The sequence below is a fragment of the Brachybacterium hainanense genome (assembly GCF_042434575.1).
GTDB lineage: Bacteria > Actinomycetota > Actinomycetes > Actinomycetales > Dermabacteraceae > Brachybacterium > Brachybacterium hainanense.
This window is the reverse complement of the sequence record NZ_JBHLSV010000001.1, coordinates 220,585-334,999: the sequence shown is the minus strand read 5'-3', so window position 1 is coordinate 334,999 and position 114,415 is coordinate 220,585. Positions and strand designations below refer to the sequence as shown.

The 114,415-nt window shown below is 71.6% G+C and carries 87 protein-coding genes and 1 pseudogene (1 of these 88 cut by a window edge); 35 read left to right on the top strand and 53 right to left on the bottom strand.

The window, feature by feature from the left end:
- The coding region (locus ACFFF6_RS01500) for a carbohydrate-binding protein (RefSeq protein WP_376977548.1) at positions 1-1,610 on the top strand (1,610 nt) is incomplete at its 5' end.
- A 144-nt stretch (positions 1,611-1,754) separates the two neighbouring features.
- Here the strand turns inward: ACFFF6_RS01500 and ACFFF6_RS01495 are convergent.
- The 6 genes from ACFFF6_RS01495 to ACFFF6_RS01470 form a co-directional block, all read right to left on the bottom strand.
- Positions 1,755-2,678 carry a serine hydrolase domain-containing protein gene (locus ACFFF6_RS01495; RefSeq protein WP_376977547.1) on the bottom strand — a complete coding sequence of 308 codons (924 nt, stop codon included), beginning with the start codon at positions 2,676-2,678 and terminating at the stop codon, positions 1,755-1,757.
- Positions 2,675-4,714, bottom strand: a complete 2,040-nt coding sequence (locus ACFFF6_RS01490; RefSeq protein ID WP_376977545.1) for a beta-galactosidase — start codon at positions 4,712-4,714, stop codon at positions 2,675-2,677. Before ACFFF6_RS01490 ends, ACFFF6_RS01495 begins: the two co-directional genes overlap by 4 nt.
- Positions 4,704-5,426: a hypothetical protein gene (locus ACFFF6_RS01485; RefSeq protein ID WP_376977543.1), complete on the bottom strand. Its 723-nt coding sequence runs from the start codon at positions 5,424-5,426 to the stop codon at positions 4,704-4,706. Before ACFFF6_RS01485 ends, ACFFF6_RS01490 begins: the two co-directional genes overlap by 11 nt.
- 70 nt (positions 5,427-5,496) lie before the next feature.
- The gene (locus tag ACFFF6_RS01480; protein WP_376977541.1) at positions 5,497-7,122 is read right to left on the bottom strand and encodes an extracellular solute-binding protein; all 1,626 of its coding nucleotides are present in this window, start codon (positions 7,120-7,122) and stop codon (positions 5,497-5,499) included.
- Positions 7,123-7,153: 31 nt separating this feature from the next.
- Entirely contained in the window at positions 7,154-8,026 is an 873-nt protein-coding gene (locus ACFFF6_RS01475) for a carbohydrate ABC transporter permease (protein ID WP_376977539.1), read from the bottom strand.
- 10 nt (positions 8,027-8,036) lie between these two features.
- Positions 8,037-9,026 carry an ABC transporter permease gene (locus tag ACFFF6_RS01470; RefSeq protein ID WP_376977538.1) on the bottom strand — a complete coding sequence of 330 codons (990 nt, stop codon included), beginning with the start codon at positions 9,024-9,026 and terminating at the stop codon, positions 8,037-8,039.
- A gap of 614 nt (positions 9,027-9,640) precedes the next feature.
- Between ACFFF6_RS01470 and ACFFF6_RS01465 the strand changes: the two genes are divergently transcribed.
- Entirely contained in the window at positions 9,641-10,687 is a 1,047-nt protein-coding gene (locus ACFFF6_RS01465; RefSeq protein WP_376977536.1) for a LacI family DNA-binding transcriptional regulator, read from the top strand.
- Positions 10,688-10,721: 34 nt separating this feature from the next.
- Here ACFFF6_RS01465 and ACFFF6_RS01460 read toward each other — a convergent pair whose 3' ends face one another.
- From ACFFF6_RS01460 to ACFFF6_RS01430, 7 genes are all read right to left on the bottom strand, one after another.
- Positions 10,722-11,567 carry a LacI family DNA-binding transcriptional regulator gene (locus ACFFF6_RS01460; RefSeq protein WP_376977534.1) on the bottom strand — a complete coding sequence of 282 codons (846 nt, stop codon included), beginning with the start codon at positions 11,565-11,567 and terminating at the stop codon, positions 10,722-10,724.
- A complete protein-coding gene (locus ACFFF6_RS01455; RefSeq protein ID WP_376977532.1) occupies positions 11,564-14,317 on the bottom strand; it encodes a glycoside hydrolase family 2 protein in 2,754 nt (917 codons plus the stop codon). Before ACFFF6_RS01455 ends, ACFFF6_RS01460 begins: the two co-directional genes overlap by 4 nt.
- Positions 14,314-15,174: an ABC transporter ATP-binding protein gene (locus ACFFF6_RS01450; protein ID WP_376977531.1), complete on the bottom strand. Its 861-nt coding sequence runs from the start codon at positions 15,172-15,174 to the stop codon at positions 14,314-14,316. Before ACFFF6_RS01450 ends, ACFFF6_RS01455 begins: the two co-directional genes overlap by 4 nt.
- Positions 15,171-16,166 (bottom strand): ABC transporter ATP-binding protein, encoded by a 996-nt coding sequence (locus ACFFF6_RS01445; RefSeq protein ID WP_376977529.1) that lies wholly within the window; start codon positions 16,164-16,166, stop codon positions 15,171-15,173. Before ACFFF6_RS01445 ends, ACFFF6_RS01450 begins: the two co-directional genes overlap by 4 nt.
- Positions 16,163-17,089 (bottom strand): ABC transporter permease, encoded by a 927-nt coding sequence (locus tag ACFFF6_RS01440; RefSeq protein WP_376977527.1) that lies wholly within the window; start codon positions 17,087-17,089, stop codon positions 16,163-16,165. The genes ACFFF6_RS01445 and ACFFF6_RS01440 overlap by 4 nt, the downstream gene beginning before the upstream one ends.
- 15 nt (positions 17,090-17,104) lie before the next feature.
- On the bottom strand, positions 17,105-18,091 hold the full coding sequence (locus ACFFF6_RS01435; protein WP_376977525.1) for an ABC transporter permease: 987 nt from the start codon (positions 18,089-18,091) through the stop codon (positions 17,105-17,107).
- A gap of 82 nt (positions 18,092-18,173) precedes the next feature.
- Entirely contained in the window at positions 18,174-19,862 is a 1,689-nt protein-coding gene (locus tag ACFFF6_RS01430) for an ABC transporter substrate-binding protein (RefSeq protein ID WP_376977523.1), read from the bottom strand.
- A gap of 263 nt (positions 19,863-20,125) precedes the next feature.
- Here ACFFF6_RS01430 and ACFFF6_RS01425 point away from each other — a divergent pair, with 263 nt between their 5' ends.
- The gene (locus ACFFF6_RS01425) at positions 20,126-21,331 is read left to right on the top strand and encodes an ROK family transcriptional regulator (protein ID WP_376977522.1); all 1,206 of its coding nucleotides are present in this window, start codon (positions 20,126-20,128) and stop codon (positions 21,329-21,331) included.
- A gap of 133 nt (positions 21,332-21,464) precedes the next feature.
- Here ACFFF6_RS01425 and ACFFF6_RS01420 read toward each other — a convergent pair whose 3' ends face one another.
- The 5 genes from ACFFF6_RS01420 to ACFFF6_RS01400 form a co-directional block, all read right to left on the bottom strand.
- The gene (locus ACFFF6_RS01420) at positions 21,465-22,556 is read right to left on the bottom strand and encodes a Gfo/Idh/MocA family protein (RefSeq protein WP_376977520.1); all 1,092 of its coding nucleotides are present in this window, start codon (positions 22,554-22,556) and stop codon (positions 21,465-21,467) included.
- Between the two features lie 118 nt (positions 22,557-22,674).
- A complete protein-coding gene (locus tag ACFFF6_RS01415) occupies positions 22,675-23,667 on the bottom strand; it encodes an acetylxylan esterase (protein ID WP_376977518.1) in 993 nt (330 codons plus the stop codon).
- A gap of 65 nt (positions 23,668-23,732) precedes the next feature.
- Entirely contained in the window at positions 23,733-25,838 is a 2,106-nt protein-coding gene (locus ACFFF6_RS01410; protein WP_376977516.1) for a beta-galactosidase, read from the bottom strand.
- Entirely contained in the window at positions 25,835-27,898 is a 2,064-nt protein-coding gene (gene yicI / locus ACFFF6_RS01405; RefSeq protein WP_376977514.1) for an alpha-xylosidase, read from the bottom strand. The genes ACFFF6_RS01410 and yicI overlap by 4 nt, the downstream gene beginning before the upstream one ends.
- A 65-nt stretch (positions 27,899-27,963) precedes the next feature.
- Positions 27,964-30,984, bottom strand: coding sequence for a glycoside hydrolase family 3 C-terminal domain-containing protein (locus tag ACFFF6_RS01400; protein ID WP_376977512.1), 3,021 nt, complete (start codon positions 30,982-30,984; stop codon positions 27,964-27,966).
- A gap of 169 nt (positions 30,985-31,153) precedes the next feature.
- Between ACFFF6_RS01400 and ACFFF6_RS01395 the strand changes: the two genes are divergently transcribed.
- From ACFFF6_RS01395 to ACFFF6_RS01370, 6 genes are all read left to right on the top strand, one after another.
- Complete coding sequence (locus tag ACFFF6_RS01395; protein ID WP_376977510.1) at positions 31,154-31,783, top strand: YesL family protein; 630 nt, start codon at positions 31,154-31,156, stop codon at positions 31,781-31,783.
- A 290-nt stretch (positions 31,784-32,073) separates the two neighbouring features.
- Positions 32,074-33,090 (top strand): ABC transporter permease, encoded by a 1,017-nt coding sequence (locus ACFFF6_RS01390; protein WP_376977508.1) that lies wholly within the window; start codon positions 32,074-32,076, stop codon positions 33,088-33,090.
- 9 nt (positions 33,091-33,099) lie between these two features.
- Positions 33,100-34,038 carry a carbohydrate ABC transporter permease gene (locus ACFFF6_RS01385; protein ID WP_376977506.1) on the top strand — a complete coding sequence of 313 codons (939 nt, stop codon included), beginning with the start codon at positions 33,100-33,102 and terminating at the stop codon, positions 34,036-34,038.
- A gap of 61 nt (positions 34,039-34,099) precedes the next feature.
- Positions 34,100-35,863: a type 2 periplasmic-binding domain-containing protein gene (locus ACFFF6_RS01380; RefSeq protein ID WP_376977504.1), complete on the top strand. Its 1,764-nt coding sequence runs from the start codon at positions 34,100-34,102 to the stop codon at positions 35,861-35,863.
- A 49-nt stretch (positions 35,864-35,912) separates the two neighbouring features.
- Positions 35,913-36,206, top strand: coding sequence for an ArsR/SmtB family transcription factor (locus tag ACFFF6_RS01375; RefSeq protein ID WP_376977502.1), 294 nt, complete (start codon positions 35,913-35,915; stop codon positions 36,204-36,206).
- Positions 36,203-36,613, top strand: a complete 411-nt coding sequence (locus ACFFF6_RS01370) for a VOC family protein (protein WP_376977501.1) — start codon at positions 36,203-36,205, stop codon at positions 36,611-36,613. The genes ACFFF6_RS01375 and ACFFF6_RS01370 overlap by 4 nt, the downstream gene beginning before the upstream one ends.
- A 100-nt stretch (positions 36,614-36,713) precedes the next feature.
- Here ACFFF6_RS01370 and ACFFF6_RS01365 read toward each other — a convergent pair whose 3' ends face one another.
- The 7 genes from ACFFF6_RS01365 to ACFFF6_RS01335 all read right to left on the bottom strand — a co-directional run bounded on the left by ACFFF6_RS01365 (position 36,714) and on the right by ACFFF6_RS01335 (position 44,333).
- A complete protein-coding gene (locus ACFFF6_RS01365; RefSeq protein WP_376977500.1) occupies positions 36,714-37,703 on the bottom strand; it encodes a LacI family DNA-binding transcriptional regulator in 990 nt (329 codons plus the stop codon).
- 306 nt (positions 37,704-38,009) lie between these two features.
- A complete protein-coding gene (locus ACFFF6_RS01360; protein WP_376977498.1) occupies positions 38,010-39,104 on the bottom strand; it encodes a Gfo/Idh/MocA family protein in 1,095 nt (364 codons plus the stop codon).
- A 52-nt stretch (positions 39,105-39,156) separates the two neighbouring features.
- Positions 39,157-39,876, bottom strand: coding sequence for a ThuA domain-containing protein (locus ACFFF6_RS01355; RefSeq protein WP_376977496.1), 720 nt, complete (start codon positions 39,874-39,876; stop codon positions 39,157-39,159).
- A gap of 85 nt (positions 39,877-39,961) precedes the next feature.
- Positions 39,962-41,122, bottom strand: a complete 1,161-nt coding sequence (locus tag ACFFF6_RS01350) for a Gfo/Idh/MocA family protein (RefSeq protein WP_376977562.1) — start codon at positions 41,120-41,122, stop codon at positions 39,962-39,964.
- Between the two features lie 116 nt (positions 41,123-41,238).
- On the bottom strand, positions 41,239-42,057 hold the full coding sequence (locus ACFFF6_RS01345) for a carbohydrate ABC transporter permease (protein ID WP_376977494.1): 819 nt from the start codon (positions 42,055-42,057) through the stop codon (positions 41,239-41,241).
- 1 nt (position 42,058) lies between these two features.
- Positions 42,059-43,009, bottom strand: a complete 951-nt coding sequence (locus ACFFF6_RS01340; RefSeq protein WP_376977492.1) for a carbohydrate ABC transporter permease — start codon at positions 43,007-43,009, stop codon at positions 42,059-42,061.
- 1 nt (position 43,010) lies between these two features.
- Complete coding sequence (locus ACFFF6_RS01335) at positions 43,011-44,333, bottom strand: extracellular solute-binding protein (protein ID WP_376977490.1); 1,323 nt, start codon at positions 44,331-44,333, stop codon at positions 43,011-43,013.
- 607 nt (positions 44,334-44,940) lie between these two features.
- Between ACFFF6_RS01335 and ACFFF6_RS01330 the strand changes: the two genes are divergently transcribed.
- Positions 44,941-45,951: a LacI family DNA-binding transcriptional regulator gene (locus tag ACFFF6_RS01330; RefSeq protein WP_376977488.1), complete on the top strand. Its 1,011-nt coding sequence runs from the start codon at positions 44,941-44,943 to the stop codon at positions 45,949-45,951.
- Between the two features lie 1,271 nt (positions 45,952-47,222).
- On the top strand, positions 47,223-48,311 hold the full coding sequence (locus tag ACFFF6_RS01325; protein ID WP_376977487.1) for an HNH endonuclease signature motif containing protein: 1,089 nt from the start codon (positions 47,223-47,225) through the stop codon (positions 48,309-48,311).
- A gap of 134 nt (positions 48,312-48,445) precedes the next feature.
- Here the strand turns inward: ACFFF6_RS01325 and ACFFF6_RS01320 are convergent, their stop codons facing one another.
- The gene (locus tag ACFFF6_RS01320; RefSeq protein ID WP_376977486.1) at positions 48,446-49,609 is read right to left on the bottom strand and encodes an ROK family protein; all 1,164 of its coding nucleotides are present in this window, start codon (positions 49,607-49,609) and stop codon (positions 48,446-48,448) included.
- 230 nt (positions 49,610-49,839) lie between these two features.
- Between ACFFF6_RS01320 and xylB the strand changes: the two genes are divergently transcribed.
- Entirely contained in the window at positions 49,840-51,243 is a 1,404-nt protein-coding gene (xylB, locus tag ACFFF6_RS01315) for a xylulokinase (RefSeq protein ID WP_376977485.1), read from the top strand.
- Between the two features lie 33 nt (positions 51,244-51,276).
- Here xylB and ACFFF6_RS01310 read toward each other — a convergent pair whose 3' ends face one another.
- A complete protein-coding gene (locus ACFFF6_RS01310; protein ID WP_376977484.1) occupies positions 51,277-52,032 on the bottom strand; it encodes a helix-turn-helix domain-containing protein in 756 nt (251 codons plus the stop codon).
- A gap of 183 nt (positions 52,033-52,215) precedes the next feature.
- Here ACFFF6_RS01310 and ACFFF6_RS01305 point away from each other — a divergent pair, with 183 nt between their 5' ends.
- The 5 genes from ACFFF6_RS01305 to ACFFF6_RS01285 are packed head-to-tail and all read left to right on the top strand — an operon-like array spanning position 52,216 to position 57,956.
- Entirely contained in the window at positions 52,216-53,226 is a 1,011-nt protein-coding gene (locus tag ACFFF6_RS01305) for an ABC transporter substrate-binding protein (protein ID WP_376977482.1), read from the top strand.
- Positions 53,223-55,043, top strand: a complete 1,821-nt coding sequence (locus tag ACFFF6_RS01300) for a siderophore-interacting protein (protein ID WP_376977480.1) — start codon at positions 53,223-53,225, stop codon at positions 55,041-55,043. The genes ACFFF6_RS01305 and ACFFF6_RS01300 overlap by 4 nt, the downstream gene beginning before the upstream one ends.
- Complete coding sequence (locus ACFFF6_RS01295; protein WP_376977478.1) at positions 55,040-56,086, top strand: iron chelate uptake ABC transporter family permease subunit; 1,047 nt, start codon at positions 55,040-55,042, stop codon at positions 56,084-56,086. Before ACFFF6_RS01300 ends, ACFFF6_RS01295 begins: the two co-directional genes overlap by 4 nt.
- Complete coding sequence (locus tag ACFFF6_RS01290; protein ID WP_376977477.1) at positions 56,083-57,159, top strand: FecCD family ABC transporter permease; 1,077 nt, start codon at positions 56,083-56,085, stop codon at positions 57,157-57,159. The genes ACFFF6_RS01295 and ACFFF6_RS01290 overlap by 4 nt, the downstream gene beginning before the upstream one ends.
- A complete protein-coding gene (locus ACFFF6_RS01285) occupies positions 57,156-57,956 on the top strand; it encodes an ABC transporter ATP-binding protein (RefSeq protein WP_376977475.1) in 801 nt (266 codons plus the stop codon). Before ACFFF6_RS01290 ends, ACFFF6_RS01285 begins: the two co-directional genes overlap by 4 nt.
- A 14-nt stretch (positions 57,957-57,970) precedes the next feature.
- Here the strand turns inward: ACFFF6_RS01285 and ACFFF6_RS01280 are convergent, their stop codons facing one another.
- On the bottom strand, positions 57,971-61,438 hold the full coding sequence (locus ACFFF6_RS01280) for a DEAD/DEAH box helicase family protein (protein ID WP_376977473.1): 3,468 nt from the start codon (positions 61,436-61,438) through the stop codon (positions 57,971-57,973).
- A gap of 107 nt (positions 61,439-61,545) precedes the next feature.
- Between ACFFF6_RS01280 and ACFFF6_RS01275 the strand changes: the two genes are divergently transcribed.
- The gene (locus tag ACFFF6_RS01275) at positions 61,546-62,148 is read left to right on the top strand and encodes a hypothetical protein (protein ID WP_376977471.1); all 603 of its coding nucleotides are present in this window, start codon (positions 61,546-61,548) and stop codon (positions 62,146-62,148) included.
- 271 nt (positions 62,149-62,419) lie between these two features.
- Here ACFFF6_RS01275 and ACFFF6_RS01270 read toward each other — a convergent pair whose 3' ends face one another.
- The 6 genes from ACFFF6_RS01270 to ACFFF6_RS01245 all read right to left on the bottom strand — a co-directional run bounded on the left by ACFFF6_RS01270 (position 62,420) and on the right by ACFFF6_RS01245 (position 70,808).
- Positions 62,420-63,277 (bottom strand): DUF3037 domain-containing protein, encoded by an 858-nt coding sequence (locus ACFFF6_RS01270; RefSeq protein WP_376977469.1) that lies wholly within the window; start codon positions 63,275-63,277, stop codon positions 62,420-62,422.
- Between the two features lie 3 nt (positions 63,278-63,280).
- The gene (locus ACFFF6_RS01265; protein WP_376977468.1) at positions 63,281-64,033 is read right to left on the bottom strand and encodes a restriction endonuclease subunit S; all 753 of its coding nucleotides are present in this window, start codon (positions 64,031-64,033) and stop codon (positions 63,281-63,283) included.
- A 386-nt stretch (positions 64,034-64,419) separates the two neighbouring features.
- Positions 64,420-65,892 carry a type I restriction-modification system subunit M gene (locus tag ACFFF6_RS01260; protein ID WP_376977466.1) on the bottom strand — a complete coding sequence of 491 codons (1,473 nt, stop codon included), beginning with the start codon at positions 65,890-65,892 and terminating at the stop codon, positions 64,420-64,422.
- Between the two features lie 81 nt (positions 65,893-65,973).
- Complete coding sequence (locus tag ACFFF6_RS01255) at positions 65,974-67,668, bottom strand: ATP-binding protein (protein WP_376977464.1); 1,695 nt, start codon at positions 67,666-67,668, stop codon at positions 65,974-65,976.
- Between the two features lie 243 nt (positions 67,669-67,911).
- The gene (locus tag ACFFF6_RS01250) at positions 67,912-69,558 is read right to left on the bottom strand and encodes an alpha-N-arabinofuranosidase (RefSeq protein ID WP_376977462.1); all 1,647 of its coding nucleotides are present in this window, start codon (positions 69,556-69,558) and stop codon (positions 67,912-67,914) included.
- A 224-nt stretch (positions 69,559-69,782) separates the two neighbouring features.
- Positions 69,783-70,808: a LacI family DNA-binding transcriptional regulator gene (locus ACFFF6_RS01245; protein ID WP_376977460.1), complete on the bottom strand. Its 1,026-nt coding sequence runs from the start codon at positions 70,806-70,808 to the stop codon at positions 69,783-69,785.
- Between the two features lie 135 nt (positions 70,809-70,943).
- Between ACFFF6_RS01245 and ACFFF6_RS01240 the strand changes: the two genes are divergently transcribed.
- On the top strand, positions 70,944-72,371 hold the full coding sequence (locus tag ACFFF6_RS01240; protein ID WP_376977458.1) for a hypothetical protein: 1,428 nt from the start codon (positions 70,944-70,946) through the stop codon (positions 72,369-72,371).
- 103 nt (positions 72,372-72,474) lie between these two features.
- Here the strand turns inward: ACFFF6_RS01240 and ACFFF6_RS01235 are convergent, their stop codons facing one another.
- On the bottom strand, positions 72,475-73,431 hold the full coding sequence (locus ACFFF6_RS01235) for an acetylxylan esterase (RefSeq protein WP_376977457.1): 957 nt from the start codon (positions 73,429-73,431) through the stop codon (positions 72,475-72,477).
- Between the two features lie 190 nt (positions 73,432-73,621).
- On the opposite strand from ACFFF6_RS01235, the gene ACFFF6_RS01230 reads away from it, so the two are divergent.
- The gene (locus tag ACFFF6_RS01230; protein ID WP_376977455.1) at positions 73,622-74,551 is read left to right on the top strand and encodes a VOC family protein; all 930 of its coding nucleotides are present in this window, start codon (positions 73,622-73,624) and stop codon (positions 74,549-74,551) included.
- A 312-nt stretch (positions 74,552-74,863) separates the two neighbouring features.
- The gene (locus ACFFF6_RS01225; RefSeq protein WP_376977453.1) at positions 74,864-76,813 is read left to right on the top strand and encodes a hypothetical protein; all 1,950 of its coding nucleotides are present in this window, start codon (positions 74,864-74,866) and stop codon (positions 76,811-76,813) included.
- 49 nt (positions 76,814-76,862) lie between these two features.
- Here the strand turns inward: ACFFF6_RS01225 and ACFFF6_RS01220 are convergent, their stop codons facing one another.
- The 5 genes from ACFFF6_RS01220 to ACFFF6_RS01200 form a co-directional block, all read right to left on the bottom strand.
- Positions 76,863-77,405, bottom strand: a complete 543-nt coding sequence (locus ACFFF6_RS01220; RefSeq protein WP_376977451.1) for an NUDIX hydrolase — start codon at positions 77,403-77,405, stop codon at positions 76,863-76,865.
- 183 nt (positions 77,406-77,588) lie between these two features.
- On the bottom strand, positions 77,589-78,986 hold the full coding sequence (locus tag ACFFF6_RS01215) for a D-arabinono-1,4-lactone oxidase (protein ID WP_376977449.1): 1,398 nt from the start codon (positions 78,984-78,986) through the stop codon (positions 77,589-77,591).
- Position 78,987: 1 nt separating this feature from the next.
- Positions 78,988-80,496: an L-arabinose isomerase gene (araA, locus tag ACFFF6_RS01210; protein ID WP_376977447.1), complete on the bottom strand. Its 1,509-nt coding sequence runs from the start codon at positions 80,494-80,496 to the stop codon at positions 78,988-78,990.
- Between the two features lie 4 nt (positions 80,497-80,500).
- On the bottom strand, positions 80,501-81,262 hold the full coding sequence (locus ACFFF6_RS01205) for an L-ribulose-5-phosphate 4-epimerase (RefSeq protein WP_376977445.1): 762 nt from the start codon (positions 81,260-81,262) through the stop codon (positions 80,501-80,503).
- Between the two features lie 35 nt (positions 81,263-81,297).
- Positions 81,298-82,953: a xylulokinase gene (locus ACFFF6_RS01200; protein WP_376977443.1), complete on the bottom strand. Its 1,656-nt coding sequence runs from the start codon at positions 82,951-82,953 to the stop codon at positions 81,298-81,300.
- Positions 82,954-83,211: 258 nt separating this feature from the next.
- On the opposite strand from ACFFF6_RS01200, the gene ACFFF6_RS01195 reads away from it, so the two are divergent.
- Genes ACFFF6_RS01195 through ACFFF6_RS01185 form a run of 3 tightly spaced genes read left to right on the top strand, consistent with a single transcriptional unit; the run spans position 83,212 to position 86,444 of the window.
- A complete protein-coding gene (locus ACFFF6_RS01195; protein ID WP_376977441.1) occupies positions 83,212-84,567 on the top strand; it encodes an extracellular solute-binding protein in 1,356 nt (451 codons plus the stop codon).
- A 21-nt stretch (positions 84,568-84,588) separates the two neighbouring features.
- A complete protein-coding gene (locus ACFFF6_RS01190; protein WP_376977439.1) occupies positions 84,589-85,551 on the top strand; it encodes a carbohydrate ABC transporter permease in 963 nt (320 codons plus the stop codon).
- Entirely contained in the window at positions 85,548-86,444 is an 897-nt protein-coding gene (locus ACFFF6_RS01185) for a carbohydrate ABC transporter permease (RefSeq protein WP_376977437.1), read from the top strand. The genes ACFFF6_RS01190 and ACFFF6_RS01185 overlap by 4 nt, the downstream gene beginning before the upstream one ends.
- 328 nt (positions 86,445-86,772) lie before the next feature.
- Here ACFFF6_RS01185 and ACFFF6_RS01180 read toward each other — a convergent pair whose 3' ends face one another.
- The 5 genes from ACFFF6_RS01180 to ACFFF6_RS01160 all read right to left on the bottom strand — a co-directional run bounded on the left by ACFFF6_RS01180 (position 86,773) and on the right by ACFFF6_RS01160 (position 92,085).
- Positions 86,773-88,290: a glycoside hydrolase family 43 protein gene (locus tag ACFFF6_RS01180; protein WP_376977435.1), complete on the bottom strand. Its 1,518-nt coding sequence runs from the start codon at positions 88,288-88,290 to the stop codon at positions 86,773-86,775.
- A gap of 214 nt (positions 88,291-88,504) precedes the next feature.
- A complete protein-coding gene (locus ACFFF6_RS01175) occupies positions 88,505-89,566 on the bottom strand; it encodes a LacI family DNA-binding transcriptional regulator (RefSeq protein WP_376977433.1) in 1,062 nt (353 codons plus the stop codon).
- 55 nt (positions 89,567-89,621) lie between these two features.
- Positions 89,622-90,173, bottom strand: a complete 552-nt coding sequence (locus ACFFF6_RS01170) for a dihydrofolate reductase (protein ID WP_376977431.1) — start codon at positions 90,171-90,173, stop codon at positions 89,622-89,624.
- A 17-nt stretch (positions 90,174-90,190) separates the two neighbouring features.
- Complete coding sequence (locus tag ACFFF6_RS01165) at positions 90,191-91,000, bottom strand: thymidylate synthase (protein ID WP_376977429.1); 810 nt, start codon at positions 90,998-91,000, stop codon at positions 90,191-90,193.
- The gene (locus ACFFF6_RS01160) at positions 91,000-92,085 is read right to left on the bottom strand and encodes a LacI family DNA-binding transcriptional regulator (protein ID WP_376977427.1); all 1,086 of its coding nucleotides are present in this window, start codon (positions 92,083-92,085) and stop codon (positions 91,000-91,002) included. The genes ACFFF6_RS01165 and ACFFF6_RS01160 overlap by 1 nt, the downstream gene beginning before the upstream one ends.
- Before the next feature lie 221 nt (positions 92,086-92,306).
- Here ACFFF6_RS01160 and arfA point away from each other — a divergent pair, with 221 nt between their 5' ends.
- The 3 genes from arfA (at position 92,307) to ACFFF6_RS01145 (ending at position 95,036) form a co-directional block, all read left to right on the top strand.
- Positions 92,307-93,821 (top strand): arabinosylfuranosidase ArfA, encoded by a 1,515-nt coding sequence (gene arfA, locus ACFFF6_RS01155; protein ID WP_376977425.1) that lies wholly within the window; start codon positions 92,307-92,309, stop codon positions 93,819-93,821.
- 292 nt (positions 93,822-94,113) lie between these two features.
- Positions 94,114-94,542 carry an ArsR/SmtB family transcription factor gene (locus ACFFF6_RS01150; RefSeq protein WP_446680625.1) on the top strand — a complete coding sequence of 143 codons (429 nt, stop codon included), beginning with the start codon at positions 94,114-94,116 and terminating at the stop codon, positions 94,540-94,542.
- The gene (locus ACFFF6_RS01145; RefSeq protein WP_376977423.1) at positions 94,539-95,036 is read left to right on the top strand and encodes an SRPBCC family protein; all 498 of its coding nucleotides are present in this window, start codon (positions 94,539-94,541) and stop codon (positions 95,034-95,036) included. Before ACFFF6_RS01150 ends, ACFFF6_RS01145 begins: the two co-directional genes overlap by 4 nt.
- Positions 95,037-95,178: 142 nt before the next feature.
- Here ACFFF6_RS01145 and ACFFF6_RS01140 read toward each other — a convergent pair whose 3' ends face one another.
- Positions 95,179-95,574 (bottom strand): RidA family protein, encoded by a 396-nt coding sequence (locus tag ACFFF6_RS01140; protein WP_376977421.1) that lies wholly within the window; start codon positions 95,572-95,574, stop codon positions 95,179-95,181.
- 244 nt (positions 95,575-95,818) lie between these two features.
- On the opposite strand from ACFFF6_RS01140, the pseudogene ACFFF6_RS19990 reads away from it, so the two are divergent.
- A pseudogene (locus ACFFF6_RS19990) lies at positions 95,819-96,082 on the top strand (WYL domain-containing protein); the annotation flags it as partial.
- 445 nt (positions 96,083-96,527) lie between these two features.
- Here ACFFF6_RS19990 and ACFFF6_RS01130 read toward each other — a convergent pair.
- On the bottom strand, positions 96,528-99,647 hold the full coding sequence (locus tag ACFFF6_RS01130) for a YhgE/Pip family protein (protein ID WP_376977419.1): 3,120 nt from the start codon (positions 99,645-99,647) through the stop codon (positions 96,528-96,530).
- A 208-nt stretch (positions 99,648-99,855) separates the two neighbouring features.
- On the opposite strand from ACFFF6_RS01130, the gene ACFFF6_RS01125 reads away from it, so the two are divergent.
- Complete coding sequence (locus tag ACFFF6_RS01125) at positions 99,856-100,851, top strand: TerC/Alx family metal homeostasis membrane protein (protein ID WP_376977417.1); 996 nt, start codon at positions 99,856-99,858, stop codon at positions 100,849-100,851.
- A gap of 143 nt (positions 100,852-100,994) precedes the next feature.
- Here the strand turns inward: ACFFF6_RS01125 and gluQRS are convergent, their stop codons facing one another.
- Complete coding sequence (gene gluQRS / locus ACFFF6_RS01120) at positions 100,995-101,897, bottom strand: tRNA glutamyl-Q(34) synthetase GluQRS (RefSeq protein WP_376977415.1); 903 nt, start codon at positions 101,895-101,897, stop codon at positions 100,995-100,997.
- A 170-nt stretch (positions 101,898-102,067) separates the two neighbouring features.
- Here gluQRS and ACFFF6_RS01115 point away from each other — a divergent pair, with 170 nt between their 5' ends.
- Positions 102,068-102,841 carry a class I SAM-dependent methyltransferase gene (locus ACFFF6_RS01115; RefSeq protein WP_376977413.1) on the top strand — a complete coding sequence of 258 codons (774 nt, stop codon included), beginning with the start codon at positions 102,068-102,070 and terminating at the stop codon, positions 102,839-102,841.
- A gap of 119 nt (positions 102,842-102,960) precedes the next feature.
- On the opposite strand, the gene ACFFF6_RS01110 is transcribed toward ACFFF6_RS01115, so the two are convergent.
- The gene (locus ACFFF6_RS01110; RefSeq protein WP_376977411.1) at positions 102,961-103,683 is read right to left on the bottom strand and encodes a hypothetical protein; all 723 of its coding nucleotides are present in this window, start codon (positions 103,681-103,683) and stop codon (positions 102,961-102,963) included.
- 225 nt (positions 103,684-103,908) lie between these two features.
- Here ACFFF6_RS01110 and ACFFF6_RS01105 point away from each other — a divergent pair, with 225 nt between their 5' ends.
- From ACFFF6_RS01105 to ACFFF6_RS01095, 3 genes are all read left to right on the top strand, one after another.
- A complete protein-coding gene (locus ACFFF6_RS01105) occupies positions 103,909-104,445 on the top strand; it encodes a peptidylprolyl isomerase (protein ID WP_376977409.1) in 537 nt (178 codons plus the stop codon).
- Positions 104,446-105,071: 626 nt separating this feature from the next.
- Positions 105,072-106,010, top strand: coding sequence for a rhomboid family intramembrane serine protease (locus ACFFF6_RS01100; protein ID WP_376977407.1), 939 nt, complete (start codon positions 105,072-105,074; stop codon positions 106,008-106,010).
- A 151-nt stretch (positions 106,011-106,161) separates the two neighbouring features.
- On the top strand, positions 106,162-107,424 hold the full coding sequence (locus tag ACFFF6_RS01095; protein ID WP_376977405.1) for a glucose-6-phosphate dehydrogenase: 1,263 nt from the start codon (positions 106,162-106,164) through the stop codon (positions 107,422-107,424).
- A gap of 447 nt (positions 107,425-107,871) precedes the next feature.
- On the opposite strand, the gene ACFFF6_RS01090 is transcribed toward ACFFF6_RS01095, so the two are convergent.
- Complete coding sequence (locus tag ACFFF6_RS01090) at positions 107,872-108,492, bottom strand: pyroglutamyl-peptidase I family protein (protein WP_376977404.1); 621 nt, start codon at positions 108,490-108,492, stop codon at positions 107,872-107,874.
- Between the two features lie 133 nt (positions 108,493-108,625).
- On the opposite strand from ACFFF6_RS01090, the gene ACFFF6_RS01085 reads away from it, so the two are divergent.
- A complete protein-coding gene (locus tag ACFFF6_RS01085; protein ID WP_376977402.1) occupies positions 108,626-109,291 on the top strand; it encodes a GNAT family N-acetyltransferase in 666 nt (221 codons plus the stop codon).
- Positions 109,292-109,378: 87 nt separating this feature from the next.
- Here the strand turns inward: ACFFF6_RS01085 and ACFFF6_RS01080 are convergent, their stop codons facing one another.
- Positions 109,379-110,356: an aminoglycoside phosphotransferase family protein gene (locus ACFFF6_RS01080; protein WP_376977400.1), complete on the bottom strand. Its 978-nt coding sequence runs from the start codon at positions 110,354-110,356 to the stop codon at positions 109,379-109,381.
- A 35-nt stretch (positions 110,357-110,391) separates the two neighbouring features.
- Here ACFFF6_RS01080 and ACFFF6_RS01075 point away from each other — a divergent pair, with 35 nt between their 5' ends.
- On the top strand, positions 110,392-111,417 hold the full coding sequence (locus ACFFF6_RS01075) for a LacI family DNA-binding transcriptional regulator (RefSeq protein WP_376977398.1): 1,026 nt from the start codon (positions 110,392-110,394) through the stop codon (positions 111,415-111,417).
- A 2-nt stretch (positions 111,418-111,419) separates the two neighbouring features.
- Here the strand turns inward: ACFFF6_RS01075 and ACFFF6_RS01070 are convergent, their stop codons facing one another.
- Together ACFFF6_RS01070 and ACFFF6_RS01065 are read right to left on the bottom strand one after the other, a co-directional pair.
- The gene (locus ACFFF6_RS01070; RefSeq protein ID WP_376977396.1) at positions 111,420-112,976 is read right to left on the bottom strand and encodes a serine hydrolase domain-containing protein; all 1,557 of its coding nucleotides are present in this window, start codon (positions 112,974-112,976) and stop codon (positions 111,420-111,422) included.
- Positions 112,977-113,354: 378 nt separating this feature from the next.
- Positions 113,355-114,415, bottom strand: the 3' portion of a protein-coding gene (locus ACFFF6_RS01065; RefSeq protein WP_376977394.1) for a Gfo/Idh/MocA family protein. The gene runs 124 nt beyond the window's last position; the window shows 1,061 of its 1,185 coding nt (coding positions 125-1,185); the start codon falls outside the window, past its right edge; the stop codon is at positions 113,355-113,357.

Genomic DNA, 114,415 nt, shown 5'->3' with positions numbered 1-114,415 from the left:
CGGTCACGGCGGCCGGCGGGGCGGCCCGGGCCGCCCCGCCGGCCGCCGTGACCGTGCAGGCGGCCCATGAGCATCAGCGGATCCGCGGCATCGGCGGGATCAGCTTCCCCGAGTGGATCGGCGATCTCACCCCGCAGCAGCGGGAGACCGCCTTCGGCACGGGCGAGGGCCAGCTCGGCTTCTCGGTGCTGCGGATCCCCGTGTCCCCGAACCGCGAGGACTGGCCGCTCAGCGTGGAGACGGCGCGGCGCGCCCGCGAGCTCGGGGCGATCGTCTTCGCCTCGCCGTGGCACCCGCCCGCGGACATGTGCGAGACGTTCCGGCACGAGGCGCCGAACGGCGCGGGCACCCCGCATGCGGCGGAGACGGGCACGGCGCTCGCGGCCGCGCATGTCGAGACCGGCCGCGAGGCCGCCGAGGGCGGCGCGAGCGTGCTGCTCGAGGGCGCCGGATCCTCGATCAGCTGGGACGACCTGGTCATGGGCACCACCGGCCCCAAGCGGGTGACGATCCGCTGCGCCGCCGACCAGCCGGGGGCGGGCCTGCGCATCCTCGCCGACGGCGCCGTGGTCCTCGAGGACCTCGCGCTGCCGGCGCCGGAGGCGGGCGTCCCCTGGCATGACGTCCCCGTGGACGTCCCCCTCGAGGCGGGGTCGAACACCCTCGAGCTCATCGCGACCGGGGAGGGCGCCGTCGCCGTCGACGGGATCCGCATCGCCGGGATCCAGGTGCAGGACGGTGCGCAGCGCCTGGCCCATGACCGCTACCCCGACTACGCCCGCCACCTCGACGACTTCGTGATGTTCATGGCGGAGCAGGGCGCCCCCCTCGAGGCGATCTCCATCCAGAACGAGCCGGACTACGGCGCGGACTGGACCTGGTGGACGCCGCAGGAGCTCACGACGTTCCTGCGGGAGAACGCCTCCGCGATCCGCTGCCGGATCATCGCCCCGGAGTCGTTCCAGTACGTCAAGGAGACATCGGACCCGATCATCCGCGACGCGGGCGCCTGGGCCGAGGTCGACATCCTCGGCAGCCACCTGTACGGCACGCCGACCGATCAGCTCCCCTATCCGCTGTTCGAGCAGAACCGCGGCGACCGGGAGCTGTGGATGACCGAGGTGTATGTGCCGAACAGCGAGCCCGGCTCGAACGAGCGCTGGCCGGAGTCGCTGGTCGTCGGCGAGAGCATCCATGACGCCTTCGTGATCGGCGGCTTCCAGGCGTACGTGTGGTGGTACATCCGGCGCAGCTACGGCCCCATCGCCGAGGACGGCTCGATCAGCCGGCGCGGCCACGTCATGTCCCACTTCTCCCGCTTCCTGCGCGCCGGCTCCCGGCGGGTCGAGCTGGAGGCCACCGTGCTCGAGGGGATCCGCGAATCCGCGTACCGCACCGCCGAAGGGGCCCTGGTCATCGTCGCCATCAACGGGACCGACGCCCCGGTGACGCGGACCTACCGGATCCAGGGGACGAGCAAGCAGGAGGTCGCATCGTGGAGGACCTCCGCGAGCGAGCGCTTCGCCGCCCTCGCCCCCGAGCGGCCCCGTGGGGGCCGGTTCACCCGGGAGCTGCCGGCCCGGAGCATCACGACCTTCGAGGTGCGCTGAGCCGCGCGGAGGCGATCGGCCGAGGGGCTGGTCCCGGCGGGTCCGAGGAGGACCGCCCGGGGCCGGCCCCTCGGGCCCGTCCAGGACGGGACGACGGCGTGCTCCCGGGTCTGCCGCCCGCGCTCGGGCGGCAGGGCTCGGCGCTCAGGCCGCGCGCAGCGCGGGCAGCAGCTCCCGCCAGATCGCCCCGAGGATCTCATGCATCCGACCGCCCTCCAGATGGGCGGTCACGGTGATCACGGCCCGCTCCCGCGGGAGCACGATCGAGTACTGGCCGTAGTTGCCATCGGCCCGCCAGGCCCCCTCGGGCTCGCAGTCCCACACCTGGTAGCCGTAGCGGAGCACGTCGGGGCCGTCCGTGCGGCCGGTCGGGATCCAGTCCGCGTGCATCGCCGCGACCCAGTCGGCGGGGACGAGCTGCCGACCCTCCCAGCATCCCTCCTGCAGCAGCAGGCGGCCGAGCTTCGCGAGCTCCGACGTGCGCAGGTGCAGGCCGTACGCACCCCAGGACCTTCCGCCCCGGCAGCGGAACCATTGCGGATTCCCGATCCCGAGCGGCGCGAACAGCCGCGGCATGAGGAAGTCGCGCAGATCCTGACCGGCCACGGCATCCACCGCGCGCGCGAGCATGTAGGTCGAGCCGTTGGAGTAGGAGAACCGCTCCCCGGGCGGGGACTCGAGGGGGGAGCGGAAGAAGGCGGCGGCGACATCGGCCTCCAGCTTCTCCTGCTCGGTGAAGCAGGTGAAGGTGCTGCCGGAGGTCATGGTCAGCAGGTGCTCGAGGCGCACGTCCTCGATCCCCGGGGCGACCTGCCCTCGCGGGGGAACCACGTCCACGAGCCGGTCGCCGACGCTCAGCGCCCCGGCCCCCACGAGCATCCCGACGGCGAGAGCGGTGAAGGTCTTCGAGCAGGAGAAGACGTGGAGAGGGTCGTCGGAGCGGAAGCGGTGCTCCGCCTCGCCCGCACCCTCTCGATGGACGTGGACCCCATACATCCCCAGCTGATCGCGAGCGTTCGCCGCCGCGATGCCGTCGAAGAGCGTCGAGGAGAGGGCGCGGTCGCTCATGTCCGATCCCCGGCGGTGCGCAGGACGCGGACCTCGGGAGCGGCCAGGCGCATCCGCATCCCGGCAGGAAGCGCCTGCCCGCTCAGCAGATCTGTCGCCGGCTCCTCGAGCACGACCTCGTGCTCGCCGTCATGGGCCAGGAGGAAGCGGTAGGAGGGTGCGGAGGCATCTGCTCGGCACCGCTCGACCTGCTCGAGACCCGGGCGCCGCGGCGCGGCGATCCCTGCGAGCGCGGGAGCGCCGAGGACCTCGTCCCACAGCTGCCGCAGACCCGCCGCATCCAACCGGGCTCCCACGTACCAGACGCGGCCCGGACCGGCCTCCCGCACCGTGACGGCGGCGCTCCCCGCGTAGAAGCCGTCGGCGTAGGCGGCGCGGACCTCCGCATCCACGGGCGTGACCAGGTCGAACACCGTATCTGCGCTCGTGATCGTCCCGTCCGCCCAGCGGATCTCCCGCGTGACGCCCTCCACCTGGGAGTCCGTCTCGTCCACTCGCACCCCGCACAGGGCGGCGAGGTGACCCGGCACATCGAGGATCGGCGCCTGGTCGTCCTCGTCCACGCGGCCGCTCAGGAAGCCGGTGACCAGATGTGCTCCGGCGGCGACGGCGCGGGCGAGGTTCGCGGCCCGCTCCGGTCCGGCGACGAACAGGACGGGGGCGAGGATCAGCGCGTACCCGGCGAGATCCGCGTCGGGGGAGACCACGTCCACGCCGATCCCGCGGTCGAAGAGGTCCTCGTGGAAGCGGGCGATCTCGTCGACGTAGACGACGCGCCGGGTGGGGCCGTCGCTCATCTCGAGCGACCACCAGGCGTCCCAGTCCACGCAGACCGCGACCCGGTTCCTCGGCCGGGTCCCCGCCAGCTCGCGGGCGGCGGCGACCTCCGCGCCGATCTGCGCGACCTCGCGGACCACGCGCGTGTCCGTGCGCGCGGCATGGTTCAGGATCGCGCCGTGGAACTTCTCGCTCGCCCCGCGCGAGGCGCGCATCTGGAAGAACAGCGTGGCATCGGCCCCGTGGGCGATCGCCTGCCAGGTGCGCAGGCGCAGCAGGCCCGGCTCCTGCAGGGGGTTGTCGGGGCGCCAGGCCGTCTGGGACGGCGTCTGCTCCATGAGCCACAGGGGCTTCCCGGGAGCAAGGCCGCGCATGAGGTCGTGGGCGAGGGCCACCCGGGCAGGGCCGTGACCGATCCGGGGGTAGTTGTCCCAGGAGATGATGTCCAGGTCCTCGGCCCAGCGGCGGTAGTCGATGTCCTTGTAGAAGCCCATGAAGTTCGCGGTGACCGGAACATCGGGGCTGTGCCGGCGGATCGCCTCCTTCTCGAGGCGGAAGCACTCCAGCAGGGCCTCGGACTGGAAGCGCCGGTAGTCCAGCGTGATGATCTGGAACGCCGTGTACGCCGGGCCGTTCCAGTGCTCGCTGAGCGCGCTGGGCGGGACGATGTCCTCGAAGGACGTCATCGTGTGATTCCAGAAGAGGGTGTACCAGCGGCGGTTGAGCTCCTCGATCGTGCCGTACTTCCGCTGCAGCCACACCCGGAAGGCGGCCGCGCAGCTGCCGCAGTAGCACAGGCCGGAGTACTCGTTGCCGATGTGCCAGGCCACCAGGCCCTCGAGATCGCCGAAGCGCTCGGCGATGCGTCCCGCGATCTCCGCGGCGGCCGCGCGGAAGGCCGGGGAGGTGGGGCAGCTGTTGTGGCGCACCCCGAAGAGGCGGCGCCGGCCCTGGTCGTCGACCCGGGTGACCTCCTGCGTGCGTGCCATCCAGGCGGGATGCGCCCCCGTGGGGGTCGCGAGCACGATCTGCATGCCCCGCCGCCGCACCGGTTCGATGATCTCCTCGAGCAGCGAGAGGTCATAGACGCCCGGGGCAGGGTGCAGCTGCGTCCAGACGAACACGCCGAGCGTCACGGTGTTCACGCCGATCGCCTGGAGCGCGTCGAGATCGGCCTCGCGGACCTCGGCGGGCCACTGCTCGGGGCACCAGTCCCCGCCGTAGGGGAAGCGCGCGGGGAGACGGGGATCAGCGGTCATCGAGAGAGGCCTCCAGAGCCAGGACGAGAGGGCGCGCGGACCGATCCAGGAGGAGGACCAGCGGTGCCGCGGCCAGCAGGAGCACCCATTCGCCGGAGACGAGGGTCAGGCACAGCCCTGCCGCGAGCACGAGGACGATCCCGACGGTGCCCCGCATGGACACGGCGGCCGCGCCGAGCGCCGCGCGCCAGAGAGGGACGCCTGTGACGGTGAAACGGCTCGCGATCACGGAGCCGATGAGCGCCAGGAGCACGAGCGCCAGCAGCAGGACCAGGCCCGGCAGGACCGGGCCGGGTCCGGTCCCGCGCAGCATCTGCGCCCCCAGCAGCATCGCGGCGACGACGCCCACGGGCAGCCAGAGCACGGCGGCCTGACCGGCGCCCTGCCGCAGCCCGCCTCCCAGCCGCCGCAGCGGCCGGATGTCCGTGGTGAGATCCTGGCCGTGGAGGGCGTGCAGGGCGCCGATGAGCAGCAGCCCCGACCACCATGCGGCGGCCGGTAGCGCGAGCAGCCCCAGCAGCGTGCCCTGGAGCAGGATCGCGGGGACGAGCACCAGCAGCCCGCCCGCGGTGAGGGCGAGCCCGATCACCCCCAGGCCGTGCACCACGAAGGCAGCCCGCCAGATCCCGCGTTCGTGCACGTCCCGCGCCGTCGGGGCCGATGGGGCGGGCGCGGCGGGTGACGCCGTCGCTGGGGCCGGTCTGCTCTGCATCGCCGTTCTCCTCGATCCGTTCCTGGTCCTGCGGGGGCGGGGCGTTCCCGCGGGAACGCCCCGCCGTCGATCAGCCCGCGAAGGCGTCCTGCGCCTCATGGACGATGTCCATGTACGTGCTCGCCCCGTTGTCGTCGCACTCCGTGACGAACGCATCCCACTCGGCAAGGTCCCGCTGTCCGGTGGTGAACTTGAGGGTGCTCTGGCTGACGAAGTCCGTCAGCGGCGTGACCACCAGGGTCGCGTCCTCCTGCTGGATCTCGTCGAAGGGGTACGGAGGCAGCGGCTCGGCGGGCTCGTGGCCGGCGGCCATCTCCTCCTGCCAGGCGACCTCCTCGTCGTTCATGGTCGAGCGGAGCAGCTCCGTGGTGCCGCCGTAGGCGTAGTTGCCGCCGGAGAAGCCGAAGTCCTTGCGCAGGTCCTTGGTGCCCTCGGGATTGATGCCGAGGAAGGTGACGTCCGCGGCAGGGACGCGCTTGTCGCCTTCGCGCTCGAAGGTCACGCCCTCGACGCCCCACTTGGCGAACTCCTGACCGGCATCGGAGTACCACAGCCAGTCGAAGAACTGCAGGATCGCCAGGAAGTGCTCGTCCTCGGCCATCTCCGCCGTGAACATGACGCCGTTCTCGAGGCGGGAGCCGGCCATGACCTGGCCGCGCGGTCCGCCCGGCAGCAGCATCTTCTTCACGACGGCCTTCTCGCCGACGTTCTCGATCAGCCCGGTGCGGTAGTCGATGAGGTTCTGCGAGTTGGTGGCGATGGAGAAGGATTTCCCGGTGACGAACTTCTGGACGGCCGGGTCGTCCTCCTGGGTGAAGCTCTCGGGGTCGATGAGCTTCTCGGCGACGCCGGTGGCGAACCACTCCGTCATGGCCCGGTACTCGTCCTGCTGCGGGCCGAAGACGAGGGTGTCGCTGCCGGGCTCGTCCCGGACGACCCCGTCGCCCAGTCCCCAGCCGGAGCCCACGCCGTGGCTGGCGGCGACCAGGCCCAGCAGGCAGTCGCCCTTGAAGCGGTCCGAGAGCGGCCACATCTCGGGCTTGGCCTCGCGCACCCTGCGGTACACCTCCGTCAGCTCATCCCACGTCGTCGGCTCGGGCAGCCCCAGCTCCTCCAGCACGTCGACCCGGTAGGCCAGGGTGTAGTCGGGCCAGACCTCCTCGTGCAGGCCCGGCATCACGTAGTACTTGCCGTCCTGCTGCTTGAGGCGCTCGATCTCCTCCTCGAGGCCCCAGGTGGAGACCTTGTCCTGGTAGTTCGGCATGTGCTCGACGTAGTCGCTGATGGCGAGGATCGCCCCGGAGGTCACGAAGGCGGACTCCTGGCCCGGGTAGGTCTTGGGGATGACGTAGGGGGCGTCGCCCGCGCTCACCAGCAGGGAGCGCTTCTGCTCGTAGTCGGACATCGGCACGATGGTCGGCTTCAGGGTGACGTTCGTGAGCTTGGTCAGCTCCGACCAGAACAGCCAGTCCTCGCGATAGGGGTAGGCCGCGTTGTCGTTGAAGAGGATCGGCAGGTCGAAGGGCTCGGTGGCGGTGAACTGGGTGCCGACGGCGTAGTCGTCCATCGCGCCGGTGCTGAGATCGGCGACGTCGACCGGATCGTCGCCGCCGCCGTCCGAGCTGCAGGCTGCGAGGGAGAGGGCGAGCCCCGTCGCGGCGGACGAGGTGGCGAGGAAGGAGCGCCTGGAGAACATGAGGGTGCCTTTCATCGGTGAATCGGCGTGGTCACTGCTTGACGGAGCCGAGCATGACTCCGGAGACGAAGTACTTCTGGATGAAGGGATAGACGCACAGGATCGGCAGCACCGTGAGCACCATCGTCACCGCCTTGATGTTCGCGGAGACGTTGTTCTGGGCGTCGGCGGAGGCCGCGGCGACGTCCGAGGTCTGGCTGGTCCCGGCGATCATGTTCCGCAGATACATCGTGACCGGGAACAGCTCCTTGTCGGAGAGGTAGATGAACGCCTGGAACCAGGAGTTCCAGTGGCTGACGGCGTAGAAGAGGAGCATCGTCGCGAGGATCGCCTTCGACAGCGGGATGACGATCCGCAGGAGGATGCCGTACGTGGTGAGGCCGTCGATCGCCGCGGCCTCCTCCAGCTCGATCGGCAGGTTCTCGAAGAAGGACTTCATCACCAGCAGGTTGAAGATGCTCACCGCATTCGGGATCACGATCGCCCAGATGCTGTTGTCCATGTTGAGCGTGTTGATGAGGATGTAGTTCGGGATCAGCCCGCCGTTGAAGAACATCGTGAACACGGCGATGCCGATGAACAGACCACGGCCGCGCAGCCGCATCCGGGAGATCGCGTAGGCGTACATCGTCGTGAGCACGAGGGAGATCGCCGTCGCGACGACGGTGTAGACGACCGTGTTCTTGTAGTTGATCCAGAACAGCCGGTCCGACATGACGACTTTGTACGTCTCGATGTTGAACCCGATCGGGATCAGGGTGACGCGGCCCGCCATGATCGCCGCCTCGCTCGAGAGCGATTGGGCGATGATGTTCAGAAAGGGGTAGAGCGTCAGGAAGACGACGCCGAGCAGGAAGATCGTGTTGGCGACCGTGAAGATGCGGTAGCTGCGGGACTCTCTCATGATCCTCTCCTCACCACAGGCTCGAGCCGACGAGGCGGCGGGACAGGGCGTTCGCGGACAGGACCAGCGTGAGGCCGATGATCGCCTCGAACAGGCCGATGGCGGTCGCGTAGCTGAAGTTGTTGGACACCAGGCCGACGCGGAACAGGTATGTCGCGATGACATCGGCCGTGTCGTAGGTCAGAGGGTTGTACAGCAGGAGGATCTTCTCGAAGCCGACGGCCATGAACGTGCCGATGTTGAGGATGAGGAGGGTGATCATCGTCGGGGTGATGCCGGGGATGGTCACGTGGAAGGTCTGCTGGAGGCGGTTCGCGCCGTCGATGCGCGCCGCCTCGTACAGCTGGGTGTCGACCTGGGTGAGCGCGGCGAGGTAGAGGATGGTGCCCCAGCCGACGGTCTGCCACACCTCCGAGCCGATGTAGAGGGTGCGGAACCAGCCGGCCTGCGCGATGAAGTTGACCGGGTCCCCGCCGAGGGCGCTGATGATCGAGTTGACCGTGCCGTTCAGGGAGACCAGCTGCATCACCATGCCCACGACGATGACGATCGACATGAAGTGCGGCAGGTACGAGACGGTCTGCACGAAGCGCTTGAACCACGTCTTCCGGATCTCGTTGAGCAGCAGCGCGAGGATGATCGGCATCGGGAAGACGATGATCAGGCTCAGCACGCCGAGGATCGCGGTGTTCGAGAAGACCTTCCAGAACGCCGGGTCCTCGAGGAACTTCTGGACGTAGCGCAGGCCCACCCATTCGTCGCCGAACATCGAGCCGCCGGCGCGGAAGCGGCGGAAGGCGATGATGTTCCCGGCCATGGGGAGGTACTTGAAGATGACCAGGTAGACCACCGGGATGAGCAGCAGGGAGTACAGCCGCCAGTCCCTGCGGACGTCGCGCCACAGAGGGCGGCGCCGCCGCGTGGCGGAGCGGCGCGCGGGCAGCGGCGGCAGGGTCGCGGCGGCGGGGTCCTGCGGGCGGGTGGAGCTGGGCACGGACACGGCGGGCACCTCCTCGTGCGGGTCCGGTGTGGATCGGTTCGATCGACCATGACGCGAAACTTTCAGAAAAATTAGTTCGCGAGGACAACTTAGCGACGGGTGCGACGAACGTCAAGGAGAGCGGCCGTCCACGGACGCCGGGGCGATGCGCGGTCCGCCTCGGTCGGGGTCGGGTCACGCCACGGCCGGGTGCCGGCGACGTGTCCCTGGAGGCTTCCATCCGCGCAGGTCGCGAGTCGAATCCACGGCGGGGGCCGGTCCGGCTCGCTGTCGGCGCGATGCGGGGGCATCGTCCTGTGATCAGCGAGGTGTCGAGACGATTCCGAATCCGACCCGAGAATTTCGCCGCCCCTCCGCTTGCGGCGGGGGGTTCCTGGGAGGCGGCACGGGGGCAGCCGTGCGCGCGCCCTGCTGACCGTGCCGGGGGCGGGCATACTGTCTCGATGCGGTGCCTCACGCCGACGGAGGGTCCGAAAATCGGGCCGTCGCTTTCGCATGGTGTTTCCGGGCAGGCCTAGACTGAGCCGCTGACAGGCCGCCGCTCCACGGGCGGCGCAGCACGAACGAGACGATGCCGAGGCGGCCGAGGGGATGCGCCGAGGAGGAGGTCCCCTATGCCGGACACGGAGCGTGAGAGCACGCTGGAGCGGGTGACGCTCCGCGACGTCGCCACGCGCGCGGGGGTCTCCCTCGCGACGGCCTCGAAGGTGATGAACGGCCGGGCCGACGTCCGCGCCTCGACCCGGGAGCGTGTCGCCGAGGTCGCGGCATCCCTCGGCTACACGGGGCGGCGCCGCGAGGACCCCGCACCGCGCCGGGCCCTGCTCATCGTCTTCGACGACCTCTCCAGCCCGTACTCCCTCCACGTCCTCGACGGCGCGGTCCGCGCCGCGGCTCGCGCGAAGGTCGAGCTGCAGGTCGCGATCGGCGCCGATGAGGCGGAGGGCGGGCCCGAGGTGCTCAGCCGGGCCTGGCTGGAGGACGTCGCCCGACGCGGCATCGGTGCGGTCATCGCCGTGACACGTCCGGTCGACGCCCGCCATGCGGCCTGGAGCCGGCAGACGGGGGTGCCCGTCATCGTCGTGGACCCCGAGTCCACCTCCGACACCACTCTGGTGACGATCTCGGCCACCAACTGGGAGGGCGGGGAGACCGCGACCGCGCATCTCGTGGGCCTCGGGCACCGGCGGATCGGCGTCGTCGCCGGGCCCGAGCATTCGGTGCCCGCACGCCAGCGCCTCCAGGGCTACCGCTCCGCCCTCGAGGACGCCGGCATCGACCTCGACCCCGCCCTCGTGCGCCGCGGCTCCTTCTCCTACGAGGACGGGCAGTCCGCCGCCGAGGAGCTGCTCGCGCTCCCGGACCCGCCGACGGCGATCTTCGCCGTCGCCGATTCCCTCGCGATCGGCGTGCTGCGCACCGCCCGCAGCCGGGACGTGCGCGTCCCCGAGCAGCTGAGCGTGGTCAGCTTCGACGACACGCTGATCGCGACCTGGTCGAACCCCCAGCTGACCACGGTCCGGCAGCCGCTGGCCTCCATGGGGCAGGTCGCCGTCGAACGGGCCATGGCGCTGGCCGCGGATCCGGGCCTGTTCGCCATGCCCTTCAAGCTCGAGACCCAGCTGATCGTCCGGGAGTCCACCGCCCCGCCGCGGGCCTGACCCGTCCCGTCCTCCCCGGAACGCGACCGCGGTGTCATCCGGGCATGCCCAGGGAGGCCCGGGGGAGGAGGACCGGGGTGCTCTGGCGGTGCCGGGTCACGTGCGGCCGCTCCTGGACCAGCCCGATCAGGCTCGCCCCCACGAGCGCGCCCGTGGATCGCAGCGCGTGCCCGAGCGCGGTGAGCGGCGGATCGGACAGCTGACAGCCCATCGAGTCCTCCCAGGACACGAGCGAGACCCGGTCCGGGACGGGGAGCTGCAGCTCGCGTGCCCGATCGAGGGCGCCGAGAGCCATCGCGTCGTTGTCCAGCACCAGCACCCCGCCGGGATCCAGCCGCGGGAGGAGCTCCTCCAGGGCCCTGGCCCCGCCGGCGGCCGTGTAGTCGCCGTCCGCGGTGAGCACCGGCAGCCCGCGACCCGCCATGACCTCCCGGTAGGCAGAGCGGCGGAGCCCCGAGTGCAGCAGCTCCTGCGGCCCGCCCACGTGGCCGATGCTGCGGTGCCCCCGCGCGAGGAGCTCGCCCAGCAGGTCCCGCATCATCCCTGCGTTGTCGACCGTCACCGTCGAGACGGGGTGCTCCTGCTCGTGCTCCTGGACGACGTCGCCGATGAGCACGTACGGCATGCCCAGCTCGGCGAGCACGGCGGGGCGCGGATCGTCCTCGCGCAGGTCCCGCAGGACCACGGCGCCGACCGCGCCGTCCGCCGCCCAGCGCCGGTGCACCGCGATCTCCTGCTCGGGCGAGGAGGTCGCCTGGGTGAGGACCGCGTGGCCCGCGGCGACGACGACGTCCTCGATCCCGGCGAGCACCAGGTTCAGGAAGTGCTCGCTGCGCGCGGACCAGATGTCCTCGGGGACGACCAGGCCGACGGTGCTCACGGCGCGGCGACCTCCGCGACGGCCTCCGGTGCCTCCACGTGCCGACGCTCATCGCCCGCGCTCCGCCGGTCCCGGGTCCGGGCGCGCTCGGCGGCGTCGCGGCCGCGGGCCACGAGCTCCCCGGCGTGGCGCAGCACGCCGGGCGCCAGCAGGGCCGCGGGATTGACGCCGCCTCCCGGCACGGACACGCGGATGCTCGCGCGCTCGCCGGGAAGGAGGGTGAGCAGCGCCCGATCGGCGACGGCGTCCGGATGGACCCGGTCCGCGATCACGCACACATCGCGGACGGTGCCGTGCGCCTCGAGGTCGATCACGATCTCCTCGCCCTCGGCGCGGGCGCTCGCCCGCAGCGCCTCGGGATCCAGCTCCAGGTCTCGGTCCGCGGCGAAGAAGTGCACCGTCCGGGAGCGGGCAGCGCCCGCGGCGTCCCGCAGCGTCACCACGAGCATCTCGGCGGACGCATCGGCCGGGACGGCGAGCTCCTCCGGGATCGGGACGTGCACGGCCGAACGCGCCGGGACCCGGACGTCCTCCTGCGCGCTCGCGAGCACCTCCCCGGCGAGGCTGCGGCGGTGCAGCTGCAAGGTGCCGCTCAGCTCCGTCGCCTGATCGTTGCCGAGGCTCGCGCGCAGCCCGTCCCCGGGCAGGCCGTCCCGGCCCGGCTGCACGGTCAGCAGCACGGGGGCGTACAGCTCCCGCATCGCGTACCAGAGCAGCTTGCGGCGGTCCTCGCCGTCCACGGCGGCCCAGGAGGTGACGGGCCAGCAGTCGTTGAGCTGCCAGATGATCGTGCCGCCGCAGCGCGGCCACAGCGAGCGGTAGTGGCCGATCCCGACCTGGAGCGCGCGGGCCTGGTTGAGCGAGGTCGTGAAGTGGAAGTCGGCGAAGGACTCGGGGTCCGGGTCGGGGAAGTGGGGCCGGTAGCCGGCCACGAGCTTCTCCTGTCCGCGGATCGCCTTCTGGTGACTGAGCATCGCCGGGGAGTCGGCCCGCAGGGGCCGCTCGGTCACGGCGCGGGCGACGGTCGCCCAGGAGGCGGGGCCCTGCCAGCCGAACTCCGCGGCGAAGCGCGGGGAGGTGTCGCGATAGTGGATGTAGCTGTTGTCGTCCTCGGAGGCCCACACCACCCAGTTGTGCACGGTCCCGAAGTCGGGGTTGCGGGGGTCCTCGGGCCGCGGCCGGGAGTAGGGGCTCGAGGGCGTGTAGCTGCGGGAGGGGTCGAGCTCCGCGAGCAGGGAGGGCAGCAGCTGCGTGTAATAGCCGTTCCCCCAGGCCGTGCCCTCGGGCAGGGTCTCCTTCCAGCCCCAGTGATGGTAGCCCTCGACGTTCTCGTTGCTGCCGTTCCAGTGCACGAGCGAGGCATGCCAGGCCAGGCGGACGATGTTCTCGCGCGCCTCCGCCTCGATCTCCGAGCGCAGCGGCTCGAGCTCGGAGTAGGCGGCGCAGGCCATGGCGAAGTCCTGCCACACCAGCAGGCCCTCCTCGTCGGCGATGTCGTAGAGGAGCTCGGACTCGTACAGGCCGCCGCCCCAGATCCGCAGCGTGTTCATCCCCGCCTCGAGCGCATGGCCGATGCTGCGCCGGTAGCTCTGCGGCGTCAGCCGGGTCGGGAAGCAGTCGTCGGGGATCCAGTTCGCCCCCTTGACGAGGATCGGCTGGTCGTTGACGAGCATGGTGAAGGACATGCCGATCTCATCGGCCGTCTCCGCGAAGCCGGCGGTGCGGAAGCCGACCCGATGGTGCTCGCGGCCGAGCACCGTCCCCTCGGCACCGGCGAGGGTGACCTCGACCGTGTAGAGGGGCTGCTCGCCGTAGCCGCGCGGCCACCAGCGCCGCACCGCGGGCAGCTCGGCGCGCAGCTCCACGGCCTCCTGCCCGGCGGTCCCGCCGTGCCCCGCCGGCGGGGTTCCGGGCGCCCCGAGGAGATGCTCGACCTCGGCGACGACCGTGCCATCCGGGTCGCTGACCAGAAGGTTCAGGGTGAGCGGCCGGCCGGTCGCCTCCTGTCCCGGATCGCTGTCCGCCTCGGCGACGGACAGCGCGGGGCCGCGCTCGACCTGCGCCTCGACCCGCACGGTGCCGGTGTCGTCGGGCGTGACCTCGACGAGGGGCCGCAGGGTCCCCAGCCGTGCCTCCTGCCAGGTCTCCAGCCCGATGGGTCCAGCGATCCCGCTGGTCACCAGCACCGGGCCCCAGTCCCAGCCGAGGTTGCACGCCATCTTCCGGATCGCGTTGTAGGGGAGCTCGTTGCCGATCTTCGGCATCTCGCCGAGGACCTGCTGGTTCTCGCGGGCGGTGCGCAGGGGCGAGGCGAAGCGGATCTCGAGGATGTTCTCGCCCCGGCGCAGCAGCTGCTCCACCGGCCAGCGCCAGGAGCGATGCTGGTTCTGGACGACGGCGACCGTCTCCCCGTTCAGCACGACGGTCGCGGCCGTGTCCAGGGAGCGGGCGACGAGGTCCACGCGCTCGTGCGGCGCGGGTGCCTCGGCGAGCGGGAAGGCGGTGCGGTAGAGCAGGTCGCACTCCCCGGACCAGGCGAGGTCGTGCTCGTTCCGGTCCCGGTACGGCTCCTCGATCAGCCCGGCGTCGTGCAGGTCCGTGAGGAAGGTGCCGGGCACCGTCGCCGGGAGGTCGCGCACGGGGAAGGGGATCGGCCCGTCCTCGACCGTGAGCGTCCAGCCGCTGTGGAGGTCGCGGCGGCGCACCGCCGCCGCGGGCGCCGGGCGGGGGTGGCGCGGCTGATCGGTCATGAGAGGTCCTCCCGGTGGGCGAGATGGTCGGGCATGGGGACGCCGCGGCGACGGGCCTCGGCGAGGAAGCGCGGGTTGGTGCCCGGCTCGGGGGCGGCCTTCAGCAGCGTGCGGGTGAACTCGGCCTGCGGGTTCAGGATGACATCATCGGCCGCCCCGCGCTCGACGACCTCGCCCTTGTACATCACGAGGATCTCGTCGGAGAAGTGCCGGGCGGTGGCGAGGTCGTGGGTGATGTACAGCATCGCCAGCTGCTCCTCCCGCTGCAGGCGGGCCAGGAGGTTCAGCACGCCCAGGCGCACGGACACGTCGAGCATGGACACGGGCTCGTCGGCGACCAGCACCTTCGGCCCCGGGGCGAGGGCCCGGGCGATGGCCACGCGCTGGCGCTGCCCGCCGGAGAGCTCGTGGGGGCGGCGCTCCAGGAAGCTCGCGGCGGGGGAGAGGTTCACCCGCTCCAGCAGCTCGGCGGCCTTGGCGTCGACGTCCTTCGCGGTGGCCCTCCCGTGCAGCAGCAGCGGCCGACGCAGGTGATGGCCGATCGAATGGAAGGGGTTGAGGGAGGCGAAGGGGTCCTGGAAGACCATCTGCACGTCGTCGCGGTAGGCCGCCAGGGCCGCGCCGCGGCGGCCGATGGGCTTCCCGTCCAGCAGCAGCCGCCCGGAGGTCGGGTGCTCGAGCTGCATGAGCAGCTTGGCGATGGTCGACTTCCCGGAGCCGGACTGGCCCACCAGAGCGACCGTCCGGCCGGCGGTCAGCTCGAAGGAGACGTCCCTGACGGCCTGGAGCTTGGAGAAGCGCAGGCCGCTGCGCAGGGTGTACGTCTTGTGGATGTTCTGGGCGGTGAGGGTGGTCATCGGGTCTCCTCGTCGGAGTAGCCGGCCCGGATGAAGTCGCCCGCGTCGCCGGTGAGCGAGGGGAACGAGCCCAGCAGCGTGCGGGTATAGGGATGCTTCGGCGCGAAGTAGAGCTCCTCGGCCGTCTCCAGCTCGACGATCTGCCCGGCGCGCATCACGGCGATCCGGTCGGAGATCTCCAGCAGCATCGGCAGGTCATGGGTGATGAAGATGACCGCGAAGCCCAGCTCGTGGCGCAGCCGCAGGATCTCCTGGAGGATCTCCCGCTGCACCACGACGTCCAGCGCCGTGGTCGGCTCGTCCATGATCATCAGCTCGGGGTCCAGCGCCAGCGCCATCGCGATCATCACGCGCTGGCGCATGCCGCCGGAGAGCTCATGGGCGAAGGCGCCGATCCGGTCCGGATCCACGCCCACCAGGTCCAGCAGCTCGCGGCTGCGGGAGAGGCGCTCGGCCTTGGACATGTCCGGCCGATGGGTCGTGAACACGTCGTCGAGCTGGGCGCGCACGCTGATCACGGGGTTCAGGGAGTTCATGGCCCCCTGGAACACCATGGCGATGCGGGACCAGTGGAAGGCGCGCAGGTCCGCGCCGTGGAGCCCCAGCACGTCCACGTCGTGGCCGTCCTGGCCGTGGAAGGTCACCGAGCCCTCGACGATCCGCGCCGGCGGCCGATGCAGCTGGTTGAGCCCGTAGGCGAGGGTCGTCTTGCCGCAGCCGGACTCCCCGGCCAGGCCCAGCACCTCGCCGCGCCGCAGCTGGAAGCTCGCGCTCCGGACGGCCCGCACCGGCGGGTCGACCTCGTATTCGATGCTGAGGTCGCGGACGCTCAGCACCGGCTCCTGCGAGAGCGGGGAGTCGTCCCCGCGAAGGTGCTCGATGTCCACCAGCCCGCCCTTCGCGGCGGAGGCGGCGAGGCCCGCCGCGCTCGGGTGGTGGTCGGCGGCATCGGCCGCGGGGGCCGATGCGGGATCGGGGATGGACGTGCTCATGCCGCTGCCGCCTCCTTCTGGGCGTGGCGCACCGTCCGCACGGCGGCGGGGGCGGTGCGCAGACGGGGGTTGATGATCCCGTCGATGGAGAAGTTGATGAGGGACAGGCCGGCGCCCAGCGCCGCGATCATCGCGCCCGGCGGGACGAACCACCACCAGCCTCCCAGGGTGAGGGCCTGGCCGTTCTGGGCGTAGAAGAGCATCGAGCCCCAGGTGTGGGTGCCCACCACGCCGAGGCCGATGAAGCTCAGGCCGGCCTCGCCGAGGATCGCGGTGACCAGGGCGAACACGAAGCTGCTGGACATGACCGGCAGCAGGTTCGGGAGGATCTCCACGGCGATGATGCGCCAGGCGCGCTCGCCGGCGATCTTCGAGGCCTGCACGTAGTCGCGGCCGCGGATCGACAGGGTCTGGGAGCGCAGCACGCGGGCCGAGGCCGCCCACGAGGTGATCGCGAGGACCACGGCGATGAGGATCAGCCCTCGCTGCTCCACGTAGGAGCCGATGACGATCATCAGCGGCAGGCCCGGGAGGATGAGGACGACGTTGGTGAACAGGGAGAACGCCTCGTCCAGCCAGCCGCCCAGATAGCCGCCGAGGATCCCGAAGAAGGCCGAGAGGAACAGCGCCATGACGGCCACGATCACGCCGACGGTGAGCGAGCCGCGGGTGGCCCAGGCGAGCTGGGCCAGGACGTCCTGGCCGGTCTGGGTGGTGCCCAGCCAGTGCTGGGCCGAGGGCGGCTGCATGCCCATGTTGTCAACGGCATTGGGATCGGCGACGAAGAACGGGGCGACGAGGCCGAACAGGGTGATCAGCACGACGATGCCGCCCCCGACCATCAGCGTGGGGGTGAGGACGCGGGGCAGGCGCCGGCGCCGGCCGGACACGGCCATCGCGGCGGTGGTGGGCTTCTGGGTCATGGTCTCTCCTCCGTCTCAGCCGCGGGCCCGCGTGCGGGGGTCGATGACGCCGTACAGCAGGTCGACGACGAGGTTGGCCCCCAGCACGGCCACGGTGATGATCAGGAACAGCCCCTGCATCAGGGCGTAGTCGTTGTTGTTGACCGCCTGCAGCATCGTGTAGCCGATCCCGGGGTAGGAGAACACGGACTCCACCACGATCGATCCGGAGACCACGAAGCCGAGGGAGATGGCGAAGCCGGAGATGCTGGGCAGCACGGCGTTGCGCGCGGCATAGGTGAGCATGATGCGGCGCGGGCTGAGGCCCTTGGCCTCGGCGGTGAGGATGTAGTCCTCGCTGAGGGTGGAGACCATCATGTTGCGCATGCCCAGCAGCCAGCCGCCCAGCGAGCTGAGCACGATGGTCAGCGCGGGCAGGAACGCGTAGTAGACCGCGTTGGAGAGGAAGGGGTAGTCCAGGGCCGGCCGCACCAGGGTGACGTCGTACCCGCCGGAGATCGGGAACAGGCGGATGTTCACCGCGAAGGCGTACACGAACAGCAGCGCGAGCCAGAAGTAGGGCACCGACTGCAGGATCGTGGTGGCGGGGATCAGCGAGTCCAGCCAGGTGCCGCGCCGCCATCCGGCCACGGTGCCCAGGCCCACCCCGATGAGGAAGGTGATGCAGGTGGACAGGCCCACCAGCACGAGGGTCCAGGGCAGGGCCTGGCCGATCACCTCGCTCACAGGAGCCGGGAAGTAGGTCACCGTGGTGCCCAGGTTCCCGCGCAGCAGGTTGCCGAGGTACTGGACGTACTGCTCGAGAAGGGAGCCCTGGTCGTCCGCGCCGAGCATGACCTCGATCGCGTGACGGGTGCCCTCGTCGACCGGCCCGCGCAGGGCGAGCTTGGACAGCACGGCGTCCACGGGGCTGCCGGGCAGGGCCCGGGGGATGAAGAAGTTGAGGGTGACGGCGGCCCAGAGGGCCACGAGATAGAAGCCGAGCTTCCGCGCGATGTGCACCGCAGGTCCTTTCTGCACGAGCGCCGGGCGGGGCCGGGCGCCCCGACGTGCGGGGCGCCCGGCGACCGGGGGAGCGCTGTTCTCAGGCGGGGGTGACGGTCTTGAGGACCTGGGCGTTGTCCGGGGCGGACCACGACATGGGGTAGGCGTACAGGTCCTCCGCGGTCGGCCAGCCGGTGACCTTCGAGGAGTTGTACTCGGTCAGGCTCGAGCCGATCAGCAGCGGGATGTACGGCATCGCCGCGACGATCTTCTTCTGGATGATGAAGTACTGCTGCTTCTTCACCTCCGGGTCGTCGGTCCCGGCCGCGACCTCGAGCGCCGCGTCGACCTCGGGGTCGGAGAAGCGGGCGCTGTTCTGGTACGGGTTGCCGTTCTCGCCGACGGGCACGGTCGAGTCCGTGCCGAAGAAGGTGTGGTACGGGTAGAACGGATCCGGTGCCGGACCCTGCCCGACGGAGTCGATGACCAGCTGGAACGTGCCCTTGGACTTCGCGTCGTTCCATTCGTTGACGGAGACCTGCTGGGGGATCAGCTCGATGCCGATCTGCGAGTACTGCTGCGTGAGGGTGTCCAGGGCGGTGACGAAGTCCGTCCAGCCCGTCGGGCAGCTGACGGTCATCGACACGCGCACGCCGTCCTTGGCGTAGATGCCGTCGCCGCCCTTGGCGTAGCCGGCGTCCTGCAGGATCTGCTCGGCCCTGGCCGCATCGGCGTTCCAGGGGGCCAGCTCGATCGACGGGTCGATGAACTCCTTGTCCCGCTCGGGCAGCGCGAAGGCGGGGGAGATGTCGGTGCCCAGGTCGAAGAAGGCGAGCTTGGAGAGCTGCTCGCGGTCCATGCCGTAGTAGAGCGCCTGGCGCACGGCGACGTCCGTCTGCGGGCCCTCGCAGCCCAGCTCCGGGTTCGAGGCCGCGAACAGGGCCGCCTGCGAGGTGCCCGTGTTGGTGTAGCTGAGGTCGGGGTTGCTCGCGACGTGGGTGTCCAGGTCCGGGATGGCGGTGGACATGTAGTCGATCTCGCCGGCGAGCCATTTGTCCGTGGCGGACTGGTTGCCGGACAGGGAGATCACGCGCACGCCGCCGATGGCGGGCTTGCCCTCCTCCCAGTACGACTCGTTGGCGCCGAGCAGGTAGGACTCGGCGGTGAAGTCCGAGAGCACGAACGGGCCGGTGCCCACGGGCTCCTCGTTGGCGTCGGTCGCGAGGTCCGCGACGTCGGCGAAGAGGTGCTCGGGGATGATCCAGGTGCGGCCCAGGGCGTTGGGGCCCTCCACGAAGGACGGCGCCGGGTAGGTGATCACGACGGTGGTCTCGTCGGTGGCCTCCGCGGAGGGCGCCTTGCCGGAGCCGTTCAGGGCCGGGGTGTCCTTGACGCGGTTGAAGGTGAAGGCGACGTCGTTCGCCGTGAAGGCGGTGCCGTCGGACCAGGTCACGCCGCTGCGGACGGTGACGGTCAGGGCGGTGCCGTCCTCGTTCCACGCGAAGGTCTCGCCCAGCTGGGGCACGGGCTCCGCGTCGATCGCGGTGAGCGGGTTGTAGTAGAACAGCGGCTCGTAGATGAGCCCCTGCACCATGCTCAGCACCGAGGCCGAGTGCGGGTTGAAGTTCGCGGTGAAGCCAGCGCCGGAGCCGTTGTAGCAGCTCACGATCGGCTTGTCGTCGCCGTCGCCTCCGCCGGTGCCGAGGTTGGACTGACCGGTGCAGGCGGCCATGGCGGGCGCGAGGGCGGCAAGGGACAGGGCGCCGAAGGTTCTGCGGCTGAGATGCATCGTTGCTCTCCTGGTTTCTCATGCGGCTGCGCGTGAGCGTGCGCGTGGAGCGGTGGGCGTCGACGCCGGGGCGACCGACTTACTTAAACAAGTTACTGAAGTATGTGACAGTATGGGGGGATGCCCGCGAGAGCGTCAATGTGGCGTGTCCGCCTCCGCCGTCACGAAGAGATAACGATCGGGCCACGGCGGCCCCTGCTGCGAGACCATCGGGCCTGCACCCGCGCCCGCCGCGCCACCGACGACCCCGGAGGAGGAACGCCATGGCAGCTCTGAGACCGCGCAGCGGCGCCGCCACGGACGCCGCGGTCCTCGATGCCATCCGCCGCGTCCCCGACACCACGCGCACCGCGCTCGCCGCCGAGCTGGGGGTCACGGCCGTCACCATCACGACCTCCGTGAAGCGGCTGCTCGCCGACGGCCTCGTCGTCGAGACCGGCCGCGCCCGCTCGACGGGCGGCAAGCCCGCGAGCCTGCTGCGCGTGAACACCGCCTCGCGCTGGGCGCTCGGCTGCACGATCGAGGACGACCGCGTGGCGCTGGTCGCGATGAGCATGGACGGCGTGCTCCGCTTCCGGGCCGTGGTCCCGCTCGCCGCGCTCCTCGCCCCCGCCCTGTCGGGGGAGGAGCCCGCCTCGCCGACGCCCCCCGCATCGGGCGCCCCCGGAGCCTCGGACGTGCCCTCCCTCGCGGCCGGGACCCTGCACGAGCTGCGCGCCCAGGTCGAGGACGGCCGGGCGACCTGCGCGGGCATCGGCCTCACGGACCTCCGCGAGGACCCGGCGACCGCGGACGCGGTGCGCTCCCGCCTCGAGGACCTGCTGCGCCTGTCCACCGTCGCGGGCGGCGCAGGCCTGTGCGCGGGGCTCGGCAGCTACTGGATGGGGGAGCAGGAGGAGCAGGCGTGCCTGACGATCCACCTGGGTCCCAGCATCGATGCGGTCGTCCTCGCGGGCGGCGGGCCCGTCCTCCCGGAGCGGCCCGGAGCCGGCACGCTCGACCACGTGATCGTCGATCCGCAGGGCCCGCCGTGCACCTGCGGAGGTCGCGGCTGCCTCCACCAGACCGCCTCGCTCGCGGCCGACGTCCGACGTGCCGTCGCCCAGGGCCTCGGCGCCGAGCTCGGGCTGGATCCCGCCGGCACCCGGACCATCACGGACCACGCCCGTCTCACCGAGGCGGCGGCGCACGGCCACGCGAGGGCCGGGCGGATCGTGCTGGACTCCGCGCGCGCCATCGCGATCGCGATCGGGAACCTCATCGGTCCCCTCGGAGTGCAGCGGGTCGTGCTCATCGGCACGAGCGTCTCGATGGCGCCGCAGCTCTACCGCGACGCGGTCGATGCCGCGCTGCGGGAGCGACCGGGCGCTGTCGGCGAGCACGTCGTCGTGACGGTCTCGAGCGTCCAGCCCCACCCCTGCTCCGTCGGCGCCGCCGCCCTCGCCCTCACCGCGGTCTCCCGAGCCTGATCCACCCCGGCCGCCCGGGCGCGTGTCCGCCCCCGCTCGCGGACGGCAGCCGCCGAGTGCCGGTTCCCGAGCCGTTCGCGGGGGCGGGCTCGGGAACCGGCACTCGGCGGCCGGATGCGCACGCAGGTGCGGGTCAGGCCTCCGGGGCGGAGGCGAGGACGCGGGCCTGGGCCTGCGCGCGGACGGCGAGCTCGACGGCCTTGAAGGCGTGCGCCTGCGTCATCGCGTTCTCGGTGCGGTGCAGCACGTCGAGGATGAGCTCGCCGAAGAACGGGTAGCCCACCTTGCCGGTCGCGTCGATGCGGTGCTCGCCCTCGGAGTCGACGAGGATCACCTGGCCGCCGCCGTTGTCGGTGGTCACGTCGATGTACTTGCGCAGCTCGATGTAGCCCTCGGTGCCGAGGATGAAGGTGCGCCCGTCGCCCCAGGTCCGAAGGCCCTCCGGGGTGAACCAGTCGACGCGGACGTAGCCGGAGGCTCCGCTGGACAGGGCGATGTTCGCCTCGCCGAAGTCGTCGAGCTCCGGGAACTCCGGGTGGCCGAAGTTGCCGATCGCGCTGGAGGTGATCTCCGCATCGTCGGAGCCCGTGAAGGTGAGCATCTGCTCGAAGTTGTGGGAGCCGATGTCGGTGAGGATGCCGCCGTAGCCGGCGCGCTCGAAGAACCAGTCGGGGCGGGTCTCGGGGGAGCCCATGCGATGCGGGCCCATGCCCATCACCTGGATGACACGGCCGATCGCGCCGCGCTCGATCAGCTGCCCGGCGAGGACGGCGGCCTCGACGTGGATCCGCTCCGAGTAGTAGACGGCGTACTTCTTCCCCGTCCGCTCGACGGCCTCCTTCGCGGCCTCCAGCTGCTCGAGGGAGACGAGCGGGGACTTGTCGGTGAAGTAGTCCTTGCCGGCCTCCATCACGCGGATGCCCAGGGGGGCGCGGTCCGCAGGCACGGCGGCCGCGGCGACCAGATGCACGGCGGGATCGGCGAGGACCTCCTCCTCGGAGCTCGCGACCGTGACCTGCGGGTACTTCTCCGCGAAGGCCGCGGCCCGTTCGGGCTGCGGGTCATAGACCCACTTCAGGGTGCCGCCGGCGCCCAGCAGGCCCTCGGTCATGCCGAAGATGTGCCCGTGGTCCAGGTGCATCGCGGCGAACACGAACTCTCCCGGCTCGACGACGGGGCGGGGCATCGGGGCAGGGGCGTAGGAGGCGCCTTCGGAGACGGTCATGGGAGTCCTTTCGACAGGCCGGGGTCCACGGGAAGTCTCGTGCGCGCTGGGTCACGTCCGGGGCTTTTGCCGCGTGTTGCCAGAGTCGGCGCGGGACATGGCTCGGACCCGGGCGGGATCAGCGCCGCTCGCGCAGCCAGCGGATCTGGAGCTCGTGCTGCAGCGCCGCCCCGCCCTCGTGATTGTTGAACGGGTACACCTCGATGCGCCGGTCCGGCGCCTGCGCGGAGCCCTCCGGGAGCGTCCCTCCATAGTGGTTGAAGGCGGCGAAGATCGTCGAGGGCGGGCAGGTCATGTCCCTCAGGGCCACGGAGAACAGGGCGTCCGCGCGGGCACGGCGCACCAGGTGCACGACATCCAGGTAGCCCAGGGTGCGCTCGACGGCGGCCTCGCGGTCGCGGTTCACGGCGAGATAGCGGACGATCTCCTGGTACGGGTCGCAGTCGGTGATGTCGATCGCCCGGCGGATCTGGCACAGGAACGGCACGTTCGCCATCACGGCGTGGACATCGGGCACGAGCGATCCGGCCGCGAGGGCGAGACCGCCGCCCTGGCTGTTCCCGGTCACGGCGACCCGTCCGTCCGCACCGGGCAGGACCCGGGCGGCGTCGACGGCCCGCGCCGCATCCGTCATGAGCCGGCCGAGGTACGCCGTCTCCGGATCATCGATGCCACGGGTCATCGAGCCGGGGGCGGCCGGACCGGAACCCACCGGGTCCGGGGTGACGCCGCCGGAGCCCCAGGCGGATCCCTGCCCGCGCGTGTCCATCACGAGATGCCCGTACCCCGCCGCCGGCCAGGCCAGATGCTCGACCGGCAGGCTGCGCCCGCCGCCGTAGCCGACCATCTCGACGACGACCGGCAAGTCGCCCTCGGCGCCCGCGGGCCGCAGGTACCAGGCGCGGATCGGGTCGCCGTCGTGGCCCGCGAAGGTCACGTCCCAGGTCTCGACGAGGGTGAGCCCCGTCTCGATCGGGCGCAGGTCGATGATCGGGGCGTGCGCGCGGGCGCGGGCGAGCTTGCCCGCCCAGAAGTCGTCGAGGTCGGCGGGCTCGGCGAGCTCGGGACGATACGCGCGCAGCTGCGGCAGAGGGAGGTCGAACAGCGGCATCGGCGGCCTTTCCGGGTGGTGGTGAGGACGGGAGGCGGGGACGGGAACGCGGGGCGCGGGATCGGTCAGCCGGCCTGCGAGGGGATCAGACGGGCATCGGCACCGGAGGCGAGGGCCAGCACGGCCACGCCCCCCGCGGCGATCTCGAGGCCCGACGCGGCGCTCGCGCCGGTGATCAGGTCGGTGCCCTCGGCGGCCACGCGCACGGGCGCGTCCCCATGATGCAGGAGGAACAGATGGTCGGCCCCGGCGCTGCGGCGGCGCACCGCCTCGAGCCCCGCCTCCGCGGCGCCGGGCAGCGTCGGCGCGATCCCGAGCTGAGCCGCCAGACCCTGCAGCAGCGCGTCCCGCGACTCCTGCGCGAGGCGGGCGGAGACGTACAGGGCGCGGCCCGCGCCGCGTGCGACGGAGGTGATGGCGGGCAGCGAGGCGAGCTCGCCGTGCGTGTACGTGGCGAGCGCCCGGGCGTCCACCGTCCGCAGCAGCTCCGTCCACTCCTCGACGACGGATCCGTCGGACAGCTCCTGCGGCTCGCCCGGGGCGAGCGGATGGATCTCCTCGACGCGCACGCCCAGCAGGTCCCGCAGCATCCCCGGGTACCCGCCGGTGATCACCCGCAGATGCGCGTCGGACATGCCCGTCAGCGGTCCGACCACGAGGGTCCCGCCCGCGCGGACGTACTCGTCGAGCCATGCGGCCTGCGCCGGGGCGAGCGGGTACAGCGTCGGGATGATCAGCAGACGGTACGCGCGCGCGTCCGCCCCGGGCTCGACCATGTCGACGGGGATGCCTCCGCGCCAGAGCGCGCGGTGCGTCGCCCGCAGCTCCTCCGGGTACGACAGCGCGTCGCTGGGCAGGTGCGGGGTCTCCAGCGCCCACCAGCCGTCGGCGTGCCATACGATCCCGACCTCCGCCTCGACCAGACGACCCTGCGCCGGAAGCGCCGCGACCGGGGAGATCGCCGCGAGGATCTCGCCCAGGCGGACTGTCGTCGCGAAGGCGCGCGAGTCGGCGCCCGCATGCGGGACGAGGGCGCCGTGCCATTGCTCGGAGCCGCCCGCGGAGGCCCGCCACTGGAAGAACAGCGAGGACTGCGCGCCCCGGGCGACGTACCCCAGCGAGTGGCGGATCATCTGCGCGGGCGTCTTCGCATAGGTGCGGTCGCCGATCCTCGCGCCGCGCCCGTTCTGCTCCATGAGCATCCACGGGCCGCCCGACCAGGAGCGGGAGAGGTCTGCGCCGTAGGCGATGTGGATCGCCGCCTCGTCCCCGATCGCATCGGGGTAGTGGTCCAGGGAGACGACGTCCTGCTCCCGCGCCCACGACCACTGCTCGAGATGGTTCCAGGTGGGGAGCATGAAGTTCGTCGTCACCGGGGCCGGGGAGCCGGCCTCGCGGATCTCCTCGCGCTGCTCGACCATCGCCGCGAGCATCTCGTCGGAGCTGAAGCGGCGGAAGTCGATCTGCTGGGCCGGATTGGGCAGGTACTGGGTCGCGCGCGGCGGCTCGATCTGCTCGAAGGAGCTGTAGCCCTGGGACCAGAACCGCGTCCACCAGGCCTCGTTCAGCGCCGTGAGGGTCCCGTAGCGCTCGCGGAGCCAGCGCCGGAAGGCGGCCGCGGCGTGCGGGCCGTGGTCGAGCGTGCCGTACTCGTTGTGCAGGTGCCAGCCGCGCAGGCCGGGATGCGCCCCGTAGCGCTCGGCGAGCATCCGCGCGATCGCCCGGCTCGCCGCCCGGTAGGCCGGGGAGCTGATCGCGTAGGTGTCGCGGGAGCCGTGGGTGAGCCGCACGCCGTCCGGCCGCACGGGCAGCGCGTCGGGATGCGCGAGGGAGAACCACGGCGGCGGAGAGGCCGTGGGCGTGGCGAGGAGGAAGCCGATGCCCGCGTCAGTGAGCAGGCCGATCACCTCGTCCAGCCAGCCCGTCTCGTACACGCCCTCGGCGGGCTCGAGGCTCGCCCAGGAGAACACGCCCAGGGTGACCGTGTTCACGTGGGCGCGGCGCATGAGCTCGATGTCCTCGCGCCACGTCTCCCGCGGCCACTGCTCCGGGGACCAGTCCCCGCCGTACAGGAGGGCCTGCGGCTCGAAGCGCGATCCGCCGTCGCGGCCGATGCCGCCGCCGCGCTGCTCCTCGGGCGCGCCGCGGCGGGCGAGGGGCGCCCCGCTCATGCTCCGGCCTCCGCTCGCGCGGCGCGCACCTGCGCGAGGACCTCGGAGCCGGCACGGGCGAACAGGCCCAGGGAGTGCACGTCATAGCGGCGGCGCAGGTACGCGCCGTGCTCGAGGTCGAGCTCCTCGCCGTCCAGCAGGTGCACCCAGGAACCGGCCGGCAGGTACACGTCGACCTCGCCGGAGGCCTGGAGCACAGGGGCGACCAGGATGTCCGGGCCCAGCATGTACTGGGTGTCCAGAGCCCGGGCCGCCGGGTCGTCCGGGAACTGCATGTACATCGGCCGCATCGACGGCGCACCGGTCCTCGCGGTGGCGCGCGCCGTCCTCAGCAGGTACGGCGTCAGCTGCACCTTGAGCTGCGCGAACTCCCGCATCACGTCGACGGACTCCTCGTCGAACAGCCACGGCACCCGATAGGAGCTCGAGCCGTGCAGGCGCGAATGCGTCGAGAGCAGGCCGAAGGCGACCCAGCGCTGGAACAGCGTCGCATCCGGCGTCCCCTCGAAGCCGCCGATGTCGTGGCTCCAGAAGCCGAAGCCGGAGCTGGTCAGCGACAGGCCGCCGCGCAGGGACTGCGCCATGGCGACGTAGGTCGACTCGCAGTCCCCGCCCCAGTGGATCGGGAACCTCTGCCCGCCCGCGGTCGCCGAGCGGGCGAAGAGCACCGCCTCGCCCGTGCCGCGGTGCCGCTCGAGCAGCTCGAACACGGCCTGGTTGTACTGCTGGGCGTAGAAGTTGTGCTCGCGCAGCGGATCGGAGCCATCGGCCCAGACGATCCCCTCGGTGGGGATCCGTTCCCCGAAGTCGGTCTTGAAGCAGTCCACCCCGTCCTCGAGCAGCGCCTCGAGCTTGCCGGTGAACCAGGCGGCGGCCTCCGCGCTGGTGAAGTCGACCAGGCCCATGCCGGCCTGCCACAGGTCCGTCTGCCATACGTCGCCCTCGACCGTGCGCAGCAGATGCCCGGCCTCCGCGCCCTCGGCGAACAGGTGCGAGCGCTGGGCGATGTACGGGTTGATCCACACGCACACCTTGAGGCCGCGGTCGTGGAGCTTGGCGATCAGCCCTCGGGGGTCCGGGAACGTCGCCGGGTCCCAGACGAAGTCGGACCAGTGGAAGCCGCGCATCCAGAAGCAGTCGAAGTGGAAGACCGACAGCGGGATGCCGCGCTCGGCCATGCCGTCGACGAAGGACAGCACGGTCTCCTCGTCGTACTGCGTGGTGAACGAGGTCGACAGCCACAGGCCGAAGGACCATTCCGGCAGCTGCGGGGGCCGGCCCGAGCGGGCCGTGTAGCGGTCCAGGACCTCGAGCGGGGTGCCGCCGCCGTAGACCTCGTAGCGGAGGCGCTCGCCCGGGACGGAGAACTGCGTCGCCGCGACGTTCTCGGAGCCCACCTCGAAGGAGACGGGGCCCGCATCGTCCACGAGCACGCCGTAGCCGCGCGAGGACAGGAAGAAGGGGACGTTCTTGTAGGCCTGCTCGGAGCTGGTGCCGCCGTCGGCGTTCCAGATGTCCACGCTCTGGCCGTTCTTCACGAAGGTGCCGAAGCGCTCGCCCAGGCCGTAGATGTGCTCGCCCACGTCCAGGGAGAGCTGCTCGTGGATGTACGGGCCCTCCCCCTCGACCTGGGCGTAGCCGATCGAGCGGGCGCCCGAGCCGGTGAGCACCTCCCCGTCCCACAGGTAGTCCACGTGCCAGGGGCCGTGCAGGGCCACGCGCGCGGTGAGGCGTCCGGAGGTGAAGGAGATCGTCTCCGCCTCGCCCGCGCCCTCGCGGGTGATGCCGGGGGAGGCGGGCGCGGTCTCCAGGTCGAAGCGGGGACGGGACTGCCGTGCGCCGGCGAAGTGCTCGATCTCGACGGCGATCACGTCCTCGCGCGGAGCGGTGAACGACACCGTGATGACAGGCTTGTTGAGCGTGTCGCCGCGCGTCTCGATGCGGGTGACCGGCGCGAACACGCGCAGGCGATCCTCGTGCACCTCGACGTCGTGGACCTCCGCGGGACGCTGGAGCGTGACGCCGTCGCGGACCAGCCAGTAGCCGTCGGTGAATTTCATGGGTGACCTCCTGGGGCCGGGAGCAGAGCGGGTGCGGATCGTCGGGGCGGGGGCGGGCGGCTGTCTCAGGGGCGGGCGCAGCGCAGGCCCAGCAGCGCGATGCCGGGTCCGATGCGCACGAGCACCTGCCCGGTGGGCCGTCCGTCGTCCGCGGGGACTCGGTGGGGGAGCGGGAGCATGGTCCCGTCCTCGGCGACGAGGACGGCGGGTTCCGTCGATGCCGATGCCGGCATCCGGTCCGTCGCGCCGCCCTCGAGAGCGCGGGTCATGAGCTCGAGCACCTCGGTGCCGGCCTCGAGGGTGAACAGGGCCGTGCCGCTCGCGGAGCCGAGGGCCCGGAGCTCCGTGCCCTCGAGCGGCGTCGTCGCGCAGCGTGCGGCGCCCCAGGTCCTCTCCGCGCGATCCGCGGGGACGACCAGGGGCGATGCCGGGTCCGTCCCGGCGGGTCCGACCGTGCCCGCGGCGGGGATCGTCACGCGGACGCGGGCGACGGTGTCCTCCGCGGCGCTGGACCGGGACAGGCGCACGGTCACGGGCCCCTCCGGCAGCTCCCAGCTCCCGCGGTCGGTGCTCCACAGGGCGAGGCGCGAGTACGGGACGGCGATATGCGCCTCGACGCCGTCCCCGGCGGGGACCTCGACGACGTCGAAGCCGACCAGCCGGGTCGCCGGCACGTCGTAGCGGCGCCGCGGGAACGACGAGGCGGGGACGTCGGCGTAGACCTGGACGACCTCGCGCAGCGCTCCCGCGGTGGTGCGGGCCAGCGGCCCGCGCACCCGCACGCAGACCTCGAGACCGTCCTCGCCGGTCGTGACGGAGGCATCGGACCAGTCCGCGCGGTCCACGGACAGCCCGTGCCCGAAGGGGAATCGGGCGCTCTGGCCGTACAGATATGTCGCCCCGGCCCCGATCACGTCGTAGTCCAGCAGATCCGGCAGCGGCGAGGAGTCGGGCCAGGTCTGGGCCAGACGTCCGGAGAAGTCGCGCTCGCCCTGCAGCAGGTCCGCGATCGCCTCGCCCTCCGCCTCCCCGGCATGGGAGGACCACACGACCGCATCGACACGCTCCTCGAGGCCCTCGAGGTCGTACGGGTAGGACGAGGTGATCACGAGGATCCGGGCGATCCGGTCCGGGAGGGCGGCGAGCTGCTCGACGGCTGCGCGGGCCGGGCCCGGGAGGCGCGCGTGGGGGCGGTCCTCCGTCTCGCGGCCATGGACGTGCGGGTCGTTGCCGATCACCAGCACGACCGTGCGCGCCTCCTGCGCGGTGCCCGCGGCGACCGCCTCCGCGGCCTCCTCGGCGCCGGAGACCAGAACCTCCGCGGAGAACCGAGCGCCGGAGGCGGGATCGGCGCTCCGCAGCACGAGAGCGCCCGTGTGCCGCTCGAGGCCCAGGTAGCGACCCGATCCGGTGTGCTGCAGCAGCCAGCTGCCGTCCTCGCATCGGCGGCGGCGCAGCGTCTCCTGCACGATCCAGCCGCCGATCCGGTCGGCGGCGGCCATGATCTGACCGCGGTCGTCGGGAGCCAGCAGGAGGGAGGTGCTCCTCTCGCGCAGGGCGAGGACGTCCTCGCCGAGGTCGAGCACCTCGAGCTGCGCGGCCGTCGCCGCGAGGGCGGGACCGTCCGCGGCGGGGCGCGGGGCGCGCAGGGACCCGTCGGTGGCGAGGCGGATCTCTCCGTCCTCGGGCGCGAGCGCGGCATCTCCCGCGCCGGCGCAGAGACCGGTCGTGAGGGCTCGCAGGCGGATGCGATCGATGCCGCGGCGCACGCGGACCTCGTCCGTGCGGCGCCGCGCGAGGGCTTCGGCGATCGAGGTCGTCTCGGGGAACTCGCCGCTGTACCAGTCGCGCAGCACCGATGAGGACTGCTCCCCGAGGACGGCGAGCGGCCCCGGGGGCAGCGGCAGGGCGGCGGACCCTTCGCGCCGGGCGAGGAGCACGGCCGATCGCACGGCGACCTCGCGGGAGAGGGCGCGACGCTCGGCCCGGGTGGGGCAGGGACCGTCGTCGTGCCCCCGCTCGTCCGCGCGCTCATCCGGCAGGATGCCCTCCTGCTCGTCGGCTGGCGCGTCCTCGCACCGTGCCTGCCGGTCCTCTGCCCGCAGGAGCGCGTCGAACTCGCCCGTGCGGGCGCGGGCGACCAGCTGGCGCACGAGCGCACGGTCCACGTGCCCGATGTCCACGAGCCCGGCCTCGAGGGCGTCGCCGAGGGCGGCGATCGTCTCGCGGGGGTCCGTGTCATGGTCGGTGAAGGAGTCCACGCCCGCGCGCAGCATCGCCGCGTAGGCGGATGCCGGGGTGCCCACCGTCTTCTGCGAGCGGAACAGGTTCGACGGGGCGCCGGCGTCGGAGACCACGAACAGCAGGTCGGGGTCCGGAAGCTGCGCGCGCAGCTGGGTCTCGAGCAGGTCGGTCAGATGCGCGGGACGGCCGTCGACGAGGTTGTAGGAGAGCATGACCGAGGCGGCGAGCCCTCGGGCGACCGGCTCGACGAACCCCGGCAGCTCGTACTCGTGCAGCACCCGGTGCGGCATCTGCGAGCTGGTCGCCGCCCTGTCGGTCTCGTGCGAGTACGCCAGGAAGTGCTTGAGGGTGGGCAGGGTCCGCCAGGTCTCGCCGCCGCCGCGGAGGCCCGCGCTGAAGCCGCAGGCCAGGGCGGAGTTCAGGAGCGGGTCCTCGGTGTACGCCTCCTCGGTGCGGCCCCACAGCGGATGGCGCAGCGGGTTGACGACCGGCGCCCACACCGAGAGGCTGACCCGCGGATCGGCCGCATGCATCTCGCGTACCTCGAGGGCGACGAGGGCCGCCGCACGGCGGAGCAGCGCGGGATCCCAGCTCGCGGCCATGCCGACGGGCTGCGGGAGCTGGGTGGCCTCGCCCTTCCAGGCCACGCCGTGCACGCCCTCGGTCCCGGTGACGAAGGGACCGATGCCCAGGCGCTCGACGCCGGGGGAATGCTGATGCAGCTGGGCGATCCGCTCGGCCGGGGTCATCGCGGCGACGATGCGACGCGCCCAGCGCAGACGGCGGGCGTCGGCCGCGGAGATCCGCGCCGTACGGGCGCTGTGCAGGTCGGAGGAGGCCATGGATCCTTCTTCGGGTCGGTGGGGCGGCGCGCGGGGCACCGCGGGCGCCGCCGGTCTGGCGCGAGGAGCGCGGCGGCGCATGGCTCGGGCCAGCGTATCGAATCGCTTCGACAAGCGCTAGGGGTGATGAGGTGCCGCGGTCGGGCCTCCGTCGTGCCACACTTCCCGGATGGACAGCTTCCGCGGCTTCGACCCCGACAGCACCGTGATGCACGGCCTGCGCACCTTCCTCGCCCTCGTCGCGCTGAACGTGCTCTTCGTGCTCAGCTGCCTTCCGGTGATCACCCTCGGTGCGGCGGGGAGCGCCCTGCTCGAGGTGATGCTGCGCTTCGCGGACCAGGAGCGCGGCTATCCGGCGACCGACTACCTGCGCGCCCTCGGCCGCAACCTCGTGCGCGGGACGGGGGTGCTGCTCGTGCTCGGGCTGCCGCTGCTCGCCCTGCTCCTGGCGGCGCGCTTCTGGATCGCCCTGGACTCGCTGATCTCGCTGCTCGCGAGCATCCTCGCGATGCTCGGCGCGGTCGTGGTGCTGGCTGCGCTCATCCATGCGCTCGCCCTGGTCGCGGCGTTCCGTGCCGGGGTCGGGCGCACTGTCCGCAATGCGGTGCTGCTGGTGGGCGCGGAGCCGCTGCGCTCCGCGGGGCTCGTGCTCATCCCTGTGACCGGAGTCAGCCTGGTCCTCGCGATGCCGGTGCTCGGGTGGCTCGCCGTGACGATCGGCTGTGCCGTCGGCGCCTATCTCATGGCGCTCCTGCTGCGCCCGGTCCACGCCCGATATCGCAGCGACGCCGACTCCTGAGCGGCGCGCTCGGGCCGTGCCCTTGCAGGATCGGCCCTCGTCCCGCATGGTCGATCCGCACCCGCGCATGGTCCGCTCGGGCCGGGTCACGGCTTCGCAACGGTATCGAAGCGCTTCGGAGAAATACTTGACCGACCGTCCTCCCCGGCTTAGTGTCGGGCCCTAACAAACTGGCATGCCGGTGCCCCTGCGGCGCCGGGTTCGACCCGACGAGGGGCACGCATGGCAGGACCAGGATCGAGGGCCCGGGAGGGCGCTCCCGAGAGAGGGCGGGCGACGTGGCGGCTCCGGTGAACATCGACACGAGCGGGACCGGCGGCCCCGCCGATCCGGGCGGAACCCCGACGAGGCGCCGCCGTGCGGGCCGGGAGGCGGAGGGCGGACGCGGCCCGGCGCGCAGCGCTGCGGCGCGCCGGCAGTCCGTCGGCCTGTTCCTGAGCATCGTGCCCTTCCTCGTGCTCGTGTTCCTCTTCAGCTATCTGCCGCTGTACGGCTGGATCTACTCGCTGTGGGACTACCGCCCTGCCCGGGGGCTCTCCGGCTCGGAGTTCGTGGGCCTGCAGTGGTTCCGCATGCTCGTCGGCTCGCCCACCCAGGTCCAGCAGATCGTCCAGGTCATGCTGAACACGCTCGCCATGAGCTTCCTGGGCATCGCGGCCTCCGTGCTGCCGCTCGGATTCGCGCTGTTCCTCAACGAGATCCGGGCGACGTGGTTCAAGAACATCGTCCAGACCCTCACGACGCTTCCCAACTTCATCTCGTGGGTGCTCGTGTACATGATCGCCTTCTCGATGTTCTCGAGCACCGGCATGGTCAACAGCCTCCTGCAGAACATCGGCCTGATCTCCGAGCCGATCTCCTTCCTCGACAGCTCCGACCACGTCTGGCTGAAGATGACGATCTGGGGCATCTGGAAGACCGTCGGCTGGGGCGCGATCCTCTACCTCGCCGCGATCGCGAGCGTCGACCAGTCGCTGTACGAGTCGGCCCGCATGGACGGCGCCGGGCGCTTCACGATCATGCGCCACATCACCCTTCCGCAGCTCATGCCCACCTTCTTCGTCCTGCTCATGCTGTCGATCGCGAACATCCTCAACAACGGGATGGAGCAGTACTACGTCTTCCAGAACGCCTTCAACAAGGAGACGATCCAGGTCCTGGACCTGTATGTCTACAACGTCGGCATGACCGGGAACAACCTGTCCCTCGCGACCGCGATCTCGATGCTGAAGAGCCTCATCTCCGTGATCCTGCTGCTGAGCGTCAACACCCTGTCCAAGCGCGTCCGCGGCACGTCGCTCATCTGAGGAGCCCCGATGACCACCACCCTCGCCAGCTCCCCCGCCGCCCGGCGCCGCATGCGCCGCGAGAAGGGCGACATCTCCTTCTCGATCCTCAACTGCCTGGTGTTCGCGGCCCTCGCCTTCGTGTGCGGGTATCCGTTCTATTACCTGATCATCAACTCGATCAGCGCGAACGACCTCTCCGCCCTCGGCGATATCCGGTGGCTGCCCTCGGGGATCCACCTCGGCAACTACGGGCAGGTCCTTCACCTGCAGGGCCTCACCACCGCTGCCGCGGTGTCGATCGCCCGCACCGTCATCGGCACGGCCGCGACAGTCCTCGCCTCCGCGTACCTGGGCTTCATGTTCACCCAGCAGCGCCTGTGGAAGCGTCAGCTGTGGTACCGCCTGGTCGTCATCACGATGTACTTCAACGCCGGCATCATCCCGGTCTTCATCATCATGAAGAACCTGGGCCTGACGAACAACTTCCTCGTCTACATCCTCCCGCTCGTGGTGCAGCCCTTCAACATCATCCTCGTGAAGACCTTCGTCGAAGGGATGCCCTCGGAGCTGCAGGAGGCCGCGGAGATGGACGGCGCGAACCTGATCCAGGTGTTCTTCCGGATCTACCTGCCCAACATGACGCCGATCCTCGCCACGATCGCGATCTTCTCCGCGGTCACGCAGTGGAACAGCTTCCAGGACACGCTCATGTACATCACCGATCAGAGCCTCTACACGCTCCAGTTCCTGCTCTACATGTACATCAACCAGGCGGACTCCCTCGCCCAGGCCGCCCAGCAGTCCGGCGGCAACCTGGGGGCCATCGCGGGCGCCGCCACCCAGCAGACGGCCACGTCGATCCGCACCACCGTCGCGGTCGTCGTCGTGCTCCCGATCCTGTTCATCTATCCGCTGTTCCAGCGCTACTTCGTCAAGGGCATCATGCTCGGCGCCGTGAAGGGCTGAGCGCCGCCCCGTCCGCATCACCACCCGTCCCGCAGTGCACCATCGTTCTCGAGGAGGAGACATGCTCTCTGACGTCCGCCGCCGCTCCGTGCTCACGGGCGGCCTCACCCTGACCCTGTCGGGCCTGGGCCTGACCGCCTGCTCCGGCGGTGACACGGGCGCAGGCTCCGGCCCCGCCGAGCCGTTCCCGACCTCCTGGGACGATGCGCTCACCGTCGACGTCTTCGACGGCCTCGCCAACCAGATGGGCGAGCAGCCCGGCTGGTTCGGGCATCTGGTCTCGACGGAGTTCAACCTGACGCTGAACGTCATCGCCCCCAACGTCGCCGGCGGCGGCGACACCCTCTACAACACGCGCGTCTCCGCCGGGGACCTGGGCGACCTCGTGCTCACCGACCAGGGGCAGAAGCTCACCGACCTCGTCGAGGGCGGCCTGCTGCAGGACATCTCCGGCTGGTACGCGAACATGACGAGCTCCGCTCGCTTCGACGAGGCCGTGCAGAAGGTCAACGAGGACTTCGACGGCATCTACGCGATCCCCACCCAGGTCTCGACGATCAAGCCGTCCGAGCCCAGCGAGGGCATCGACCCCACCTTCGGGCCCTTCGTCCGCTGGGATCTGTACGCCAAGGCGGGCTATCCCGAGATCCCCACGCTGGAGGACCTCCTGCCCGTGCTCAAGGCGATGCAGGACGCCCAGCCGACCGCTGAGAACGGCAAGAAGACCTATGGCCTGTCCCTCTTCAAGGACTGGGACGGCAACTTCATGAACAACGCGAAGCAGCCATGCTGCTACTACGGCTACGACGAGCTCGGATTCGTCCTCGCGAAGGCCGACGGCTCCGACTTCCAGTCGATCCTCGATCCCGACGGCCTGTACGTGCGGGTCCTCAAGCTGTTCTTCGGCGCGAACCAGATGGGAATCGTCGACCCGGATTCGACGACCCAGAACTATGACACGCTCTTCTCGAAGATGCAGGCGGGACAGGTGCTGTTCTCGTTCTGGCCGTGGCAGGGCCAGGCGGCCTACAACACCGAGAAGAACATGGCCGAGGGCAAGGGCTTCATGATCGCGCCGCTGGCGGACCAGAAGATCTTCTCCTACGGCGCGTCGGTCTACGGCGGCCAGCAGGTCTTCGGCGTCGGTGCGAACGCGGAGGACCCCGCGCGCACCGCGGCCTTCATCGACTGGCTCTACTCCTCCCCGGGCGTGTACGCGAACTCGAGCCAGACGATGGGCGCAGCGGGTCCCAAGGGGCTGACCTGGGATCTCGACGCCGATGGCAAGCCTGCGCTGAACGACTTCGGCCGCCAGGTGCTGCTGGGCGACGGCGGCACCGTACCCGAGGACTGGGGCGGCGGCACCTACGCGGATGGCGTCTCCTGGCTGAACGTCACCACGGTCCTGGGCAACGACGTGGACCCGGACACCGGTGCGCCCTACAACTACAAGATGTGGGAGACCTACCAGGCCACCGCCGCGAATCCGCTCACGGAGGACTGGGCCGGGAGGATGGGCGGCGCGGCGACGACGATGGACTACCTGCGCAGCAGCGACATGCTCGCCGTCGCTCCCGGCGCCAGCTATGTCGCCCCCGAGGACTCCTCGGAGATCTCCACGATCCGCAACCAGGTCAAGGCCGTGATCGTCGAGGCTTCGTGGAAGATGTCCTTCGCCAAGGACCAGGCCGAGTTCGACGCCCTGCTCGAGGATCTGCGCACCACGGCGGACGGCCTGGGCTACCAGAAGGTGCTCGAGGTCGACATGGCCAATGCGAAGGAGCAGGATGCGCTGCGCCAGGAGGTGCTGGCCCAGTTCGGGTGATCCCTCACCCTCTTGACATGCAAGTGATCGCTTGCCTATCGTTCCCGCTGTGGCGGACGTGTTCAAGGCCCTGGCGGATCCCACCCGGCGCATCATCCTCGACGAGCTCACGCTGCGCAGCGAGCAGACCCTGTTCGAGCTGTGCGGACGGCTGGCGATGACGCACGGGCTCAGCTCCTCGCGGCAGGCGATCTCGCAGCACCTCGAGGTGCTCGAGTCGGCCGGCCTGGTGCATGCCCGGCGGGAGGGCCGCACGAAGGTGCACTCCCTGGACACGACGCCGCTCGCGCAGATCATCGACCGATGGCTGCGCCCGGAGCGGGAGCAGGAGGAGACATCATGAGGATCGGCATCACGAGCGTGTTCGTGGACGACCAGGAGCAGGCCCTGAGGTTCTACACCGAGAAGCTCGGCTTCGTGGTCAAGCACGACCTGCCCGCAGGGGAGGCGCGCTGGCTCACGGTCGTGTCCCCGGAGGACCCGGAGGGCACGGAGCTGCTGCTCGAGCCCAGCGGACATCCCGCGGTGGGGCCGTACAAGCAGGCCCTCGTCGCGGACGGCATCCCCGCGACCCAGTTCGAGGTCGAGGACGTCGTCGCGGAGCATGCCCGCCTGCGCGACCTGGGCGTGCGCTTCACCCAGGAACCGGTGGACTACGGCACGGTGAGCGTCGCCGTCCTCGACGACACCTGCGGCAACCTCATCCAGATCGCCCAGATGCACGAGGCCGCGATCGCCGAGGCGTCCTGACAGCCGCCGTGCCCCGCCGCCGAGGGGCGGCTCCGCGGGCCTCGCGAACCAGGAGATGTCCTGTTTCGCGAGGCCCGCGGCGTCGGCGGAGCGGGGCGCCTCAGGCCCGGGTCGTGGCGCGGGGGATGAGCACGGGGCTCAGCAGGCGCGAGTGCGGCGGGATCGCCGGGTCGCCCAGCAGCTCGAGCAGCATCGAGACCGCGGTGCGGCCGATGCTCGAGATGGGCAGCTGCACCGAGGACACGTCCCAGGGTCCGCTCACGGCGACATCATCCGGAGCGATCGCGATGACCTGCACGTCCTGAGGGCAGGAGATGCCCAGGGCGGCGAAAGCGCGACCCAGGTGGGCGAGCGCCGGCTCGTGGTGGACGTAGAGGCCGTCGATGTCCTGCGACTCCACCAGATGCTCGCGCACGAAGGCGCCGATCGACTCCGGGTCGCGGGGGACCTCGATGATCCTCGGGGCGAGGCCGAGCTCGGTGCACGCCATCGTGTACCCCAGACGGGATCGACGCGCATACGTGGGGGCGGGCCGCGCGGTCGAGGCGGGAGAGGTCAGCATGGCGATGCGCCTCGAGCCACGGGCGTGCAGCTCGCGCACCGCCGCCATCGCCCCGGAGAGGAAGTCGAAGTCCACGCAGGCCAGCCCCCCGGAATCCTGCGGATACCCGATGAGGACGACCGGTCGCGGCAGCCGCGCGAGGGAGGGGATGCGGGGGTCGCCCTCGATCAGATCCATGACGATCAGCGCATCGACCTTGCCCTCGTCGACCACGCGCTGGGTGCGGGCATGGTCCTCCGCCGCGACGAGGAGGAGGTCGTAGTCCTGCTCGTGCGAAGCGGTGAGGATCGAGCTCACGAACTCCATGATGACGTGTGCGTCCACGTCCTCGCGCTGAGGGACGGCCAGGCCGAGCAGGGAGGTGCGCTGGGTCGCGAGAGCCCGTGCGCTCGCGGTGGGGTGGTACTGCAGGCGGTCGATGGCGCTCTGGATGCGCTCGCGGGTCGCCTCGGAGATGGGGCGCTTCCCGCTCAGGGCATAGCTGACCGTGCTCAGGGAGACGCCGGCCTCCCGGGCGATATCGGTCATCGTGGCCATGCTGCGATTCCTGTCTGGCGGGCCGGTCCGGAGGAAAGGCGTCGCCGTGGCGCGGGCGCGATCGCCGGATCGGCCCGATCCCCGTCATTGTGTCGCATGCGCAGCTCCGGCGAGAAATTCCGGACGGATGGCCGGGAGCATACGAGAAAGGGCGCCGAGGACGGTGGATCCGCGCAGCCGGCCGCGGTGCTCGGGCGACCCTCGGGACCCTCGCCGCGACGTGCGCGCCGGTATCCGAAATGGGAACCGGCACGCACGTCGCAGAGCCCGATGCGTCCGCGCATCGGCCGCGGGTGCTCAGCCTCCGACGCTCGCCTCGCCCACGCGCACATCCGCATGTGCGACCGCCTCGGGCCGCGCCACGGTGCTCGCGATCTCGACGCGGGCCCCCGTCCGCGAGGCCTCGAGCACCGCGTTCATCACCTCGAGGGCGTGCTGGCCCAGCGCCCCGCTCGCGCGCAGCTCCTCGCCGCGGGTCGCCATGTCCTGCAGACCGATCCCGCGCCCGGCGCCGACGTACCCGGCCTGCTCCGGGACGGCCTCCCAGCCCTCCCCGCCCAGGCGGTGCACGGACACCTCGCCGTCGAAGCGGTTGGGATCGGGGACCGCGAGAGAGCCCTCGGTGCCGTGCACCTCGATGGGATGCGCGGCGGTCGCGACCGCGTCGAAGCTCATGACGAGCGTCGAGAGGACCCCGGACTCATGCACGAGCACGCCCGTGATGTGCGTGTCGATCGTGACCGGGATGCTCTCGCCCTCGCGAGGGCCCGAGCCGATGGTGCGCTCCTCCCGCGAGCGGCTCGCGGCGCCGATCACGGCGGAGACCGGGCCCAGCAGCGTCACCAGGGAGTGGATGTAGTACGGGCCCATGTCCAGCAGCGGCCCGCCGCCCGGGGCGTAGTAGAAGTCCGGGTTCGGGTGCCAGCGCTCGTGCCCGGGAGTGAGCATGGTGGCGGTCGCCGCGACGGGCGCACCGATCAGCCCCTGGTCGATCGCGGCACGCGCCGTCTGCGTGCCCACGCCGAGCACCGTGTCCGGGGCGCTGCCGACGAGCACCCCCGCCGCGGCCGCGGCCTCGAGGACCGCGGCCCCGTCGGCCGTCTCCACCGCGAAGGGCTTCTCCGCATAGACGTTCTTCCCCGCGGCGATCGCCCGGCGGTCGACCTCCGCGTGGGCGGCCGGGATGGTGAGGTTCAGGACGGTGTCCACCGCCGGATCGGCGAGCAGCTCGTCCACCGTCAGGGCGCGCACGCCCTCATGCTCCCCGGCGACCGCCCGGGCCCGTTCGAGGTCGATGTCCGCGACGGCGACGAGCTCCACGTCCGGGAGGACGGGGAAGGTCGCCAGGTACTGCGCGCTGATGTTTCCGCAGCCGATCATGCCGATGCGCATGGGTGCGTTCTCCTTCGAGGGGTAGATGATCAGAAGATGGGGGATGACCCGATCAGGCGGCGTCGCGGGCGGCCCAGAGCATCCCGCGCTCGATGATGGTGCGGACATTGGGGTCCTCGAGGACCTCGACGCGGTGACCGGGCGTGGACACGAAGATGCGGCCCTTCCCCCACTGGCGCGTCCAGATCGCCGGGGAGGTCACGGGCCGGTGCCACGGATCCCACTCCCGCACCTTTTGGGTGGTGGTGGCCAGGACGTCGATGTAGTCGTCGGAGAGCACCCAGTACTGCTCGGTGACCAGGTCGAAGTCGTCGATGCCCCGGGTGATCGGGTGATCGGCGGCCTCGGGCAGCATGGTCACGGTGTAGGGGACGTAGTTGTCGGACTGCTCGCCGGTGCGCTCATCGGGGTGCTTGCCGGGGTGGCAGCCGAACTGCCCGCCGATCAGGGTCAGGTAGTCCGACTCGTTGCGGTAGCTGTCGGCGATGCCGCCGTGCCATCCGGCCATGCCCGTGCCCGCCTCGATCGCCGCCCGCAGCCCCTCGAACTGGGGGCGCTCGATGGTGTTCATCGTGTTGCACTGGACGATCAGGTCCACCGTCGCCATGTAGTCCGCATCGGCGTAGACCGCCGGGGACTCCTCGATGCGGACGGTGAAGCCGTTCTCCTCCAGGAAGGGGATGAACAGGTTCGTCGCCTCGACGGGCTGGTGCCCGTCCCAGCCTCCGCGGACGACGAGGGCGGTGCGGGTGGGGGGCGTGGCTTCGGTCATCGGGTGCCTCCTGCGGCGTGGACGGTGTGCGGGGTGGATGCGGTCAGGGCCGCGCGGACGGGCGGGCCCTCGCGGTGCGCGGCGCTCATGCGCTGCGGCCGGGCAGCCCGACCCAGCGGCTCGCATCGGCCGCGCTCGCCTCGACGGCGGCGAGGACGCGCTGGACCTGCAGCGCCTCCTCGAAGGACGGCGAGGGATCCGACTCCTCGCCGATCGCGCGGACCAGATCGGCGACCTCGTGCGTGAAGGTGTGCTCGTAGCCGAGGCCGTGGCCGGTGGGCCACCAGGCCGCGGCGTAGGGATGCTCCGGCTCGGTGGTGAGCACGCGGGTGAACCCCTGCCGCCCGGCGGGCGCCTTCGCGTCGTAGACCTCGAGCTCGTTCATCCGCTCGAAGTCGAAGGCGACCGCGCCCTGGGAGCCGCTGACCTCGATGCGCATCGCGTTCTTGCGTCCCTGCGCCATGCGGCTCGCTTCGAAGGAGCCGAGGACGCCCCCGGCGAAGCGGACCGAGAACAGGGCGACGTCGTCGACGGTGACCTCCTGGCGCTCGCCGCTGGTGTCCCCCTTGCCACCCAGTCCCTGCATGGCGCCCGCGGCCGGCCGGGTCGGCACGACCGTCTGCAGGGTCCCGGAGACGCCCTCGATGTCGGTCCCGGTGATCCACTGGGCCAGATCGATGATGTGCGCGCCGATGTCGCCGAGCGCCCCGGAGCCGGCCTTGTCCTTCTGCAGCCGCCAGGTCATCGGCGCATCGGCGTCGGACAGCCAGTCCTGCAGGTACTGGGCGCGGACCTGGCGGATCTCGCCGATCGCGCCGTCCGCCACGAGCTGCCGGGCGTAGGCGAGCGCCGGAGTGCGGCGGTAGGAGAAGCCGCAGATCGAGCGGACGCCGCGCGAGCGGGCCTCCTCCGCGGCGGCTGCGAGCTCCTCGCATTCCTCGACGGAGTTCGCCAGCGGCTTCTCGCACAGCACGTGCTTGCCCGCGCGCAGCGCCGCGAGCGCGATCTCGTGATGGGTGTCGCCGGGGGTGCAGATGTCGACGACGTCGATCTCCGGATCCTCGATCACGTCCTGCCAGCGGGTCGTGGTCTGCGCGAAGCCGTAGCGGGCGGCCGCCTCCGCGAGGGCCTCCGGGCTGCGACCGGCGAGGGTGCGCAGCTCGGGGTGCAGCGGCAGGTCGAAGAAGCGGTGGGCGGAACGCCACGCATGCGAGTGCGCGGCGCCCATGAAGCCGTAGCCGATCATGCCCACGCGCAGGGCGGGCTTCCGGTCGGCCGGGGTGGGAGAGGTGCTGGGGACGGGGCTCGGGGAGCTCACGGGGTCTCGCTTCCTCCTCCGCGCCGGAGCGGAGGATCGGGGACTTATTTGCCGGCGCCGGCGGTCATGCCGCTGACCAGGTACCGGCGGCCGAAGGCGTACAGGACGACGATCGGGATCGACGAGAGGACGACGGCGGCCATGACGACGGGCACGTTGGTGGCGTACTCGCCCTGGAACGACCACAGTGCCAGCGGCAGCGTCCTCCTGTCAGGACTCTGCGTCAGAATCAGCGGGAACAGGAATCCGTTCCACGACATGAGAGCCTGGTACACCGCGACGGTGACCATCGCGGGCTGGGTCATCGGCATCGCGAGGCGCCACATCTTCTGCCACTCGGTGCAGCCGTCGATGTCCATCGCCTCGAACAGCTCCTTGGGCACGTCCCGCAGCGAGTTGGCGATGATGAGGATCGACAGCGGCAGGCCGAAGGCGATGCCCGGCAGCATGAGGGCCACGAGCGAGTCGTACATGTGCATGCGGATGATCAGCAGGTACACGGGGACGATGGTCGCCTGCACCGGGATCGCGAGGCCCAGCAGGAAGAGGCTGCGCACAGGACCGAACAGGCGCGGTGCCCCGCGGACGATCGCGTACGAGGCCATGAACGCCATGAGCACGAGCGGCACGACGGTGCCCAGGGACACCAGCACGCTGTTGACCAGGTACATCCCGAAGTCGGCCTCGAGCACCGCCGTGAAGTTCTCGATCGCCAGCGGCAGCGAGGGCAGGACCGGGTTGGAGCCGAAATAGGTGCTGATCGACTTGAGGCTCGTGATGGCGACGAAGTAGATCGGCAGCAGCACGATGAGCAGCCATATCCAGCCGAAGGCTCCTCCGAGCCAGTTCTTGCTCGCCTTCATCTCAGGCTCCTTCCATCTGGCTCGAGGTCGTGTCCTTGCCGCCCAGGCGCTGCACGCCCAGGGCGAGCCCCAGCCCGATCACCACGAGCATGACCGCGAGGCAGCTGGCCACGCCCATCTCGTTGCCGCGGAAGCCGGTGAGGTACATGTCCAGCGGCAGGATCCGGGTGGAGACGCCGGGCCCGCCCTGGGTGAGGACGAAGATGATGTCGAAGTAGGTCAGGGCGCCCACGACCATGAGCGTCGAGCTCGTGACGATCGTGAACTTCAGCTGCGGCAGGGTGATGGAGAAGAACTGCCGCACCCGGCCGGCGCCGTCGATCTGCGCGGCCTCGAACATGGAGGCGGGCAGCTGGCGGACCGCACCCTGGTAGATGAGCGTGTGGAAGGGGATGAACTGCCAGGCGATGATGAACAGCAGCACGCCCCACACGAGCGTCGAGTCGCCCAGCCAGTTCTGCTTGAGGAAGGGAAGATTCAGCCCGGCTGCGAGGCCGAAGTTCGGGTCCAGCAGCGACTTGAAGGTGATCGCGATGGCCGCGGAGGACAGCAGGAGCGGCAGGAAGTACAGGATCGCGAGCACGTTGCGGTAGCGCTGCTGGCCGGCCAGGAAGGTACCCAGCAGGATGCTCAGCGGTGTCTGCAGCAACCAGGTCGCGACGATCATCAGCAGCACGAGCCACAGGCCGTGCCAGGTCGAGGAGCGGGTCAGCGCGTCCTTCCAGCTGGTGAGGCCGGTGAACTCGATCGCGCCGATCCCGTTCCACGAGGTGAAGGACAGGACGACGACGCCGACGAGCGGGAGCAGTGCGAACACGCCGAAGAACAGCAGGGCCGGGGCGGCGAACAGCACGTGGGAGAGCTGCACGGGCTCGGCATGGGACTGCACGCGGCGGCCGGGGCGCGGGGACCCGGCCGTCCCGGGCGCAGCGATCGGGGGAGCGGAGGTCATCTCAGGCAGCCGTCCCGCTGTTCATGTTCTCGGCGAACTGCTCCGGGGTGAGCTTGCCGAGGAACAGCTGCTCGATGTTGACCAGGAGCGTCTCCGCCTCGGTGGGCTGGAGCGCCTGGTCCCAGGACTGGGTGAAGGCCGGGGCGTCCTGCAGGGACTGGTACACCCACTGCAGGTACTCGGCGTCCTCGCTTCCCGCGAGCGCCTCGTCCTGGCCGGTGATGACGGGGACGGATCCGGAGGCGACGAGGTCGGAGGCGACCTGGTCGGTCATGTAGCCCTCGAGGAAGAAGGTCTTGGCGATCTCCTTCTGCTCGTCGGAGGCGACCGCGGACAGGGAGAGGTAGTTGCAGGGGTTGCCGACCAGGTTGGTGAGCTCGCCCTTGCCGCCGTCGATGGTCGGGAAGGGGCCGAAGCCCAGCCGCCCGGACTGGACGAAGTCGCCGCCGCTGGCCTTCATCGAGCCGAAGGTCCATCCGCCGTGCAGCATGAGGGCGGCCTTGTCCGACCAGAGCAGGGCCTGGTCGGTGTTGGAGTCCGCGGCCATCGATTCGAAGCCGTCGGCGAAGGCCTTGGCCTCGATCAGATCGCCGACCTTCTCGCCCATGGAGATGACCGACGGGTCGAGCCAGGCGTCCTTCTCGCCGGCGGCGATGCGCGCGAAGACCTCGGGGCCGCCGATGCGGTCCAGCAGGTACTCGAGCCACATCATCGAGGTCCAGCGGGACTGGCCGGCCAGGGAGATCGGGGCGACGCCCTGGGACTTCGCCTTCTCGATGACGTCCATGAGCTGGTCCCAGGTGGTGGGGGCGCTCGCGCCGATGTCCTCCAGGACCTTCGTGTTCTGGAACAGGATGATCGGCTGGGTCGCGCCGAGCGGGACCGCGTAGATCTTCTCGTCCACGGTCGCGGCGCCCCACACGGACTCGATGAAGCGGTTCTTGAAGTCGGCGTTCTCCCCGATCCAGGAGGTCAGGTCCTCGACCTGGCTGTCCTGCGCGTAGGTGCGCAGACCGCCGCCGCCCCACCCGTAGATGATCGTGGGCGCTTCTCCCGCGCCGATCGCGGTGCGGATCTTCTGCTTGTACGCGTCGTTCTGGAAGAAGGTGATCTCGACGGCGCCCTTGTCGAGGCCGTTGAAGGCCTCCACGGCGTCGCCGTAGATCTTCTCGTTCGGCTCTCCGGAAAGGGCCCAGAAACTTGCGCCGTTCCCGGCGCCGCCGGACCCGGCGGGCCCCGAGGTGCCGCAGGAGGCGAGGACGGCGGCGGAGGCGCCGAGGGAGAGGCCGAGCAGGGAGCGCCGGGTGAGCGGGCTGGGGGTCATGATGAGCTCCTGTGGTCGTCGTCGACAGGGGGTGAGCCGGACCGGGCAGGCCTCGCCCGATCGATTAAGTGTGGCTAACTTACAAAGAGCGGGGCGTGCGGTCAAGGGTGATGCATGATCGTGATGCGGGATCCGCCTGTGAGAAAATCCGCAGGTCATGTGCTTCTATCGATGGAAACGGACATGGCGGGAGGGGCGCGTGGAGGGGCCCGTCGACCCGCCTTCTGAGGGGGAGGGGTGGGGTGGGAGGCAGCTGCGCGGGCCTTCCGGACGGCGCTTCGCCCGCCGCGGTCGCCGTGTGGGGCGAGGGTGGCGGGGGTCGGCTCCGGCCGGCCTGCGCAGGTCATCGGGGGGGCCGGGGTGCGATCTGGTCGCCGAGGGAACGAAAGATCGGAGATCTTTCGCAAGATACGCTACGATTCCGGCATGCGGCGGGTGAGGACGCTGCACGCGACAGCGAGAGGGCCCGGGAGGCGAGGACATGGCAGGTGCGGCGTCGGGGAGCGGGGGACGAACGCGACAGGAGTCGGCGGGGGACGGGCGGTCCGCCCCTGGTCCTCGGACCAGCGGCCCCCGGAGCGGAGCCGGGGATGAGGATGCCCCCCGGGTGACGCTCACGGCGGTCGCCCGCGCCGCCGGAGTCTCGCTCGGAACGGCCTCGAAGGTCATGAGCGGGCGCGAGGACGTGGGCGCGAGCACGCGCGAGGCCGTCGCCGCGATCGCCGCGGAGATGGGCTACGTCGCCCGGCGCCGCGCCCCGGCTGCCCGGCGCCGCGTCATCATCGTCTTCCACACCCTCACCAGCCCGTACGAGCTCGAGGTCCTCCAGGGTGCGGAGGAGGCCGCGCACCGCGCCGGTATCGAGCTGCTGATCGTCCGCTCGAAGCGGGACGGGGTGGCGCAGGAGGTCCTCACGCGCAGCTGGCTCGCGGACGAGGCGGAGCGCGGGGTCACCGGCATCGTCGCCGTGACCACCCCCGTCGGCCCGAAGCACGTCCGCTGGACCCGCGAGCTGGGTCTGCCGATGATCGTGGTCGACCCCGTCACCGACGCCTCCGAGGTCCGCGGTCTGGTCACCGTCTCCGCGACCAACTGGGAGGGGGGCATGGAGGCGACGGGGCACCTCGTGGAGCTCGGGCATCGGCGCATCGGGGTGCTCGCCGGTCCCGAGGACTCGATCCCCGCCCAGCAGCGGGTCCTCGGCTACCGCACGGTGCTCGAGCAGTCCGGCCTCGTCTTCGACCCGCAGCTCGTCGTCCCGAGCAGCTTCGCCTACGACGCAGGCTATGCCGGCACGCGGCAGCTGCTGTCCCTGCCTGATCCGCCCAGCGCGATCTTCGCCGTCTCCGACACGCTCGGCGTCGGCGTGCTGCGCACAGCGCGCGAGCGGGGCCTCGAGGTCCCGCAGGACCTCAGCGTCGTCAGCTTCGACGACTCCATGATCACGAACTGGACATTCCCCCAGCTCACGGCCGTGCATCAGCCGCTGTTCTCCATGGGGCAGGTCGCGGTCGAGCGGCTGCTCGCCCTGGCCGCGGATCCGGGCCGGTTCGCGCATCCCTTCAAGCTCGAGACCCATCTGATCGTCCGCGAGTCGACGGCGCCGCCGCGGGGCTGAACGGACGCCCTCGCGCGATCCGGGCTCCGCCCTGGTGAAGAACGTCGTCGTGCTTCTCGCCGACGGACGCCCTCGCGCGATCCGAGGCCCGTCGATGAACCGGCCGCGCCACCGGAGGCCGGAGGCGTTCCCGCGGGAACGCGGGTCGGCTGCCGTGAAGGCAGCCGGGCACTCCCACGGGAACGTCATCGGACCGAATCCCCGAGGGGCGCCGAGCGCGGCAGTCGGGGACGGCGCCTCGCCGCGTCCTCGTCCTTGCCCCGTGCTCAGTTCTTCGTGGCCTGCTCCCGCACCTCGTCCCCTGAAGGCGTCGGCTTCTTGTGCGCCTGTCCTCTCCACATAGCGGTTCTCCGGGGCCGGGGAGATGCCCGGGTCACGGTCGGCCGCTTGTCCTCCCCACGTAGGGGTTCCCCCCATCCGCCGAGCGCCGTGTTCGGATGTCGGTGTGCCCTGGTGGAATCGGGGAACCGACGGCATCGGGGCTGTCGGACGGAGCTGCCGGTCGGCAGTGGAGCGGAGGGGAACTCCGATGGACGAGATGGTCTCCGGCGCGTCGGCACCGCGACGGGCCGACCCGCCGCGTCTGCGGGCAGAGGAGGCGGACCGCCTCTGCACGCGCATTCAGGCGCACGCCGCCCACATTGCCGAGGCCGAATGCGCCTTCCTCCTGCTCATCGCGGAGTTCGACGAGCGAGGCGGCCTTGACCACTTCCACGGTCTGACGTCGCTCGCGCACTGGCTGTCCTGGTCGTGCTCGATGGCGCCGGGAACGGCCCGGGAGCACGTCCGCGTCGCACGCTCCCTGCGGGAGATGCCGCTGACCGTCGAGGAGTTTTCGGCGGGCCGGCTCTCGTTCTCGAAGGTTCGGGAGATGACCCGGGTCGTGGGACGGGTCGAGGAGGACGCGCTCGTCCAGCTCGCGCGGAGCATGACGGCGTCGCAGCTCGCCGTGGCGATCTCCGGCTTCCGCGCCGCCGACGGATCGCGCATGCCGCAGGAGGCCGCGCGGGCTGCGAGCTGGCGCACCCGCGAGGACGGCATGGTCGAGGTGCGGGCCGTGCTGCCCCCCCGAGGTCGGGGCGGAGCTCACGACGGCACTCGAGCTCGCCCTGCACCGGGACGCGGAGATCCCGCGGGACGAGGACGGCGCTCCCGACCGCCTCGTCGGTGTCCCCGAGCCCGAGCAGCGGCGGGCCGATGCGTTCCTCGAGATCGCCCGTGCCTACCTCGACGCCCAGGACCGGGATCGTTCGGGGGACGACCGTCATCTCGTGATCGTGCATGTCACGCCGGACGTCCTCACTCACGAGGCTCCCGTTCCGGGACAGGAGGCGGTCGCAGGCGAGGCGCCGCAGAGCGTTCCCGCGGGAACGTCCTCTGCGGCTCCCGCCGCGGCGCCGATCGCCACGCCGACCGCAGAACCCGTCATGCCGTCGATCCTCACGCCCGCAGCCGTGCCCGGCGTGGCGCGCGAGGGCATCGCCGGTGGGAGCGGCGCTCCCGTCTCCCTGGACCCCGCTCAGCACCGGGACCGGTGCGGCATCGAGGGGGCGGGTCCGATCGAGCCGACCACCGTCCAGCGCCTGACGTGCACGGGACGGATCGCTGCGCTCGTGACGGACGGGGACGGCGAGGTCCTCCGGCTCGGGCGGATGCGGCGGCTCGCCTCCCCGGCGCAGCGCCGGGCCCTGCGCGCGGTGCAGAAGACCTGTCAGTACCCCGGCTGCCATCAGTCCCGTCACCTCGATGTGCATCACCTGACCCCCTGGAGCGACGGAGGGCTCACCGATGTCGAGGACCTCGTCCTCCTGTGCCGCCGACATCATGTGATGGTGCACGAGGGCGGGCTGCGCTTGCACCGGCGCGCCTCTGACGAGCACGGATCCGCGGGAAGCCCAGGTCCCGAGGAAGACCGGGCTCTCGACCGGGGTAGTGCGCCCACGGAAGGCCCTCCCCACGTCGGCAGGGAGCCCACGAGAGCGCGGATCTCTCTCGCCGCAGCCGCTCAGAGGATGGCTGGTTCGGTGTTCGACGTGCAGGATCCCAGCGGGAGGCCGGTCCAGGCCTCGTGGCCGGCGCTCATGGAGCACGCACGGATCTCTCGGTCACCTGTCGAGCATCCCCTGCGGATCGTCGATGCCGAGCCTGTCCCGCTGTACTGGGGTGAAGGGGACGTGCGCATCGGTGCCACCACCGCCGGATACGGCTTCGACCGGGCCCGGACCGTGGACGCCCTTGTCGCAGCGCGCACGCCCGCGAGCCAGGTCGAGGTCCGTGCCAGTTCCGGACCGGGGAAGAGCATGGCTGGTGCTGACCGATCCGCGGGACGCCGCATCCCCGCCGGCCAGGCCCCGGGGTGACGGCATGCCGAGAATCTCGCGCGCCGGCATCAGAACGTCCGCGAGCCCGTGTCCGTGCCGGTACCCGTGCGCCGGGAACGGCGAGCCCAGCGCGCCCACCGGCACAGGCCGCCTCGGCTGTCTGCCCCGGGTGATCACCCCAGGCGGCGGATCCAGGAGCTCGGCGAGGCGAGCACCGGTTCGAGGGCCGCACGGGCGGCACCGCGCAGCGAGGGCTCCGCAAGGGCGTCCGAGCGCTCGATCGTCACCGGTCCCGCCTCGACCGCGAGCGCATGCGCCTCCACCGTCGTCCGTATCACCGGCGCGATCTCCTCCGCGATCGGTGCGAGGTACCCTGACAGCACGACGGTCGACAGGTCCAGCACGTTCAGGGCGTTGGCGACGGCGAGGCCCAGGGCGCTGCCGATCGTCCCGATCACCTCGGCCCGGTCGCTGCTGAGAGCGAGCGCGTCGACGAGATCCTCGATCCGCACATCGGTCCCCAGCCCGGCCAGCTCCCGCAGCGCGTGGTGCGAGACGTACGCCTCGAGGCAGCCCCGTCGGCCGCAGCGGCACAGCGCACCGCCGCGGACCACGACCGTATGACCGATCTCCCCGGCCCAGCCATGCTCCCCGGGCATGACCTGCCCCTCCAGCACGACCGCACCGCCCACCCCCGTGGAACCCCGCACGTACAGGAACGACGCCCCCGGGCGGCGGTCCAGCTCCGTGCGGACCGCGAGCCGGTTGTCGTTCTCCGCCCGCACCGGCAGGGACGCGACCCGCGGATCCGCGGTCAGGTGCTCCACGAAGGGCACGTCGGTCCAGTCCAGGTTCGGGGCGGACAGGACCCGTCCGCCGTCAGGGGAGATCCGACCGGGGACGGAGACGCAGATGCCGATCGCAGGGACCCCGTCCGCCGCCTCCAGCGCGGCACCGATCAGCCGTGCGCTCGTCTCGACGGCCTCTGCGACGGTTCCCGCTCCCACCTGCAGGTACTCGGTGCGCTGCACGGTGACCTCGCCCGCCAGGTCGGTGCCGAGCACGGAGATGTGGTCCGCGGCGACCTCGAGGCCCAGGGCCAGCAGCGTGCCCCGTGCGGGGGAGAGGGGGACGATCGGACGGCCCGTGCCGCGGGTGAGCGGGGCGCCCTCCTGCACGAGCCCTGCACCGATCAGCTCCTCCATGAGCTTGGAGACGGTCGGCTTGGTCAGACGCGTCGCCTTCGCGAGCGCGGCGCGGGAGACGGGCGTCTCGATGCCGACGAGCGAGCGCAGCACGAGCGAGAGGTTGTGCTCGCGCAGGTGGGTGGACTGCATCGGGGCTCCTTCCGGGCGGGCAGGACGGCGGAGGAGGACCGGAGCGGGCCGGACTGGACGGCCCGCGCCGGAGGGGAGCTTCTTACCGCCGCTTGTGCAGGACAGCGTCCCACAGTCCGTGAACAGCGAGGCAGCGAGCACCCGGTGACGAGCCGGAATCCGACGTATTCTGGCTCGTCATCCGGCACTCGTCGCCTCGCCGCTCTCGCACCCCTGGAAGGCTCCGCCCCATGACTCTCGTGCTCGGCATCGACTCCTCGACCCAGTCGACCAAGGCCCTCCTGGTCGACGCGGACACCGGAGCGGTGGTCCAGGAAGGGCGTGCCCCCCACCCCGACGGCACCGAGGTCGACCCCCGCGCCTGGCTCGCCGCGGTCGACGAGGCCGCCGGGCCGATGCTCGAGAAGGCGGAGGCGCTGGCCGTGGGCGGACAGCAGCACGGCATGGTGCTCCTGGACGAGGCCGGCGAGGTGGTGCGTCCCGCGCTGCTGTGGAACGACACGCGGTCCGCGCAGGAAGCCGCGGACCTCATCGAGGAGATGGGCGGTGCGGCCGGCTGCGTCGAGGAGATCGGATCGCTCATGGTCGCCTCCTTCACGGCCGCCAAGCTGCGCTGGGTGCGCGATCACGAGAGCGCGAACGCGAGGCGCGCCGCCCGCATCCTGCTCCCGCACGACTACGTCTCCGCCCATCTCGCGGGAGCCGATCTCTCCGTCGGCAGCAGCGAGCCCTTCACCGACCGCGGCGATGCGACCGGCACCGGCTACTACTCGGTGCGCACCGAGGCCTGGGCGCCGGAGCTCGCCGCACGGGCCATCGGCCACGAGCTCGTGCTGCCGCGACTGCCGCAGGCCCCGCAGGAGATCATGGCCCGCACCCCGGGCGGGGCGGTGATCGCCACCGGCACCGGCGACAACGCGGGCGCCGCGCTCGGGCTCGGCCTGGGCCCCGGGGACGTGTCCGTCTCCATCGGCACCTCCGGTGTCTGCGCGATGGTCAGCGACGCGGGGCCGGGCGACGTGACCGGAACCGTCACCGGATTCGCCGATGCGACCGGCCGCTTCCTGCCCATGACCACGACCATCAACGCCGCCCGCATCCTCGAGTTCGGCCGCTCCCTGCTGGACGTGGACTGGGACGAGTTCGCGCGCCTTGCCCTGTCCAGCACCCCCGGTGCCGGCGGTGCGACCCTCCTGCCCTACTTCGACGGGGAGCGCACCCCCAACCGTCCCGCGGCCCGCGCCACCTTCACAGGACTGTCCACCGCCACCAGCCGGGCCGATGTCGCCCGCGCCTGCGTCGAGGGGCTGCTGTGCTCGCTGGCCGACGGGATCGGCGCCCTCGAGGAGCGCACCGGCACGGCGGCGGCGAGCATCACCCTCATCGGCGGGGCCGCCAGGAACCCCGCGGTGCGGGCGCTGGCCCCGGCGATCTTCGGTCGCGAGGTCACCATCGCCCCCGATGGCGAGTACGCCGCCCTCGGCGCGGCGCGCCAGGCCGCGTGGGCGCTGTCCGGTGCGGCCGAGCCGCCCGCGTGGACGATCAGCGGCTCCGAGACGGTCGGTGCGGAGGCGACGCCGCAGGTGCTCGAAGCGTACCGGGAGCTGAAGGGCCGGACCGAGGGCTGGGGCTGAGGGTCCCGGGGCGATCGGGGCCCATGCGACCGGTCACGCGGGGACGCCGGTGCCGTGCTCTCCGGAACCGCCGGCGTGCTCAGGCGCGACCTCGCCGGACTCCTGCGCGAGCGCGCGCAGGAGATTCGCCCGGCTGCCGAAGCCCGTCGCATGGGCCGCGGCGGCCGGGGACGATCCCCCGCGCAGGCTCTGGACGGCGCGGCCCAGCAGACGGCGACGGCGCCATCGGCGGAAGGTCATCCCCGTCTCCTGACGGAAGATGCGCTGCACGTGCCGGCTGCTGATGCCATGCCGGGCGCACAGGGCGGCGAGCGTGAGATCCGGGACGGCACAGGCGTCCAGACCGATGCGGCGGGCGGCGGCATGGGTCGGCAGCGGCGCCGGGAAGTCGACCCGCGCGATGCCCAGCAGGATCGCTTCGAGAGCGCTGGTGAACAGGTCGCACTGCTCCGGCGTCGACGGACCGGCCGCGAGCCGGGCCAGCATCAGGTCGGTGATCGCGGGGACCACGCCGAGGACGGCCAGCGGCCGGTCCGGGGCCACGCCCGGCCTCATGACGGGGCCCAGGGCGATCGAGTGGTCCGCCAGGGCGAGCGCATGCGGGACCCCGGCCTGGAGCCAGACGGAGCTGCGCGGCTCGAGCGTCAGGCGGTGCCCGGGGGCGGTCAGCACGCCGTGCCCCATCACGATGTGCACCAGGTGGGGGACGTCGTGCACGTGCTCCTCGTGCCCCAGAAAGCGCATCGCATGGTGGGGGACTGCCCGGGCGAGCGTCGGGTCGAAGCCCATCGGTGGGATCTCCTCGTCGTCGGGATGTCCGGCCGTGTCGCATCCGGCCACGTCCACTGTCGCATTCCAGGGCATATCAAAGGAAGGGTCACCTAAGTTAGGTCCGACTCACCTCGCGGACGGCCCGCGTCGTCCCACGGCGCTGCAGGCCCCGCCCGCCGACCCGACCTCTGGAGACCATCGATGACCATGCTGCGCCGGCGATCCCTCGCCGCTGCCCTCGCCGCCGCCCCTCTGCTCGGACTCGCCGCCTGCTCCGGCGAACAGACGGCCTCCGGAAGGAGCGGAGGCTCCGATGGCGGAGGCGGGACCAGCGGCAGCCGGGTCGTGGACACCGTCAAGGGGAAGGTCGAGATCCCCGCCGATCCGCAGCGGATCGTCGTGCTGAACTACGCCCTGACCGGATACCTCTACGACCTCGGGATGACGGTGGTCGCGACCACCACCGAGGCCGCCGACGCCGAGGGCAGCTTCTCCGAGTTCTGGGGCACCGCGCCGGAGGAGAACGGCACCGAGCTGCTCTCCTGGAGCTCCGACGGATTCGACCTCGAGTCCGTCCTCGGCATGGAGCCGGACCTCATCATCGCCGGGGGCTGGGGATTCCCCTACTTCCAGGCGGACAAGGCCTACACGGACCTCACCGCCATCGCCCCCACCGTCATGGTCGACAAGGCCCTCACCACCTGGCGCGAGCAGTTCTCCTTCCTCGCGGAGCAGGTCTTCGACCGCAAGAGCACCCTCGACCAGCTCGTCCAGGCCTACGAGGACGAGCTCGCCGAGGTCCGCGAGGCGATCGCCCTGCCGCCCCAGCCGAGCTCGTTCCTGTACGTCACCGCGGAGGGCACGCCCTTCGTCTTCTTCGAGGAGTACGTGCCCGAGGAGTTCACGGCGCTCGGCTTCGAGGTCGACCCCGTCGCCAGTGCGAACAGTCTCGAGCCGTACACCGAGGGAGGCGACTCCGCCGAGCTCTCGACGGAGAACCTAGGACAGCTCATCACCTCGCCGACCGTGTTCATCAGCGGCTTCAACCAGGACACCTTCAGCGTCCAGGAGCTCGGCGAGAAGGCCGTGTGGAAGGACCTGCCGTCGTTCCGGGCACAGGACGCCTACGACCTGCCCTACTGGGCGAGCCGGCACGACTACGACGAGGCGCTCGCGCTGCTGGACGTGCTGCGCGGGATGTTCGCGAAGTGAGCCAGCACGAGCTCCGGGTCCATCCGCTCGTGCTGAGGACCCTCGAGGTGGTCTCGGCGCACGACGTCACCCCGAGGATGCGGCGGGTGCGCCTGACGGGCGCGGAGCTCTCGGGCTTCCGGCGGGACGGGCTGGACCTCTCCCCGTTCGCCGCGCCCGGCTTCGACGACCACGTCAAGCTGATCTTCGCACCCGACGGGGACCTCGACGCGGTCGTGCCACGTCAGCTTGCCGACGGCATCGAGTGGACCGACGCGCCGCAGCGGCAGTGCCGCGACTACACGCCGCGGGCCATGGACCTCGACGCCGGATGGATCGAGCTGGACTTCGTCCTGCACGGCGACGGGCCCGCGGCGGGCTGGGCCCGGTCCGCGCGGACGGGGGACCGGCTCGCCATGGTCGGGCCGAAGTCCAGCATGCTCCTGCCCGAGGAGACCACCGGGATCCTGCTGATCGGGGACGAGACGGCCCTGCCGGCCATCGGCCGTTTCCTCGACGAGCGTCCGCTCCCGGTTCCGGCGCATGCCCTCGTGGTCCTCGAGGACCCCGCAGGCCGCCAGGAGCTCGCCCTCGGCGCCGCGGACAGCCTCTGGTACGCGCAGCAGGACCCGGCCGACGGAGATGCGCTGCTCGCGGCCGTCCGCTCTCGCGTCGAGTCCCTGGGAGGGCTGGAGATCCTCGGCGAGAGGCCGTTCGTGTGGGCGGCGGGCGAATCCCGGGCGCTGCTGCCGCTGCGGCGCTGGGCGACCCGGGAGAACGGGATCCCTCGCGCCCAGCTGGGGATCACCGGCTACTGGACCGCGGGGGCGGAGGAGGACCCGGTGGAGGGCGCGAGGGGCGGGGGCGCCGTCCCCACGTCCCCCGCGGCCTGGTTCGCGGTGCGCGCGGCGCTCGAGCTCGGGCTGCTCGACGCCCTCCGCGAGCGGTCGGCCTCGACCGCGGACCTGGCCGATGCGATCGGGACCGCCGCACCGCAGATCGCCGTGCTGCTGGCGGCGCTCCAGGAGCAGGGCCTGCTGACGGCGGCGACCCCGTCCGGGCACGGGGCGGACTCGCTCTGGCAGCTCACCGCCCAGGCCAGGGACCTCGTCGACGACGAGCACGCCCGGGAGGACTTCGAGGGACTGGATGCGGCGCGCCTGCTCGCACTCGTCGAGCTGCCGCAGGCGCTGCGCAGCGGCGAGGCGGCCTGGCGGCTCCGTCACGGGCGCTCCTTCGCGGCATCGGTCGCGGAGAACCCGCCGTGGCGCGAGGAGACCCAAGAGGGGAGCGGATCCCTCGTCTACCTCCAGCACGGGCTGCTGCGCGCTCTGGATGCCCTTCCCGCCCTGGGCTCCTCCGCGGCTCGGGTGGCGCTCGTGGGGCCGGGGGCCCGGACCGTCGCCGATCTGATCGCGCGGAGAGAGGGCGCGGACGGCGCGGAGATGGCCGCTCTGCTCCTGCCCGATGAGGAACCGGATCCTCCGGACTCGGTCGACGCCGCCGTCTCCGTCCTCCAGGTGCACATGCTCGAGGACGACGAGGCGGTCGCGCACCTGACGGCGCTGGGCGACCTCGCCTCGGAGGCGCTCGTGATCACGGCCGCCCGCCCCGACGCGCTGGGCGGAGGGGCCGCCGTGCGATCCCTCCTCACCCTGGCCGAGACGGGTGCCGCCCCGCGCGACGCCGCCGCCCTGACGGCCCTGGCGCGACGGGCCGGCTGGGGCGAGGTGCGGGTCCGCGAGCTCGGCTGGGGCGTGTGCGCCGTCCATCTGATGCCGCGGGAGAGGACCCGCCCGGCGGCGGACCCGGCGGCGGACGCCCTCTGGTCGGCATGAGCGCCGCCGCGTCCGCTGTGAAGGCCCCGCCGGCGGCGGCGCTGCTGCGCCCGCGGGCCCGGTGGGGTGCTCTGCTCGCCGGGATCCTCCTGCTCGCGGGGGTCGGCCTGCTGAGCGTCTTCATCGGCTCCGGCGAGATCTCCGCCCGGACCGTCTGGCAGGCGCTCCTCGCCCCGGCCGGCACCATCGACGACGCGACGATCCGCGACGTGCGGGTGCCGCGCACCGTGCTGGGCGTGGTCGTCGGTGCGGCGCTCGGGCTCGCCGGCGCCCTCGCGCAGGCGATCACCCGCAACCCCCTCGCGGATCCGGGGATCCTCGGCGTGAACGCCGGCGCGGGGCTCGCGATCGCGCTCGCCGTGGCCTTCCTCCACCTCACGACGATCGACGGGTACCTGTGGTTCGGGCTGCTCGGCGCGCTCGCCACGGCCGTGCTCGTCCACGCCGTCGCCGCGAGGTCCCCATCGGGCCCCACCCCGCTGCGCCTGACGATGGTGGGCGTCGCGATCGGCGCGGTCTTCCTGGGGATGAGCCGAACGCTCGCGCTCCTGCACCCGCGCACCTTCGAGCAGATGCGGTACTGGGGCGCCGGATCGCTCGCCGACCGTCCTGCCGGGACGCTCCGGGCGGTCCTCCCGTTCGTCGTGGCCGGCGCCGTGATCGCGCTCGTCAGCGGGCGGGCGCTGAACGCGCTCGCGATGGGGGAGGAGGTCGCGCGGTCCCTCGGCGTCCGCATCGTGCTGGTGCGGACCCTCTCGATCTCCGCGATCACGCTGCTGTGCGGGGCGGCGACCGCGGCTGTCGGGCCGATCAGCTTCGTGGGGCTGATGATCCCGCACGCGGTGAGGTTCCTGACCGGCCCGGACCAGCGCTGGCTGCTGGCCCTCTCCCTGGTCCTCGCCCCCGTGCTCCTCGTCTCCGCCGATCTGCTCGGGCGGATCGTCGTCCGCCCGGCGGAGCTGCAGGCCGGCGTGATGACCGCCTTCCTGGGAGCCCCCGTGCTCATCCACCTGGTGCGCCGCTCGCGCCGGGGAGCGCTGTGACCGCCGTCCGCTCCGCAGCCCGGACGCCCGTTCCGCCCGTCGAGCGCCCCGGGGTGCTGGTGCTGCGCCTGGGCCCGTTCAGCCATGCGCTGCACATCCGGCGCCTCCTCGTCTCCGCCGCGATGCTCGCGCTCGCTCTTGGCCTGCTCACGCTGTCGCTCTCGCTGGGGGACCGCGTGATCCCGCCGGAACGGCTGCTCGGCGCGTTCCTCCCGGACGCCCCGCGGATGGACCGCCTGGTGGTGACCCAGTGGCGCGCACCCCGCGCGGTCGCCGCCCTCGTGTTCGGTGCCTGCCTCGGGGCGAGCGGCGCGGTCTTCCAGTCGCTGACGGACAACCCGCTGGGCAGCCCGGACGTGATCGGCCTGAACACGGGATCCTTCTCCGGGGTGCTCGTGGTGATGCTCCTCGGGGGCACCGGGGTGGGCGTCCTCGCCGGGGGAGCGGTGGCGGGCGGACTGCTCACCGCGGCCGTCGTGTACGTCCTCGCCTACCGCGGAGGACTGCAGGGCTTCCGGCTGATCATCGTCGGCATCGCGGTCAGCGCGGTGCTGACCTCGGCGAACACGTGGTTCTCCGTGAAGTCGAGCCTGGATGTCTCCCTGCGCGCCGCGGTGTGGGGCGCGGGATCGCTGACACCGGTGCGCTGGGACTCCCTCGGGATGGTCGCGGCGGCGGCCGCCGTCCTGTTCGCGGCGATGCCCCTGCTCGCGCGGTGGATGCGGGCTCTGGAGCTCGGCGACGAGGCAGCCACGATGCTCGGCGCGCGCGTCGAACGGGCGAAGATCCTGCTCGTGATCGTCGGCGTGGCGCTGACCGCGATCGTGACCGCGGCCGCGGGCCCGATTGCGTTCGTCTCCCTCGCGGCGCCGCAGATCGCACGGCGGCTGCGGCGCACCGGCTCCTTCGACCCGGCGGGCTCCGCGCTCGCGGGGATGGTCCTGCTCGCGGCGGCCGATGCGGTCGCCGTGCATGCGATCCCGGGCGCCGTCCTGCCGGTCGGGTCCATCACCGTCTGCATCGGAGGTCTGTATCTCGTATGGCTGCTGCTGAGGGAGGGGAGGCGTGCATGACGAGCTCGCTTCAGAGGGAACAGACCTGGAGGCTGCGCGGCGAGGGCATCACGGCCGGCTACGGGGACGGCGAAGCCGTCCTCGACGACGTTCACGTGGGCATCCGGAAGGGGTCGTTCACGGCGATCATCGGCCCCAATGCGTGCGGGAAGTCGACGCTCCTGCGGACCCTCGCCCGGGTCATGCGACCGGCCGCGGGGCAGGTGCTGATCGACGGCGCCGACGTCGCCGGGATGCGGGCGCGCGACCTCGCCGTGCGGCTCGGCATGCTGCCGCAGTCCCCGGCCGTCCCGGAGGGGATCACGGTCCTCGACCTCGTCTCCCGCGGGCGGTACCCGCATCAATCCGTCTTCTCCCCGTGGAGCCGCGAGGACGAGCAGGTCGTGGCCGCGGCGATGGACCGCACCGGTGTGCGGGATCTGGCGGCTCGGCCGGTCGACACCTTGTCCGGCGGGCAGCGGCAGCGCGTGTGGATCGCGATGGCGCTCGCCCAGGACACCGAGCTGCTGCTCCTGGACGAGCCCACGACCTTCCTGGACATCACCCACCAGATCGAGGTCCTGCGGCTGCTGCGGGAGCTGCAGCGCAGCGGGCGCACCGTCGTCGCCGTGCTCCACGAGCTGAACCAGGCGGCGAGGTTCGCGACCGATGTGATCGCCCTGCGCGAGGGCCGGGTGATCGCGACCGGCACGCCCGCTCAGCTGTTCACGCCGCCGACCATGCGGGAGGTCTACGACCTGGACTGCCGGGTGATCCGCGACCCCGAGACGGACAGTCCCGTGGTGCTGCCTCGCTGAGCGCCGGGGCGGTCTCAGGCGAGGGCGCGCTCCTCGGCTCGGGGCGATGGGTTCGCGGCCCGCTCGATGTCATGCAGCACCGTCACCACGGCGTCGGCGTCGTCCTCGTTCGGGAACACGTAGTCGATACGGGTCACGGCCCGATCCTCGTACGGCGACTGGAACAGCCGCTCGGGCAACATCTCGCCGCGCCGGGTCAGCTCGTCGATCACCATCGCCAAGAAATCCATCTGCGTCGAGTTCAGCGCGCCGAGGGCGATCTTCTTCGCGAATGCCGCTTCTGTCGCCGAGCGGTCGAGTCCGACGAGGGAGCGCACGAAGATTCCGAGCCCGCGCTCGCCGCTGATCCTCTCGAGCGCCTCCGGCGTTCCTTCCCCCTGTTCGATGAGGATGCGCTCGAGCTCGGCGAGGTCCGTCTCCGTCAGCGGCAGGTTGCGGCGCAGCCGCTGGATCGCGATGTGGTCGTGGTGCTCGCGGATGTAGGCGGTGACCTTCTCGCGGAAGCGGGCCTGATTCACGCCGACGGCCGCGAGGGGGAGATCCGCGGAGCGGGCCTCGCCCAGGTCGTCCTCGAAATCGGTGGTGATGGTGATGCGGCGACGCCGGTCGAGGAACTGCACGAGCATGCGCATGCCGCGGCGCGCCCGCTCGAGCATCGACAGGGTCACCCCGTCCCACCAGTCCTCGCCCGCGACCTCCGCGAGGAGCTCGGCCGCGGCCGCGACCTGGGGGATGGTCTGCTTCTCCAGAAGCTGGGCCGCCACGTCCTGCATGCTCGCCCGGGTGCGCGCCGCCATGTCGTCGTCGGCCTCGAGTTGGGCGAGCTCGCGGCGCAGCACCACGAGGTCGAACTTCTTCGCGTACTCGTCGTCGGTCGCGGCCGATGATGGCAGGGTGCCGAGCGCGGCGGCGAGGTCGTCCGCGGTGACGGCGGACAGCGGTGCCGCCCAGCCTGCGGGGGAGCTGTAGGCGGAGATCTGCTCGCCGTGCTGGCGGGCGAGGAAGGAGCCGGTCGGGATGCCGGCGACGAAGGAGCTCAACCATTCCACGGCATCGGCACGCACATCCCGGTCTTCTGCTGCGAGGTCGATGCCGGCCACGAGCCGTGCCCGTACGGCGAACAGCCGCTGCGACAGCGGCACCTGCACGCTCGCGGCACGATCAGTGGGATCCTCGGCGAAGTATTCGATGTTCCCGCAGAAGTCGAACACCCGGAACGATTCCTTGTCGCGGTCACCGAAGACGCCCGGTGCCAGGCGCGTGCCGCGGCCGATCATCTGCCAGAACTTGGTCTTGGAGAACACCTGCTTGAACAGCACGAGGTTCAGCACCTCGGGCACGTCGATGCCGGTGTCGAGCATGTCCACGCTGATCGCGAGGTGGGGTTCCTTCTGCGGCTGCGAGAAGGCGTCGATGAGATCCTGCGCGTAGGCGGAATGGCTCGTGATCACCTGCGCGAACTCGCCGCCCAGGTGCGGGTACTGCGCATCGAAGCGCTCTTTCAGGAACTGTGCGTGCCGCTGGTTCATCGCGAACACGATGGTCTTGCCGAGCTGGTCGCCGCCGGCGACCTTGAAGCCGTGCTGCATGAGCTCGGCGAGGGCCTTGTCCGCGGTGTCGGCGTTGAACAACGAGCGGAACACGCGGGGAGCCTCGACCTGCGTGGGCATGTCCTCGGGGTCGTGCTCCTCCCCGTCCAGGCCGTCCCAGTCGATCTCCTCCCACTGCTCGCGCTCGTCCTCCGACAGATCGTCGTAGCGGATCCCGCGCCGGTGGAAGCCGTAGTCGTAGACCAGGTTCTCCGGGCCGACGAGGTAGCCGTCGGCGATCGCCTCGTCCAGCGGGTACGAGTCCGTGGGGATCCCGGGCTCCAGTTCGAACAGCCGGTAGGTACTGCGGGCGATGTCGTCGACGGGGGTGGCCGTGAGGCCCAGCAGCAGGCCGTCGAACCAGTCGAACAGGGCGCCGTACTTCTGGTATACGGAGCGGTGGGCCTCGTCGATGACGATGAGGTCGAAGAATCCGGGGCCGAAGCGGCGGGCGTCCTCGTCACGGGCGGCGTCGACGAGGTTCATCATCGTCGGGTAGGTGGACAGGTAGACGCGCGCCTCTGTCGCCTTGTCCGCGGTGAGGTTCACGCTCGCGACATCGGGCAGCAGGCTCGAGAACGCCTTCTGCGCCTGGGTCACGAGCGCCGAGCGATCGGCGAGGAAGAGCACGCGTTTGGCCCAGCCGCGCTCCATCAGGAGCTTGACCAGGGCGATGGTCGTGCGGGTCTTGCCGGTGCCGGTGGCCATGACCAGCAGGGCGCGGCGCTGCAGGGCGTCGAAGTGCTCGCCGACCTTCGCGATCGCGCTCAGCTGATAGGGACGTCCGGCGATCGCCGGATCGGCTGCGGCACCGGTGAGCGGCTGATGCAGAGCGCGGCGGCGGATCATCTGCTCGAGCTCGCCGCGGGTGAAGAAACCGGCCACCTCCCGTGCCGGGTACCCGGCCGCGTCGTCCCAGATCTCGTGCCGGTGCCCGTTGCTGAGGAAGATCACGGGGCGCTGCCCGAACCGTTCCTCCAGCGCGTCCGCGTAGAGCTTCGCCTGGGGTGCGCCGACGGTGGGGTCGATGCTGGTGCGCTTGGCCTCGACGATCCCGAGGGGACGGCCGTCCTCGCCCCACAGCACATAGTCGACGCGGCCCGAGCCGGTGTCGTGCCTGCCCGGGATGATCGGCAGTCCGTCCACGGGGAACTCGCGATCCTCGGCGGCATCCAGCGACCAGCCGGCATCGTGCAGGAGCGCGTCGACGAGCGCGGTGCGCGTCTCGTCCTCGCGGTAGTCGTGGGTGTCGGCGGCGGTGTCAGCGGCCTGTGCGGCGGCGATCTGGGAGCGCAGCCGTTCGAGCTCCGCCGCCTGCTCGGCGAGCTGGGCTTCGCGCTGTGCGAGCCTCTCATCGCTCGCGGCGATGCGCGCGTCCCGCTCCGCGATCGCGCGATGGGCGGCGTCCTTCTGCTCCGCGAAGCGCTGGGCGAGCTTCTTCAGCTCCGCGGGGCCCAGAGGGGCCCGTTTCTGGGCGATGGAGACGTCGAAGGCCGCGCCCAGCGGCGCGGCCTCGGGGAACGTCGAATGGTGCTTGACGGTCCAGACGATCACGTCGAACAGGTCCCGCAGAGTCGCGACACCCTCCTGCGGCGTGAGGCGTCGGTTCCCGTGAGCGGCGTCGTTGCCGCGCCGCCGGAGCAGATTGAGCTGATTGTTGATGCGGGCCGTGCGATTCTTGAACGCCGGATCGTTCATGCGGGCGTTGAGATCGGACCGGTATCCCTCGGGCAGTCCGAACACGTCGACGAAGAGGTACTCGACGACCTTCTCGACTCCGATGCGCGCCGTGAACGCGGCGGCGTTCGCATCGGAGATCGCGTAGGACTCCGCCCGCTGGCACGTGTCGTAGAGCTCGGGCCACTGCGCCCGGATGAACCCGAAGTTGCTCACTCGCGTCTCCCCTGTCGTTCCGCGGGGCCAGTGTATCGGCGGGAGCGGACGGGCGTGGCTGCGTCGATGTTTCCTGAGGTGTCGGATCGCTCGGGTACCGTGAGAAGGTGGACGAAGCATCGGAGCCCGGGGGTATGCGCGCCTTTCTCGACGAGTCGAGCTGTGTGCTGGGCGCCGAACGTCAGCTGTATCTCGTCGGGGCGGCGATCCTGGAAGCGGGCACGTGCGATGACGTGCGCGAGGAGCTGCGTCCGCTGCTGCTGCCGGGGCAGGTCAAACTTCATTGGACGGACGAGAGCACGCGCCGCCGCCAGCGGATCGTCGACGCGATCGTGAGCCTCGAGCCGATCAACGTCATCGTGTCGCACGTGTCCGAGCGGCAGCACAAGACGGAGCGCTTCCGCAGGAAGTGTCTGGAGCAGATGTACTACGAGTTCGTGTCGATGGAGCTGCATGACGTCACGCTTGAGAGCCGCAGCCCGACGCAGGACGGGAAAGACCTGGCGCACATCATCGCCTTGAGGTCTCGGGGTCTCGACGAACGGATCCGGCTCTCTCACCGACGAGGCGGGGACGAGCCGTTGCTCTGGATCGCGGATGCCGTGCTGGGGGCGGTGAACTCGGCCCGGCTCGGTGACCCAGCTCATCTCGACGCGCTGCGGGGGTCCATCCTCCTGCAGGAGCGGACCCCTGAGTCCCTGGGGGAGTAGGGCGTATGCTGCCCCGGGCAAGCGAAAAGCCCTGGGTCCAGTCGTCCGGCTGGGGTCCCAAGGCCTTCTTCCCTACCCGTCGCAACGGGGGGCCTCGTCAGGTTACTGGGTTGCGTCCACGCAATCAAGAGCAGCCTGGTCCAGGCCTGGCCCTAGCCTGGTCTCGATGCGGTCCGACCAGAGGCGCATCGTTCTGCAGGGAGGATCCGGGCCATGGGTCGGTGCGCACGCAAGGGTCGTGGTGAACCTTAGATGGTCGGGGGCGATCCGGTCACACGGGGATGAGCACGCGTTCCATCGCCTCCGCGCTGCGTTCGAGCTGGGCGGTGGGTTGCACGTCGACGCCGAGCACCTCCCACGACTCCTGCGCCGCCTCCCATGCTTCCTTCTGCTGATCAGTCTTCGGAAGATCCTGGACGACCAGCAGCGGCGTCTCCGGAGCAATGCTCATGACGTCGTCGTTCCCCCGGCCGAGGATGGCACCGGCCTCGCGGACGCGGCTGACGAGCCAGTTCCACGACTGGAACTGCTGCTGGAGGTCATCCATCGACTGGACCGTGAAGGACCACGCCTGCGCCAGCTGCATCGCGCCATCGGTGCCGAGCGCGAAGTCGAAGCTCCCGGTGGCGGAGCTGGCGCGCGCGGAGACCTTCTTGCGCATCGGGACGCCGGCCTGCTCGAAGCGACGATGGAACGCATCGTCCATGAGCTTCGTGATCCTCTGGCGTCCGACGGAGCGTTGCCGCGGCGGTGGCTCCTCCACCATGAGCGGATAGATCAGGTCCATCGCGGCCTCGGCCGATGCCGCCACCACGGTCCGGGCCTCGGAGAGCTGGACGCTGTTCTCCTGGTGCACGCGCAGGCGCTCGATGAAAGCCGTGCTGACCGGCTCGACGGTGCGCGGCAGCTCGTTCGGGAGCAGCGCACTCTCGACGCGGCGCGCGAGGGCGCGGACGTAGGCGAGGGCGCGTCCCGACTCTCCGCCGAGGTGGTTCGCGCGGGTCGCGCTCTCCACATGGCGGATCGCCCAGTCCTGGTCATCGACGCTGCCGACGATGATGCCGATGTTCACCCGCTCGTCGCGAACAGGGTCGGGGACGTAGCGGATCGTCCAGTAGCGGTGCTCCATCGCTCAGAGCTCCCCGCGGAACGCCCTGTACTGGAGTGCGGCGAACAGTTCGTCGTCGGCCTGGAGAGCACGGGCGACACGGTCGTGCTCGGCACGGACGACGGCAATCTTCTCGGCGAACTCCTGCTGGTCCCTGAATGGGATGCGTGGCACAGGTAGCACTCCAAGTATCGAAGAATCCAGCTTGGTCGTGCCATGCGCAGCCGCCGATACTTGCCCGAGAAGCCACGACTCGCGTGCGCGAACAGCTTCCGCAAGGAAGTCCGTATCGATGTCGACACGTGGAATTAGGGCTTTCAGGTCCTGGTTGATCAGGCCTGAAACGCGGAGAACTGACACGGGTACCGTGTGCGCCAGGATCATCCCTCGGACAACAAGGACGATCGTGTTCTGCGGCAGAGTTCGCAGTCGTGTTTCGGTAGGAACCCGCTCGGACACGTGGTCGACAGAGTCTATGAGGTTTGCGCTCTTGAGGTCCTTGGCACTAAACCATGGGAGACTCCCCTCCCAGTAGTCTGACTTCGATTTCGACGGGGTTCCTCCGCTGTAGAAATTGCAGAAGTCCGACAATGTCGCCCAATAGTCCGAGGGCAGGCCGAACGTTTCGTGGAACAGCGCCTGCGGGAGTTCGTCGAGGTGGGCGAGCTGGGCACGGCGCTTCGCGCGGATCGCGTCGACCTCGTCGAGGATCGATGCGATGCGGCGTTGCTCTTCGATCGAAGGTATGTGAAGCGGTAGTGCCAAGAAGTCAGACATCGGTAGTGAACGGCGGCGTGCAGTGCTCCCTCGGAGTTTCTGTCGGTAGTATGAAAGGGATTGAGGGCTCCGGAGTGCCCGCTTGAGGTAGTCGCAGTCTAAGTTGGAAGGGTCGATGACATCCCATACTCCATACGCGGGGCTCACGATGGCCTTACTGTATAGCGTCTGAAAATCTAGCACACCTTCGTCGATGGGGAAGCTGACGACAAGTTGCCCATGCTGCGCGACTTTGTAAGTCGATAGGTCGGTGCTGGCAATACGTTTGTTGAATCGGCTGGACTGGTCAACTAGCCCTTCATGCATCGTCATCGAAAGGAGTGGGTACCGGTCTTCTCCGGCCCTCTGGGGCTTAGCGGGCCGTACGAGTGTTCCAAGTGTCGTCCTCACCTCAGCACCTCCCGCAGCCGCGCCACGCCATCCGCGATCTCGTCGTTCAGCCGTTCGACATCCGCGAGGATGTCCGCCACGGGGCGGTGCTCGACCTCCTCGTGGACGACCTCCTTGTAGCGGTTGATCGAGAGGTCGTAGCCCTCGGCGACGATGTCCGCCTTCGGCACCAGGAAGCTCTTGTCGGTGCGGGCGCGGTCGCGTTCGGCATCGAGGTTCTGCCAGCGGGACAGTACGTCGGGCAGGTCGTCGTCGGTGATGGGGGAGCGCTTGTCGTCGAGGGAGAAGCCGTCGGCCGCGACGTCGTAGAACCAGACGTCGTCGGTGCCGCCGGCGCCTGTCTTCGTGAAGAACAGGATCGCGGTGGACACACCGGCGTAGGGCTTGAAGACGCCGGAGGGCAGCTTCACCACGGCGTCGAGCTTGTGGTCCTCCACCAGCATGCGGCGCAGCTCCTTGTGCGCCTTGGTGGAGCCGAACAGCACCCCATCGGGAACGATCACCGCGGCGCGACCGCCCGCCTTGAGCAGGCGCAGGAACAGGGCCAGGAACAGCAGCTCCGTCTTCTTCGTCTTCACGACGCGCTGCAGATCCTTGCTGGTGGACTCGTAATCCAGTGACCCGGCGAACGGCGGGTTCGCGAGGATCATCGAGTACAGCTCCGCCTCGCCCGCCGCTCCCTCCGACAGGGAATCGCGGTAGCGGATGTCCGGCGCGTTCACGCCATGCATGAGCATGTTCATACTGCCGATGCGCAGCATCGTCGAGTCGAAGTCGAAGCCGTGGAACATCGAATGATGGAAGTGGCGGGCCTGGTCCCGGTCCACCAGGACATCGGGGTGATGCTCCCGCACGTACTCGCTCGCGGCCATCAGGAAGCCGGCCGTGCCGCAGGCCGGGTCGCAGATCTCGTCACCGGGCTTCGGCGCCATCATCTGCACCATCAGTCGGATGATGTGCCGCGGCGTGCGGAACTGACCGTTCACCCCGGCGGAAGCGATCTTCGAGAGCAGGTACTCGTACAGATCGCCGTTGGTGTCGCGGTCATCCAGCGGGATCAGATCGAGCATGTCCATGACCTTGCCCAGCAGCGCCGCGCTCGGGATCGTGTAGCGGGCATCGCGCATATGGGCGCCGTAGGTCGTCGTCTCGCCGGCGATGTCATCGCCCAGCGACCGCAGGAACGGGAAGACCTGCTCGCCCATCGTCCGATGCACGTACGCGGTGTCTCCCGACGCCAGCAGGTGCGACCAGCGCAGATGCTCCTTGCCGGAAGGGAACGGCATCGGCCTGCTGGTCGAGCCGAGCCTGCGCAGCTCCCGCTCCGCGGCCTTCTGCTGATCGTCGAGACGCCGCAGGAACAGCAGGTAGGTGACCTGCTCGATCACCTCGAGTGGGTTCGAGATCCCTCCTGACCAGAAGGCGTCCCAGACGCGGTCGATGCGGCTCTTCAGTTCTCCCGTGATCACGTCGTCGAGTGTAGGCGTGGGCCCCGACAACCGGGCTCCGTCCGCCGCGATCGGCGATGTGAGGTTCTCGCCTCCGGGGTGTCAGTCCTTGCGGACCACATACTTGCGATGCCGGCTCTGGGGCGGGGCGGTGGCCTGCACCCAGCCGTCATCGACGAGCTTCCGCATCCGGGCTCGTGCCGTGCCGAGCGTCAGCCCGCTCCAGGCGGCTATCTCGTGGATGCTCTGCGGATCGGTGCCGGTCAGACCACGGATGATCGCGGCGTCCTCATCGTTCGGCAGCGGTGCTCCGTCCGCGAGGGCGTAGGAGTCCTTGCCTCTGCCGCGCAGGACGCCCTCATCACGGAGCGAGGAGAGGATCGCTCGGGCCTCGTCCGAGTCGATGCGCAGAGCCGTCCGGAGAGCCTTGGCCGATACGCTGCCGTCCCGACGCGCGATCAGCAGTGCGGCATCCTCATGTGCGCTGAGCTCCCGGTCGGTGAGCTCGCGGAGCCAGGCGCGGTGTTCCGGCACCTCTGCTCCATGGCGCAGGAGCGTGACCCGGACCTGGTCGTGATCCGCCTGGAATCGCGGCTTCTCGAGCGCGTGGGCCTTCATCTCGTTGTCCATGAGGAGGATTCCGCTGCCCTGGCCCTCGACCGTGAATCCCGCAGCGCCCTCCGGGGCGATGCGCTGCATGAGCGGGAGGAGCCGCTGGTTGCGGCTGCTGGAGACCCCGTTGCGGAGGTTCTCCAGGGTCTTTCCGCCCCAGAGCCCACCCGGGCTCGTGATCTCGACGCGATCGGCGAAGATGTCGACGGTGACGGGGCGCCCTATGAACAAGGGAGCGTACTCGCGATGCAGCACGGCGTTCGCGATCGCCTCGCGGAGGACGACGACCGGGATCTCCGGGATGTCCCTCCTGCCGCTTCCCTCCACGACGGCGTAGGTACGGAGGTTCCTGGTCACGGCGGAGACAGCGTCGTTCACGGCCTCGACCAGATTTCCCGTGCATTCCACCCGATCGAGGAACCGGAGAGGCTCGCCGGGAAGGGACTTCTCGTTCCCCGGATGCACCGTCACGTCGATCAGCAGGCGCGGGAAGAACTGCTGCGGATACAGCCCGGCGGCGAGCAGCCCGGCGAAGCGTACGCCGCCCTCCCGGTCGGTGAGGTGCACGCGGGACAGCTGCTCGTCGCGCGTGTGGGCTCCGCGGAGCGCGCGGGAGTCCTTCATGCGGAGCAGCAGGTCCCTGACCAGCTCGGGGTCCAGGTCTTCGACCCTCGCCTCGTCCACGATCTGCCCATCGACGCTGGAGGGATCGAGCTCATGCCGCAGCTCGTAGACCTCCGTCGCAGAGAGCTGCACATCTTTGTCGTCGACCCTCTTGAATGCTCCGCCGGGAAGGCCACGGGCCGTCAGGAAGCAGGGGCGGCTCCCCGGTGGGTTGGCGCCGATGGTGATGACGAGCACCGGAGCACCGTCGACCTCTTCTCTCCTCATACCGTATTGAGGGGGATTGGTCAGCTTCACTCCGCTCACTCCGCCGTCCCCGATCCCCTCGACGAACTGATCGCGGACGCGGTCGATGGCGAAGCCTTCAGCAGGCGGGGCGAAGCCGGTCGCTTCGGTGAGCCCGAGGAGGATGGTGCCGCCGGCTGTGTTCGCGAACGCGCTGACGCTCTCCCAGACATCGCTGCTCAGCTTCTTGGCGCAGGTCTTCACCTCGACCCGTGCATCGTCCGTCGCCTGACGGCGGATGCGCGCGATCATCTCCTCGAACGTCTGGTCCCTCACGTCGCCTCACTCTGTCGTCACTGTGACTCACTTCCATCACTGCGACTCACTGTGCGTCACTCTGTCGTCACTGCGACTCACTTCGTCTCAGTGTATGTCACTTGTGGTGAGTGTGGCGCAGTGATTCGCAGTGATCAGAACTGACCCGCAGTGACCCACAGCGATGCATGGGTGACCGAGTGACCGTGACACGACACGGGCCCGGCCGGGGACATCCCCGGCCGGGCCCATCGGCCGTCTGTCTCAGCCCAGCTCGAGGCTGATCGTGGCGTAGGAGGCGGCGGGCAGGTCGACCTCGAGGCCGCGCGCATGCGGGCGGATCGCGGTGAGCTCGCGCGGGGCGACGGCGTCCGGCTGCTCGGGCGTGTTGTGCGCGCTCGTGGACTCCGCGGCCAGCACCGTCCCGGAGAAGCCGGCGACCTCGGCGCCGCGCAGGTCCAGGACCACGGTGCGGGCCTCGGTCGCGTGGAGGTTCGACAGCGACACGAGCGCCGCGCCGTCCTTCGTCGAGGCGCTCGCGGAGACCAGCGGCAGGGCGCAGCCGTCGACGGTCGGCGCCTCCTCCGGCAGGGCCACGTGCACCGGCAGGGCGGCCGCGTCGTGGTGGCCGGCGTTCATCGCGAACACGTGGTAGGTCGGGGTCAGCACGAGCGCCCCCGACTCCGGGTCGGTGAGGATCATGGCCTGCAGCACGTTCACGGTCTGGGCGATGTTCGCCATGAGCAGGCGGCCCGCATGGCGATGGAAAGCGTCGAAGTGGATGCTCGCCACGAGCGCGTCGCGCAGCGTGTTCTGCTGGTACAGGAAGCCGGGGTTGGTGCCGGGCTCGACGTTCCACCAGGTGCCCCACTCGTCCAGGACCAGGCCCACCTTGCGGTACGGGTCATAGCGGTCCATGACGGTCGAGTGCCGGGCCAGGAGCTCGTCGATATGGGAGGCGCGCGAGAGGGCCGTGTACCACTCGTCCTCGCTGAACTCGGTGGCCGAGCCCTTGTCCTCCCACGGCCCGGTCATCGTGTAGTAGTGCAGGGAGATCGCCTGGAAGGGGCCCGGGTTCCCGTCCGGCCCCTGGTCCAGCTGGGTGCCGAAGGTGCGCATGAGCACGTCGGTCCAGTGCAGGTTGCCGTCGTGCGAGCCGGCGGCGATACGGGTGACCTTGTTCCCGGCGTGGTCGCGCACGAAGGTCGAGTACTGGCGGGCCACGTCGACGTACGCCTCCGCGGTCATGTTGCCGCCGCAGCCCCAGGTCTCGTTGCCGATGCCGAAGAAGGGGATCCTCCACGGCTCGTCGCGGCCGTTGGCGCGGCGCAGCGCGGCCATCGGCGAGTCGTCTGCGCGGGTCAGGTACTCGATCCACTCCGACATCTCCTGCACGGTGCCGGAGCCGACGTTGCCGTTCACGTACGCCTCGGTGCCCAGCAGCTCGACGAGGTCCATGAACTCGTGGGTGCCGAAGGAGTTGTCTTCCACGACGTCGCCCCAATGCGAGTTCACCATGCGGGGGCGCTGCTCGCGCGGGCCGATGCCGTCCTTCCAGTGATACTCGTCGGCGAAGCAGCCGCCCGGCCAGCGCAGGTTCGGGATGTGCAGGGCGCGCAGGGCGTCGACGACATCGTCGCGGATGCCGCGGGTGTTCGGGATCTCCGAGTCCTCGCCGACGAAGAAGCCGCCGTAGATGCAGCGCCCCAGGTGCTCGGCGAAGTGGCCGTACACGTGGCGGCTGATCGTGTCGCCCGCCTGGTCGAGGTCGACGGTCACGTGGGCGGGGCCGGCGGGCTGCGCGGGAACGGCGGCGGGAGCCGGGGCCGATGCGTCGGCGGCCTGCGCGGCAGGGGAGGACAGGACCGAGGTGAGGGCGGTCGAGAGGGACCGGCGACGGTTCGCGGTCATGGGGCGTCTCCTTCGGGAGCGGTCGGGAGGGGGACGGGAACCGGACCGGGCACAGCCGGGCCACGGATTCCGTCACGATGCACCCGTCAAGGATGTATCGATACACGGCCAGGGTCAAGGTCGCGGCGAGAACTCCTGCGAATCCGTCGGCTCGCCGTCGCGTCGAACCGACGTCGACCGGCCTGGCCTGCGGCGGGACGCCGTACCGCTCGCCTGCTGCCCGTTCAGCGTCGTGTCGACTCGCGCGCGACCAGCCGGTGCGGGGCCGTCAGCTCGAGGCCCCCCAGCTCCGCGGGGTCATCGGCGTCCATCCGCTCGCGCAGCAGCTCCACCGCGCGACGCGCGATCCACGCATGGTCCGGGCAGATCGTGGACAGGGACGGGATCGAGAACTCGCCTTCCGGGATGCCGTCGAAACCGATCGCGAGCGCATCGGACGGCACGCCCAGCCCGGCGTCGGCGAGTCCCCGCAGCACCCCCAGCAGCACCCCGTCCGTGATGCCGAGATAGGCATCGGGCCGCTCGCCCCGGGCGACCGAGGCGCGCGCCGCCTCCCGTCCCGCCTGCGCGGTGAGCTCCGCGACCTCGATCAGCATCGGGGAGCCGGCGCCCCGGCCCCAGGCCGTCAGCGCATCCCGGTATCCGTCCGCCCGCCGGGTCAGCACGTCCTCCTCTGCGGAGGGGGCGCCGCTGACCAGGGCGATCGATCGCGCCCCTCGTTCCAGCAGATGCGTCGTCGCCTCGAAGGCCCCGGCGTGGTTCGGCAACGAGATGTGCGCCGTGCCCCGCGGCGCCGGACGCTCGCCCAGCACCACCAGCGGGAAGTCCCGCGGCAGCCGCGGCGCGTCCTCCGGTCCCAGCGCGAGCGGAGTGATGATCATGCCGTCGTACTCGAGCGCCCGCGCCCTCTCGACCGCCGCCACCTCCGCCTCCAACCCCGGTTCCGGAGACTCGATCACGAGGGTCAGGCCGTGCGTCCTCGCCTCCTGGGCGATGAGCCCGCCCAGCATGCCGTAGTAGGAGAACGGCGAGGTCGCGCCCGGTGCGAGCAGGCCGATCACCCCGCTGCGGCCCGAGCGCAGCGTCCGCGCCGTCCGGTTCAGCCGGTACCCCGTCTGCGCGACCGCGGCCTCGACGCGATCCCGCAGCTCGGGGGCGACGCTCTCCTTGCCGCGCAGGACGTTCGAGACCGTCATCGGGGAGACCCCGGCCAGTCGCGCGACGGCCGCCATCGTGACCCGCTGTGCCATCGGCCTGCTCCTCCCGTCCGCCCTGCGGCGGTCCCGGGCAGGGTATCGCGGCGGGGCATGGCGTTCGGCGCCGACGTCGCAGCCACGATGCGGCGCATGCTGGGAACCGCTTTCCATCCGTGGCAGGCTAGGGGCATGAGCACATCGCAGGGAGGCGACCCCTTCTCCGTCGCCGACGCGCAGATCCACTCCGTCACCGACAACGGCGCCTGGTGCTGGTTCCAGGACGAGCGCGCGATCATCGACACCGCCGGGAACCGGGCTCTGATCGGAGCGGTCGCCTCCCGCGGCGGGAAGGACGGGGACCGGCGCGGCGGGGATATCGACCTGCACGTCGTCGACCTCGGATCCGGTGCGGCGCAGACCGTCGTCCTCCACGCAGGCCTCGAGTCCGATGACCACGACGACCCGGCGCTGTGGCTGCGCAGCGACGGCCGCTTCCTCGCCGTCTACTCCCGGCACAAGACCGACGAGCTGACCCGCTGGCGCATCAGCGAGCCCGGCGACCCGACCACCTGGGGACCCGAGCAGTCCTTCGACTGGGTGGGCGACCTCTTCGGGTCCCGCGAGGCGGCCGAGGCCGCCGGCGGCGGGCGCGGCGTCACCTACCAGAACCTGCATCAGCTGGACGGCGTCCTGTACTGCTTCGTCCGCGCGATCAACGACGACCCCTGCTACCTGGTCTCCCGGGACGAGGGCTCCACCTGGCAGTTCGGCGGGCGACTGCTGCACCGCGAGAAGATCGGCTACGTCAACGGCTACGCCCGCTACGCCTCCGGCGCCCGCTTCGGCGGCTTCGGCCAGGGCCCTGACGACCGCATCGACGTGATCATCACCGAGCATCATCCGCGCGACTTCGCGAACTCGATCTGGCACGGCTACCTCGCCGGTGGGTCGCTGCATCGGGCCGATGGCACGGTCGTCTCGGCGCTCGGCCGCGGGCTCGAGGACCCGACCCCGCGCGCCGAGGACCTCACCCGCGTCTTCGCGAGCGGCTCGACCTGGGGCGGCAGTGTCATGACGCATGCCTGGACCACGGATCTGCGCCGCTTCCCCGACGGCACCCTGGTCGCCATCCTCACCGCCCGTGCCGACGATGCGGTCGGCACCGGGACGGCCCGCCCGGCCTGGGACGCGCCCGCCGACGAGTTCGAGCCGATCGCGCACCGCTTCTTCCGCGGCGTCCTGCGCCCAGGAGAGGACAAGTGGGAGGTGCGCGAGCTCGCCGACGCCGGTCCCCAGCTCATGCCGCATGAGGAGGACTACACGGGCCTGGCATCGATCGATCCCGATGACCCGGACGCGCTGTGGCTGTCCGCGGTCACGGACCCGCGGGATGGCCGGGCGCTGGACCGGCACGAGATCTTCCACGGCCGCACGGCCGACGGCGGCGAGAGCTGGACCTGGACGCCGGTCACCGAGCGCTCCGAGGTCGACAACTTCCGGCCCATCGCGATCCCGGGCGATCCGTCCCGGCAGATCCTCACCTGGTACCGCGGCGGGATGAAGGCCTCGCAGGACTACGACGCCGAGGTGCTCCTGCGCGTCGCCGGCCGCGGCTGAGCCGGTCGTCCGCTCTCCTGTCGCGGGGAGGCGGACCAGACGGGAACGGGATGCCGTCTCCGCGGCAGCGCGCACCGCAGGCCCGGAGCTGACAGGAGCCGCGTCAGGCGGAGGGGGCGAGCGCGGCGGCGAAGAGGCGAAGGGAATCCGCGGCTACGAACCGGTGGCCCTCGTCGGTGACCACGAGCCGCGGGCCCGGCCCGCCCGGCTCGTGCCAGGCGGAGAGGAGCCGTGCGAACTCCGCCCGTGTCGCGGAGATCGGGAAGATCGGATCCTTCCGCCCGGCCTCGAGGATCAGCGGGCGGGGTGCGATCAGCCGGCCGATGTCCGCCATCTCGAGCGCGGGCCCGTCCGCGGGATCCAGCAGTCCGGGCACGATGGTGCACGGGCAGTGCGGGAGGGCGAGGACGCTCGCCTCGAAGGTGCAGAAGTACGTCGCGACCAGGGCGGCCGAGATCTCCTCGTCCAGGGCTGCCAGCAGGAGCGCGACCGCCCCGCCGCCGGAGCCGCCTGCGATGGCGACCCGTGCCGGATCCACATCGGGGAGGCGGCGCAGGGCGTCGGCCGCCGCGGCGGCATCGGCTACTCGCCGCCCCAGCAGCGTCGTGCCCGTGAGCAGATGCCGGGGTGCGTCGATGCGACAGGAGCTGTCGCCGGGCGCATACGGCCGGGAGGCCGGCGCCGCGGGGGAGCGGCGTCGGCCGAAGGACTCCATCTCCGGGCACAGCACCGTGAGCCCGGCCGCGACCAGCCGATGCGCGAGAGCCCCGTGGTACCCGTCGGCCGGATCGGTCCTCACCAGGTCGTCGATGCCGCGCCCGTGCCCGGCGATCAGTACGACTCCGGCGCCCGTCGCCACCGCCGGATCCGCGCGCAGCAGGTAGGCGGGGATTCCCCGGCCGTCCGCGGTGAGGATTCTCGTGAGCTGCGGCGGTGCGGTCGCCGAGGAGAGGGCCCCGACAGTCGGAGCGAGCGCGGCCGGCACCGAGGGGACGAAGCGGTCCATGCCCAACAGGGAGCGCAGGCGATCGCGGGACGCGGGGTCGGAGGTCGGAGGCATGGATCGGCTCCTCTGATGCGGGTCGAGGGCATCGGTCACGGGAGGCGGACGAGGACATCATCTCGTGCCGCCTGGTGCGAGAGGCCATCCGGCGGCACCTCCGATATCATAGAAACTTCAACCATATGGGCGTATGCTGGGGCATCAGCGCGGCGCTCCCGATGCGCCGCCGTTACCGGAAGGAGCGCCCATGGCCCTCGAGAGCAGGGATCCCATCCTCGACGGGCGCGTCCTCTCCACGAGCACCGGCATGGACGCCGTCACCCTGCGCGTGGGCGATCTCGAGATTATGACGGACTACTACACGCGCGCCCTCGCCCTCGAGCCCGTCGAGGAGCGCTCCCGCGGCGCCGAGGTGCACCGGGTGCTGGGCCGCGGCGCCGTCCCCTTCGTGCGCCTCGTCTCGACCCCGGGCCTTCCCGGCGTCGACCCCCGTCAGGCCGGCCTGTTCCACACCGCCTTCCTCGTCGAGGACCGTGCCGCGCTCGCCGGCACCCTGGTGCGCGCCGCCCGGCATGAGCGCTCCCGATTCGTCGGCAGCGCGGACCACCTCGTCTCCGAGGCCTTCTACTTCACCGACCCCGAGGGCAACGGCATCGAGCTGTACCGCGACCGGCCCCGAGAGGACTGGACCTGGAAGGACGGCCAGGTCCAGATGGACACCCTGCATCTGGATCCGCAGGCGTTCATCGACGAGCACCTCACCGAGGAGGCCCTCGAACGTCCCGGCGACCTCGCCGGCATCGTCGGCCACGTCCACCTGCAGGTCGGGGACGTGCAGCGGGCGCGGGAGTTCTACCTCGACGCGCTCGGCTTCGAGGCCACCGCGGGAATCCATCCCCGTGCGCTCTTCGCCTCCGCGGGCGGCTACCACCATCACATCGCCATGAACACGTGGAACAGCGCCGGCGCCGGACCTCGCGCCGCCTCCCTGGGGCTCGCCGACGTCGCGATCACCGTCCCGGGCCGGGAGGACCTCGACGCCCTCGCCGCCCGCCTGCGCGGACGCGGCCTCGCCTTCGCCGACTCCGGTCGGTCCCTGGTCGCCCACGACCCCTGGGGGACGCAGGTGACCGTGTCCCTCCCGGGCATCACCGCCGAGGACCTGCTCGCTCGCTGAACGAGAGGCGCATCCGCTCCGGTGCGGGCGCCCGGCTCCGGATGACGACCGCCGATCGTGGGTTCCCGTTCCACCTCTCAGGGCAGAACGGAACGGGAACCCACGATCGACCTGGAGAACGGCGAGGAAGCGGCGGCCCGACCGGCTGGACCCACCTCGCCCCCGTGCGAACCGCAGCACAACGCTCCGCGGCCGCCCCGCTCCGCGGAGACGACCTGTCCCGGACGCCCGACCCGGCAGCGCCGCCGTTCACGTGCTGGACGATGCGCTCCCCGCTTGTCCCGGCCGACGCAGGCTGGCACGATCCTCCGCATGACTTCCGACGGAGCAGTCCAGGACGCATCGGTGCAGATCATCTTCCCCGACGACCCTCACGAGATGTCCTGGCTCCGCCCGGACCATCCCTACGCGCAGGTCCGCCTCCCCGCCCCCGTGCACGCCGAGTCCCGGCCCCCGCTGCTGCACGCGGAGGTCATGACCCAGCAGGTCGGCGACGAGACCCGCACCCGCTGCACGATCGCCAACCCCACCGACCGGCCCGTCATGGTGCCCACCGGCGAGCTCGCGATCACCCTGCCGCTGCGGGACCTGTACGACGACCCGGCCCTGTGCCTGACCAGCCGCTGCCACGTCCACCTCTCCACCGCCGGGACCTCGAGCTACGTCCTCGCCCGCCGGATGGGCGGCGACGGCCCGCACCTCGGGCTCGTCCTGACCGAGGGGGAGCTCGCCGCCTACAGCATCGAGCGCGACACCGCGCGCTCCAGCAACGACCGCGGCCTGTTCCTGCTGCACCCGGGACCGCTCGAGCTCGCCCCCGGTCAGGCCGTCCACATCGGCTGGAGCATCTTCCCCTGCGGCGGACCCGAGGACTTCTTCTCCCAGGCCCTGGACCGGGCCCCTTTCGTGCATACCCGGTGGGACCGGCACGTGCTCTTCCCGGGGGAGGAGGCCCACCTCGAGGTCGAGACCTCCGCCCCCGGGAGCATCAGCATCGAGGGCGCGCGGATCCTCGGCGAGGCGGAGCCGCTCTCGCCGGGACGCCGCCGGATCCGCGCGGTCCTGGCGGCCGATGCCCCCGGCGAGCGCACGGTCACCGTCCGCGTCGGTGCGCACACCGCCCGCACCCGGCTGCTGGTGAAGGAGCCGCTGGCCGTCCTGCTCGAGCGCCGCACCGCCTTCCTCGTCGAGCACCAGCAGTACGACGGTCCGTGGGAGCCGCTGCGCGGGGCGCTGCTCGCCTACGACACCGAGGACCGGCGGATCTTCTATGACCGGGCAGGCGACTTCAACGGCGGCCGGGAGCGCGTGGGCATGGGGATCCTGCTGGCCGAGCAGCTGCGCGCTCTCCGCGACGGGATCGTGGAGGTGCGGGACGCGGATCTGCCCCGACGCCTGCGCGGTGCGCTCGACCGGTATGCCGCCTACGTGCGCCGCGAGCTCGTCGACGTCGTGCAGGGGCACGTCTTCGACGACGCCGGACAGGACCGACCGGGCACCCGGCTGTACAACGCGCCGTGGTTCGCGCGCTTCTTCCTCTCGCTGTGGGAGCTGGACCACGACGCGGCCGATGTCGAGCTCGCCGCCCGCATCATCGAACGCTTCTACGCCGACGGCGGAGGCGAGTTCTATCCGATCCAGCTTCCCGTCCTCGAGCTGGTCGCCGCCCTCGACGCGGCCGGACTTCCGCAGGACCGGGACCGGCTGCGGAATCTCTTCCTCGCCCACGCGCGGCGGCTCGCCGAGCGCGGCACCGGGTACCCGGCGATCGAGGTCGTCTTCGAGCAGTCGATCGTCGCGCCCGCCGCGGACATCCTGCTGCAGGCGCATCTGCTGAGCGGCGATCCGATCCTGCTCGCGGCGGCACGCGCGCACCTGCACGTCCTGGACCAGTTCCAGGGCGTCCAGAGCGACCATCACCTCCACGAGGTCGCGATCCGTCACTGGGACGGGTACTGGTTCGGCAAGCGCAAGCTCTACGGCGACACGCTCCCGCACTACTGGAGCGGGCTGACCGGCAACGTCCTCGCGCTCGCGGTGCGCGCCGACGGGGACGAGGCCCTCGAGCGGCGGGCCGACGCAGCGCTGCGTGCCGTGCTCCCGCTCATCCACGACGACGGCACGGCGACCGCCGCGCACCTGTTCCCGATGTTCTGCAACGGGGAACGAGCCGCCCTGGACGATCCGCTCGCCAACGACCAGGACTGGGCCCTCGTCTTCGCGCTGCGGCGGCTGCGCGAGAGGCCCGGCTTCGGCGGGTAGGGGTTCGGCGAGGTGGGGACCGATGCGGATGGCCGGGCTCGGCCGCGGCCTACAGCGCCCGCAGCCGCTCCCCGACGATCCCTGTGAGGTCGGCGAGCGGCGTCCACACCGGGTCGGAGACCTCCGCCTCCTGGGGGATGAGGTGGAGCGGGCCGCGTGCCCGGAAACCGAACCGCAGGTCGACGTGGACGTGCGCGGGCTCGTCCCGGTCGGGACGTTCCGGGATGTCATGGGCGTCGATGTGGAGGACGCGGAAGGGGCCGGGCAGCGGCTCGACCTGATCGGCGCGGACGTCCGCTTCCTCCGCGAGCTCCCGCAGCGCGGCGGCCTCGAGCGAGGAGTCCTCCGGATCGACGTGACCGCCGGGGAACAGGTACCGCTGATGGACGGTGTGGTGGATCCGCAGGACGGACCCGCCGTCCTCGTGGATCACGACGGCGCTGCAGGTCACGTGACCGGCGAGGTTCCGGCGGTCGGTCACCTCGCCTGTCGTCGCGAGCCCCCGCAGGAGCGGCATGAGGTGGTGATCGGTGCCCCAGGACGTCCGATAGGCCGTGAACTCCTGCGCGACGTGGGACAGGGGGATCGGCATGGCGCGGCTCCTCGCGGCAGGCGGTCCTCCCGCGACGCCGCGGGGCCCGCCGGTTCGGGGCGGCTCCACACCGTAGCAGGCCCGGGCCGCGGCGCGGAGAAGATGGCGCTTTCCTGCTGTGGGGCTCCGGAAGTCTCCGGTTCCGGTGCTGTGCAGGCCGCGGCGGCACGGCTCGGAACAGACTCAGAACAGGTACGTCTCCACGTACTCGTTGCGGAACTTCCGGCCCGGATCCAGGCGCTCGGCGAGGGACCGGAAATCCGCCAGGCGCGGGTAGTGGGCGCGGACCTCCTCGGTCGGCATGGTGAACACCTTGCCCCAGTGCGGCCGCGGCGAGAACGGCGCGAGCGCCGCCTCGACCTCGGGCAGGAGCGCCTCGACCTCGGCGGGCCGCTGCTTCCACGTGAAATGGACCAGGGCGCTGTCGCGATCGTGGGCGGGGGAGAGCCACAGATCATCGGCCGCGACCGTGCGCACCTCGGAGGCGTGCAGCAGCGGGCGGATCCGCTCGCCCAGCGGCATCACGGCGGCGAGCGCGTCGGCGATCTGTGCGCGGGGGACGTAGTACTCGCTCTGGATCTCCTCGCCGCTCGACGGGGTGAACTCGAGGCGGAAGTGCGGCAGGCGCTCGTGCGAGGGCCCGGGCGTCCCCGTCTGGTCGGTGCAGAAGTCCCCGGGCAGGCCGGGAAGGGGGTGGACCGCTCCTGCCGCGAGACGCGCGCCGTGCCAGGTCCCCGGGAACGGGGCGTCCGCGTCGACCGGCAGGGCGTGATCGGGACGGCCGATGCCGACGGCCCCCGCGGGCTCCGCCGCGACGGCATGTCCGGACTGGGCCTCGGCGAGCACGGCGGGGTAGCCGGCGACGACGCCGGGGTCCCCCTCGAGCACCGCCTGCTTGACCCAGATCTGCGCGCCCGTCCCGTCCCAGTGATGGAACACGCTCACGCTGTAGGCGCTCGCGAGCACCGCGTCCAGCCCGGCTCCGCCGAACTCCTCCGCCGGCAGCTCGAGGTACACGCGCTGGCGCACGTCGAAGGCGGGGACAAGGTCGAAGGTCAGGTGGGTCGCCACGCCCAGCGCGCCGAGGGCGAGCACGGCCCCGCCGAACACGTCCGCGTCGACCCTGCGGTCCAGGGTCAGCAGGTCGCCGGAAGCGGTGACCAGCTCGACGCGACGGACCGAGGCGGCGAGGGCCTGGTTGCGGTCCCCGGAGCCGTGCGTGCCCGTGGCGCTGGCCCCCGCGACCGAGATATGGGGGAGCGAGCCGGTGTTGGCCAGCGCCAGGCCGTGCCGGGCGAGCTCCAGGGCGAGGGTGCCGTAGCGGACGCCGGCGGCCACGCGCACGGTGCGCGCCGCCGTATCGACCTCGATCTCCTCGGGCAGCCCCGCCAGGGACACGAGGTCCGCGTCCGATGCCGCCACGCGCGAGAACGAGTGCCGGGTGCCCAGCGCACGGATCCGCTCCGCGCGGGCCACGACCTGCTGCAGCTCCTCGACGGTGCGCGGAGTGTGCAGGGGGCCGGGGCCGTAGTCGACGGTCCCGGACCAGCTCAGGCCCGGGCGGGCATCGGACGCGGACATCTCAGAACCCCTGGGCCAGGCGGTAGAAGACCTGGTTGGTGCGCAGGTCCTGGGCGAAGCTGCGCACGGTGGTGTGCTCGTCGATGACGGCGAGCTCGATCCCGGCGATCTCCGCGAGATCCTCGAAGACCTCCAGGCCCAGCGCCGTGGTCATCACGGTGTGGTGGGCCGCGCCGGCGGTCAGCCAGCACTCGGCGGAGGTCGCGAAGTCGGGACGGGGCTCCCAGACGGCGCAGGCCACGGGCAGGTTCGGCAGGTCCGCATCGGGTTCGACGACGTCGACGACGTTGGCGACCAGGCGGAAGCGCTCGCGCATGTCCGAGAGCGCCACGACGACGGCAGGGCCGGGGTCGGTGGTGAACTTCAGGCGCACCGGGTCCTCGCGGTCGCCGATGCCCAGCGGGTGGATCTCCAGGCTCGGCTTCCGCGTGGTGAGCGAGGGGGAGACCTCGAGCATGTGGGCGCCGAGGATCTTCTCGCCGCCCGGGGTCATGTCGTAGGTGTAGTCCTCCATGAGGGAGGCGCCGCCGGGCAGGCCGTAGCCCATCACGGCCGCGGCGCGCACCAGGATGGCGGTCTTCCAGTCGCCCTCGGCGCCGAAGCCGTAGCCGTCGGCCATGAGGCGCTGGACCGCGAGGCCCGGCAGCTGCTTCAGCCCGCCGAGGTCCTCGAAGTTCGTGGTGAACGCGCCGAAGCCGCCCTCCTCGAGGAAGGCGCGCAGGCCCAGCTCCTGGCGGGCGCCGTAGCGCAGGGACTCGTGGCGCTCCCCGCCCTTGCGCAGCTCGGGGACGACCTCGTAGGTCTCCTCGTACTCGGCGACGAGGGCGTCGATCGCGGCGTCGTCGATGGAGTCGACGACCTCCACCAGGTCGTTCACGCCCCAGGTGTTCACGGAGACGCCCAGGCGCAGCTCGGCCTCGGTCTTATCGCCCTCGGTGACGGCGACGCCCCGCATGTTGTCGCCGAAGCGAGCCAGCTTCAGCTGGTGCATCTCCGCCCAGCCGGTCGCGGCGCGGGCCCATCGGCCGATCTTCTCCTGCACGTGCGGGTGGCTCGCGTGGCCGACCACGGTCTTGCGGGCGACGCCGAGGCGGGAGGCGATGTACCCGAACTCGCGGTCGCCGTGGGCGGCCTGGTTGAGGTTCATGAAGTCCATGTCGATGGTGTCCCAGGGCAGCTCGACGCCCGCCTGGGTGTGCAGGTGCAGCAGCGGGGTCTGCAGGGCATCCAGGCCCAGGATCCACATCTTCGCGGGGGAGAAGGTGTGCATCCACGCGATGACGCCGACGCAGGCCGGGTCGGCGTTCGCGGCGAGCGCCACCTCGCGGATCGCGTCGCGGTCGGTGAGGACCGGCTTCCAGAGGATCTTCACGGGGATGTCGGAAGCGGCGTCGAGGGTCTCGGCGATGGTGCGGGACTGCTCGGCGACCTGCTCGAGCGTCTCGGGTCCGTACAGGCCCTGGCTCCCGGTGAGGAACCAGATCTCGCGGGTCTCGAAGGGGTTGTGCATGGTCTCAGGCCTCCTGGGCGTCGTCGGCGGCGCCTGCGGCGGGCTGGCCGTAGACGTTCTGGTAGCGGTCGAAGAGGGAGTCGATGAGCTCCTGCGCGATCGGCAGCGGCTCCCCGAGCTGGCGCGAGACGTGGACCGTGCGGGCCACCTCCTCGCACATCACCGCGGCCTTGACGGCGTCCCGCGCGTCCTTGCCGATGGTGAAGGGGCCGTGGTTCTGCATGAGCACCGCGCGCGAGCGGGAGGTGTGCAGCGTCTCGACGATGCCCTTGCCGATCGAGTCGTCGCCGATGATCGCGAAGGGTCCCACGGGGATGGGGCCGCCGAACTCGTCGCCCATCATCGTCAGCACGCAGGGGATCTCCTCGCCGCGTGCGGCCCAGGCGGTCGCGTACGTCGAATGGGTGTGCACGACGCCGCCGACCTGCTCCATGTGGGAGTACACGTAGGCGTGGGCGGCGGTGTCCGAGCTCGGCTGCAGGGAGGCGGGCGTGCCGTCCTCGATCTTGGTCCCGTCGAGCGTGCACACGACCATGGTCTCGGGCGAGAGGTCGTCGTAGGACACGCCGGAGGGCTTGATCGCGAGCAGGCCGGGCAGGCCCGCCGCGTCGGTCACGGCGGCAGGCACGCGCTCGGACACGTTGCCCGCGGTCCAGATGACGAGGCCGTTACGCGGGAGCTCCGCGTGCAGGGCGGCGACGCGCTCGCGGGTCGCGGAGACGGCCTCCTGGACGTCGGCGGGGAGGTCGGCGAGGACGAGGGTCATGGAAGCTCCTGCGATGGTTCGGGTTCTCGGACGGGTCAGGACAGGGATTCGCCGGCGAGGCGCTCGACGGGCAGACCGGCCCGGTAGCCCTCGAGCCAGCGGGCGTAGCCGGCGACGCCGGCGGGGGCGGGGGAGCGCACCGACTGCTCCGCTCCCGCGAAGACCTGCTCGGCCAGGAAGGCGGCGAGCGTCGGGGCGGGCGCGCCGGCCTCGGCCCGGGCCGCGACCTGCGCGGTGTGCGCGGCGAGCAGCGCCATGCCCCAGGCGCCGCCCTCGCCGGCGGAGGCGCCGACGGCGACGGGCGTGTCGATCGCATCGGCGAGGACCTGCTGGGCGACGCCCTCGGTGCGGAAGATCCCGCCGTGGGCGAACATGGTCTCGAGCTCGACGCCCTCGTCCACGAGGAGCACCTGCATGCCGACGGCGAGCGCGCCGAAAGCGCCGTAGAGCTGGGCTCGCATGAAGTTCTCGAGGGTGAAGCGGGCCCCCTGCTCGCGCACCAGCAGCGGGCGCCCGGACTCCACGTGGGTCTGGTGCTCCCCGGAGATGTAGTTGTAGCTGAGGATCCCGCCGGCGTCGGCCTCGCCCTCGCTCCCGGCGGCGAAGAGCGCCGCGTACAGCTCGTCCGCGGCCAGGGCGCTCCCGGTGCGCTCGGCGAAGGACGCGAACAGGCCCAGCCAGGCGTCGAGGTCGCCGGCGCAGTTGTTGGTGTGGATCATGGCGACGGGGTCGCCGGCGGGCGTGGTGACCATGTCGATCTCCACCCGCGGCCCGGACAGAGGGCGTTCGAGGACCACCATGGCGAAGGCGCTCGTGCCGGCGCTGACGTTGCCGGTGCGCGGGGCGATCGCGTTCGTGGCGACCATGCCGGTGCCCGCGTCGCCCTCCGGCGGGGCGGTGATCGCGCCCGGTCGCAGGGTGCCGCTCGGGTCGAGCAGGGCGGCGCCGGCGGCGGTGAGGGTCCCGGCGTCCTGCCCGGCGACGAGGATCTCCGGGAGGACGTCCGCGATCTGCCAGGGCAGGTCCCGGACGGCGTCGAGGGCGTCGAAGCGGGTGAGCAGCTCCGGATCGAAGGCGTCCCCCGAGGGGCCGATCGGGAACATGCCGGAGGCATCGCCGACGCCGAGGACGCGGCGGCCGGTGAGGCGCTCGTGGACGTAGCCGGCGAGGGTCGTGACGTGGGCGATGCGGGCCACGTGCTCCTCGCCGCCCAGCACGGCGTGCAGCAGGTGGGCGACGCTCCAGCGCAGCGGGATGTTCTGGCCGAGGGTCTTGCTGAGCAGGGCGGCGGCCTCCCCCGTGTAGGTGTTGCGCCAGGTGCGGAAGGGGGTGAGGAGCTCGCCGTCGGCGTCGAAGGCGAGGTAGCCGTGCATCATGGCGGAGACGCCCAGGCTCGCGATCTGCTCGAGGGGCGCGCCGTGCCGATCCTGCACGTCGCGGGCGAGGTCCGCGACGCAGGAGCGTAGGCCCTCCTCGACGTCCGCGAGCGCGTAGGTCCAGGAGCCGTCCTCGAGCTGGTTCTCCCAGGCGTGGGAGCCGCTGGCCAGCACGGTGCCGGCGTCGTCGACGAGGGCGGCCTTGATGCGCGTCGAGCCCAGCTCGATCCCGAGGTGGGCACGGCCCGCGGTGATGAACCGGGCCGGATCCGGGGCGGCGGATGCGGCGGGCTGCGGGGCTGCGGGGGTGCTCAACGGGGCCTCCTGGCGGATCCGGCGACGGTGCGGACGCGGTCGACGTGAGCGACCGAGCTCCACTCTGACAGGCCCGCACTGATCATGTCAACGTTCACATCGCGAGCGCCATGTTTTCCTCTTCGGGGCGGCGGGCACCGTTGACGACCCAGGTACAACGATGTAAATTGCGGTCACGACACGACCCACCACCGGGATCCCGAGCCGCGGACATGTCCGTCCGTCGCCCGGCTCCCCCTCCACGAAGAGGTGGACAGGATGCTCCATGGTTCACCTGGCTCCAGCGCCAGGCCACCGCACACCCTCACCGCGCGCGGCGGCTTCGGACGCCGGAGCCTGCTCAAGGGCGCGGGCGCCCTCGGCGCCCTGGGCGCTCTCGCCGGCTGCTCCGGCGCCAGCGCCCGCGCCAGCGACGACATCGCCTTCTGGCACCTGCTGTCCGGCCCGGACGGCGTCACCATGGGCCAGCTGCTGGACGGCTACATGGCCGAGGACGGCGCCTCGCGCGTGACCCAGACCGTCCTCGGCTGGGGCGCCCCCTACTACACCAAGCTGGCCATGGCCTCCGCCGGCGGCCGCGCCCCCGACGTCGCCGTCATGCACGCCGCCCGCGTGCCCGGCTACGCCCCCGGCGGTCTCCTCGACGAATGGGACCTCGACCTGCTGGGCGAGTTCGGCGTCGTCCAGTCGGACTTCCCCGAGCGCATCTGGGAGAAGATGGTCGTCGACGGGAAGCTCCTGGACATCGCCCTGGACTCCCACCCCTTCGTCATGTACTACAACACGGAGATCGCGGACGCCGCAGGTCAGCTCGGCACCGACGGCCTGCTGCTGCCCGTCTCGAGCGTCGAGGAGTACCGCGAGCAGCTCCTCGCCCTGGGAGCGCAGGCCCCCAGCGGCCACGGGCTCTCCTGGGGCTACCTGGGCGACGGATCCAACCAGTGGCGCATGTTCTGCACGTACTACACGCAGGCAGGCGGCACCATCGAGCTGCCCGTGGGCGGGACCATGCAGTACCAGGAGGAGCTCGTCGTCCAGACGATCGAGTACATCCTCTCGCTCATCGACGGCGAGGTCGGGAACACCGCGCACGACGGCGGCACGGCGATCTCCGAGTTCGCCACCGGCGGCAGCGGCGCCTTCTACGGCGGCGTCTGGGAGCTCGGCAACTACAAGGCGCAGGGCGTCCCCTTCGACATGCAGGTCATCCCCGGCGTGCTCGGAAAGCCCGCCGCCTACGCGGACTCGCACTCCTTCGTGCTGCCGCACCAGTCCGCACCCGACGAGGCGCGCCGCCGCGGCGTGCACCAGATGGTCGCCTACCTCCTGAAGAACTCGCTCACCTGGGCCGGCGCGGGGCACATCCCCGCCTACGCGCCGATCCTCGAGGATCCCGGCTACGACGACCTGCTCCCGCAGTCGCACTACGCCGACGCGATCGACCACCTCGTCTACGATCCGCCGGCCTGGTTCACCGGGTCCGGCAGCGACTTCCACACCTACTTCGGCAATGACATGCAGAACGTGTGGGCTCGCCGGGTCGAACCCCTCGAGGGCTGGAACGCCTTCGTCGCCCGCATCAACGACCTGCTCGGCAAGCCGAGCCCGATGTGATCCCGTCGAAGGAGACGACCGATGACCACAGCTGACGGTCTCGCCGCCCCGAGCGGCCGCCGCGCCGCCCCGGCGCCGACCACCACCCCTGTCCGCGAGGGCCGCCGCGCCCGTCGCCGCGCCGACAACCTGCGCGGCTGGCTCTACTGCGCGCCCTTCCTCATCGCCTTCGGGCTCTTCCTCATCTGGCCCACCCTCTACGGGTTCTGGATGAGCTTCACCGGCACCAGCCTCGCCGGCACCAACACCGGCTTCGTCGGCCTCGACAACTGGGTCGAGGCGCTCGGCGACGCGAACGTGTGGACGTCGCTGGGCAACACCGTCTGGTTCACGGTGCTGTCCTCGATCCCGCTCGTCGTGATCGCCCTGGTGCTCGCGGTGCTCGTGAACATCGGCCTGCCCGGGCAGTGGTTCTGGCGCCTGGCCTTCTTCATGCCCTTCCTCATGGCCTCGACCGTCGCCTCGAAGTTCTGGAACTGGATGTACAACCCGCAGCTGGGTCTCATCAACACGTTCCTGGGCTGGTTCGGGATCACCGGACCCACCTGGCTGCAGGATCCGAACACCGCCATGATCGCCGTGGTCATCATGACCGTGTGGTGGACCATCGGCTTCAACTTCCTGCTGTACCTCGCGGCGCTGCAGAACATCCCGGAGACCCTGTACGAGGCCGCGTCCCTCGACGGTGCGGGCGCCTGGCGGAAGTTCCGCTCGATCACCCTGCCGCAGCTGGCGCCGACCACGGTCCTCGTGCTGGTGCTGCAGATCCTCGCCTCGCTGAAGATCTTCGACCAGATCTACCAGATGACCGGCGGCGGCCCCGGCGGCACCACCCGCCCCGTGCTGCTGTACATCTACGAGGTCGGCTTCACCGGCTACCGGCTGGGCTACGCCTCGGCGATCTCCTACATCTTCTTCTTCCTCATCATCATCATCTCGATCGTCTACATGGTGATCGGCGCCCGACGGAGCGTGAAGGCATGAGCGCAGCGACCCCCACCCTCGACGTCGTCGCCCCCGCGGCGACGACCCTGCCCCGCCGCCCCCGGAGGAAGCCGACCCCCGGCCGGATCGTCGCCTTCGTGATCCTGCTGATCCTCGCGGTGACCTGGCTGATCCCGGTCGTGTGGGCGGCGCTGACGTCCTTCAAGCCCGAGGCCGAGGCCGCCGCCATGCCGGTGACCATCTTCCCGAAGAGCGGCTTCACCCTGGATGCTTACATCTCCACCCTCAGCGCGAGCAGCGTGCCGCGCTGGGCCTGGAACAGCCTCTACACCTCCGTCATGATCACGCTCATCACGGTCGCGATCTCGGCGCTGGCCGGCTACGCCCTCTCCCGCATGCGCTTCACCGGGCGGAAGGCGATCATCTCCCTGATCATCGCCTCGATCATGATCCCCGGGCAGATCCTCATCGTGCCGCTGTTCCAGCTCATGCTGTCGCTGAACCTGGTGGACACGTACTGGGGGATCATCCTCCCGCAGGTGGTGGCGGCGCCGATGGTCTTCATCCTCATGAAGTTCTTCGACCAGATCCCCTTCGAGCTCGAGGAGGCCGCGCTCATGGACGGCGCGAGCCGTCTGCGGATCTTCTGGGCGATCGTGCTGCCGCTGTCGCGGCCGATCCTCGGGGCGGTGGCGATCTTCGTGTTCATCGGCGCGTGGAACAACTTCCTGTGGCCCTTCATCGTCATCAACGACGCGGACCTCATGACCCTGCCGACGGGCCTGCAGACCGTGATCAGCGCCTACGGCATCCAGTACGCGCAGAACATGGCCCAGGCCATGCTCGCGGCGCTGCCGCTGATCATCGTGTTCCTGTTCTTCCAGCGGCAGATCATCAAGGGCATCTCCACGACCGGCATCGCCGGCACCTGAGATCCCGGGCGGGAGCTCGTCCCCGCCTCGCCCTGTCTGCCGTCCCGCACCGTCGGCGGGCGCACCGGAGCCCCCGGTCCGTCCGCCGACGGTGCTCTGCGTCGTGCCCGTCGCCCTCTCGGCCCGCCGTTCCTGACCGAGCGGGGCATCGACCGGGGGATATGGTCCGCCTCGCCGCCGTGGAGGCGCACCGTCTCCCCCTGCTCGGCGAGCGCGATGGTCGCGAGCTCGGCGTGGCGCGCGGAAAGTGCCGCATCCCCAGGTGGGGATGCGGCACTGTCGAGTCACTCGCGAGGGCGGCGCGGAGGCGAGCGACGTGCCCGTCGGCTCAGACCGCCTTCGACCCCCACAGGGCGCGGCCGTCCGGGCCGGCAGCCGTGAACGTCCAGGTCCAGGCCGCGGCGACCTCGTCCCAGCCGGCCGTGAACACGCCGGTGAAGCGGACGCCCTCCAGCTCGAGCACCGCCCGATGCCCCGCCTCGAGCCGCCACGTGCCCGTGTGCGAGCCGGCCACCGTGCCGTCCTGCGCGAGGACCAGCTCGGTCGAGGTGACGACGTCGGCGCTGATCGCCCGGCCGTGGTCGATCAGCCGCCACCTGCCCACCGCATCGGCACGCTTCAGGCGCACGGCCTTCGCGCCGGCGGCGGGCTCGCCGCCGTAGCGGTGAGGGGAGAGGACCGGCCAGGAATCGGCCGAGTAGTGGATGCGGTGCACGCGCACCTGGTGGAACTCGCCGCGGCGCGGGAATCGGGAGTGGAAGAACAGGAACGCCTCATCGGACCGGGGGTCCGCCCAGGCGGAGACGTGCCCGGGGGAGACGTAGCCGGGCCCGCGCACCTCTGCGCCGTCCTCGCCGGCCGTCACGAACTCGTGATTGCCCATCAGCTTCAGTCCGTAGGGCTCGATCGAGGCATCGTCGAACAGCGGCAGCGACGGATCCGCCCTGCAGTCGCGCAGGTCCTGGCCCATCGGGTCCAGGTACGGTCCGGCCACGTCCCGGGAGCGGCCCACACGGACGTTGTAGCCGCCGAAGGAGTCCAGCCCTCCGAAGGTCACCCACAGGTAGTAGTAGCCGGTCCGCCTGCTGAACAGGATGTACGGCGCCTCGATGCGGGAGTGGTTCCCGCCGATCAGATGCGTGCCGTAGCCCTGTCCGGGCAGGGGCCGCCCGGTCCCCGGGTCGACCTCGAGCAGGAAGATCCCCCCGGAGTAGGAGCCGTACACGAGCTGCGTGCGACCGTCCTGGTCGACGAAGGCCTGCGGGTCCACGACGTTGGGGTGGATGGTGGGGTCGTAGATGCTGCCGTCCTCGCCGGCCTCGCCCCACATCCCCGAGCGCAGGAAGATGCCCTCGTCCCGGTACGGGCCCCCGATGTCGTCGGCGATCGCGGAGCCGAGCGCCGATCGGGGCGAGGATCCCTCGCAGGCGCAGTAGTACATGCGGAAGCGGCCGTCGGGCGTCTCGTGGATGTCCGGTGCCCAGAGCGTGGAGGTGTTCGCCCATGCGAAGGCCTCGGCGAGCTCGACGGTCACGTCCTCGAACAGGGGGTTCTCCGGGGTGACGAGGTCGGCGACGCTCTCCCAGCGTTCGCGGTCCGGGGACGCCGCCGCGGCCAGATGAGAGCCGAAGACGTAGAACCGGCCGTCGGCGCGGATCACGGACGGATCATGGACGGAGACCTCGGCGAAGACGGGCACCGGCAGCGCGGGTGCTCCGCCGCGGCCCGTGCCCGGGGGGCCGGCGAGGGCTGCCGGGGACAGCATCGCGGCGCCTCCGGCGGTCGTCAGGGCGGCGGTTCCGCCCAGCAGGGCTCTGCGGGAGACGATGCGGGGTGCGGGGGACATGCGGGACTCCTTCGTCCGATGGGGCGGCGCGCCGCGGGCCCGTGTGCGCGCCGCCCCGGCCCTCCACGGGGCCCGGGACGGCTCGCGGCGCGGTCCGCTGTCGTGCCGAGGGGTTCGCGGCGACCTTACATCGTTGTAAAGCAGACGTGCAAGAGCGTCTTTACATCGATGGAAGAGGTGCTGGTCAGGGACGTCGTGGGGTTCGCGGCGAGAATCAGGCTCGGCGCGAGCTCTCTCGCACGACCAGTCGGTGCGCGACGGTCACCGTCCTTCCGGGGCCGTCATGGCCGTCGATCCGCTCGAGCAGCAGGTCGAGCGCCCGCCGGGCGAGCTGCGTCTTGTCCTGGCTGATGGTGGACAGCGCGGGGGAGGCGTACGGCGTCTCCGGGATGTCGTCGAAGCCGACGACCGCCACGTCCTCGGGAACCCGCAGACCGCGGTCGCGCAGCCCCGTGAGCGCACCGAGGGCGAGCTCATCGTTCGCCGCGACGATCGCGTCGACCTCCGGGTGGGCCTCGAGCAGCGCGTGGGTGGCCGCGCGCCCGTCGGAGCGATGCCAGTTGGCGACCGATGCCCAGGTGACGTCCGGGGCGCGCCGCCCCGCCGCGGCCACGGCGTCCCGGAACCCTGCCGTGCGCAGCGCCGCGGTCGAGAACTCCGGCACCAGGTCGCCCGCCGGGAGCTGGCCGAGGAAGGCGATCCGCCGCGGATCCGCGGCGAGCAGATGCGCGGTCGCCTCCGCCATCGCCGCGCGGTTGTCGATCCGCACGTAGTCCACCCCGTGCGGCAGGGCGTCCGGGTCCACGTGTTCGCCGATCAGCACCATCGGCTGCGGGAGGTTCGCGATCGCTCGCAGGCGCTCGAGCGGCATGAGCAAGGGGTTGTAGATGACGCCGTCGCCCAGGCCGACCCGATGCCCGGCGATCAGCTCGAGCTCCTGCTCGAGCCCCGCCGAGGTGCTGTGCAGCAGGATCGTGCGGTGCCGGGTGCGGGCCTCGTCGATGAAGCGCTGCGCGACGTCGGAGAAGTAGCTGAAGGTCAGCGAGGGGACGGCGAGGGTGATGATCCCGCTGGTGCCCGCGCGCAGCTGCTTGCCGGCGATCTGCGGGCGGTACCCCAGCTCCTCGATCGCCGCCTCGACCTTCGCGCGCATCGGGGCGCTGATGTGGGGGAAGTCGTTGACGACGTTCGAGACGCTCTTGACCGAGACGCCGGCGAGCTCGGCGACGTCGCGCAGCCGGGGAGGGCGGCGTCGAGCAGGCGGATCAGAGGGCATGGGTCGATTCTCCCACCCCTGCGAGCGACGCCCCGGACTGCGCCCGGCCGCCCGGTCAGCGGTCCTCGCGCGCTCGCTCGTACCGGCGGATCCGGTAGCGCAGCCCCGTGCTGCTCTCGTGCCAGCCCTCCGAGGGATCGAGATGCGCGGGCACGAAGTCCGCGGGGACCCGCGGGGCGAGCGTGTCGCCCTCGACCTCGAGGTCGATCTCGGTGACGACCAGGAGATCCGCGCGCTCGATGGCCGCGGCGTAGATCGAGCCGCCGCCGATCACCCACACGCGTCCCGTCCCGGCCTCGGCGGCCGCGAGCTCGAGGGCCTGCGGCAGGGAGCGCGCCCGGATCGCGCCCGGCAGCTCGAGCGCATCATCGCGGGTGATCACGATGTTGCTGCGCCCCGGGAGCGGTCGGAACCGTGGCGGGAAGGACTCCCAGGTGCGGCGGCCCATCACGACGGGGGAGCCGGTCGTGGTGCGGCGGAAGTGCGCGAGGTCCTCGGGCAGGCGCCAGGGCATGGTGCCGTCCGCGCCGATCACGCCGCCGCGGGCCTGCGCCCAGATCAGGCCGATGCCCCCGCCGGACCCCGCGGCCCCGTCCTGCACCGTCATGCCCTGGTCCGTCGCCATCACACGGCCACGGGCGCGAGGATGCCCCGGTGGTGCTGGTAGTCGCGGATCTCGATGTCCTCGAGCTCGTAGTCGAGGATCGAGGCGGGTCGCCGCCTCAGGTGCAGCGTGGGGTAGGGGAAGGGGGCGCGCGAGAGCTGTCGCTGCACCTGCTCGACGTGGTTGTCGTAGATGTGGCAGTCCCCGCCGGTCCAGATGAACTCGCCGACCTCGAGGTCCGTCTGCTGCGCGATCATGTGCGTGAGCAGGGCGTAGCTGGCGATGTTGAAGGGGACGCCCAGGAACAGGTCCGCGCTGCGCTGGTACAGCTGGCAGGACAGCTTCCCGTCGATCACGGCGAACTGGAACAGGGCATGGCAGGGCGCGAGAGCCATCGCCGGGATGTCCGCGGGGTTCCAGGCGGAGACGATCAGCCGGCGCGAGTCGGGGTTCGTGCGGATCTGCTCGACCACGTCGGTGATCTGGTCGATGACCCTGCCGTCCGGTGCGGGCCAGGAGCGCCACTGGGCGCCGTAGACGGGGCCCAGGTCCCCGTTCTCATCGGCCCATTCGTCCCAGATGCTCACGCCGCGCTCCTGCAGCCAGCGCACGTTGGTGTCCCCGCGCAGGAACCACAGCAGCTCGAGGATCAGCGAGCGGGTGTGCACCCTCTTCGTGGTCACCAGCGGGAAGCCGGCGGAGAGGTCGTAGCGCAGCTGGCGTCCGAACACGGCGCGCGTGCCGGTGCCGGTGCGGTCGCCCTTGGGGGATCCGGTCGACAGGACCTCCCGGAGCAGGTCCTCGTAGGGGGTCGGGATCGTGGTGGTCATCAGGCGATCTCCTGGAGGGACGGGGCGGCGGGCGCCGTGGACTCGCGGGCCTCGAGGGTGTAGGGGTTCTCGATGATGCGGGGTGGGCCGTCGTACCCGCGCACCCGCTCGGTCAGCAGGTCCAGGGCCGTGCGGGCGAGCACCTGCTTGTCCGGGGAGATGGAGCTGAGCGGCGGCGCGGTGAACAGGGCGTCGGGGGTGTCGTCGTAGCCGATCACGGCCACGTCCTCGGGCACGCGCAGCCCGGCACGGCGCAGGCCGGCGAGGGCGCCGATCGCGAGCTCGTCGTTCGCGCAGACCAGGGCGTCGACCGGGACGTCCCTTCCGAGCAGCGCCCGGACGCCCTCGAGGCCGTCGGCGCGGTGCCAGTCGGAGACCTCCTGGATGATCGCCTGCTCGCGGCCGATGCCGTGCTCCTCGAGCGCACGCAGGTAGCCCTCGAGACGCAGGGATCCGGAGCTGTGGGGCTGGGTGCCGTGCGCGGTCGTGATCTGGCCGATGAACGCGACGGCGCGACGGCCGCCGTCCAGCAGGTGCGCAGTCGCGTCGTGGGTCGCGGCGACGTTGTCGATCTTCACGTAGTCGCAGCCGGCGGGAAGGACGTCCGGCAGGTGCTCGCCGATGAACACGGTGGGCTGGCTGGTCCGTTCGAGCTGGGCGATCTGCGCCTCCTCGAGCTGGAGCGGGTTGAACACCACGCCGTCGCCGAGGACCCGCTTGAAGCCCTCGAGGACGCTCTGCTCCTCCTCGGCACCCTTCGTCGTCGAGTGCAGCAGCACCGTCTGGCCGCGATGCTGCGCCTCTTCGATGAACACCTGGGCGAGGTGGGAGAAGTAGGAGTAGGTGAGGGAGGGCAGGGCGAGGGTGACCAGGCCGCTCTCGCCGGTGCGCAGCTGCTGGGCGGCGACCTGGGGGCGGTACCCGACCTGCTTGATGGCGGCCCGCACGCGCTCCCGGGTGGCGGCGCTGACGTGCGGATAGTCGTGGACGACGTTGGAGACCGTCTTGATCGACACCTCGGCGATCTGCGCGACGTCCCGCAGGGTCGGGGGACGGACGGGGCCGGTGCGTGCGGTCGGGCTCATGCCGCCGATTGTCGCACCCGGCGGGGCCCGGGGCGGCGGGGAGGCGTGCGCCCTCACATCGGGAGCGAGGGCGGCGGGAGGGCGTGTTGACGCCCCTGGATGGGCATGACATTCTTCTACAACGTTGTATGGGCGGTCGGAGAGAGCTGTTCCCGGTGATCCCCTCCACCGCCCCACCCCGCCCCTGTCGCATCACCCCGCAGCAAAGGACGCCGACACCGATGTCTCCGACCGTCACCATCACCCTGGACCCCGCCTTCCGCATCGCCCCCGTGCGCCGGCGCACCTTCGGCTCCTTCGTCGAGCACCTGGGACGCTGCGTCTACACCGGCATCTACGAGCCCGGCCATGCCACCGCTGACGAGGCCGGCCTGCGCGGCGACGTCATCGAGCTCACCCGCGAACTGGGCGTGACCTCCGTGCGGTACCCGGGCGGCAACTTCGTCTCCGGCTACAAGTGGGAGGACGGCATCGGCCCGGTCGAGCAGCGCCCGGCCCGCCATGACCTCGCCTGGCACTCGACCGAGCCGAACACCTTCGGCCTCGACGAGTTCATGGGCTGGATCGAGAAGGTCGGCGTCGAGCCGATGTACGCCGTGAACCTGGGCACCCGCGGCGTCGAGGAGGCCCTCGACGTCCTGCAGTACGCCAACGCCCCCCGCGGCATCGCCCTGTCCGAGGAGCGCGCCGCGAACGGCCACCCCGAGGGCTACGGGATCCGCATGTGGTGCCTGGGCAACGAGATGGACGGCCCCTGGCAGACCGGCCACAAGACGGCCGAGGAGTACGCCCGCATCGCCACCGAGGCCGCCCGCGCCATGCGTCAGGAGGACCCGGAGCTCGAGCTCATCGCCTGCGGCTCCTCGAGCTCCTCGATGGAGACCTTCGGCGCCTGGGAGAACACGGTCCTCACCGAGGCCTACGACCACGTCGACATGATCTCCGCCCACGCCTACTACGCCGAGCACGACGGCGATCAGGGCTCCTTCCTCGCCTCCGCGCAGGACATGGACTACTTCATCGAGTCCGTGGTGGCCACGGCCGATCACGTCCGCGCCAAGCTCAAGCGCGAGAAGCGGATCCACGTCAGCTTCGACGAGTGGAACGTCTGGTACCAGTCCCGCGCCGAGTCCCGCCCGCCGAGCGGCGAGGACTGGCCCGTGGCGCCGGTCCTGCTCGAGGACCACTACACCGCGATCGATGCGGTCGTCGTCGGCAATCTGCTGATCTCGCTGCTGCGCCACTCCGACCGCGTCGCCTCCGCCTCGCTCGCGCAGCTCGTGAACGTCATCGCGCCCATCATGACCGAGCCCGGCGGTCGCGCCTGGAAGCAGACCACCTTCCATCCCTTCGCGCTGACCGCTCGTCATGCGACGGGCGAGGTGCTGCGCCTGGCGATCGACGCCCCCACCTACGAGAACGCCCGCTTCGGCGAGTCGGCGATCGCGGACTCCGTCGCGACCTGGGACCAGGAGAGCGGCGAGCTGACGCTCTTCGCCGTCTCGCGGGCCACCGAGGGCGAGCTGGACCTGGCGGTGGACCTCTCCGCCTTCGGCGACCTCGAGCTGGTCGAGGCGGTCACGGTCCACCATGAGGACCCCTATGCGCAGAACACGGCCGATGCGCCCGAGACCGTCGCGCCCCGGCCCCTGTCCTCGGCGGCGCTCGGGGACGGCCGGCTCACGGCGGCGCTGCCGGCGATCTCCTGGAGCATGCTGCGCCTGCGGCGGGTCTGAGGCGTCCGGACGGCTTCGACGGGTTCCCGTCCCCGGGGTCGCGTGATCGGAGGGGGCTGTGGTGGCATACCGCGTGCATGAGGCGCGCGAGGTGCTCCCGCAGCCCCCTCCGGTCATGCCCCGGGGTTCTGGCCGGGCTCTGCCCGTGACGCGGCGCCGGATGCGGGCCCGGTCCGGACGCCAGGGTGACCGCTTCCTCGATAGGCCCCGTCCCTTATTCAACCGGGGGGTTGACGATGTGGCGGTGCGGGAGTAGCGTCCTCGTTATCAACCATCCGGTTGAGAAAGGAGGATGATGCACGACGACGACCAGCTCTCGAAGGCCTTCGCGGCCCTCGCGGATCCCACCCGCCGCGACCTCATCGCCCGGCTCACGATCGGCGATGCGAGCGTCGGCGAGCTCGCCGCCCCCTACGCCATGTCCCTCCAGGCGGTGAGCAAGCACCTGAGGGTCCTCGAGGACGCCGGGCTCGTCACCCGAGGGCGCGAGGCGCAGCGGCGCCCCGTGCACCTCGAAGCCCGGGCCCTGGGGGAGCTGACCCGCTGGATCGACCAGCATCGCCGCCGCGCCGAGGCACGCATGTCCCGGCTCGAGGACGTGCTCGCCGGCATCGCCGCCGACGAGCGGCACGAGCCCCCCGCCGCCCCGCTCGATCCCGGGCCCGCGGCACCACCACCCCGCACGACCGACCGCTCCACGCCTGAGGAGGCACAGCCATGACCACCACCGATCGCCTGACCACCGCCGTCATCGAAGCCGATCCCGAGGTCCCGATCATCCGCATCACCCGGGACTTCCGCGCCACCCCGGCCCAGGTCCTGCGCGCCCACACCGACCCGGAGCTGTTCGTGCGATGGAACGGCCCCGACTCCCTGACCGCCCGCGTGGACTACTGGGATGCCCGCACCGGCGGCTCCTGGCGATTCGTCCACTCCGACGAGAACGGGGAGTACGCCTTCCACGGCTGCTTCCACGAGGTCGGCGAGGACCGCATCGTCCAGACCTTCACCTGGGAGGGCATGCCCGAGCACGTCTCCCTCGAGACGCTGCGCCTCGAGGACCTCGGCGACGGCTGGACCCGCCTGCACGCCCAGTCCCTCGTCGACTCCTTCGAAGGCCGCAACGGCTGGCTCGAGAGCGGCATGGAGGTCGGCGTGAACGAGGGCTACGCCAAGCTCGACGGCCTCCTGGGCGAGGGCTCCGTCCAGGCCTGAGCGGACTCCGCGCCCACGGGGCGGAGACCGAGGCCCCGCCACGGCGGCCCGGGCGACAGCTCCCCGGAGGGGCGACCCGCCCGGACCGCCGCCGGCGCATGCTCCGGCGGCGTGATCCGCGGTGCCGGAGCCGGCCGCCGTGCTAGGCGACGGCCGTGCCGTCGAGCTCGATCATCTGCCCGGGGACCGCCAGGCGGAGGACCCCGAGCATCGTCGTGGTCGGGGCGACCCCGGCATCCCCGAGCCGCTCGGCGAGCACGCCGTAGTGCGCGAGGAGGGCGTCCACATCCGTGGTGTAGACGCCGAGGCGGACGAGGTTCGCGAGTGACATGCCCGCGTCGGCGAGCACGGCCTCGAGGTTGTCCGCCGCCAGCGCGAGCTGAGCGGCGATGTCGCCGTCGTGCTCGGGCCGTCCGTCCCGGCTCATCGCCGTCTGGCCCGAGATGTAGAGCGTGCGGGTCTCGCCGGAGACGACCTCTCCCTGGTGGAAGCCCATCATCTGCGACCAGGTCACGGGGTTCACTGCGCTGCGTTCCATGGCTGCTCCGTTCCATCATGCCGGGGGCCCGGCGACCGGTCGGTCGCCGTGATCGACCCCCGCTCGTCCAGGCTCGCAAGGAATCACGACACCCTGTGTCGTGATTCCTGGTAGGAACTCGCTGCTGCCGGGCTTCCGCACCGAGCTGACCGGGGTGACGCATGAGGAGGCCCTCGCGCTGCTGGCGGCCGGGTCGAGCCGCGAGACGGAGGCTCTCGGCCTCGGCGCCGCGCGGGGCTCGGCGATGCGCAAGGTCGTCGACGCGCTGCCCGAGGGGCACCGCGGACGCCTCGATGACGGGGCCGCATGGCTCCTGATCGAACCGGAGACGGACCTGCTCTCCCGGCGGCAGGTCGGCGAGGACCTGGTCGAGGGGGTGATGGGCGAGGTCCGTCGCGCGGTGCTCTCCGGTCGCCGGCTCCGCATCCTCTCTGCCGCCCCGGAGGCGGAGCCCCGGTCCCGCATCATCGATCCCATCGGCCTGGTGGCCGTCAGGAGCCGCACGCACCTGCTGGCCATGCGGTCCGGAAAGGACCGCACCTACCGGCTGTCGCGGACCCTCGGTGCCGAGATGCTCTCCGATCCCGCGCAGCGGCCCGCGGAGGTCGATCTCGACCGCATCTGGGCCGAGCGCAGCGCGCGGTTCCTCTCCGAGAGCGCCCTCGCCGTGACCATCCGCGTCAGACGGTCACGCCTCGAGGAGCTGCTGGACCACGCTCGGGCCGTGCGCGCCGAGGAGCCCGGGACCGGGGGCTGGGTCCAGCTCGACCTCGCCTTCGAGGACCTGCGGCACGCGATCTGGGCTATGGCAGCTCGACACGGATGCAGAGGGTCGTGGCCCCCGGGTCCCTGCGCGCGGCCCTGCGGGACCGGGCCGCGCGGCTGGCGGCCCGGTACGAGGAGCCCACCGGGTGCTGAGACCTCCGCACCCGCGGGCGACGGTCGCTCCGGGATCAGGAGTCCTTCGCGGAGGGCTCCTCCGACGGCGCGGCGGCACCCGAGCCCTCGTCGGCATCGCGGGCGTCCCCCGCGTCGTCGTCCGAGCCAGGGTCCGTGCCCGCGGCGTCGTCCTCGCTCTCGTCCGCTTCGGCCTCCTCGTCCGCTCCGGCTTCCTCGGCCGCGGGCGGCAGCTCCTCCCCGGACGCGGCGGCAGTGCCCGCGGCCGCCTCGCGGAGCGTCTCCCGGCGCAGCTTCACCGCGCCCAGCAGACCCAGCCCGATGCCGAGCACGAGCCAGCCCGCCAGCCACGTGAGGTCGCCGCGCGGGTCGATCCAGCCGCCGCCGATCGCGCCGCGGAAGGCGTCGACCGCATGGGTCATCGGCAGGTACGGGTGGATCACCTGGAAGAACTCCGGCAGCGTCTGGACCGGGTAGGTGCCCCCCGCGCCGGAGATCTGCAGGGCGATCAGGACGAGCGCCACGAACTTCCCGACCGGCCCGAAGAGGGCGCCGAATCCGTGGTTGAGAGCCACGAACACGAGCGAGGTCAGGATCGACAGGAGCACGAGCATCGGCACGTCCACCGCCGTGATGCCGACGCCGGCCTGCAGGATCGCGACCGCGATCACCGCCTGGACCGCGCCCAGCAGCAGGGCGGGCACGAGCCCGCCGGCGAGCAGGGAGAGCGGTCCGGCGCCGCGGGCGGCGGCGCGCTCGGAGAACGGCGGCATCATGAGGAAGATCGCCATGCCGCCCACCCACAGGCTGATCGCGAGGAACAGCGGCACGAGGCCCTCGCCGAAGCGGTTCAGCCCGTTGTCCCGCACGAAGTCCATGCTCACGGCCTCGGACGCCGTGCCCGAGAGGTGGGTGCGCTCGCCGTCGGTGTAGGAGGGGACGGAGTCGCGGGCGTCGGTGAGACCGTCGCCCAGCTCCTCGCCGCCGTCCACGAGCTTCCCGGCGCCGTCCTTCAGCTGCCCGGAGCCGTCGACGAGCTGCTCGCCGCCGTCGACGAGCTGCCCGCTGCCGTCCTCGATCTGCTCGGCGCCCCCGACGGACTGGTCCAGCCCGTCGGTCAGGGTGCCGGTGCCGTCGGCGAGGGTGCCGGCGCCGTCGGCCAGCTGGTCCGCTCCCGAGGAGGCGCTGCCGACGCCGTCGGTGTACGTGGTGATGCCGTCCTCGAGGTCCGAGGCGCCGTCGGCGGTGCGCTGCGAGCCGTCGGCGAGGGTCGCCGTGCCGTCGGCGAGCTGGGCCGTGCCGTCGCGCAGCTGGTGCACTCCGTCGGCCCCGTCGCTCAGGGTCCGGTAGGCGCCCGGAAGGGCGACCGCGATCTCGCGGGCCTGGCCGATGAGCTCATCGGCCCTCGTCCCGAGCCCGTCCTGGGCGGTGCTCGCATCGGTCGCGTCCTGCGTCGCGGCGGCGACGCCGTCGGAGAGGGTGCGGGCGTCCGTCGCGAGCTGCTGGACGGGGGCGGCCATCGTGCCGGTCAGGTCGGCGACGTCTTGCGCGCCGGTCTCGAGCGACTCGGCGGTCGGGACCATGCCGGAGGCCGTGTCGTGGATGCCGGTCGCAGAGCCGGCGAGGGCTCCCGAGGACTGGGCGGCCTCGTCGATCCCGTCCGATGCGGTGCGGGCGTCCCCGGCGGTGCCGGAGGCGCTCTCGCGCAGGCCGGAGGAGTCGCCGGCCACGGCCGCCAGGTCCGCGCAGAAGGCCTCCTCGGCCCCGGAGCCGGCGCAGCGGGCGGCGAGGTCCTCGACGGTGCGGGTGTAGTCGTCCACGTCCGCGGAGAGCCCCTCGGCGGAGTCGGCCGCGTCGGAGGCGGGGCCCTGGGCGTCCGTGACCGCGGTGTCGACGGCCGTGGCCTGCTCGGACAGCGGCTGCGATGTCTCCTCCAGCGCGCGGGCGTCGTCGGCGAGGGTGGTCGCGTCCTCGGCCATGGCGGTGGCCCGGTCGTCGATGTCGGTCGCGGTGCCGGCGAGGCCCTCGGCCCCGGTCGCGAGCGTGTCGGCGGCCGTGGCGTGGTCGCCCAGGAGGGTCTCGAGGTCGTCGAGGCGCCGGGACACGTCATCGAGCCCGGTGGTGAGGTCCTGCGAGGCCTGGTCGACGCTCTCCTGGTCGACGCCGAGCTCGTCGAGGCGCTGCTGGGCGCTCGTGACGGCGTCGTCGAGGGTCTGGGTGCCGGAGGCGACCTGGTCGGCGCCCTCCTGGAGGGCGAGGGCGCCGTCGGCGACCTGGCGGGTGCCGTCGGCGAGCTGCGAGCTGCCCGAGCGCAGGGCCGAGCTGTTCGCGTCGAGCAGGCCGAGCCCGTCGGCGAGGCCGCGTGCGCCCTCGCTCAGCTGGTCCGCGCCCTCGCCCAGGGTCACGGAGCCGTCCAGCAGCTGGCGGAGCCCCACCACGAGCGTCCCGGAGCCGTCGTGCAGCTGCACGGCCCCGTCGGTGAGCTGCCTGGAGCCGTCCTCGAGGTCGCCTGCGCCGTCCCGCAGCTGCCCGGAGCCGTCGGTGAGCTGCTCGGCTCCGTCGACGGCGTCGCCCAGGCCGTCATGGAGGGTGGTGAAGCCGACGTACACGTTGTCGAGGTACTCCTCCAGGACGCTCGCCCGCAGCGCCTCGGTGATCGCGGTGCCCACGGACTTGGTGAAGTTTCCGGAGACGTAGTTGACCGTGTCGTTCGTGCGCACCGTGATCACGGCCCCCTTCGCCGCGCCCGGGTCCTCGCCGCCCAGCGAGCCCACGTTCGCGGAGAAGTCCTCGGGGATCTCGACGAGCGCCCCGTAGGTGCCGTCGGCGAGACCGGCCTCGGCATCGGCGCGATCGACCTCGACGAAGCGGTAGACCGTGGACTTGTCCATGTCCAGGAGGGTCTCGGTGAAATCCGCGCCGACGTCGAGATGGCGCGCCTCCCCGTCGGGGGCGGTGACGTCGGCGCCGGTGTCCTCGTTGACGACGGCGGCGGTCATCCGGTTCAGATTGCCGCTGGGGTCGTCGAAGGACCAGGTCATGTTCCCCGAGTAGACGATGGGGACCACGGCGAGGCCGGTGACGAACAGGGCGGCGATCGGCTTCTTCCACTCTGCGGGGATCAGGGCGAGGAGCCGGGCGAGGAAGGAGGGGGCGGGATGCTTCGTGGGGTGCACGCCAACACGATACATTTGTGTATCGAGTTGAGTAAAGGCTCCGTGGCGGTGATCCGGACGACCGTCGCGGCAGCCCGCGCCGACGAGCGGACCGCCCCCGGGGCGGTCCCCGGCGGCTCCGAGGGAGCGAACGATACCCTGGACCGGTCTGCTCCCGCGCGGCCGATGGTCCCGCGGCGAGCTTCCCCATCCCGAAAGGTTCCGCCGCATGGGCGAGATAAGTCTGACCTTCGAGATCGTCGCGCTGGTCGTGCTGACGGCGATCCTCATCCTGGACCTGCTGCTGGTCCTCAAACGCCCCCACGAGCCCTCCATGAAGGAGGCCTCGCTCTGGATCGCCTTCTACGTGTCGCTCGCCCTGATCTTCGCGGTCATCCTCGCGATCGTCTCGAACGACGGCGCGCACACGGCCACCCGCTTCCTCACCGGCTGGCTGCTCGAGTACTCCCTCAGCGTCGACAACCTGTTCGTGTTCATCGTGATCATGGGCAAGTTCGCGGTGCCGCGGAAGTACCAGCAGGAAGTGCTGATGGTGGGCATCATCATCGCCCTCATCGCCCGGGCGATCTTCATCCTCGCCGGCTCGGTGATCATCGAGCAGTTCGCCGGAGTCTTCTACATCTTCGGCATCTTCCTCCTGTACACGGCATGGAAGCAGACCAAGGAGGAGGACGACGACGAGGGCGACTCCTTCATCATGCGCGCCGTCCGCAAGGTCCTCCCGGTGCACGACGAGTACGACGGCAACAAGCTGCGCACCGTGGTGGGAGGGCGGAAGCTCTTCACCCCGATGCTGCTCGTGTTCGTGACGATCGGCCTGACCGACGTGATGTTCGCGCTCGACTCGATCCCCGCGATCTTCGCGATCACCACGAACCCGTTCATCGTCTTCACCGCGAACCTGTTCGCCCTCATGGGCCTGCGGCAGCTGTACTTCCTGCTGGGCGGGCTCATGGACCGTCTCAAGTACCTGCACTACGGCATCGCCGCGATCCTCGGGTTCATCGGCGTGAAGCTCATCATCCACGCGATCCACGAGGCCCCGCTCGAGTGGATCCCCGGCTTCCACTACCTCGAGGCGATCCCCGAGGTGCCGATCTGGCTCTCGCTCACCGTCATCCTCGTCTCGATGGGAGCGGCGACCATCGTCTCGCTCGTCTCCTCCGCGCGCGATCGCACGGTCGAGGAGCATCCCGGGCAGTGACCCCGGGGCGCCCCGCGCCCGCACCGCACCGGACCCCTGTCGGCGCCGCGGCCGGCAGGGGTCCGATGCTCCCCGGCGCCGCTCCCCGCGGAACGGTCGACGAGCCGCGGCAGGCCCTCGCGGGAGCGTGGCGCCCGGGCTGCTCAGCCCGGCAGCTCCACCACCCACGGCGCGTCCGGCGGAGCCGCCGGGTCCCAGCGCGCGAGGACATCGGCCGCGCTCGTGCACCCCGGCAGCCCCAGGGAATCGCCGATGCGGCCCATCACCTGCGCGGCGCTCTCGCCGAGCTCCAGACGATCCCGCAGCGTCACGGCGCCGTCACGCTTGGCCAGCCGCGCCCCGTCGCGGTTCACGGCCAGCGGCACATGCGCGTACTCCGGGACGGGCAGCCCCAGCAGCCGCGCCAGATGCGCCTGACGCGGCGCGGAGGTCAGCAGGTCGTCGCCCCGCACCACCTGGTCCACGCCTGCGGCCGCATCGTCGACGACCACGGCGAGGTTGTAGGCGACCACCCCGTCGCCGCGGCGCAGCACGAGGTCGTCGACAGCGGCCGTGACGGTCCCCGCGAACATGTCGTGGACGCTCGCCCGGTCGACGCCGGCGCGCAGCCGCAGCGCCGGGGCGCGACGCAGCTGCGCCATCCGGGCCCGGCCCGCCTCCTGCGCGCCGGGATCCAGATCCCGGCAGGTCCCCGGGTAGGCGCCGGGCGGGGCATGCGGCGCGGAGGGCGCCTCGAGGATCTCGCGTCGCGTGCAGAAGCACTCGTAGACCAGGCCCGCCTCCTGCAGGTCCGCGATCGCCGCCGCGTGGGCGCCGCCCCGCTCCGACTGCCGCACGACGGGCCCGTCCCAGTCGATGCCGAGGGCGGCGAGGTCCTCGAGCTGCCGCTGCTCCGCACCCGCTCGCACCCGGTCCAGGTCCTCGACCCGCAGATGGAAGGCGCGGCCGCTGCGGCGGGCCAGCACCCAGGCGAGCACGGCGGTGCGCAGATTCCCCAGGTGCAGGTCGCCGCTGGGAGAGGGGGCGTAGCGTCCCGCCCCGGTCACGCGAGCGCCTCGTCGCTGCGATGCCCGCGCGCGGGATGGGTGATCATGCTCGTCCTCTCGTCCGGGGCGCTCGATGGGGTGGGCCTCCTGCAGTGTAGGCAGGGGTGCGGCCGCGCCGGGGCGGAGGCGTCGATGCGGCTCGCGGGTGTGCGCGCGACTACTCTCGTCCCATGCATCAGCACCAGGAGGGCCCTGCCCCCGCGGAGGATCGCCGCTCCGCAGCCCATGACGCCGCCGTCCCCGCCGCGGACCCCGCCCAGCACTGGGAGGAGCACTACGCGGGAACGGGGCCCGTCTGGTCCGGCGAGGTCAACGCGAGCCTCGCCGCGGTCCTCGCGGACCTGGTCCCGGCCGCGCCGGCGGATGGCGCCGCCCCGCGCGCCCTCGACCTCGGCTGCGGGGAGGGCGCCGATGCGATCTGGCTCGCCCGCGCCGGCTGGGTGACCACGGGAGTGGACATCTCGCCGACGGCGATCGCCCGCGCCCGCCAGGCCGCCGCGGCCGCGGACGTCGACCCGTCCCGGCTGCTCCTGCTGTCCGCGGACCTGTCCGACGAAGCGGCCGATGCCACCCTCGGCGGTCCCTTCGACCTGGTCACGGCCGCGTTCTTCCATGCGAGCGTCGCGCTTCCGCGTCGGGGGATCCTGCGTCGCGCCGCCGCGCTCCTGGCTCCCGGCGGCCGCCTGCTGGTGCTCTCCCACGCCGCGCTCCCGCCCTGGGCCGCGGCCGATCCGTCCGCGCACGATCACGAGCACGACACCGCGCACGGCGACGGCTCTCCCGGCATGAGCATGCGCAGCCCCCAGGAGGATCTGGAGGATCTCGCCCTGCCGGCCGAGGACTTCGAGGTCGAACGGGTCGAGGTCCTCCGGCGCGCGGCGACCGCTCCCGACGGGACCCCCGCCGAGCTCGAGGACGGCATCCTGCTGCTGCGTCGTCGCTGAGCGCCACGTCGGGCCCGGGCGCCATGCAGCCCGGGACCGAGGAGGGGGTCCTCGGATCCCGGGCTGCGTGTCATCGGCCGTGGGCGGCGCTGATCAGGCGGTGCCTGCCGCCCGGCCGGTCAGGCGTCGCCGCGATGGTTCCCGCGCTTGCCCTCGGCCGCGTCCTTGAGGGACTCGGCGACGTCGCCGGCCTCGGCGGAGCCGACGGAGTCGGAGACCGCGGAGGAGTCGGAGTCCGTCGAGCCGGAGGCCGGGTAGTGGGCGCGGGCGAAGTCCGCCGGCGGGGCCCAGGGGTCCTCGACGGGACGGGTCTTCTTCCAGGCCACGTAGCCCGCTGCGGCGCCGACCGCGGCCAGGCCCAGGACCAGCAGCACCTTGCCGGCGCGGCCCTTCTTCTTGGGCGCGGGTGCGGCGAGGGCCGCGGCGCGGATGTCGCCCTGGCCCTTGTCGAACTCCTTGCGGGCGGCGTCCACCGCGGCCCCGACGGCCGCGCTCACCACGGTGTTCGTGGTGGCGGCGGTGCGCTTGGCGCGAGGAAGGTAGTCGTCCTTCACGTCATGGCGGAGCTTGTCCGCGGTGGGCCCCAGCTTGTCCGCGAAGGCCGACAGCTTCTCGCTCTGCGTGCGGATGCTGTCCTCCACGAGGGGGCGGTACTGATCCACGAGCTCGCCGGCCTTGTCGCGGGCCTCACGGGCGCCCTCGCTCACGACGGGGCCGACGTTCGCGGCGAGCTTGGACAGCTCCGCGATCGCCTTGTCCGCGGCCTTCTCCGAGGTGGTGGCGACCTCGGTGGCAGTCTCCTGAGCCTTCTTGGCAGCGCGCTTGGACGTCTTCAGCGCCATGGCTTCCCCTTTCGGTCGATTCCGCCGGCCTTGCCGACGCGGGTCCAGGAAGCGGCACGCCGGACTGCGGCACGCTTCGATGGCGCCCACTCTATCGTGACGTGGGGCACGGACATCCAGGCTTCTCCCCGCCTGCCGCAGGCCGCCCGCGTCCCGGTTCCGTCGGCTCTGCGACCATGTGCCCGAGGATGTGTCCCCTCCCGGCGCGTGTGCGAGGATGACCGCATGTTCGCAACCCTGCACACCAACCATGGGGACATCCGCCTGGAGCTGTTCCCGAACCACGCCCCCAAGACCGTCGAGAACTTCGTGGGCCTCGCCGAGGGCACGCGCGAGTTCACCGACGTCGAGTCCGGCGAGAAGGTGACGCGCCCCTTCTACGACGGCGTCATCTTCCACCGCGTGATCGACGGCTTCATGATCCAGGGCGGTGACCCCCAGGGCACCGGCACCGGCGGCCCCGGCTACACCTTCGACGACGAGATCTCGGAGAAGAACTTCAACGAGCCCTACAAGCTCGCCATGGCCAACGCCGGCAAGCGCATGAACGCGCTGACCGGCCGCCCCGCCGGCACCAACGGCTCGCAGTTCTTCATCACCGTGGCCCCCACCCAGTACCTGCACGGCAAGCACACCGTGTTCGGCGAGGTCGCGGACGAGGAGTCGAAGAAGGTCGTCGACGCCATCGCCACGACCGCGACCGACATGCGGGACCGTCCCCTCGAGGAGGTCGTGATCACCTCGGTGACCGTCGAGAGGTGACCACGGCGCCTCCGGGCGCATCCATCCCGCGGCGCCCCTGCCATCCGGCAGGGGCGCCGCTCGCATGCGGGACCGTCCGGGGACGCCTCGCCCGATGCTCTGGTGAGGCCGACGTCCCAGAGCGCGAAGACCACGAAGCCGGCCGAGAGCGCGAGGGCGGCGGAGGCGGTGTTGTCGCTCCGGCAGCGGTACTGCGGTTCTGCGCCGCGCGCGAGCGCATCGGCGCAGAGCGACCGCACCGTCGCCCGGGCCAGCCCGCGGCCGCGGAGGTGAGCGTGAGCCGGCAGCGTCCGTCCACGGGCTCGAGGATCTCGATCTCCTGGCCGGCCGGGAGCGTCTCGTCGAGCACCACCTCGATGTCCTGCACCCGGTCGGAGACGGGGGATCCCGGCTCGGTCGGGGCGGCGCCGGGCGGGACGCAGGAGGCGGTGCGCCATTGCGCGGCGACGGTCGGGGCGAGGTCGGGAGGGGGCACCGGAGCTCCTGGCGGTCGGATGGGGGCCGCCGTCGAGCATCCCGCCGCCCGCCGCCGCTGCCCAGCGGTTTTCCCCTGGGCCGAGCCGTCTCGTCGCGCCCGGGCCCGGGCGCGCACACGCAGGCCAGGATGTTCGTGTAGGAATGAGCGCATGAACCGTCCCAGCTACGGCTACAGCGCCGCAGAATCCGAGGGGGCGGGGGAGCAGCCCGTCTGCCCCCGCCACCCCGACCAGGTGACCTACGTGCGCTGCCAGCGCTGCGACCGACCCGTGTGCGGGCAGTGCCAGCGCCCCGCGGCCGTGGGCGTGCTGTGCGTGGACTGCGAGCATCAGCTGCGTCAGCAGCAGCGCAGCGCCCAGCCGCGCACCGCGATGGGTGCGCCGGCGCGGAGCGCGACCCCCTACGTCACCTACGTCATGATGGGGCTGTGCGGCCTGGGCTTCCTGCTCCAGCAGGTCGACGCCGGCCTCGTGTACCAGTTCCTGGTCTACGGCCCCGTCGTCTCCCTCTCCCAGCCGTGGACCTTCCTGACCAGCGGCTTCCTGCATGGCGGGATCATGCACATCGCCCTGAACATGTGGGCGCTGTGGGCCGTGGGCCAGTACCTCGAACGGACCATGGGGCACTGGCGCTATGCGGGCGTCTACCTCGTCTCCGTCATCGCGGGGCATACGGCGGTCCTGCTGTTCGCGGATCCGATCTCGCTCGCGTGGACGACCGGCACCGTCGGGGCGAGCGGCGGCATCTTCGGGCTCTTCGGCAGCCTCTTCGTGGTCAACCGGCGGATGGGTGCGCAGGCCACCCAGGTCCTCATCCTGATCGGCCTGAACCTGGTCATCACCGTCACCGTGCCCGGCATCTCCTGGCAGGGGCACCTGGGCGGGCTCGTGGTCGGCACCGCGATGACCGCGGCCATGTTCGCGCTGCGCCCCAGGGCCACGCCGGGTGCGGACCGCATCGCCCTCGCCCGGCGCGCATCGCTCATCCACGTCGGCGTGATCGGGGGCGGGCTGCTGCTGTGCCTGCTGGTCATCGCGGCCAAGGCGGCGAGCGTCCCGGCCGGGTATCTGCCGCTGCCCTTCGCCTGATGTCGCCTGATGTCCGGATCGCTCCGCCGGACGTCGGAGGGACACGGACGGCCCCAGATAGTTAATCTCTATTATTAACGGTGTACTGTGGTCTCGACGCCCCGCGCCGGACCGGCGGCGGGGTCCGCCTCGACGCTAGGAGATGCCGTCCGTGAACGAGCCCACACTCATGATCCTCGGCGCGACCGGGGATGTGACCTCGCGCCTGCTGCTGCCGGGTATCGGGATGGTGCTGCAGGAGCATCCGGATCGGTCCGTGCGCGTGATCGGCGTCGGACGTCGCCCCTGGCCGCGCGCGGAGTTCGCGGCCATGGTGGAGCGGACGGTCGGAGCCGGGGGAGCAGACCCCGCCGTCGCCGCGCAGATCGCGCAGAAGGCCGACTACCGTCAGATCGACATGCGCGAACCCGAGGACCTCGCCCGCCTGCTCGCCGAGCATGAGGACGCCGCCCGCCTGTACCTCTATTTCGCGCTGCCGCCCCAGACATCGGCGGGCGTCTGCGCGACCCTGCGCGAGGTCCGCCTCTCCGCCGCCGTGCACCTCGCGCTCGAGAAGCCCTTCGGGACGGACCTCGCGAGCGCGCAGGCGCTCAACCAGCTGGTCGGCGAGCTCGCCCCCGCCGACCGCGTCCACCGGATCGACCACTTCCTGGGGATGAGGATCGTCCGCGGCCTCGCGGGCTCGGAGATCACCCGGCTGCTCGCGGAGGCGGAGGCCGCCGCCGATCCCCTGGCCGAGGTCGAGATCTGCTTCGACGAGCTGATCGCCCTCGAGGGCCGCGCCGGGTACTACGATCATGCCGGGGCGATGGTCGACATGATCCAGTCCCATCTGCTGCTGACGCTCGCCGAGCTGGTCGGCACCGCGCTGGGGCAGGTCGCGGGACCGGACGTGCATGCGCGGCGCGCCGCAGTGCTGCGGGCGACCCGCCTGCGGGACGGGGCCGATGCCGTGCGTCGAGCCCGGTACACGGCCGGCTCCGTCCAGGGGCGCGAGGTGCCCTCCTACGTGGACGAGGACGGCGTCGATCCAGCGCGAGGCACCGAGACCCTCGCCCAGGTCACCGTCGAGGTCGACCTGCCGGGCTGGCAGGGGGTCCCGATCGCGCTGCGCTCGGGCAAGGCGCTGGGCCGACCGGCGCAGCACATCGCGCTGCGCACGCGCAGCGGGCGGCAGGCCGTCGTGCCGTTCGTGACCGCGGATCCCGAGGGCGCTCACATCGACGCCTACGGCGCGGTGGCGGACAGCCTCCTGTTCGGCGATGCGAGCCTCGCCGTCATGGGGGAGGTGCCGGAGCAGGGCTGGCGCATCGCCGGGGAGGTCCTCGAGAGGTGGGCTGCCGGGGGCGTGCCGATGTCCGAGTACCGGGCCGGGGCCGACGTGCCGGAGCAGTGGCGTCCGATGTCCGTCTGACGCGGGTGCGGGAGCGAATGACACGCATGTGATCATCCCCAGATGTGGATGGCGTTGGGGATAACCGGCGGATCCCTGGGGAAAGATCCCCGAGACGGTGGACAGGACGGGCCGCGTTGGGGACGAGGCGCGGCCGATGCCGCCGCGTCCCGCCTCGGTCTCCCGTGCCCCGCCGGATCCGGCGCGCGGGTGCCGCATCGCTGTGACGACGAGGTCGTGACCTGCTCGTCATCGCGCCGTGATCGTTCCGTGACACCATCGCGCCCCGCACGAACCGCGCGCACCTGCGGAAGCACATCGGTGTCATTCGTCCCCAGGTGTGGACATCGATGTGGATAACTGTGGGCGGTGTGCCTGGCCGATGGTGGACAGCGGTGTGGATCGGCGGCGGGGACGACGACGGCAGCGGGCCGTCCACCGTCGCAGGGAGACGATCCCCGGTCGCTGTCAGGATTCGGCGCCGCCGCTGACCCGCACGTCGTCCCGGGTCCGCAGCGCCGCCCACAGCATCTCCACGAGCACGCGCGCCGTCTCCGCCACCGGCAGATCCGCCGTCGCGGGAACGTGCACGAAGCCGCCGCGGGTCCCCGCGAGCTCCGGCTCCGTCGCGAGCGCGTGCTGGAGCCGGTAGAACACGTCGTTGCACACGAAGGTCCCCGCGGTCTGCGACACGGCGGCGAGCGACGGGGACGCGGCCACCATGGTCTTGATCGGCAGGGTCGAGAAGTAGCCGACCGGTCCGCCCGGCACACAGGGCTCGTCCACCGGCGACGCGCCGGCGTTGTCGGGGATCCGGGCGTCCTGCACGTTCACCGCCGTGCGCTCCGGCGTCACCCGCAGCCGCCCCGCGGCGAGCCCCGTCGCGACCACCAGCGAGGGGTGCAGGGCGCGGGCCTCTGCGAGCAGCGCATCGGCCCCGCGGCCGAACTCCACCGGCAGCAGCAGATCCGCGACCCGCACCCCCGCCTCGCGCAGGAACGGCAGCGCGCGCCGCACCGCTTCCCACGACTCGTTCGTCGCCGCCCCGTCGAAGGGCTCGAAACCGCTCAGCAGCACATCGATCGCCATCGTGCCAGCGTAGCGGCGGCCCTGCGACGGCCCCGGGCCCGGGGTGGAGGCGGCGGTGGCGGCAGCGGACCTCGAGGCCCCTCCCGCCGAGAACCCGCTGGCAGGGGCCGCAGTGCTCGGCTACCCTCTGTCCATGTCGAATCCGCTCGCGCCCCTCTTCCCGCCCTTCGGCCTCACCCTGCGCGCGGGCGACCTGACCCTGAGGCTCCTGCGCGACGAGGACCTGCCGGAGTACGCGGAGCTCCTGACGCGGCCGATCTTCCCGGACGAGGACGCCGACCACGTCTTCCCCTGGTACCTGGGCGACCCGGAGGCACGGGTGCGCAATGCGCTCATGTTCCAGTGGACCAAGCGGGCGGAGGTCGCCCCGGAGCGCTGGAACCTCACCCTCGGGATCTGGGCGCAGGGCGGGCTGATCGGCTCCCAGGACGTGAACGCGACGGACTTCCCGCGACGGAGGGTGGTCTCCTCCGGATCGTGGCTCACGCTCGACGCGCACGGCCGCGGCTACGGGAAGCTCATGCGGCAGATGATCCTGGTCCTCGCCTTCGACCATCTGGGCGCGCTGCGCGCGGAGTCCGCGGCCGTCCTCGGCAACGCCCCGTCCTTCGGGGTCTCCCGCGCCTGCGGCTACGAGGCCGATGGCACGGAGGTCGTGATCGAGCGGGATCGCCGCCTCGTGCACCAGCGCTTCTCCGTCACCCCGCAGACCGTGGTGCGGCCCGCCGTGCCGGTCGAGGTCGAGGGCCTCTCGCCGGAGCTGCGGGCGATGCTCGGCGCTCCGGAGCCCGCCCTCTGACCCGGACGCCCGCGGCCGTGCCGGATCATGACGACCGGGAGCCGCGGACCTGCGCGCCGCTCCCCGGGGACGGGGCGGATGACGGGTTCACATCCCGTCGATCACCGGTGCGAGCGCGAGCGCGATCCGGCCGGTGCCGTCCATGCCGCCCGCCTCCTGCACGCACCGGGCGAAGAGCCAGGTCAGCGTCCGCTGCGGATCGAGGTCGGCGAGCGCCGCGATGCGCTGCACCGGGCCGACGGGATCCTCGAGCAGCCGCTCGGGGTGGTTCAGAAGATGCTGGAGCACGTCGTAGTGGGGATCGCCGACGTAGGGCTTGGGGTCGATGAGCGCCCAGTCGGAGAGGTCCGCGCCCGGCCGCTGGCGCCGCGACAGCACGTTGTGGTGATGCAGATCCGTGGCGAGCAGGACGGGTTCGCCGTCCCAGTCGCGGGGCAGGGAGCGGAACAGGGACAGGCCGTGGTCGACGACCGCGGCGGGCAGGACGGCACGGGCGCGTTCCTCGGCCTCGTCCGCCCACCAGGCGCACATGTCCGCGAGCGGCCGGAACCCGGAGCCCGCCGGGGGAGCGATCCGCAGGCGCCGCAGCAGCGCGGCGATCACCACGTCGCAGGCGGCGGGATTGGGCAGCTCCTCATGCAGCGTGCGCCCGGGGCGTACCCGTTCCATGAGCAGGGCGGAGCAGTCCCCGCGCCGTTCGTGCCGGGCCAGGGGCACCGCCCCCTGGCCCTGCCAGGCGGCGAGCCCGGCGGCCTCGTCGCGAGCCTCGTCATGCGCCCATCCCACCTTGAGCAGCAGGTCCGCTCCGGAGGGGTCTCGGACCTCGGCGACCCAGGCGGAGCTCCCGCCCGGTTCGAGGACCGCCCCGATCTCGAGGGACCACTGCGCGGCGAGCCGGTCCACCTGCTCGGGCAGCGATCCGGCCCAGGCCAGGAACCCGGCATCCCCGCGGTCGGCCGGGCCCGCCGCCTGCGCGGCATGACGCGCGAGGGCCTCCGCGCGGTGCCGGGCGAGGTCGCGGGGGAGGGGGCGGCCGGCGACGAGGAGCTCCGATGCAGACGTCATCCCTCCACGGTACGGGGTCTTCGTACACTGGCGGGATGAGCCGCAGCCGCCCCACCCAGCTGGACGTCGCCCGGCGGGCCGGCGTCTCGCGGGCGCTCGTCTCCCTCGTGGTGCAGGGCAGCAGCAGGGTCAGCCCGCAGCGGCGGGAAGCCGTGCAGCAGGCCATCGAGGAGCTCGGCTACCGGCCGCAGGAGATCGCGGCGCACCTCGCCGCCCGGCGCACCGACACGATCGGCGTGGTCCTTCCCGATCTGCGCAATCCCTTCTACGGAGAGCTGGCCGAGGCGATCCTCGAGGTCGCGCGCGAGGCCGGGCGGCGGGTGCTCATCGCCGTCGGCTTCGGGGACGCGGTCACCGACGCCCGCAGCCACCCCGGAGGCACCGCCTTCGCGGAGGCCTTCGCCCGCGGGGTCGCGGCGGAGCAGGACGCGGCCGGGGGCTTCCTCGCGGGTCGTGCGGACTCCCTGGTGCTGGTGAGCCCGCGCTCCGGCGATGCGGAGATCGCGAAGCTCGCCCGCAGCGCTCCCGTGAGCGTGATCGGCCGCGAGGTCGCCCTGCCGGGCATCGGCAGCGTGCGCACCGACGAGGCGGCCGGCGGGGAGCTCGCGGTCGCGCATCTCCTCTCCCGCGGCGGCACGCGCCTGGCGCACCTCGGCCCGACCGGGAGCCCCTACGCCGATGTCGCGGCGCGCGAGCGGCAGGAGGCCTTCCTCGCGAGCGCGGAGCGCCGCGGGGTCCCGGCCCGGCCCGTGCTGCTGACCGATGCGGCCGGGCCGGAGCAGATCGAGGGCATGGTCGAGGAGCTCGTCGCGGACGGCGTCGACGCGATCGGGGTGCACAACGACCGTCTCGCGATCGGCCTGCTCACGACGGTGCCGCGGCGTCGCTTCACCGCGATCGTGGGCTATGACGACATCCCCGCGGCGGGGCAGCCGATCATCGGTCTCAGCACGATCGACCAGCTGCCCCGGGAGCTGGCCCGGCACGCGCTCGAGCAGCTCGCGGCCGATGCCCCCGGCCACGTCCGTCTCGCCCCGCAGCTGCGGGCCCGCGCGACCTGAGCTCAGCGCGGGACGCGGATCCGCTGCGCGGGGACGAGGAAGTCCGCGGTCGGGACCTGCAGCTGGCCCGTGACCCGCAGCGCGACCGGGCGCAGCGACCCGTCCCGATGCTCGAGGCGCAGCAGCGCCGGCTCCGCCCAGGAGCCGTAGCCGGAATCGCCCCAGGTGGGAAGCTCGAGCGTGACCGCGTCCTCCTCGTCCCGGGCGGTGCCGACGGCGAGCTCGAGAGCGGACTCGGAGGGGTCCAGGTCCTCATCGGCCAGGAGGAACAGGCGTCCGCCCAGCACCGCGAGGCGGCTGCGCGCCCCGAGGGAGTCGTAGCTGCCGGCGACGAGGGCGGCGACCTCCGCGGCGGTGCGCTCGGTGCCCGCGATGAGCACGGGCGCCTGCTCTGCGAGGGGCTGCGGGCGGGGCCGTCCGTTCGAGGCGCCGCCGAGCGCTCCCGCTTCCTCGTAGGTCGCGGCCTTCCCCGCCGGGGACCCGCTCGCCAGCGACAGCAGCCCCAGCAGCCCGGCCGCGATGTCGGAGGTGGGCGCGTCGTAGGAGGTGCCGAGCACGGAGACGGCGAGGCGTGCGGCGGGCACCACCCAGGTGCGGGTCAGGCCCGTCGGGAACCCGCCCGAATGCCCGATCGCCGCGAAGCCGTGGAGGTTCGCCTCCTGCAGGCCCAGGCCGTATCCGGTGCCCTCGGCGAGGGTCCACACGCGGCGGCGCATCTGCCGCAGCGAGGCGGGGTCGAGCAGGGCGTCGTCGGCGAGGACCTTCCCGGCGAAGGTCGCGATGGGGCCGGCGCTCGCCCAGAAGCCGGTCGCCGCGGCGAGCGCGTGCGTGGGGATCTGCTCGACCGTGCGCCGCGCACCGTGCAGGCGGGTGCTGTGGCCGAGCGCGAAGCCGTGCGGGTCCTCGGGGCCGGTCGCGTCGTCAGGCAGGTCGGGGCCGATGCCCTCCGCCCCGACCGGGTCCAGGACCAGCTCGTGGACGGCGTCGGCGAATCCGGCTCCGGTCACGCTCTCGATGACCAGGCCCAGCAGGCCGTAGCCGATGTTGGAGTACTGCAGGTGCAGGCCCGGTTCGGCGACGACGGCGCTGGTCCGGGCGATCTCGATCAGCTGTTCCCGGTCGGGGAAGGGGAAGCGCAGCGCCCACCAGCCGGAATCGGAGGAGTCCCGGGTCAGGCCCGCGGAGTGGGAGAGCAGGTCGCGCAGGGTGCGGTTGGCGACGGGAGAGTCCGCGAGCTCGCCGACGTGGGTGCCCAGCGTGTCGTCGAGCCGCAGGCGGTCCTGCTCGGCCAGGCGCAGGACCGCGAGGGCGCAGAACATCTTCGAGTGCGAGGCGATCCGCAGCCTGTGCGTGGTCAGCAGCGCGGTCCCCGCGGACTCATCGGCCGTGCCGGCGGCGACCTCCGCCACGAGCGCGCCCTCGTGCCAGATCGCGGCCTGCACGCCCGTCAGCCCGCGGGAGGCGATGAGAGTCTCCAGCCAGTGCGGCAGGATCGCGGCGACGGAGGCGACGGCCTCCCGGTCGATCGGGGCGATGGTGGGACGGGGATCGGCGGGCACGGGGCGGCTCCTTCGCATCGGGGACGCCTCGATCCTAGGGGGCCGTGGACGGGCGGACGTCCGCGATGACCCGCTCGGACGCGGGTCCCGGGGCGGGCGGGAGGAGGATTCCTGGTCCGGCATCTCCTCCTCGAGCCACGGGCTGAGACGGTGTCGCCGGATGCCATCGGGCGACGGACCCATCGTCCCGCCGTCGCTGCCCGTGGTCGGAGGTGCCGAGATGGGGAGGTGCTCCAGGAAGACGTGTACGTGATGTACGCGTTCTCAGGAAGCACCCCGCCCCTCGCCGAGGGAGCCCGCGGTGCATGCACGGGACCGCAGGGGTCCAGCCGCACGTGCCCGCGAGCCCTCCGGTGCCCGCCTGCTCCTGGTGCGCGCTCAGAACGCGCTCGTGGTCCCCTCGATCTCGGGAACCTCCACCCAGCTGCGCGACGCGGCCGAGCGGACGATCGCCTCGGACACCTCGGCGGCCGCGAGACCGTCGGAGGCGTTCGGAGCGCTCTGCGAGGCCGTCGTGGCATCGGCCAGGAACTGCGCGGCCTCGATGGTCTTGAGGTCGTCGAAGCTCATGGGGATGCCGGGCCCGGGCTGGAAACGGGCGTAGTCCCCGTGGCCTGCGCCCGCGAGCACCGTGGTGTAGCCGTGCTCGGTGCCGCCGTCCCCGAGCATCACCTCGAACTCGTTCATGCGGGTGAAGGACCAGCGGGCGGAGCCGTCCGTCCCGAACACCTCGATCGCGTAGTCGCTGCGATGGCCGCGGGCGACGCGCGAGGACTCGAGCGTGGCATGCGCCCCGCCGGACAGCGTGGCGAGCGCGGCGACCCAGTCCTCGTTGCCGACCGGCCCGGTCTGCGACCCCACCTCGAAGCCGCCGTGACCCACCCCGACCTTCGTGGGGATGGGCCGCCGCGGGATGAACACGTCGGTGCGGGCGCTGACCTCCGCGATCCGCTGCCCCGTCACGTACGCGACGAGGTCCGCCCCGTGGGAGAGCAGGTCGCCGATCACGCCGCTGCCCGCCTTCTCGCGGTCGTACCGCCAGGTCAGCGGCCCTCGGGGCGAGGAGGCGTAGTCCGCGATCAGCCAGCAGCGCACGTTCGTGACCCGTCCCAGCCGTCCGGCGGCGACCAGGGCCCGCAGATGCTCGACCGCCGGGGCATGGCGGTAGTTGAAGCCCACCGCCGTCGCGATCCCCGCCGCCCGGGCCGCGTCCCGGATCTCGCGGGACTGCGCTGCGCAGACCCCCATCGGCTTCTCGATCCAGAACGGCTTCCCGGCCGCGGCCGCGGCGAGCGCGAAGTCCCGGTGCAGGAAGTTCGGGGAGCAGAGGGACACCACCTCGACCTCCGGATCCGCGAGGACCTCCTCGATGCTCCCGACCGCCCGCTCGAAACCGAACTCCTCCCGCGCCGCCCGCTGGTTCTCGGGCACCGGATCCG

Excerpts from the sequence above, each read along its gene's own strand:
- ACFFF6_RS01495 (WP_376977547.1), bottom strand. The coding sequence starts at position 2,678 with ATGAGCGACCGCGCCCTCTCCTCGACGCTCTTCGACGGCATCGCGGCG.
- ACFFF6_RS01490 (WP_376977545.1), bottom strand. The coding sequence starts at position 4,714 with ATGACCGCTGATCCCCGTCTCCCCGCGCGCTTCCCCTACGGCGGGGAC.
- ACFFF6_RS01485 (WP_376977543.1), bottom strand. The coding sequence starts at position 5,426 with ATGCAGAGCAGACCGGCCCCAGCGACGGCGTCACCCGCCGCGCCCGCC.
- ACFFF6_RS01480 (WP_376977541.1), bottom strand. The coding sequence starts at position 7,122 with ATGTTCTCCAGGCGCTCCTTCCTCGCCACCTCGTCCGCCGCGACGGGG.
- ACFFF6_RS01475 (WP_376977539.1), bottom strand. The coding sequence starts at position 8,026 with ATGAGAGAGTCCCGCAGCTACCGCATCTTCACGGTCGCCAACACGATC.
- ACFFF6_RS01465 (WP_376977536.1), top strand. The coding sequence starts at position 9,641 with ATGCCGGACACGGAGCGTGAGAGCACGCTGGAGCGGGTGACGCTCCGC.
- ACFFF6_RS01455 (WP_376977532.1), bottom strand. The coding sequence starts at position 14,317 with ATGACCGATCAGCCGCGCCACCCCCGCCCGGCGCCCGCGGCGGCGGTG.
- ACFFF6_RS01450 (WP_376977531.1), bottom strand. The coding sequence starts at position 15,174 with ATGACCACCCTCACCGCCCAGAACATCCACAAGACGTACACCCTGCGC.
- ACFFF6_RS01445 (WP_376977529.1), bottom strand. The coding sequence starts at position 16,166 with ATGAGCACGTCCATCCCCGATCCCGCATCGGCCCCCGCGGCCGATGCC.
- ACFFF6_RS01440 (WP_376977527.1), bottom strand. The coding sequence starts at position 17,089 with ATGACCCAGAAGCCCACCACCGCCGCGATGGCCGTGTCCGGCCGGCGC.
- ACFFF6_RS01430 (WP_376977523.1), bottom strand. The coding sequence starts at position 19,862 with ATGCATCTCAGCCGCAGAACCTTCGGCGCCCTGTCCCTTGCCGCCCTC.
- ACFFF6_RS01425 (WP_376977522.1), top strand. The coding sequence starts at position 20,126 with ATGGCAGCTCTGAGACCGCGCAGCGGCGCCGCCACGGACGCCGCGGTC.
- ACFFF6_RS01420 (WP_376977520.1), bottom strand. The coding sequence starts at position 22,556 with ATGACCGTCTCCGAAGGCGCCTCCTACGCCCCTGCCCCGATGCCCCGC.
- ACFFF6_RS01415 (WP_376977518.1), bottom strand. The coding sequence starts at position 23,667 with ATGCCGCTGTTCGACCTCCCTCTGCCGCAGCTGCGCGCGTATCGTCCC.
- ACFFF6_RS01410 (WP_376977516.1), bottom strand. The coding sequence starts at position 25,838 with ATGAGCGGGGCGCCCCTCGCCCGCCGCGGCGCGCCCGAGGAGCAGCGC.
- yicI (WP_376977514.1), bottom strand. The coding sequence starts at position 27,898 with ATGAAATTCACCGACGGCTACTGGCTGGTCCGCGACGGCGTCACGCTC.
- ACFFF6_RS01400 (WP_376977512.1), bottom strand. The coding sequence starts at position 30,984 with ATGGCCTCCTCCGACCTGCACAGCGCCCGTACGGCGCGGATCTCCGCG.
- ACFFF6_RS01395 (WP_376977510.1), top strand. The coding sequence starts at position 31,154 with ATGGACAGCTTCCGCGGCTTCGACCCCGACAGCACCGTGATGCACGGC.
- ACFFF6_RS01385 (WP_376977506.1), top strand. The coding sequence starts at position 33,100 with ATGACCACCACCCTCGCCAGCTCCCCCGCCGCCCGGCGCCGCATGCGC.
- ACFFF6_RS01380 (WP_376977504.1), top strand. The coding sequence starts at position 34,100 with ATGCTCTCTGACGTCCGCCGCCGCTCCGTGCTCACGGGCGGCCTCACC.
- ACFFF6_RS01370 (WP_376977501.1), top strand. The coding sequence starts at position 36,203 with ATGAGGATCGGCATCACGAGCGTGTTCGTGGACGACCAGGAGCAGGCC.
- ACFFF6_RS01365 (WP_376977500.1), bottom strand. The coding sequence starts at position 37,703 with ATGACCGATATCGCCCGGGAGGCCGGCGTCTCCCTGAGCACGGTCAGC.
- ACFFF6_RS01360 (WP_376977498.1), bottom strand. The coding sequence starts at position 39,104 with ATGCGCATCGGCATGATCGGCTGCGGAAACATCAGCGCGCAGTACCTG.
- ACFFF6_RS01355 (WP_376977496.1), bottom strand. The coding sequence starts at position 39,876 with ATGACCGAAGCCACGCCCCCCACCCGCACCGCCCTCGTCGTCCGCGGA.
- ACFFF6_RS01350 (WP_376977562.1), bottom strand. The coding sequence starts at position 41,122 with ATGATCGGCTACGGCTTCATGGGCGCCGCGCACTCGCATGCGTGGCGT.
- ACFFF6_RS01345 (WP_376977494.1), bottom strand. The coding sequence starts at position 42,057 with ATGAAGGCGAGCAAGAACTGGCTCGGAGGAGCCTTCGGCTGGATATGG.
- ACFFF6_RS01340 (WP_376977492.1), bottom strand. The coding sequence starts at position 43,009 with ATGACCTCCGCTCCCCCGATCGCTGCGCCCGGGACGGCCGGGTCCCCG.
- ACFFF6_RS01335 (WP_376977490.1), bottom strand. The coding sequence starts at position 44,333 with ATGACCCCCAGCCCGCTCACCCGGCGCTCCCTGCTCGGCCTCTCCCTC.
- ACFFF6_RS01320 (WP_376977486.1), bottom strand. The coding sequence starts at position 49,609 with ATGCAGTCCACCCACCTGCGCGAGCACAACCTCTCGCTCGTGCTGCGC.
- xylB (WP_376977485.1), top strand. The coding sequence starts at position 49,840 with ATGACTCTCGTGCTCGGCATCGACTCCTCGACCCAGTCGACCAAGGCC.
- ACFFF6_RS01310 (WP_376977484.1), bottom strand. The coding sequence starts at position 52,032 with ATGGGCTTCGACCCGACGCTCGCCCGGGCAGTCCCCCACCATGCGATG.
- ACFFF6_RS01305 (WP_376977482.1), top strand. The coding sequence starts at position 52,216 with ATGACCATGCTGCGCCGGCGATCCCTCGCCGCTGCCCTCGCCGCCGCC.
- ACFFF6_RS01295 (WP_376977478.1), top strand. The coding sequence starts at position 55,040 with ATGAGCGCCGCCGCGTCCGCTGTGAAGGCCCCGCCGGCGGCGGCGCTG.
- ACFFF6_RS01285 (WP_376977475.1), top strand. The coding sequence starts at position 57,156 with ATGACGAGCTCGCTTCAGAGGGAACAGACCTGGAGGCTGCGCGGCGAG.
- ACFFF6_RS01270 (WP_376977469.1), bottom strand. The coding sequence starts at position 63,277 with ATGGAGCACCGCTACTGGACGATCCGCTACGTCCCCGACCCTGTTCGC.
- ACFFF6_RS01265 (WP_376977468.1), bottom strand. The coding sequence starts at position 64,033 with ATGTCTGACTTCTTGGCACTACCGCTTCACATACCTTCGATCGAAGAG.
- ACFFF6_RS01250 (WP_376977462.1), bottom strand. The coding sequence starts at position 69,558 with ATGACCGCGAACCGTCGCCGGTCCCTCTCGACCGCCCTCACCTCGGTC.
- ACFFF6_RS01245 (WP_376977460.1), bottom strand. The coding sequence starts at position 70,808 with ATGGCACAGCGGGTCACGATGGCGGCCGTCGCGCGACTGGCCGGGGTC.
- ACFFF6_RS01240 (WP_376977458.1), top strand. The coding sequence starts at position 70,944 with ATGAGCACATCGCAGGGAGGCGACCCCTTCTCCGTCGCCGACGCGCAG.
- ACFFF6_RS01235 (WP_376977457.1), bottom strand. The coding sequence starts at position 73,431 with ATGCCTCCGACCTCCGACCCCGCGTCCCGCGATCGCCTGCGCTCCCTG.
- ACFFF6_RS01230 (WP_376977455.1), top strand. The coding sequence starts at position 73,622 with ATGGCCCTCGAGAGCAGGGATCCCATCCTCGACGGGCGCGTCCTCTCC.
- ACFFF6_RS01225 (WP_376977453.1), top strand. The coding sequence starts at position 74,864 with ATGACTTCCGACGGAGCAGTCCAGGACGCATCGGTGCAGATCATCTTC.
- ACFFF6_RS01220 (WP_376977451.1), bottom strand. The coding sequence starts at position 77,405 with ATGCCGATCCCCCTGTCCCACGTCGCGCAGGAGTTCACGGCCTATCGG.
- ACFFF6_RS01215 (WP_376977449.1), bottom strand. The coding sequence starts at position 78,986 with ATGTCCGCGTCCGATGCCCGCCCGGGCCTGAGCTGGTCCGGGACCGTC.
- araA (WP_376977447.1), bottom strand. The coding sequence starts at position 80,496 with ATGCACAACCCCTTCGAGACCCGCGAGATCTGGTTCCTCACCGGGAGC.
- ACFFF6_RS01205 (WP_376977445.1), bottom strand. The coding sequence starts at position 81,262 with ATGACCCTCGTCCTCGCCGACCTCCCCGCCGACGTCCAGGAGGCCGTC.
- ACFFF6_RS01195 (WP_376977441.1), top strand. The coding sequence starts at position 83,212 with ATGCTCCATGGTTCACCTGGCTCCAGCGCCAGGCCACCGCACACCCTC.
- ACFFF6_RS01190 (WP_376977439.1), top strand. The coding sequence starts at position 84,589 with ATGACCACAGCTGACGGTCTCGCCGCCCCGAGCGGCCGCCGCGCCGCC.
- ACFFF6_RS01185 (WP_376977437.1), top strand. The coding sequence starts at position 85,548 with ATGAGCGCAGCGACCCCCACCCTCGACGTCGTCGCCCCCGCGGCGACG.
- ACFFF6_RS01180 (WP_376977435.1), bottom strand. The coding sequence starts at position 88,290 with ATGTCCCCCGCACCCCGCATCGTCTCCCGCAGAGCCCTGCTGGGCGGA.
- ACFFF6_RS01175 (WP_376977433.1), bottom strand. The coding sequence starts at position 89,566 with ATGCCCTCTGATCCGCCTGCTCGACGCCGCCCTCCCCGGCTGCGCGAC.
- ACFFF6_RS01170 (WP_376977431.1), bottom strand. The coding sequence starts at position 90,173 with ATGACGGTGCAGGACGGGGCCGCGGGGTCCGGCGGGGGCATCGGCCTG.
- ACFFF6_RS01165 (WP_376977429.1), bottom strand. The coding sequence starts at position 91,000 with ATGACCACCACGATCCCGACCCCCTACGAGGACCTGCTCCGGGAGGTC.
- ACFFF6_RS01160 (WP_376977427.1), bottom strand. The coding sequence starts at position 92,085 with ATGAGCCCGACCGCACGCACCGGCCCCGTCCGTCCCCCGACCCTGCGG.
- arfA (WP_376977425.1), top strand. The coding sequence starts at position 92,307 with ATGTCTCCGACCGTCACCATCACCCTGGACCCCGCCTTCCGCATCGCC.
- ACFFF6_RS01150 (WP_446680625.1), top strand. The coding sequence starts at position 94,114 with ATGATGCACGACGACGACCAGCTCTCGAAGGCCTTCGCGGCCCTCGCG.
- ACFFF6_RS01145 (WP_376977423.1), top strand. The coding sequence starts at position 94,539 with ATGACCACCACCGATCGCCTGACCACCGCCGTCATCGAAGCCGATCCC.
- ACFFF6_RS01140 (WP_376977421.1), bottom strand. The coding sequence starts at position 95,574 with ATGGAACGCAGCGCAGTGAACCCCGTGACCTGGTCGCAGATGATGGGC.
- ACFFF6_RS01125 (WP_376977417.1), top strand. The coding sequence starts at position 99,856 with ATGGGCGAGATAAGTCTGACCTTCGAGATCGTCGCGCTGGTCGTGCTG.
- ACFFF6_RS01115 (WP_376977413.1), top strand. The coding sequence starts at position 102,068 with ATGCATCAGCACCAGGAGGGCCCTGCCCCCGCGGAGGATCGCCGCTCC.
- ACFFF6_RS01110 (WP_376977411.1), bottom strand. The coding sequence starts at position 103,683 with ATGGCGCTGAAGACGTCCAAGCGCGCTGCCAAGAAGGCTCAGGAGACT.
- ACFFF6_RS01105 (WP_376977409.1), top strand. The coding sequence starts at position 103,909 with ATGTTCGCAACCCTGCACACCAACCATGGGGACATCCGCCTGGAGCTG.
- ACFFF6_RS01100 (WP_376977407.1), top strand. The coding sequence starts at position 105,072 with ATGAACCGTCCCAGCTACGGCTACAGCGCCGCAGAATCCGAGGGGGCG.
- ACFFF6_RS01090 (WP_376977404.1), bottom strand. The coding sequence starts at position 108,492 with ATGGCGATCGATGTGCTGCTGAGCGGTTTCGAGCCCTTCGACGGGGCG.
- ACFFF6_RS01085 (WP_376977402.1), top strand. The coding sequence starts at position 108,626 with ATGTCGAATCCGCTCGCGCCCCTCTTCCCGCCCTTCGGCCTCACCCTG.
- ACFFF6_RS01080 (WP_376977400.1), bottom strand. The coding sequence starts at position 110,356 with ATGACGTCTGCATCGGAGCTCCTCGTCGCCGGCCGCCCCCTCCCCCGC.
- ACFFF6_RS01075 (WP_376977398.1), top strand. The coding sequence starts at position 110,392 with ATGAGCCGCAGCCGCCCCACCCAGCTGGACGTCGCCCGGCGGGCCGGC.